Annotated in this window: 99 protein-coding genes (1 of these 99 only partly in view); 46 read left to right on the top strand and 53 right to left on the bottom strand. The window is 66.2% G+C overall.

The genetic code is table 11. The features are described from left to right. The 5 genes from DJ029_RS09565 to DJ029_RS09545 form a co-directional block, all read left to right on the top strand. Positions 1-397, top strand: the 3' end of a protein-coding gene (locus DJ029_RS09565; protein WP_112322208.1) for an ABC transporter permease. The gene continues 1,439 nt to the left of window position 1, outside the view; 397 of the gene's 1,836 nt are visible here — the last part of the coding sequence; its start codon lies beyond the left edge, outside the window; its stop codon occupies positions 395-397. Between the two features lies 1 nt (position 398). Then, complete coding sequence (locus DJ029_RS09560) at positions 399-1,535, top strand: ABC transporter ATP-binding protein (protein WP_112322207.1); 1,137 nt, start codon at positions 399-401, stop codon at positions 1,533-1,535. Positions 1,536-1,573: 38 nt separating this feature from the next. Further along, positions 1,574-2,710 carry an ABC transporter substrate-binding protein gene (locus tag DJ029_RS09555; RefSeq protein WP_112322206.1) on the top strand — a complete coding sequence of 379 codons (1,137 nt, stop codon included), beginning with the start codon at positions 1,574-1,576 and terminating at the stop codon, positions 2,708-2,710. A gap of 61 nt (positions 2,711-2,771) precedes the next feature. Next, entirely contained in the window at positions 2,772-3,638 is an 867-nt protein-coding gene (locus tag DJ029_RS09550; RefSeq protein ID WP_112322205.1) for an inositol monophosphatase family protein, read from the top strand. Further along, a complete protein-coding gene (locus tag DJ029_RS09545) occupies positions 3,635-4,441 on the top strand; it encodes an inositol monophosphatase family protein (protein ID WP_112322204.1) in 807 nt (268 codons plus the stop codon). Before DJ029_RS09550 ends, DJ029_RS09545 begins: the two co-directional genes overlap by 4 nt. Before the next feature lie 31 nt (positions 4,442-4,472). Here the strand turns inward: DJ029_RS09545 and DJ029_RS09540 are convergent, their stop codons facing one another. Further along, positions 4,473-5,483: a LacI family DNA-binding transcriptional regulator gene (locus tag DJ029_RS09540; RefSeq protein WP_232823031.1), complete on the bottom strand. Its 1,011-nt coding sequence runs from the start codon at positions 5,481-5,483 to the stop codon at positions 4,473-4,475. 299 nt (positions 5,484-5,782) lie between these two features. Between DJ029_RS09540 and DJ029_RS09535 the strand changes: the two genes are divergently transcribed. Then, the gene (locus DJ029_RS09535; RefSeq protein ID WP_112322203.1) at positions 5,783-6,385 is read left to right on the top strand and encodes a protein-tyrosine phosphatase family protein; all 603 of its coding nucleotides are present in this window, start codon (positions 5,783-5,785) and stop codon (positions 6,383-6,385) included. A 73-nt stretch (positions 6,386-6,458) separates the two neighbouring features. On the opposite strand, the gene DJ029_RS09530 is transcribed toward DJ029_RS09535, so the two are convergent. The 20 genes from DJ029_RS09530 to DJ029_RS09435 all read right to left on the bottom strand — a co-directional run bounded on the left by DJ029_RS09530 (position 6,459) and on the right by DJ029_RS09435 (position 29,314). After that, a complete protein-coding gene (locus DJ029_RS09530; RefSeq protein WP_112322202.1) occupies positions 6,459-7,382 on the bottom strand; it encodes a choline kinase family protein in 924 nt (307 codons plus the stop codon). Positions 7,383-7,391: 9 nt separating this feature from the next. Then, positions 7,392-8,342: a phosphotransferase gene (locus tag DJ029_RS09525; RefSeq protein ID WP_112322201.1), complete on the bottom strand. Its 951-nt coding sequence runs from the start codon at positions 8,340-8,342 to the stop codon at positions 7,392-7,394. Between the two features lie 20 nt (positions 8,343-8,362). After that, positions 8,363-9,754 carry an amidase family protein gene (locus DJ029_RS09520; protein ID WP_198671111.1) on the bottom strand — a complete coding sequence of 464 codons (1,392 nt, stop codon included), beginning with the start codon at positions 9,752-9,754 and terminating at the stop codon, positions 8,363-8,365. 69 nt (positions 9,755-9,823) lie between these two features. Beyond that, positions 9,824-10,969, bottom strand: a complete 1,146-nt coding sequence (locus DJ029_RS09515; protein WP_112322199.1) for an iron-containing alcohol dehydrogenase — start codon at positions 10,967-10,969, stop codon at positions 9,824-9,826. Position 10,970: 1 nt separating this feature from the next. Further along, complete coding sequence (locus DJ029_RS09510) at positions 10,971-12,350, bottom strand: aldehyde dehydrogenase family protein (protein ID WP_112322198.1); 1,380 nt, start codon at positions 12,348-12,350, stop codon at positions 10,971-10,973. 11 nt (positions 12,351-12,361) lie between these two features. Further along, the gene (locus DJ029_RS09505) at positions 12,362-13,726 is read right to left on the bottom strand and encodes a glutamine synthetase family protein (RefSeq protein WP_112322197.1); all 1,365 of its coding nucleotides are present in this window, start codon (positions 13,724-13,726) and stop codon (positions 12,362-12,364) included. Then, entirely contained in the window at positions 13,723-14,550 is an 828-nt protein-coding gene (locus DJ029_RS09500; RefSeq protein ID WP_112322196.1) for an N-formylglutamate amidohydrolase, read from the bottom strand. Before DJ029_RS09500 ends, DJ029_RS09505 begins: the two co-directional genes overlap by 4 nt. Next, positions 14,547-15,347 carry an inositol monophosphatase family protein gene (locus DJ029_RS09495; protein ID WP_112322195.1) on the bottom strand — a complete coding sequence of 267 codons (801 nt, stop codon included), beginning with the start codon at positions 15,345-15,347 and terminating at the stop codon, positions 14,547-14,549. Before DJ029_RS09495 ends, DJ029_RS09500 begins: the two co-directional genes overlap by 4 nt. 3 nt (positions 15,348-15,350) lie before the next feature. After that, positions 15,351-16,649: a Zn-dependent hydrolase gene (locus DJ029_RS09490; protein WP_112322194.1), complete on the bottom strand. Its 1,299-nt coding sequence runs from the start codon at positions 16,647-16,649 to the stop codon at positions 15,351-15,353. Continuing rightward, positions 16,642-17,400, bottom strand: coding sequence for a DeoR/GlpR family DNA-binding transcription regulator (locus tag DJ029_RS09485; protein ID WP_112322193.1), 759 nt, complete (start codon positions 17,398-17,400; stop codon positions 16,642-16,644). The genes DJ029_RS09490 and DJ029_RS09485 overlap by 8 nt, the downstream gene beginning before the upstream one ends. 15 nt (positions 17,401-17,415) lie before the next feature. Next, positions 17,416-19,248 carry a dipeptide ABC transporter ATP-binding protein gene (locus tag DJ029_RS09480; protein WP_112322192.1) on the bottom strand — a complete coding sequence of 611 codons (1,833 nt, stop codon included), beginning with the start codon at positions 19,246-19,248 and terminating at the stop codon, positions 17,416-17,418. Further along, the gene (locus DJ029_RS09475; protein WP_112322191.1) at positions 19,248-20,171 is read right to left on the bottom strand and encodes an ABC transporter permease; all 924 of its coding nucleotides are present in this window, start codon (positions 20,169-20,171) and stop codon (positions 19,248-19,250) included. Before DJ029_RS09475 ends, DJ029_RS09480 begins: the two co-directional genes overlap by 1 nt. A 1-nt stretch (position 20,172) precedes the next feature. Continuing rightward, the gene (locus DJ029_RS09470) at positions 20,173-21,153 is read right to left on the bottom strand and encodes an ABC transporter permease (RefSeq protein WP_112322190.1); all 981 of its coding nucleotides are present in this window, start codon (positions 21,151-21,153) and stop codon (positions 20,173-20,175) included. Between the two features lie 71 nt (positions 21,154-21,224). Next, positions 21,225-22,790, bottom strand: coding sequence for an ABC transporter substrate-binding protein (locus tag DJ029_RS09465; protein ID WP_112322189.1), 1,566 nt, complete (start codon positions 22,788-22,790; stop codon positions 21,225-21,227). Positions 22,791-23,391: 601 nt separating this feature from the next. After that, positions 23,392-23,793, bottom strand: a complete 402-nt coding sequence (locus DJ029_RS09460) for a RidA family protein (RefSeq protein ID WP_112322188.1) — start codon at positions 23,791-23,793, stop codon at positions 23,392-23,394. Between the two features lie 53 nt (positions 23,794-23,846). After that, positions 23,847-24,902: a D-TA family PLP-dependent enzyme gene (locus tag DJ029_RS09455; RefSeq protein ID WP_112322187.1), complete on the bottom strand. Its 1,056-nt coding sequence runs from the start codon at positions 24,900-24,902 to the stop codon at positions 23,847-23,849. Next, positions 24,899-26,365 (bottom strand): M81 family metallopeptidase, encoded by a 1,467-nt coding sequence (locus tag DJ029_RS09450; RefSeq protein WP_112322186.1) that lies wholly within the window; start codon positions 26,363-26,365, stop codon positions 24,899-24,901. Before DJ029_RS09450 ends, DJ029_RS09455 begins: the two co-directional genes overlap by 4 nt. Positions 26,366-26,449: 84 nt before the next feature. Continuing rightward, positions 26,450-27,487 (bottom strand): TRAP transporter substrate-binding protein, encoded by a 1,038-nt coding sequence (locus DJ029_RS09445; protein WP_112322185.1) that lies wholly within the window; start codon positions 27,485-27,487, stop codon positions 26,450-26,452. A gap of 25 nt (positions 27,488-27,512) precedes the next feature. Next, a complete protein-coding gene (locus DJ029_RS09440) occupies positions 27,513-28,796 on the bottom strand; it encodes a TRAP transporter large permease (protein ID WP_112322184.1) in 1,284 nt (427 codons plus the stop codon). Further along, entirely contained in the window at positions 28,793-29,314 is a 522-nt protein-coding gene (locus DJ029_RS09435) for a TRAP transporter small permease (protein ID WP_232823030.1), read from the bottom strand. The genes DJ029_RS09440 and DJ029_RS09435 overlap by 4 nt, the downstream gene beginning before the upstream one ends. A gap of 161 nt (positions 29,315-29,475) precedes the next feature. On the opposite strand from DJ029_RS09435, the gene DJ029_RS09430 reads away from it, so the two are divergent. After that, positions 29,476-30,438: a MurR/RpiR family transcriptional regulator gene (locus DJ029_RS09430; protein WP_112322183.1), complete on the top strand. Its 963-nt coding sequence runs from the start codon at positions 29,476-29,478 to the stop codon at positions 30,436-30,438. A gap of 27 nt (positions 30,439-30,465) precedes the next feature. Here DJ029_RS09430 and DJ029_RS09425 read toward each other — a convergent pair whose 3' ends face one another. Genes DJ029_RS09425 through DJ029_RS09415 form a run of 3 tightly spaced genes read right to left on the bottom strand, consistent with a single transcriptional unit; the run spans position 30,466 to position 34,581 of the window. Next, complete coding sequence (locus DJ029_RS09425; RefSeq protein ID WP_112322182.1) at positions 30,466-30,921, bottom strand: c-type cytochrome; 456 nt, start codon at positions 30,919-30,921, stop codon at positions 30,466-30,468. Then, entirely contained in the window at positions 30,918-33,368 is a 2,451-nt protein-coding gene (locus tag DJ029_RS09420; protein WP_112322181.1) for a heavy metal translocating P-type ATPase, read from the bottom strand. Before DJ029_RS09420 ends, DJ029_RS09425 begins: the two co-directional genes overlap by 4 nt. Before the next feature lies 1 nt (position 33,369). Beyond that, the gene (locus DJ029_RS09415) at positions 33,370-34,581 is read right to left on the bottom strand and encodes a permease (protein WP_112322180.1); all 1,212 of its coding nucleotides are present in this window, start codon (positions 34,579-34,581) and stop codon (positions 33,370-33,372) included. Positions 34,582-34,725: 144 nt separating this feature from the next. On the opposite strand from DJ029_RS09415, the gene DJ029_RS22110 reads away from it, so the two are divergent. The 9 genes from DJ029_RS22110 (at position 34,726) to rapZ (ending at position 43,641) form a co-directional block, all read left to right on the top strand. Beyond that, positions 34,726-35,079, top strand: a complete 354-nt coding sequence (locus DJ029_RS22110; RefSeq protein WP_232823029.1) for an SHOCT domain-containing protein — start codon at positions 34,726-34,728, stop codon at positions 35,077-35,079. Further along, the gene (gene cueR, locus DJ029_RS09405) at positions 35,076-35,477 is read left to right on the top strand and encodes a Cu(I)-responsive transcriptional regulator (RefSeq protein ID WP_112322179.1); all 402 of its coding nucleotides are present in this window, start codon (positions 35,076-35,078) and stop codon (positions 35,475-35,477) included. The genes DJ029_RS22110 and cueR overlap by 4 nt, the downstream gene beginning before the upstream one ends. Further along, on the top strand, positions 35,474-35,884 hold the full coding sequence (locus DJ029_RS09400; RefSeq protein ID WP_112322178.1) for a c-type cytochrome: 411 nt from the start codon (positions 35,474-35,476) through the stop codon (positions 35,882-35,884). The genes cueR and DJ029_RS09400 overlap by 4 nt, the downstream gene beginning before the upstream one ends. A gap of 96 nt (positions 35,885-35,980) precedes the next feature. Beyond that, positions 35,981-36,430, top strand: a complete 450-nt coding sequence (locus DJ029_RS09395) for a DUF411 domain-containing protein (protein ID WP_112322177.1) — start codon at positions 35,981-35,983, stop codon at positions 36,428-36,430. Between the two features lie 324 nt (positions 36,431-36,754). Next, positions 36,755-38,110 (top strand): NADP-specific glutamate dehydrogenase, encoded by a 1,356-nt coding sequence (gene gdhA / locus DJ029_RS09390; RefSeq protein ID WP_112322176.1) that lies wholly within the window; start codon positions 36,755-36,757, stop codon positions 38,108-38,110. A gap of 492 nt (positions 38,111-38,602) precedes the next feature. Further along, entirely contained in the window at positions 38,603-39,721 is a 1,119-nt protein-coding gene (locus tag DJ029_RS09385; RefSeq protein WP_112322175.1) for an extracellular solute-binding protein, read from the top strand. A 113-nt stretch (positions 39,722-39,834) separates the two neighbouring features. Beyond that, positions 39,835-41,631 carry an ABC transporter permease gene (locus DJ029_RS09380; RefSeq protein ID WP_112322174.1) on the top strand — a complete coding sequence of 599 codons (1,797 nt, stop codon included), beginning with the start codon at positions 39,835-39,837 and terminating at the stop codon, positions 41,629-41,631. 1 nt (position 41,632) lies between these two features. Then, complete coding sequence (locus DJ029_RS09375) at positions 41,633-42,748, top strand: ABC transporter ATP-binding protein (RefSeq protein WP_112322173.1); 1,116 nt, start codon at positions 41,633-41,635, stop codon at positions 42,746-42,748. Beyond that, the gene (rapZ, locus tag DJ029_RS09370) at positions 42,745-43,641 is read left to right on the top strand and encodes an RNase adapter RapZ (protein ID WP_112322172.1); all 897 of its coding nucleotides are present in this window, start codon (positions 42,745-42,747) and stop codon (positions 43,639-43,641) included. The genes DJ029_RS09375 and rapZ overlap by 4 nt, the downstream gene beginning before the upstream one ends. 9 nt (positions 43,642-43,650) lie before the next feature. On the opposite strand, the gene DJ029_RS09365 is transcribed toward rapZ, so the two are convergent. Next, the gene (locus DJ029_RS09365) at positions 43,651-44,790 is read right to left on the bottom strand and encodes an ROK family transcriptional regulator (RefSeq protein ID WP_112322171.1); all 1,140 of its coding nucleotides are present in this window, start codon (positions 44,788-44,790) and stop codon (positions 43,651-43,653) included. 174 nt (positions 44,791-44,964) lie between these two features. Between DJ029_RS09365 and DJ029_RS09360 the strand changes: the two genes are divergently transcribed. The 10 genes from DJ029_RS09360 to DJ029_RS09315 all read left to right on the top strand — a co-directional run bounded on the left by DJ029_RS09360 (position 44,965) and on the right by DJ029_RS09315 (position 58,371). Continuing rightward, on the top strand, positions 44,965-45,948 hold the full coding sequence (locus DJ029_RS09360) for an extracellular solute-binding protein (RefSeq protein WP_112322170.1): 984 nt from the start codon (positions 44,965-44,967) through the stop codon (positions 45,946-45,948). Between the two features lie 78 nt (positions 45,949-46,026). Continuing rightward, positions 46,027-47,106: an ABC transporter ATP-binding protein gene (locus tag DJ029_RS09355; RefSeq protein ID WP_112322169.1), complete on the top strand. Its 1,080-nt coding sequence runs from the start codon at positions 46,027-46,029 to the stop codon at positions 47,104-47,106. After that, a complete protein-coding gene (locus DJ029_RS09350) occupies positions 47,103-48,764 on the top strand; it encodes an ABC transporter permease (RefSeq protein WP_112322168.1) in 1,662 nt (553 codons plus the stop codon). The genes DJ029_RS09355 and DJ029_RS09350 overlap by 4 nt, the downstream gene beginning before the upstream one ends. 8 nt (positions 48,765-48,772) lie before the next feature. Further along, positions 48,773-49,735 carry a hypothetical protein gene (locus DJ029_RS09345; RefSeq protein ID WP_112322532.1) on the top strand — a complete coding sequence of 321 codons (963 nt, stop codon included), beginning with the start codon at positions 48,773-48,775 and terminating at the stop codon, positions 49,733-49,735. A gap of 177 nt (positions 49,736-49,912) precedes the next feature. Further along, positions 49,913-50,788: a transcriptional regulator gene (locus tag DJ029_RS09340; RefSeq protein WP_198671110.1), complete on the top strand. Its 876-nt coding sequence runs from the start codon at positions 49,913-49,915 to the stop codon at positions 50,786-50,788. Then, positions 50,785-51,870, top strand: a complete 1,086-nt coding sequence (locus DJ029_RS09335) for an SIS domain-containing protein (protein WP_112322166.1) — start codon at positions 50,785-50,787, stop codon at positions 51,868-51,870. Before DJ029_RS09340 ends, DJ029_RS09335 begins: the two co-directional genes overlap by 4 nt. Continuing rightward, positions 51,851-52,795: an ROK family protein gene (locus tag DJ029_RS09330; RefSeq protein ID WP_112322165.1), complete on the top strand. Its 945-nt coding sequence runs from the start codon at positions 51,851-51,853 to the stop codon at positions 52,793-52,795. Before DJ029_RS09335 ends, DJ029_RS09330 begins: the two co-directional genes overlap by 20 nt. Next, the gene (locus tag DJ029_RS09325) at positions 52,792-54,069 is read left to right on the top strand and encodes a class II D-tagatose-bisphosphate aldolase non-catalytic subunit (protein WP_112322164.1); all 1,278 of its coding nucleotides are present in this window, start codon (positions 52,792-52,794) and stop codon (positions 54,067-54,069) included. The genes DJ029_RS09330 and DJ029_RS09325 overlap by 4 nt, the downstream gene beginning before the upstream one ends. Continuing rightward, on the top strand, positions 54,069-55,148 hold the full coding sequence (locus tag DJ029_RS09320; protein WP_112322163.1) for an N-acetylglucosamine-6-phosphate deacetylase: 1,080 nt from the start codon (positions 54,069-54,071) through the stop codon (positions 55,146-55,148). The genes DJ029_RS09325 and DJ029_RS09320 overlap by 1 nt, the downstream gene beginning before the upstream one ends. Before the next feature lie 238 nt (positions 55,149-55,386). Then, a complete protein-coding gene (locus DJ029_RS09315) occupies positions 55,387-58,371 on the top strand; it encodes a hypothetical protein (RefSeq protein ID WP_198671109.1) in 2,985 nt (994 codons plus the stop codon). A 178-nt stretch (positions 58,372-58,549) separates the two neighbouring features. Here the strand turns inward: DJ029_RS09315 and DJ029_RS09310 are convergent, their stop codons facing one another. From DJ029_RS09310 to DJ029_RS09290, 5 genes are all read right to left on the bottom strand, one after another. Beyond that, positions 58,550-59,824, bottom strand: coding sequence for an NAD(P)/FAD-dependent oxidoreductase (locus DJ029_RS09310; protein WP_112322161.1), 1,275 nt, complete (start codon positions 59,822-59,824; stop codon positions 58,550-58,552). 26 nt (positions 59,825-59,850) lie between these two features. Further along, on the bottom strand, positions 59,851-60,555 hold the full coding sequence (locus DJ029_RS09305) for a c-type cytochrome (protein ID WP_112322160.1): 705 nt from the start codon (positions 60,553-60,555) through the stop codon (positions 59,851-59,853). Positions 60,556-60,737: 182 nt separating this feature from the next. Next, complete coding sequence (soxZ, locus tag DJ029_RS09300; RefSeq protein WP_112322159.1) at positions 60,738-61,067, bottom strand: thiosulfate oxidation carrier complex protein SoxZ; 330 nt, start codon at positions 61,065-61,067, stop codon at positions 60,738-60,740. 24 nt (positions 61,068-61,091) lie between these two features. Further along, positions 61,092-61,511, bottom strand: coding sequence for a thiosulfate oxidation carrier protein SoxY (locus tag DJ029_RS09295; RefSeq protein WP_112322158.1), 420 nt, complete (start codon positions 61,509-61,511; stop codon positions 61,092-61,094). A 198-nt stretch (positions 61,512-61,709) separates the two neighbouring features. After that, positions 61,710-62,450, bottom strand: a complete 741-nt coding sequence (locus tag DJ029_RS09290; protein WP_112322157.1) for a cytochrome c biogenesis CcdA family protein — start codon at positions 62,448-62,450, stop codon at positions 61,710-61,712. Positions 62,451-62,534: 84 nt separating this feature from the next. On the opposite strand from DJ029_RS09290, the gene DJ029_RS09285 reads away from it, so the two are divergent. Continuing rightward, complete coding sequence (locus tag DJ029_RS09285; RefSeq protein WP_112322156.1) at positions 62,535-62,891, top strand: thioredoxin domain-containing protein; 357 nt, start codon at positions 62,535-62,537, stop codon at positions 62,889-62,891. A gap of 41 nt (positions 62,892-62,932) precedes the next feature. Here DJ029_RS09285 and DJ029_RS09280 read toward each other — a convergent pair whose 3' ends face one another. The 7 genes from DJ029_RS09280 to chvE form a co-directional block, all read right to left on the bottom strand. Next, positions 62,933-64,453 (bottom strand): aldehyde dehydrogenase (NADP(+)), encoded by a 1,521-nt coding sequence (locus tag DJ029_RS09280; protein ID WP_112322155.1) that lies wholly within the window; start codon positions 64,451-64,453, stop codon positions 62,933-62,935. 9 nt (positions 64,454-64,462) lie between these two features. Beyond that, positions 64,463-65,380, bottom strand: coding sequence for a dihydrodipicolinate synthase family protein (locus DJ029_RS09275; protein WP_112322154.1), 918 nt, complete (start codon positions 65,378-65,380; stop codon positions 64,463-64,465). 58 nt (positions 65,381-65,438) lie between these two features. After that, a complete protein-coding gene (locus DJ029_RS09270; protein WP_112322153.1) occupies positions 65,439-66,362 on the bottom strand; it encodes a Gfo/Idh/MocA family protein in 924 nt (307 codons plus the stop codon). Further along, positions 66,362-68,104 (bottom strand): L-arabinonate dehydratase, encoded by a 1,743-nt coding sequence (gene araD / locus DJ029_RS09265; protein WP_112322152.1) that lies wholly within the window; start codon positions 68,102-68,104, stop codon positions 66,362-66,364. Before araD ends, DJ029_RS09270 begins: the two co-directional genes overlap by 1 nt. Before the next feature lie 4 nt (positions 68,105-68,108). After that, positions 68,109-69,338: a multiple monosaccharide ABC transporter permease gene (gene mmsB, locus DJ029_RS09260; protein ID WP_112322151.1), complete on the bottom strand. Its 1,230-nt coding sequence runs from the start codon at positions 69,336-69,338 to the stop codon at positions 68,109-68,111. A gap of 10 nt (positions 69,339-69,348) precedes the next feature. Further along, complete coding sequence (gene mmsA, locus DJ029_RS09255; RefSeq protein ID WP_308860910.1) at positions 69,349-70,896, bottom strand: multiple monosaccharide ABC transporter ATP-binding protein; 1,548 nt, start codon at positions 70,894-70,896, stop codon at positions 69,349-69,351. An 84-nt stretch (positions 70,897-70,980) separates the two neighbouring features. Further along, positions 70,981-72,036, bottom strand: a complete 1,056-nt coding sequence (gene chvE, locus DJ029_RS09250; protein ID WP_112322149.1) for a multiple monosaccharide ABC transporter substrate-binding protein — start codon at positions 72,034-72,036, stop codon at positions 70,981-70,983. Positions 72,037-72,167: 131 nt separating this feature from the next. Between chvE and DJ029_RS09245 the strand changes: the two genes are divergently transcribed. From DJ029_RS09245 to DJ029_RS09230, 4 genes are all read left to right on the top strand, one after another. Next, positions 72,168-73,082, top strand: coding sequence for a LysR family transcriptional regulator (locus DJ029_RS09245; protein ID WP_112322148.1), 915 nt, complete (start codon positions 72,168-72,170; stop codon positions 73,080-73,082). 208 nt (positions 73,083-73,290) lie between these two features. Continuing rightward, positions 73,291-74,250 carry an HlyD family secretion protein gene (locus DJ029_RS09240; RefSeq protein ID WP_112322147.1) on the top strand — a complete coding sequence of 320 codons (960 nt, stop codon included), beginning with the start codon at positions 73,291-73,293 and terminating at the stop codon, positions 74,248-74,250. After that, a complete protein-coding gene (locus tag DJ029_RS09235) occupies positions 74,247-75,173 on the top strand; it encodes an ABC transporter ATP-binding protein (protein WP_112322146.1) in 927 nt (308 codons plus the stop codon). The genes DJ029_RS09240 and DJ029_RS09235 overlap by 4 nt, the downstream gene beginning before the upstream one ends. Further along, positions 75,170-76,315 carry an ABC transporter permease gene (locus DJ029_RS09230; RefSeq protein WP_112322145.1) on the top strand — a complete coding sequence of 382 codons (1,146 nt, stop codon included), beginning with the start codon at positions 75,170-75,172 and terminating at the stop codon, positions 76,313-76,315. The genes DJ029_RS09235 and DJ029_RS09230 overlap by 4 nt, the downstream gene beginning before the upstream one ends. Positions 76,316-76,351: 36 nt before the next feature. Here DJ029_RS09230 and DJ029_RS09225 read toward each other — a convergent pair whose 3' ends face one another. The 6 genes from DJ029_RS09225 to DJ029_RS09200 are packed head-to-tail and all read right to left on the bottom strand — an operon-like array spanning position 76,352 to position 82,882. Next, a complete protein-coding gene (locus DJ029_RS09225; RefSeq protein ID WP_112322144.1) occupies positions 76,352-77,251 on the bottom strand; it encodes a carbohydrate kinase family protein in 900 nt (299 codons plus the stop codon). Next, positions 77,248-78,306 (bottom strand): ABC transporter ATP-binding protein, encoded by a 1,059-nt coding sequence (locus DJ029_RS09220; protein WP_112322143.1) that lies wholly within the window; start codon positions 78,304-78,306, stop codon positions 77,248-77,250. The genes DJ029_RS09225 and DJ029_RS09220 overlap by 4 nt, the downstream gene beginning before the upstream one ends. A 3-nt stretch (positions 78,307-78,309) precedes the next feature. Next, complete coding sequence (gene argH / locus DJ029_RS09215) at positions 78,310-79,794, bottom strand: argininosuccinate lyase (protein WP_112322142.1); 1,485 nt, start codon at positions 79,792-79,794, stop codon at positions 78,310-78,312. Further along, complete coding sequence (locus DJ029_RS09210; RefSeq protein ID WP_112322141.1) at positions 79,791-80,669, bottom strand: carbohydrate ABC transporter permease; 879 nt, start codon at positions 80,667-80,669, stop codon at positions 79,791-79,793. Before DJ029_RS09210 ends, argH begins: the two co-directional genes overlap by 4 nt. Further along, positions 80,669-81,562, bottom strand: a complete 894-nt coding sequence (locus tag DJ029_RS09205) for a carbohydrate ABC transporter permease (RefSeq protein ID WP_112322140.1) — start codon at positions 81,560-81,562, stop codon at positions 80,669-80,671. The genes DJ029_RS09210 and DJ029_RS09205 overlap by 1 nt, the downstream gene beginning before the upstream one ends. 60 nt (positions 81,563-81,622) lie before the next feature. Next, positions 81,623-82,882, bottom strand: a complete 1,260-nt coding sequence (locus DJ029_RS09200) for an extracellular solute-binding protein (RefSeq protein WP_232823028.1) — start codon at positions 82,880-82,882, stop codon at positions 81,623-81,625. A gap of 120 nt (positions 82,883-83,002) precedes the next feature. On the opposite strand from DJ029_RS09200, the gene DJ029_RS09195 reads away from it, so the two are divergent. The 3 genes from DJ029_RS09195 to DJ029_RS09185 are packed head-to-tail and all read left to right on the top strand — an operon-like array spanning position 83,003 to position 87,419. Next, positions 83,003-84,178, top strand: coding sequence for an ROK family transcriptional regulator (locus tag DJ029_RS09195; RefSeq protein ID WP_112322138.1), 1,176 nt, complete (start codon positions 83,003-83,005; stop codon positions 84,176-84,178). Between the two features lie 8 nt (positions 84,179-84,186). Continuing rightward, complete coding sequence (locus tag DJ029_RS09190; RefSeq protein ID WP_112322137.1) at positions 84,187-86,547, top strand: PIG-L family deacetylase; 2,361 nt, start codon at positions 84,187-84,189, stop codon at positions 86,545-86,547. Beyond that, positions 86,544-87,419: a DMT family transporter gene (locus tag DJ029_RS09185; protein WP_112322136.1), complete on the top strand. Its 876-nt coding sequence runs from the start codon at positions 86,544-86,546 to the stop codon at positions 87,417-87,419. Before DJ029_RS09190 ends, DJ029_RS09185 begins: the two co-directional genes overlap by 4 nt. Before the next feature lie 63 nt (positions 87,420-87,482). On the opposite strand, the gene DJ029_RS09180 is transcribed toward DJ029_RS09185, so the two are convergent. Then, complete coding sequence (locus DJ029_RS09180; RefSeq protein WP_157966330.1) at positions 87,483-90,533, bottom strand: Ig-like domain-containing protein; 3,051 nt, start codon at positions 90,531-90,533, stop codon at positions 87,483-87,485. A 75-nt stretch (positions 90,534-90,608) separates the two neighbouring features. Here DJ029_RS09180 and DJ029_RS21730 point away from each other — a divergent pair, with 75 nt between their 5' ends. Then, positions 90,609-90,866, top strand: a complete 258-nt coding sequence (locus tag DJ029_RS21730; RefSeq protein ID WP_157966329.1) for a hypothetical protein — start codon at positions 90,609-90,611, stop codon at positions 90,864-90,866. Between the two features lie 443 nt (positions 90,867-91,309). On the opposite strand, the gene DJ029_RS09175 is transcribed toward DJ029_RS21730, so the two are convergent. Next, positions 91,310-92,050 (bottom strand): SDR family NAD(P)-dependent oxidoreductase, encoded by a 741-nt coding sequence (locus tag DJ029_RS09175; RefSeq protein ID WP_112322134.1) that lies wholly within the window; start codon positions 92,048-92,050, stop codon positions 91,310-91,312. A 348-nt stretch (positions 92,051-92,398) separates the two neighbouring features. Between DJ029_RS09175 and DJ029_RS09170 the strand changes: the two genes are divergently transcribed. Beyond that, positions 92,399-93,235, top strand: a complete 837-nt coding sequence (locus DJ029_RS09170; RefSeq protein ID WP_112322133.1) for a fumarylacetoacetate hydrolase family protein — start codon at positions 92,399-92,401, stop codon at positions 93,233-93,235. 76 nt (positions 93,236-93,311) lie between these two features. Here the strand turns inward: DJ029_RS09170 and DJ029_RS09165 are convergent, their stop codons facing one another. The 4 genes from DJ029_RS09165 to DJ029_RS09150 all read right to left on the bottom strand — a co-directional run bounded on the left by DJ029_RS09165 (position 93,312) and on the right by DJ029_RS09150 (position 98,879). Beyond that, the gene (locus DJ029_RS09165; RefSeq protein ID WP_112322132.1) at positions 93,312-94,277 is read right to left on the bottom strand and encodes a DUF808 domain-containing protein; all 966 of its coding nucleotides are present in this window, start codon (positions 94,275-94,277) and stop codon (positions 93,312-93,314) included. A gap of 64 nt (positions 94,278-94,341) precedes the next feature. Continuing rightward, positions 94,342-95,556: an MFS transporter gene (locus DJ029_RS09160; protein WP_112322131.1), complete on the bottom strand. Its 1,215-nt coding sequence runs from the start codon at positions 95,554-95,556 to the stop codon at positions 94,342-94,344. 33 nt (positions 95,557-95,589) lie between these two features. After that, positions 95,590-96,411, bottom strand: coding sequence for a sulfite exporter TauE/SafE family protein (locus DJ029_RS09155; RefSeq protein WP_112322130.1), 822 nt, complete (start codon positions 96,409-96,411; stop codon positions 95,590-95,592). A gap of 233 nt (positions 96,412-96,644) precedes the next feature. Next, entirely contained in the window at positions 96,645-98,879 is a 2,235-nt protein-coding gene (locus DJ029_RS09150) for a transglutaminase domain-containing protein (protein WP_112322129.1), read from the bottom strand. 201 nt (positions 98,880-99,080) lie between these two features. Between DJ029_RS09150 and DJ029_RS09145 the strand changes: the two genes are divergently transcribed. After that, a complete protein-coding gene (locus DJ029_RS09145) occupies positions 99,081-100,346 on the top strand; it encodes an aminotransferase class V-fold PLP-dependent enzyme (RefSeq protein WP_112322128.1) in 1,266 nt (421 codons plus the stop codon). Here DJ029_RS09145 and otnK read toward each other — a convergent pair. The 3 genes from otnK to DJ029_RS09130 all read right to left on the bottom strand — a co-directional run bounded on the left by otnK (position 100,343) and on the right by DJ029_RS09130 (position 103,605). Next, entirely contained in the window at positions 100,343-101,590 is a 1,248-nt protein-coding gene (otnK, locus tag DJ029_RS09140) for a 3-oxo-tetronate kinase (RefSeq protein WP_112322127.1), read from the bottom strand. The two genes, DJ029_RS09145 and otnK, sit on opposite strands and share 4 nt — an antisense overlap. A gap of 23 nt (positions 101,591-101,613) precedes the next feature. Beyond that, positions 101,614-102,591 (bottom strand): D-erythronate dehydrogenase, encoded by a 978-nt coding sequence (denD, locus tag DJ029_RS09135; RefSeq protein WP_112322126.1) that lies wholly within the window; start codon positions 102,589-102,591, stop codon positions 101,614-101,616. A 108-nt stretch (positions 102,592-102,699) separates the two neighbouring features. Next, positions 102,700-103,605, bottom strand: a complete 906-nt coding sequence (locus DJ029_RS09130) for a UTP--glucose-1-phosphate uridylyltransferase (protein WP_112322125.1) — start codon at positions 103,603-103,605, stop codon at positions 102,700-102,702. 492 nt (positions 103,606-104,097) lie between these two features. Between DJ029_RS09130 and DJ029_RS09125 the strand changes: the two genes are divergently transcribed. From DJ029_RS09125 to DJ029_RS09090, 8 genes are all read left to right on the top strand, one after another. After that, on the top strand, positions 104,098-105,231 hold the full coding sequence (locus DJ029_RS09125; protein ID WP_308860937.1) for an NAD(P)H-dependent glycerol-3-phosphate dehydrogenase: 1,134 nt from the start codon (positions 104,098-104,100) through the stop codon (positions 105,229-105,231). After that, positions 105,228-105,998, top strand: a complete 771-nt coding sequence (locus tag DJ029_RS09120; RefSeq protein ID WP_112322123.1) for an HAD-IIB family hydrolase — start codon at positions 105,228-105,230, stop codon at positions 105,996-105,998. Before DJ029_RS09125 ends, DJ029_RS09120 begins: the two co-directional genes overlap by 4 nt. Before the next feature lie 4 nt (positions 105,999-106,002). Continuing rightward, on the top strand, positions 106,003-107,514 hold the full coding sequence (ggpS, locus tag DJ029_RS09115) for a glucosylglycerol-phosphate synthase (protein WP_112322122.1): 1,512 nt from the start codon (positions 106,003-106,005) through the stop codon (positions 107,512-107,514). 117 nt (positions 107,515-107,631) lie between these two features. After that, positions 107,632-108,387 (top strand): HpcH/HpaI aldolase family protein, encoded by a 756-nt coding sequence (locus DJ029_RS09110; protein ID WP_112322121.1) that lies wholly within the window; start codon positions 107,632-107,634, stop codon positions 108,385-108,387. 97 nt (positions 108,388-108,484) lie between these two features. Further along, complete coding sequence (locus tag DJ029_RS09105; protein ID WP_112322120.1) at positions 108,485-109,153, top strand: cupin domain-containing protein; 669 nt, start codon at positions 108,485-108,487, stop codon at positions 109,151-109,153. A 115-nt stretch (positions 109,154-109,268) separates the two neighbouring features. Next, the gene (locus tag DJ029_RS09100) at positions 109,269-110,432 is read left to right on the top strand and encodes an alpha/beta hydrolase-fold protein (RefSeq protein WP_112322119.1); all 1,164 of its coding nucleotides are present in this window, start codon (positions 109,269-109,271) and stop codon (positions 110,430-110,432) included. A gap of 10 nt (positions 110,433-110,442) precedes the next feature. After that, positions 110,443-111,702 (top strand): ATP-grasp domain-containing protein, encoded by a 1,260-nt coding sequence (locus DJ029_RS09095; protein ID WP_198671108.1) that lies wholly within the window; start codon positions 110,443-110,445, stop codon positions 111,700-111,702. Then, complete coding sequence (locus DJ029_RS09090) at positions 111,683-112,417, top strand: esterase family protein (RefSeq protein WP_198671107.1); 735 nt, start codon at positions 111,683-111,685, stop codon at positions 112,415-112,417. The genes DJ029_RS09095 and DJ029_RS09090 overlap by 20 nt, the downstream gene beginning before the upstream one ends. Before the next feature lie 4 nt (positions 112,418-112,421). Here the strand turns inward: DJ029_RS09090 and maiA are convergent, their stop codons facing one another. Further along, positions 112,422-113,087: a maleylacetoacetate isomerase gene (maiA, locus tag DJ029_RS09085; protein WP_112322531.1), complete on the bottom strand. Its 666-nt coding sequence runs from the start codon at positions 113,085-113,087 to the stop codon at positions 112,422-112,424. A 221-nt stretch (positions 113,088-113,308) separates the two neighbouring features. On the opposite strand from maiA, the gene DJ029_RS09080 reads away from it, so the two are divergent. Then, entirely contained in the window at positions 113,309-115,339 is a 2,031-nt protein-coding gene (locus DJ029_RS09080) for a molybdopterin-containing oxidoreductase family protein (protein WP_112322116.1), read from the top strand. The last annotated feature ends 4 nt before the right edge of the window (positions 115,340-115,343 follow it).

Here is a 115,343-nt window from a genome sequence, read left to right as displayed (position 1 = left end):
GATCCTGGCGCTGATGGCGGACCAGATGCCCTATGCCTCGCGCGCCGGGATCTCGGCCATGATGCAGCTTGGCAAGGACCCCGAGGAAGCGGCGCAGGTCGCCGGGGCGGGCTGGTTCCGACGCATGATCAGCATCGTGATCCCGATCCAGAAAGGCGCGCTTGTCGCCGGGATCCTGCTGCCCTTCATCTCGGGCATCCGGGGGCTCAGCCTGTTCGTGATCCTGGCGGTGCCGGGCACCGACGTACTGACGACATTCTCGCTCAGACTGCTCGACTACAACTACACGCAGGCGGCCAACTCGGTTGTCCTGATCATTTCGGCGATCGCCTATTTCGGGACGCTTGCCGTTCAGAAGATGACGAAAACAAACCTAGCTGACGGACTGGAGGGCTGAAATGCCGACAATTGCGCTGAAAGCCATCAGCAAAAGCTACAGCAAGGATGGCGCCAAGGCTGTCTCGGACCTGGACCTGGAGGTCGTGGACGGCGACTTCATGTGCCTGCTGGGCCCCTCGGGCTGCGGCAAGACAACGACCCTGCGCATGATCGCGGGGCTCGAAAACCTGACCGAGGGGGAAATCACCGTCGGGGACCGGGTTGTCGACGCGGCCCACAAGGGCGTGTTCGTCCCCCCCGAGAAGCGGGAAATGGGGCTGGTCTTTCAAAGCTACGCCCTGTGGCCCCACCTGACGATCGAGGGCAACACCGACTTCGGCCTGCGCCTGCGCAAGGTTCCCAAGGCGGAGCGCGAAGAGCGGGTCACACGCGTCATGAAGACGCTCGGGATCGAGCAGTATCGCGACCGGTATCCCTCGCAACTGTCCGGCGGGCAGCAGCAGCGCGTGGCCCTGGCGCGCATGCTGGCCGTCAACCCCGAGGTGCTGCTGCTCGACGAGCCGCTGTCCAACCTCGACGCGCGCCTGCGCCTTGAAATGCGGACCGAGCTGAAGCGGATCCACAGTGAGTTCGGGACAACCATCGTCTTCGTGACCCACGATCAATGGGAGGCGATGACCCTGGCTACCCGGATCGCGGTGATGAACAACGGGAACCTGCAACAGGTCGGTACCCCCGAGGACATCTATGACCGCCCGGCAAACCGCTTCGTTGCCGAGTTCGTCGGCAGTCCGCCCATCAATATCGTCGAACTCGGGGGCGGCGCCGGTGGCGCGCTGGCCGAGGCGGCGAACGCGTTCCTGGATCAGCAGGGAACCCCGCGCGAAACGGTTGGCTCGGTCGGCTTGCGCCCCGAGTCGATCCGCCTGGCGCGCGACAAGGCCGACCTGCCCGCCGACGCCCTTTCCGGATCGGTCAGACTGACCGCCATCCTGCCCACCGGCGGGAACTGGATCCTGGAACTGGGCATCGACGGGCAGAAGCTGCATGCCTCAACACACGTCGCTCCGCATTGGCATGCAGAGGAGGAGTTGTTCTTCCACGTGGCATCCGACGCCGTGCACAGGTTCGATCCGAACGGGCATCGGCTGCCTCAGAGCGACGCTTCGACGACAAAAGTTCGAAAGGCCGGATGAGCTGTCCGGCCCAAAACAAATAGCAAGGAGGAAAGACAATGACATTGTTACCGGAACACAAGACAGGCCGCTTCCGCATGGGCGTGGCCGCGACGATGTTCGCGCTTGCCGGGCTCGGCGCGCCGGCCCTGGCCGAGGAGTTCGACCTCGACGCGCTGATCGCGGCGGCCCAGGCCGAGGACGGCATCACGATCTATTCCAGCACCAGCAAGATCAAGGAGGCTGCCGCCGAATTCACCAAGCTCTACGGGATCGAGGCCGTGGGCACCAAGGTGAAGGGCGCCGCCCAGATCGACCTGGTGGTGCGTGAGCACCAGGCCGGCAACGTGGTCGGCGATGTCATCATCTCCAGCGATGCGGCCGCCGCGCTGGCGCAACTTCTGCCCGAAGGCATGGTCACCAGCTGGACGCCGCCGGACATGGCGGACACGATCGATGAACTTTCCAAGGACCCGCTGGTCGTCTGGCGCGATCCCTCGCTGTGGACCTACAACAACGAAGACGGCGGCGAGTGCCCGGTCAGCAACATCTGGGAAGTCACCGAAGAAGCGTGGAACCGTCGCATCACGATGGAAGATCCGCTGAACAAGCCGTCCTTCGTCGACTGGTTCAACCAGATGCAAACCCATTTCGACGATGAAATCGCGGCCGCGTTCGAGGACCGCTACGGCGAGAAGCTGGACACCAGCGCACAAAGCGCCACGGCAACCTGGGTGGAGCGTCTTGCCGCCAACGCACCACTTCTGACGGACTCCTCCTCCGGGGCGGCTGAAGCCATCGGCACGCGTGGGCAGGAAAAGCCCTTCTTCGGCCTCGTCGCCAGCGCGAAATTCCGCGATGTCAGCGACGAAGGGCTGGCGATGGCGATCTGCAAGGACCTGAACCCCTACATGGGCTTCGCAAAGCCCGGCTTCGGCCTGATCGCGGCCGGCACCGACAGCCCCAACGCCGCGAAGCTGTTCCTGCACTTCATGATGACCGACGCAGGCGTGCTGCCGATGACCATCGACGGCAAGATGTCCGGCAACTCCGCCGTGCCGCCGCACCCGGAGGAGATCTCCGGCGTGGTCCAGATGGCGGACCGCCTGACGCCGCATGTCGCGGCAACCGGCGCGGATGATTTCGACCGGCGCCAGGACTGGCAGGACTTCTGGCGTATCCACTACTCCCGGTAAGAACCGGGCTTGCGGGGCCGGGTGATCTGCCCGGCCCCCCTCACTTTCCGAAAGGCCTCCCTTGACCCATTCCCCCACAATCGACGTCGCCCGTTCAACCGAGCTGAGGCATGCCGCCATCGCCGCGGCCCGATCCGTCGAGGCCCCCCTCGTCGAGGCTTTCCGCTCGGCGATGAGCATCGAGTTCAAGAGGGATCAGCGCGACATCGTCACGGCCCACGACAAGGCCGCCGAGGTCACCATCTGCGCGCACCTGAAAGCCGCTGTGCCCGATTCCGCCTTCATCGGCGAGGAAGGCGGCGTGCAGGGGAACGGCAGCGTCCAGTGGTACATCGATCCGATCGACGGCACAGCCAATTTCGCCCGCGGGATGCCGAGCTGGTGCATCTCCATCGGGGCGGTGTGCAACGGGCAGATCGTCGCCGGGGCGATCGTCGATCCGATGGGCGGCAACGTCTTCAGCGCGGACCTGGCCGGCGCCTATCATGGCGACAAGCCGCTCAGGTCCAAGGCGACCCCGGACGAAGGGCTTGCAACGCTGCTGTGCAGCTACCCCTCGGCGCGGGACCTGAAGATCGACGGGCGCGATATCGCGCTGGACCGCTTTGGCGTGCTTGTCGAAACCTATTCCGCCGTGCGCCGCATCGGCAGCGCCGCGCTTGGCCTCGCGCATGTCGCGGCCGGTTGGGCCGATGCCTCCGCGAATTTTTCCATCAACGCCTGGGACGTCACCGCCGGGATCCTGATCCTTCGGCAGGCCGGCGGCCATTACCAGCCCATCAACATGGGCACGCTGCGCGACGGCACGGCCGATTACATGTATCCCGCCTACATCGCCCTCGGGGCGGGAACCCAGTGCTCGACGCTGGTCGGGATCGCGCAGGACATCGCCTCGAACCGCAGCGAAACCGTGCAGGACAAGCCATGAACATTCCCCACCAAAGACGAGCCAGCGATATCGCCTTGCGCGAAGCGGTCTGCATTGACGTGATCCAGGCCGCCGGAGAAGAGGCCCGGCGCGGCTTCTCGGCGCAGACCGGCCAGGGACTGACGCTGAAAGGCCCGCAGGACTTCCTGACGGAAACCGACCTTGCGGTGGAAAAGCTGATCAAGTCGCGGATTTCCGAAAGCTTCCCCGGCGACGGCTTCCTCGGCGAGGAAACCGGCGGCGACGTCTCGGGGAACTACTGGGTCGTGGACCCGATCGACGGCACCGCCAATTTCGCGCGGGGCATTCCCCACTACGCCGTGGTCATGGCCTATGTCCATGAGGGCGAGGTCGCGCTCGGAGCGATCTTCAACCCGGAAACCGATGAGCTTTACGTCGCGACACGGGGCAAGGGCGCGACGCGCAACGGCCACGCGCTGCATACCGCCCCCACCCGCGACATGGAAAGCGCCAGCGTCGAGCTGGGCTGGTCCAACCGCCTGCCGAACCAGCGCTACATCGACATGGTCTCTGCCACGCTGGATGTCGGGGCGAACGCCCGCCGGGCGTCCTCCGGGGCGCTGGGGCTGGCCTTTGTCGCGGACGGGCGCTCGGACGGCTATGCCGAGTTGCACATGAACGCCTGGGATTGCCTTGCCGGACTGCTGCTCGTGCAGGAAGCGGGCGGCATCGTCGGCGGAACCGCCTGGCAGCCGAACCTGCAGGACGGCGGCTCCGTTCTGGCCGCGACACCCGCGATCGCCGCGAAACTCAGCGCGGCGTCCTCCATCGCGCTTGCCTGATCGCCGGCGCGGGGGCGCGCCCAGGCCAGGACTATTTCGGGCGGACAGACTTGCGCCAGACAGGCTCGGTCAGGAACCGTTTCGGCTGCTCACCGACATCCCCGGTATCGCCATCGACAAGGGACACCATGTAGGCGGCGATATCCTCGATCGGCTGGCGAAACGTCGTCAGGTCATAGGCGGCCCAGCCCGACTGCATGATGTTGTCGAAGCCCACGACGCAAAGCTCCTGCGGGATCGAGATGTCGAACTCCTCCCGCGCGACGTCCATGAAACCGCAGGCCAGCAGGTCGGTGACGCAGAACGCGCCATCGGGCCGGGATGTCCTGCAGAACAACTGCCGCGCTGCCGCCGCGCCGGATTCGTAGGATGTCGAGCCGATACGCACCACCGGCACGTCGAGCCCGGCGCGCTGCGCCTCCTCCACGAAGGCCCGCTCGCGCGCCAGCAGACTGGGCGTCCCGACGGTGGAGGTGACGACGGCGAGATTCGTGCAGCCCACGCGATGCAGCATGTGAAACGCCTCCCGCGCGGAGGCCCGGTTCGACACGTTGATGTTCTTCGTCCCCGCGACGGTTTCATCGCGGTTCACCACGATGACGCTCTGGCCATTGCTGATGCAGTTCTCGATGATCTGCCGGTCCGGCTGCCCCGACAGAACGATGGACGCATCGGCGCGGTATTGCAGCGTCAGGCGCATCGCGCTTTCGATCCCCGACCCGCCCGAGGCGTTGACGATCATCGCGACCTTGCCCACCGCCTGAAGCTGGCGGGTCAGCGCCTCGATGAATTGCCCGTGGTAGGGGGCGTCGATATCCGCCGTGACAATACAGACGATGTTGCTGCGGTCGTTCATCAACCCGCGCGCCAGGTGGTTCACATGGTAGCCGAGCTTTTCGGCCGCCTGCAGGACCCGCTTGCGCGTCGCGTCCGAGACAGACGCGCCCTCGGTAAAGGTGCGCGACACCGCCGAGCGGGACACGCCGGCCAGGTCCGCGACCTGCTGCGCGCTGATGAACGATCTTTCCGGTCTTTGCTTCACGATGGGAACCCGTGCTCCTGCGTGGGTTTTGCACACACGTGCACACTACAAGACAAACGCAACGGGAAAAATTCAAAACATCGCCGCACCGGCGAATTTTTTCGCATGGCCAGATCAAGAACGACAGAATCCGCGCGGGCCCTGCCGGTATGCGGGCGTTCGTCCGATGGGGTCACAGCGCTGGAATTCCCCCCTGCGGCCAGTATAATGCACAGGAGTGCAATCTGCATCTCCTCAATCGTCCGGCCATTGGGGCCATCACCGACCAGGCGTCACGACCGCCGCAACTTGGAGCAGACATGAACAGACAGGCGCCCGTCATCGACCGCCCGGCCATCAGCTTTATCGACAACAATCTCGGCCCGGACAAGGTCTCGATGTATATCAGCGGGACCGAAGGCGCCCGCGATGTCGCGAAACTGAAGGAGTTGGGCATCACCACGGTCGTGAACTGCGCCCTGAACCTGGACATCAACTACGCCGACACCATCACCCACGCGGCTGAGCAGGGCAAGGTTGCCGCGGGAAGCGGGCCGGTCAAGACCTACAAGGTGGGGCTGATCGACGGGCCGGGGAACCCGACGGACATGCTGCTCGGGGCGTATTTCATCCTGGAAAGCGCGCTGGACCAGACCCTGCCCGAGCGGGCCTCCTACCCCAATCGCGACCGCGGCAACATTCTGGTGCATTGCCGGGGCGGGCGCAGCCGCTCCGTCGCGCTGGTGGCGCTGTTCCTTCACCTGCAAAAGCCGGAGCAGTACCCCACCCTGGCGGACGCGATCGCACATGTGCGCGAGACGCGCGAGCTTCACCCCGACGAGTGGTTCGAGACGCCGAAGCAGCCGCTGATCGACGCGGCCGAACACGCGGTGCGCGCCCTGCGGGTCCTGCGCCAGGCATAGCGTCGAAGCGCCTGGTTCCCGGCAGTCCCGCCAATTGGGCAGGACTGCCGGGGACCAGGTCGGCGCGCAGGTCTCAGATCGTGCGCAGCCAATCGTCCCACCTGGGATCGTCGAACATCATCCGCGCCCGGCCGTATTTCCAGATGCCGTACTTCTGGTAATCGAAGTCCCAGTCGGAAAGCTGGCGCTGCTGAACCGCCCAGGAGCCCCACTTCATGTCCGCGATCGCGCGCGAGACGGTCACCCGCGCGACGATTTCGGGGCGGACCTCGCCGTAGTAACGCTCGATCATCGCGAGCAGGGTCTTCTCGTCCGCGAAAACCTCCGTCAGGAAGACGCCGAGCTCGTAGGCGCGCTCGTTGTTCGAGGCATACTCGTAATCGATGAGCTTCATGTCCTCGATCCGGTCATCGCGCATCTTCACCATGAAGTTCCCCGGCATCGGGTCATTGTGGCAGGGCACAAGGTCCATTCCCGAGGCGACGAAAGCCTGCCGCGCCTTGTTGTACTGCTTCGCAAGCCAGGGAAAATCGGCGGGGAACAGCGCGCCCAGCCCCCTTGCCTGCTCGATATGTTCGTCCGTCATGGCGAACATGTCCTTGGTTTCCGCAAGCGGCGCGCCGGCGTGGAACGCGGCGTAGAGGTCCATGACATTGCCCAGGAAATCGCGGCGCGCGAAATCGGCGTTGGTCGAGGCCTGGTAGCCGGTCAGGAATTCGACAACCTCGGTCCCGTTCGCGGGATCGTAGTGCAGCACATCGGGGCCAATCCCCATCGCATGCGCCTGGCGCGCGGCGTCGATGGAGATGGAGCGGTTGATGAAACTGTCCGTCCCCGCGCCGTAAAGCTTCAGAACATGCTGCGTGCCCGCATGTGTCACCAGCCAGTTGGAATTGGTGACGCCGCCATCCAGCGACTCGACCGTGACCGTATCGAAGGACCAGCCGGGCACCGCATTGATTGCCGTTTCAAGTTGCTTTCGGAGTTCGTCGTTCATCAGCCTCTCCTACTTTGCGGCGCGCAGCCGGTTGTTGGCGTCGGACGACTTGGCCTTGGCTTCCAGCCGCAGGAAACGCCAGGCCGCGTACTTGGAGAACTCCAGCGCGGATCGGGGGGAGGATGCGCCCATGATGGAGCCGATCAGCCCCCAGCGCATGTCGTCGGCCATGCCGTAGATCATGGCGCGCTGGAACAGCCCCTCGTCGAAGCGGCCGTACCATTCCTCGAAACCGCCGCGGGCGTCGGTGTCGGACTCGTAGACCTCGACCAGGTGGCAGCCGATATCCTCGAACGGGTCGCAATTCGCGGCGAGGTCGAAGTCCAGCAGCTTCACCGCGTTGTCCGGCCCGATCATCAGGTTCGCGGCGTTGCCGTCCCTGTGACAGGGCACGCTGTCCATGCCCTCGGCCTGAAGCTTTTGCCGCGCCTCGTCGAAGAAATCGGCGAAAACCGCGATGTCGCGGTGGGTCGCGCAGCCCTGCTGGCGCGCGTCGCGCAGCAGCGCGTCGATTTCTGCGAAGATGCTGGTGGTCCGGGATAGCGCCGCGCCGCCCTGGTAGGACTTTCTCAGGACGATCACCTTGTTGCGGATCACGGGATCGGCCATGTCGTGCAGCCCCCCTGCCCGCCAAGGGCTGCCGAGATCTTCCATCGCCAGCATCTGCTCAGACGGGGATTGATCCAGGATTTCCGGCCCGGCCCCCAGCTTGCCGGCCTGCGCGGCCCCTTCGAACGCCGCGGCGGTGTCCACGTAGAACCGCGTATCCGGGTGATAGTGCTTCAGGATGATCGAGCGCCCGTTCGCGGATGCCCGCCAGACGTCCCCCTCGATCCCGCGCCAGGCGGGTGACGCCAGCACGGTGAGGGGGTTCTGAAACGTCTCCGGCTCCGCGCCCAGGACCTGCGCGGCCCTGAGGCGGGCGCTGCGCTCTCGACTTTCCGCCTGTGGTTGCGGCATTTATTCCTCCCCGTTTTTATTCATGCAATCGGTACTGTCGGCCACCGCTGCTTACCGGCACCGAATATATCCAGTGCGGCTTCCAGCCGCGTCGCCAGGTCGAGAAGCCGGTAATCGTCGAAACGCCGTCCCACCAGTTGCATGCCGATCGGCAGGCCCCTGTCGTCGAACCCGCCGCAGATCGTGACCGCGGGATTGCCCGACTGGTTGAACAGCGAGGTGAACGTCGTGTGGCGCAACGGCATCTTGGGGTCGGGGCCCCGGTCCTCTGCCGGGAAGTTCACCACGGGCATGACCGGGGTCAGCAGGATGTCCACCTCCGCCAGCAGCGCGACTGTAAAGGCGACGCCCCGCTCGATCCCCTGGTTGATTTCCGCGATCTTGTTGGGCGTCCAGTCCTGCACCTCGCGGAACCACGCGAGCAGCGGTTCGGGCGTGCGGTCCCGCAAGTCCGGGTCGGCGGATTGGTATTCGAGCCAGCCCTTCAGCTTCAGCGAGTCGTCGATCGGAAGGTAGGCATCGAAATCCGCCTTTGTAGTGACATCCTCCACCGTGCCGCAGATCTGGCCGAGCACCCTGCGGACCCTGTCGAAACAGGTAAGCACCGCCGGTTCGACCATGGGGCCGAAGCCGAAGTCGGCGCTCGCCCCGATGCGTGGCGCGTCGCCGCCGACGACGTCGGTGAGCGGGACGGAGTATCGGTCCGCCGTGTCGATGCCACCCAGAAGCGCGGTCCAGGCCCGCAGGTCGGCGGCCCGGCGGGTGATTGGCCCTGCCGAGCGCACCGTCGAGGCGGGCGCATGGGGGATCGCGCCCTGCGTGGGTTTCAGCGCGGCGAGGCCGCAGTGCGCGGCGGGCAGGCGGACCGACCCGGCGATATCCGAGCCGACGGACATCATGCCGATCCCCGACGCAAGCGACGCGCCCGCCCCCGCACTGGAGCCGCCGGTGTTCCAGGACAGCCCCCAGGGGTTGCGCACGATCCCGTGCGAGCCGCTGACGCCGGACCCGCTCAGCCCGAAATCCGGCATCGCGCCCTTGCCGATGATGATCGCGCCCGAGCGTTTCAACCGGGCCGCGGGCGGGGAATCCGTGCTGGCGACAATGCCCTCCCGGTGGATGGCGGTGCCATGGTGCCAGCGCATGCCGACCGCGTTGACGCTGTCCTTGATGCTGACGGGGATCCCGTCAAACGCGCTCAGCGGCGCGCCGGAGGCATAGCGCCGCTCGGCGGCCTCGGCCTCGGCGAAGGCGGCCTGCTTGCGCAGGTCGTAAAGCGCGTTGATGCTGCCGTTGACCTTCTCGATCTGCTCGAACGTCGTCTTCAGCACCTCGACCGGGCTCAGCTGCTTCATTGCCAGGGCCGATTGAAGCCCAGACAGCGACAATTGCGAAAGCTCATCAATATTCATTCTGTACTTCTCTTTCGCCCACGGCATAGCGCGCGCTGTGGGATCAGTTGGCGGGGCCAGGTCCTTTGTTCAAAGGCAGGCCGTTATCAGCCCCCGCGTGTTCTCGGGGGTCATCTCGATCGGGTTGCCGCCGGTGCTGGGATCGGCAAGGGCGTCGCGCACCAGCCGGTCGATATCCGGGTCTTTCACGCCCAGTTCCGTCAGGGTGCGCGGGATGCCAAGCGCGGCGTTCAGCTCATCCACGAAGACGCAGAACCCGTCGAACCCGCCCTTGATGCCAAGGTAGGCGGCGGCATCGTCGAACCGGTCCGAGATCGCGGCGCGGTTGAATTGCAGGACGGCAGGCATGCACACCGCGTTGGTCGTGCCGTGATGGGTGTGGTGGATCGCGCCCACGGGATGCGAGATCGCGTGGATCGCCCCGAGCCCCTTCTGGAACGCGGTGGAGCCCATGGCCGCCGCGATCATCACATGCGAACGCGCCTCAAGGTCGGTGCCGTCCTTGTAGGCGCGCGGCAGGTAGTCCTTGATCAGGCGCATGCCCTCAAGGGCGATCCCCTGGCTCATGGGGTGGAAATGGGGCGAGGAATACGCCTCCACGCAGTGGGCGAAAGCGTCCAGCCCGGTGCCCGCCGTGATGAACGGCGGCATGCCGAGGGTGAGTTCGGGATCGCAGATGACCTGCACGGGAAGCATCTTTGGGTGGAAGATGATCTTCTTCTCGCCCTTCGCGGAATTCGAGATGACGCTGGCCCGCCCCACTTCCGAGCCGGTCCCGGCGGTGGTGGGCACGGCCACGATGGGATCGATCCCGGCGGGGTCCGCGCGGGTCCACCAATCGCCGATATCCTCGAAGTCCCACAGCGCGCGCGATTGCCCGGCCATGAACGCCAGCACCTTGGCAAGATCCAGCGCCGAGCCGCCGCCGAAGGCGATCACACCGTCATAGCCCCCGTCGCGATAGACCTTCAGCCCCGCCTCGACGTTCTTGTCCGACGGGTTCGGGTCCACGTCCGAGAACATGTCATCGCCCTTGCCCGCGTTCGTAAGGACGGCACGCGCGCGGGTCGTGATCTCCATTCCCGCAAGGCCCTTGTCCGTGACGAACAGGGGTTTCGTGATGCCCGCGGCGTCGCAGGCGTCGGCAAGCTCGCCAATGCGCCCCGCGCCAAACCGGATGGAGGTCGGATAACTCCAGTTTCCCAAAAGCTTCATGTCAGTCGGCCTTCTTCAGATGGTAGGATTTCGGCCGGGTCAGGTTGTGGTACCCGATGACGGACAGCCCGCCGCCCTTGCCGGTGTTCTTGCAGCCCGTCCAGCACAGGGCCGGGTCTAGGTAGTCGGCCCGGTTCATGAAGACGGTGCCGGTTTCGATCTGGTCGCCGATGCGGATCGCCCGCGCGACGTCCTTCGTCCAGAGACTTGCGGTCAAGCCGAATTCGCTGTCGTTCATCAGGGCGATGGCCTCGGCGTCGTCGCGGACCTTCATGATGCCGACCACCGGGCCGAAGCTTTCCTCGCGCATGACGCGCATGTCGTGGGTAACGTTGGTCAGGATCTGCGGCGTCAGGTAGGCGCCGCCGTCATCCTCGGCGAAGGTTTCGATATGGGCGACGGCGCCCATGTCCAGCGCTTCGGCGATCTGGGCGCGCACGTCCTGCGCGAAGCGCACATGCGCCATCGGGCCGAGCGTCGTTTCCGGGTCCAGCGGATTGCCCAGCTTGTAGCCACGCACGATGGCCACCGCCTTTTCGACGAAGGCGTCGAACAGGCTTTCGTGGACGTAGATCCGCTCGATCCCGCAGCAGCACTGGCCGGAGTTGAACATCGCCCCGCCGATCAGCGTTTCCACGGCGGCGTCGAGGTCCGCATCCTCCATCACGTAGCCGGGGTCCTTGCCGCCAAGCTCGGTCCCGACGCCGGTAAAGGTGCCCGCGGCGGCGCGTTCCATCGCCTGGCCGCCCCCGACGGAGCCGGTGAAGTTGATGAAATCAAAGGCGTTGTCCGCGATCAGCGCGCCGGTGGTGTCGTGGTCGAGAAACAGGTTCTGGAACACGTCCTGCGGCACGCCGGCGGCGTTAAAGGCGCGCGCCATACGCTCACCCACCAGCAAGGTCTGGGTGGCGTGCTTCAGGACCACGGCGTTGCCCGCGATCAGGGCCGGGGCGACGGTGTTGATCGCCGTCATGTAGGGATAGTTCCAGGGCGCGACGACCAGGACCACACCATGGGGCACCCGCTTGATATAGCGCGTGAAGGCCGCGTCATCGCTGATCGCGATGTCCTGCAACGCGTCTTCGGCGATTGCCGCCATATGGGCCGCGCGTTCGTTGAATCCGCCGAATTCGCCGCCGTAGCGGATCGGGCGGCCCATCATATGCGCGAGTTCTGGCACGATCTCGTCGTTCATCGCGCCCACGGCGGCGACTCCGGCCAGCACCAGGTCGATCCGCTCCTGCAAGGGGCGGGCCGCCCATTCCCGCTGCGCCGTGCGTGCCCGCACGACCGCCGCGGCCGCCGCATCGCGCGCCAGGACCGGGCGTTCGGCGAACACCGAGCCATCGATGGGGGATATGCATTTCAGTGCTTCAGTCATGTCTTCCTCGCTCAGGCCCGCTCAAAACCGCGGGCGATCTCGTAATCGGTGACCACGCGGTTGAAGTCGTCGATTTCCCACTCGGCCGCGCGGGCGTAATGGTCGACCACCTCGTCCCCCATCGCGTCGCGCAGCATGTCCGAGGCGACAAGCGCCTCGCGCGCGTCGCGCAGGGTGCGCGGGATATGGTTGCGCGCGTCGTCGCTATAGGCGTCGCCGGAATGGGCGGCGGGCAACTCGAGCTTCTGCGCGATCCCGGCCAGGCCCGCGGCCAGCATCCCGGCCTGCGCCAGGTAGGGGTTCATGTCCGCGCCGGGGATACGGCATTCCACGCGCACGGCTTTCGTCCCCTCGCCGCACAGGCGGAAGGCGGCGGTGCGGTTGTCGACGGACCAGACCGTCTGCGTGGGGGCGAAACTGCCCTTGGCGAACCGCTTGTAGCTGTTGACGTAGGGCGCCATGAAACAGGTGTAATCCGCCGCGTAGAACAGCAGGCCGGCGATGTAGTGGTCCATCAGCTCGGACTTACCCAGCGGGCGCGCGGCGTCGAAGAAGGCGTTCTCGCCCCCCTGCCAGAGCGATTGGTGCACGTGGCTGGCGCTACCGACCCGCGCGTGGTGCCACTTGGGAAGGAAGCTTGCCGCATGGCCCGCCGCATGGGCGATTTCCTTGACCGCGTGTTTCGCGAGCGTGTGGTTGTCCGCGCAGGCCAGCGCATCGGCGTAGCGGATGTTCAACTCTTCCTGGCCCGCCTCGGCCTCGCCCTTGGAGCCCTCGATCGGGATGCCCATGGCGCGCAGGTGATTGCGGATCGGGCGCATCACGTGCTCTTCCTTGGTGGTCTGGAAGATGTGGTAATCCTCGTTGTAGGTCGAGATCGGTTCGAGCTTCCGGAACCCGCCCCTGGCGATTTCGTCATGGGTGCCGTTGAACAGGAAGAATTCCAGCTCCGTCGCCATGACGGGGTTCAGGCCCATGGCCTGCGCGCGCGCGATCTGCTTTTGCAGCATCCCCCGCGGCGCATGGGGCACGGGCTGGTGGGTGTGGTGGTCCAGCACGTCGCACAGCACCATCGCCGTCCCCTCCAGCCAGGGCACCGGGCGCAGCGTGGAAAGGTCCGGCTTCATGACGTAATCGCCATAGCCGCGTTCCCAGCTGGTCGAGGCGTAGCCGTCCGGCGTGGCCATCTCCAGGTCGGTCGCGAGCAGGTAGTTGCAGCAGTGGGTTTCCGCGAAGCCGCTTTCAACGAACGCCTCGGCGTGCAGGCGCTTGCCCAACAGCCGGCCCTGCATGTCCACCATGGTGACGAGCACGGTGTCCACCTGCCCGGCGGCGACCTGCTGCTTGAAAACCTCGATCGAGTAGTCTGCTCTCATGTCTGCGCACCCGGTGTTGCTTGTTCGTTGGCATGTTGGATCTGGGCAAGGGCCGGGCGCAGCGCGTGCAGGATTAGCACCTGCACCGCGCGCTGGCCCGCCGCGTCCGCCAGAAGGTCGTTGCGCACCTCGATCATGACGTGCGGCGCTTCCCCGCCGCCTGTGTGCAGATCGATCGTGTGCAGGACGCCGTCTTCGGGGCCGTAGGGTTCGTTCAGGCGGATATCAAAGGCGCGGCCAGTGCCCTGGCCCTGCGCCTGCATCGCCCTGGCCAGGTGGTCGTTCCGGCTGAACAGGTACCCGACCTCAACCGCGCGCCGCACGCCGTGGAAGACGGGCGTGAAGCTGTGGATCGACACCGCGACCGGGTCTTTCTTCGCGGCGACGGCCCCCGCCACGGCGGCGTGGAAAGGGGCGTAGATCTCCTCCGCGCGCGCGTCCCGCTCCCCTTCTGAAAGCGCGGCATTGCCGGGGATCGGACACACCTCGGTATCCGCGGGCATCGCGCTTTCCGCTTCCGGCGGGCGGTTGCAGTCATAGACCAGCCGCGAGAAGCGCGCGGCAACAAGCGGGGCGTCGAGCGCGGCGCTGAGGGCGCGCGCCAGGTCCAGGGCGCCAGGGTCCCAGGCGACATGACTGGACAGTTGGTCCTCGCTCAACCCCAGCGTGTTCAGCTTTGCGGGCATACGGTTGCTCGCATGTTCGCAGATCAGCACAACCGGGGACCCGCCGTCGGGGTTGGACACCTCGAAAGGCAAGCCATCCTGCGGGGTCAGAACCCCTGGCGTCCTCGGGGGGGCGGGCGGCTGGCCAGGGCGGGTCATATGGTGGCCCCATCCGCGATCAGCCCAAGCAGCGCCGCGTGCAGTTCCGGCGTCGCCGCCGAGATCACCCTCCCGTCGGACTCATAACCGAGCGGATTGCCCGACCAGTCCGAGATGACGCCGCCCGCCGCCTCGATCACCCCCGCGAGGGGCAGGTAGTCGAAGGGCTTCAGGTCGAAATCCACCACCGCATCGATATGTCCCGCGGCGAGCAGCGCATGGGGGTAGCAATCATAGCCGAAACGCCGCGTGTGACCGGCCTGAAGCAGGCGGCGCAGCACCTCCGGCTCCTCGGCCAGCAGCTTCTCGCCCTCGTTGATGGTGAGGAACGCATCCGCCAGCCGCGTCCTGCCCGAGACCTTGATCGGATCCCCGTTCAGCGTCGCGACCGCGCCCTTGCACCCGATGTAAAGCTCGTCCAGCGCAGGCATGGAGATCACGCCCGTCGTCAGCGCCCCCCGTTCCATATGCGCCAGGAGGAAACCGAACAGCGGGTGGCCGCAAATGAAAGAGCGTGTCCCGTCGATCGGATCGATGACCCAGACATGCTCGGCCCGCAGATCGCCCGCGCCATATTCCTCGCCCAGGATGGCATGGTCGGGGAAACGCTGCTGTAAAAGCGCGCGGGCCTGCTGCTCGATTTCCTTGTCGGCGCGCGTGACGGGGCTTTCATCGCCCTTGAGTTGGATGTCGAGCGCCCGCCGGAAGTGCCGCAGCGCGGTTTCGCGGGCCGCCTCTGCAAGGTCATGGGCGGTCTGGGCGATGCTGGGGATCGCCTTGGTCGTGACGTCTGGCATGGTCTATTCCGTCCTGAGGGGGGCGCTTGCCGGAGCCTGTGGCGCGGGGCTGCACATCAGGCGCGCGATGGCCAGCGTCAGTGCGTTCAGCCCGCGCGTCATCTGCGCGTCCGAGGTGAATTCGTCCGGGGAATGGCTGATGCCGCGCCGCGAGGGGACGAACAGCAGGGTGGTCGGGCAAATGCGCTGCATGCGGATCGCGTCATGCCCGGCGATGGTGGGCAGGCGCATGTGGCGCAAGCCCGCCTGGTCCAGCACCGCCTCGACACGGGTTGCGGCGGTGTCGTCGAACTCGACCACCTCGCGCCCCTCGGCAGAACTGTCGGCGATGGTGCAGCCGGACACCTGCTGGATTTCCGCGAAGGAGAGCATCAGCTCCGCTTCGACCTGCTCAAGCACCGCAGCGTCGCCGGACCTGAGCTCGACCCACATGCGGACACGCTCGGCAACCGTATTGGGTGAGTTCGGTTCGATATCCATGCGCCCGACCGAGCCGTGCACGGGGAACGGGGCCCCTGTGGCCAGGTCGTTGACGCGCACCACGATCCGGGCCGCCGCGCAAAGCGCATCGCGCCGCGCCGCCATCGGGGTCGGGCCGGTGTGATCCGGCTTGCCCGTGACCTCGACCAGCAGCTTTCGCGCGCCCCAGCACGTCGCCACGACGCCGATGTCGTTGCCCGTGGCTTCCAGCCGGGTGCCCTGCTCGACGTGGATTTCCACGTAGCGGGACGGGCGGGGCCCCTGCCCTTCGCCGAGGTAGCCGATCCGCGACAGGGCCTCGCGCAAGGACACACCGTCCTTGTCCGTGGCCGCCAGGGCCTGGGAGGCGGGAATATCGCCGGTGAACACGCCGCTTCCCAGGATGCTGGGCTGGAAGCGCGCCCCTTCCTCGCTGGTCCAGGCCACGACCACCAGTTGCCGTTCCCGGGGAATGAGCCGACCCTCGCGCACCGCGGCAAGGATCGCTACCGCGCTGATACAGGCGCAGGCGACGCCGTAGGTGCCGTCGAACCGCCCGCCGTTCGGTTGGCTGTCAAGGTGAGAGCCGCACAGGACGACCCCGTCAGGATCGCCCTGCCCGAGGTCGAAGATCCCGAAGATATTGCCAACGCTGTCGACCACCACCTCGGCCCCGTTTTGCCCCAGCCAGTCGCACAGGTGATCGCGGGCCTGGCGGTCCGCCTCGCCCGCGGCCAGGCGCGAAATGCCGCCGCCGGGCAGCTTGCCGAACGCCGCGAACTGCCCGAACAGCTGAAGCAGGGCCGCCTCGTGCCGGCTGTCGTGGATCGGGGTGTCAGCCATGGATCACGTCCAGCCCGGCCTTCTTGAAGCGCTTGCCGAAGTCCGCGGCGGGCTTGCGGTCCGTCACCACGCGATCGACCGCCTCGAACGGGGCGGTGCACATGTTCGCGGATTTCCCGAACTTCGAGGAATCCGCCATCACCACCTTGTTGCGGGCGCATTTCATCAGCGTCTGGCGGATCCGGACCTCGTCTTCCTCGAAATCCATGAACCCGCGCTCGGCGTCGACGCCGGCCACGCTCATGAAGGCGGTGTCGAAATAGTAGCCCTGCAGGTAGGAAATCGTGTCATAACCGACGAGGTCGGACTCGTCCTTGCGCAACTGCCCCGGCGCTACGAAGACCGAGACGCCGAAATGCTCCTTGGCGATCTGCGCGACATTCAGCGAATTGGTATAGACCTTAAGGTCCGAGAACCGCCCCAGCTGGCGGGCCAGCGCCTCGGTCGTGGAGCCGATGTGCAGGAAGATCGACGTCTGGTCCGAGATCAGGTCGGCAGCCAGCTTGGCAATGATGCCCTTTTCCTTCGTATGCTTGCGGACACGTTCGCTGATCGGTTCGTCACGGATGGACGACACGCCGATCGCCCCCCCATGAACGCGCCTGAGCAAGCCTTCCTGTTCAAGATCCTTGAGATCCCGGCGGACCGTCTCGTCGGACACGTTCAGCCGCGCCGCCACGTCGGCAACGGAAATGCGGTCGTGGTAGCTGAGGCGCTCAAGAATGTGTTCGCGGCGATGGCTGTTCAACATCGAATCCTCCTGTCGCTATTTCCCGGCCGCAAGGGATCGGGCCGGGGCATCCTGCCCTACAAGATGGCACATCGCGCTTCCGCCCCCAGGTAAAACCTGCGCTACGGGATCGACCCGGCCACAAATCTCCTGCGCCAGCGGGCAGCGGCTGCGGAACGAACACCCCGGCGGGATGTGAACCGGGCTGGGGGGCTCGCCCTCGAGCAGGTATTCGTCCGAGCTGAAGGGGTGATCGTCCAGCGTGGGCACCGCGCTCAGCAGGGCGCGGGAATAGGGATGCGCGGGATTGTCGAACAAGGCGTTGTTGTCCGCGAATTCCACGATCCGCCCGAGGTACATCACCGCGACCCGGTGGCAGACCTTCCGCACCAGCGCCATGTCGTGAGAGATGAAGATATAGGTGAAGCCGTGGGTCTTCTGAAGCCGGTCGAACACCTCGAACAGCTTCGATTGCTCGACCTGGTCCAGGGCGGACAGGGTTTCGTCCAGGATCATCAGCCGCGGCTCAAGCACCAGCGCGCGCGCGATGTTGATGCGCTGGCGCTGGCCCGCGCTCAGGCCGACGGTCAGCTGGTTTTCAAGCGCCGGATCAAGCCCCACCTCCCGCATCGCCGCCAGCACGCGGCCCCGGATTTCCGAGCGTTTGCACAGTCCGTGGATCAGCAACGGCTCAGCGATGATGCGCCCGATCGGCATGCGGGAGGGCAGCGAGCTGTAGGGGTCCTGAAGCAGCAACTGGAAGGACTGGCGCAGTTTCGTCAGGTCCTTCGCCCCCAGTTTCGACAGGTCCTGCCCGGCAAAGCGGATGGACCCGGCCTGCGGGGATTCCAGCCAGGCCAGAAGGCGGGTCAGGGTGGACTTGCCGCAGCCGGATTCACCGACGATGCCGATATTCTCGCCCTCGCGGATATCCAGCGTGACGCCGCGCACGGCCTGCACCGCGTTCACGCCGCGGAAACTGCCTTTCTTGCGCACGAAATAGGTGCGGTGAACATCCTCCACCGTCATCAGGGTCCTGGTGTCGGCGGCCTCCGGCCCCGAGATGCCCTCCCCCCAGATCCGCGGCAGGCGCGACAGAAGCGACTTCGTGTAATCGTGCTGCGGGTTCTGCACCAGCGCGGTCGGGGTGGCCTTTTCGACGATCCGCCCCGACTGAAGCACCATGACCTCATCCGCGACGGTTTCCGCCACCGGCAGCGAGGACGAGATGAACAGGATCGCGGTGGAGAACTGCTCGCGCAAATCACGGATCAGCCGGATGATCTGCGCTGCAACCGTCACGTCCAGCGGCTGGGTGATGTTGTCTGCGATCAGCACGGCGGGGTTCGTCACAAGTGCGTCGACGATCATCACGCGCTGCATCATGCCGCCGCTGAACTGGAAGGGGTATTCGTGGAAACGCACCTCGGGGGACGGGATGCGGACCGCGGCCAGAACCTCCAGTGCGCGCTCGGTGGCGGCCTTGCGCGACATGCCGGGGCTGACGGAAAGCAGCTTCTCGACGATCTGGTTGCCCACCGGAATCGTCGGATCGAGCGAGCCTTGCGGGTTCGCCCCGATGTAGCCGATTTCCTTGCCGCGGATCTTGGACAGCTTCCGCTCGCTCAGGCCGAGCAGGTCCGCCCCCTTGTAATGCACCGCGCCCGAGCGGGTGACCAGCGGCGCGCCAAGCCCCTTGACCAACGCGCGGGCCAACACGGTCTTGCCCGATCCCGCCTCGCCGATCAGGCCCAGGATCTCGCCCGATTTCAGGTCGAAGCTGATCCCGTCCAGGATCCTCGCGGCGGGATCATTGTCCAGGCCGACCGTCAGGTCACGCACACACAGAACCGTCTTATCCTCGGACATCACGCCGCCCCCTTCAGAACCCGGTTACGGGCGTTTTCCATTGCCGACCCCATCAGGTTCAGGCCGGTCAGCGTGATCAAAAGGAACATCCCCGGCATGGTGGCGATCCACCAGGCGTTGATCAGGTACTTGCGCCCGTCGGCGATGATATTGCCGAACGTCGGCGTCGGCGGCTGGATTCCCAGCCCGATGAAGCCGAGGATCGACTCGAAGATCATGATGCTGGCCACGTCCAGCACCGCGACGAAGGCGATCGGCGGCAGGATGGCGGGGGCCAGGAACTTCAGGATGATGCGGGTGTCCGACGCGCCGAGCACACGCTCGCCCTTGATGTACTCCTTACCCTTTTCGGCCAGCGCGGCGCTGCGCGCGACCCGCGCGTACAGCGGCCAGCCCGCAAGGCCCAGCACCAGGATGATCGCCGGTGCGGTGGGGCGCGACACGCCCAGGATGGTGATCGCAAGGATGATCATCGGGATCGACAGCTGCGCGTCGGTTATGCGCATGATGATCGTATCCGTCAGCCCGCCCTTGAAGCCGGAAAGCAGCCCCAGCCCGCAGCCCACGAAGAACATCAGCACCACTGTGGCGCAGCCGATGAACACCGAGTAGCGCAGACCGACAAGGCAGCGCAGGAACAGGTCCCGGCCAAGCTGGTCCGTTCCGAGGGGATGCGCCCATGTCCACCCCTCGCCCATGAAAAGCGGCGGGATCAGCCGGGACCTGACGTTCATCTTGGTCGGGTCGACAGAGCTGAATTCGGGATAGACCAGCGCCCCGAACAGGAGCAGCACGAAGACGATGAACCCGGCCCTGAAGGCAACGCTCGACCAGGCTTCGCGCACCATGCGCTGCGTCGGGGTCAGCTTTAGCAGGGACATGGAAGGTTGATTGGCGATCTGGGAGACTTGGACGTCTGACATATCAATACTCCAACCGGGGATCGATGAAGCTCGCGGCCAGATCGACGGCAATATTGATGAACACGAAGATGGCGCTGATGAAGATGGCCACCCCCTGGATGATCGGGAAATCCCGCTGCAGAACCGCGTTGATGGTCAGGCGGCCAAGGCCCGGGTAGTCGAAGATCAGCTCAACCACCAGGACACCGCCCAGCAAGATGCCGAGCTGGATGCCGAACAGGTTCAACAGCGGGATCGAGGCGTTGCGGATCGCGTGCGCCACGACGATCCGCGGGCGTTTCAGCCCCCTGAGCGGCGCGACCGCGATGAATTCCTCGTGCATGATCTGCGCGATGGACACCGACAGGGTGCGGATGATGAAGGGAGAGATCCCGATCGCCAGCACGAAGGCGGGCAGGATCGTGTACTCGAACCCCTTGTAGCCGATCGACGGCAGGATCCCGAGCTTGATGGAAAACAGCTGCGCCAGCACGATCCCCAGCCAGAAGTTCGGCAGCGAAACGAAGACGGAGCCGCTGAAGAACGCCAGCCTGTCCTGCCACTTGCCGGGGTTCAGGCCCGCCGCGACGCCAAGGGGGAAGGAAATGATCAGGGCAAAGACAACAGACAACCCGGCGAGTTGCAGCGTCAGCGGGATACGCTCGAGGATCAGGTCCAGCACCTCGGCCCGCTCGTTGCGCGACGGGTCGTCATAGGCGGCGGCGCCGACGGTCGCGCCGCTCTTGGGGCGGAAGAATGAGTTGCCGAGGTCGCCGCGCGCCAGGTCGCCGAGATAGCGCACGTACTGGACGACGATCGGATCGTTCAGGCCCAGTTCCTCTGCTTTCTGGACAACGACTTCATCGGGGGCCATGCCGCCGACGATCAGGCGGGCGGGATCTCCGGGGACGACGCGCAGCAGCGCGAAGATCGCGAACGAGACGATCAGCAGGACTACCAGCCCCTGCAGGACCCTGCGGATGAGGAAGTTAAGCAGATACAATTGTCTTGCCCCTTGTCTAAAAAGAAGGGCCGAGCGGAAACGATCCGCCCGGCCCAGCCAAGGCTGTCGCGCTAGGTGTTGGTGGCGTCAGAGGCGTCCATCATCCCGTTGGGATAGATGTAGATGCCCTGAAGCTCTTCCCGCATCGCGTGGATGAAGACCGAGGTGAACAGGCTCAGCGACGGCACCTTGTCCGCCAGCATCGGCATCACTTCCTCCTGGATCACGCGCTTGCGCTCTGCGGGATCCGTCTCGTTGCGCTCCTTGTCCAGAACGGCGTCCAGCTCGGGGTCTTCGATCCCGGTGATCCGCTTGGAGGAGGAGTGGAAGTGCGTGCGCAGCACCAGGTCCGGCTCAGGCGAGCCGGTGGCCCAGCCGCAATCGATCATGTGGCCGGGGCCCCCGCCGGGACGGTCATACAGACGGTCGGCCCAGGCAGCGATTTCCATCGCGCTGAACTCCACGTCGAAGCCCTGCTCCTGCAGCAGCGCGGTGATGATCTCGCCGTATTCCTTGGTCTTGGGATAGAATCCGACCGAGGTGATGTACTCGAGCTTCGGCAGCCCCTCACCGCCCGGGTACCCCGCATCGGCAAGGAACTTCTGCGCCAGCTCGGGGTCGTATTCCGGGTAGTTCGGCGTATCGACATAGCCGAATTTCACCGGCGACACCCAGGCGTTCGACGCGGTCCCCGACACGCCGAGGATTTCCAGGATCAGCTCACGGTCGATCGAATGCGCCACGGCCCGGCGCAGGCGCCAGTCGTTGAACGGGGGCTTGGAGCAGCGGAACCAGAGGTACTTGTTTTCCACGGAAACCGCTTCGTTGATGGCGAAGCCTTCCTTGGAGCGGATGGTTTCGACCTGCTCGCCCTCAAGGCGCTCGATGATGTCCGCCTCGCCCGACAGCAGCGACAGCATCCGCGTGGTCGCATCACCGACGAAGGTGAAGTTGATGCCCGGCACCTTCGGCGCACCGCCGAGGAAATCCTCGTTTGCGGCCAGCACGGTGGTGTTGCCCGCCTGCTCCACGAACTTGAACGCGCCGGTGCCGTTGGGGCGCGAGGACAGCGTCTTGGGATCGGCGACGTCCTTGGCCGACATGATCGGCAGGAAGGCGGACAGGAACCAGAACAGGCTGGCGGGATAGCCGAACTCGCTGGTGTTCACGACGGCCGTGTGATCGTCGATCACGTCGACCTTGCACTGCCCCGGGTACCACGCCGCCGGCCGGTCCGGCCCGGAGGCATACTCGAAGGTCGCCTTCACGTCGTTCGCGGTAAAGGGTTCGCCGTTGTGGAACTTGACCCCCTGGCGCAGCTTGAATTCCAGCCGGTGCTCATCGAGCAGGGTCATGCTTTCGGCCAGCTCGAACACGATTTCGTCCGGGTTGTCCGGGGTCATCGGGGCCCGCGTCAGGTAGCCGAACACGAAGCTTTCCAGGTTGATCTGGCCCAGCGTGGTATGGGACGTCGGATCCCAGTTGCCGGTCAGGTTTTCCGCCGAAAGGAAGTTGATGGGGCGGTTTTCAGCCGCGAATGCGGGGCTGCTGAAAAATCCGCGGTTGATCATGGAGCCCCCCAGCACAACGCTGGCCATGGCCGATGATCTCAGGAACTGGCGTCTGTCAAACTTCATGTTTTCCTCCCGTTAAGGTTATTCTGACAGTAACGTGACGTCTTTCCCGCCAAGATTTCCGGATTCCCACGCTCTGTTTGCAAGCTGGCGCGGCTGGTCCGACTGGCGTGAATACTACTCCTCAACATGTGGTATTTGTTGATTCTGTGGTAACTTGAGGTTGCGAGTCTGGCAAGTGGTTTTTGTTGGAGTTGTGGAATCTGGGGGCTGAGGATTGCACCTCTTTCGCCTGCGCCCGCGCGGCGAGAGGCCCGGCCCCGACAGACCGGACCCAAGACGTAATTTAAGTGTTTATATTCAGATATTTACACCGAATCTTGTGCGGCTTACACTCTCCAATTCAGCCGTTTCCGACCCAGCTTCCACCAGCCTTGCCGTCGGTCCTGGCACAGCGCTACCGACCACCGAACCGCGGAAGCCCACGAATCCACCAAATCTTAATGTTGATAATGCGGTATTTTTGGATTTTAAAACAGCACCTTCGGGACCCCGATTTCCAACACTCCGACCGCCCCGCGCCACCCCCCCAAACGGAAAAGGGCCCCGGGGTGTGCCCGGGGCCCTTGCGCACCGCCCCACCGGGGCGGAATGTCCTTGCCTGTCAGTCGCTCGACAGCGGCTTGTAGGCGATCGCGTCGATTTCGACCTTGGCATCGACCATGATCTGCGAGCGCACGGTCGAGCGGGCCGGGCCGCCCTCGGGGAAGTAGCTGGCGTAGACCTTGTTGAAGGTCCAGAAGTCGCGCGGATCGTCCAGCCAGACGCCGATCCTGGCCACGTCGGCCAGGGTGCAATCCGCCAGCGCCAGCGCCGCGATCAGGTTCTCCATCGTGCGGCGGGTCTGGCTTTCGATGCCGCCCGGCTCGATCTCGCCATCCTCGCGCATGGCCACCTGGCCGGAGATGAAGACGAAGTCGCCGGCCCGCATGGCCGGGGCGAAGGGCAGCGGCTGGCCGCCTGCGCCAGTGCGGTTATCGCCGAGGCGGATGGGTTTGTCGCTCATGGTGGGAATCCTTTCAGTCGTTTGCTGTCATTAAGGAAATCGGACGCGCCAGGTCAGGTCACCTTGCCGCGCGCCGCCACGGGCTCAGGGCCCAGGGTTTCTTCGCCGCGCACAAGCTGGACCTCGTCCACCATGTTGCTGACCACGCAGGCATGGTTGGGCACGATGCGGACCCGGTCCCCCACGCGCAGGCCGATGGTGTCGGCCAGCAGCACGCCATGCTCCTCCGACAGCCCGGCCACCTTGATATCCGGCCGCCCGAGTACATGGCCGTGGCCGTCAAGCCCCAGCAGGTCCGAGGTCAGCACCTTGGTGCCTGCATCGATCACCGCGCGATCCCCGGCGGGCACCGAAACGACGGTGGCCAGGACTGTCAGCGCACAATCGTCCCAGGTGCAGACGCCAAGCGCTTCAAGCGAGCGGTCGTTGTAGACGTAGGTGCCGATGCGATATTCCGTCGCCACCGGCACGTCCTGCGCGCGCCAGAGCCCGGGCGAGCCGCCGTTGGAGATGACCGGAACCTCAAGTCCCGCCGCCTCCACCTGCTGTTTGGCGTCGGTCAGCCAGGCCTGCACGTCCGCCTCACGGCCGACGGGGGGATAGGTCATCAATCCACCGAAGACGAGCCCCGGCTGCGCGTCGATATGGCGGGCAAGCGCGACGGCGGCTTCGCCCGTCTGCACGCCGCAGCGGTGGGCCCCGGTGTCACACTCCACCAGAACCGGCAGCGGCTTCGGCGCATCGGCAAAGGCAGCGGACAGGCCGTCGACGGTGACGGAGTTGTCGGCCACCACGCTTAGCCGGACCTTGTCGGCCAGCGCCCTGAGGTGGGCCAGCTTGCGCTCGCCGATGATGTTATAGGTGATCAGAACGTCCTCGATGCCGCCCCCGGCGATCATCGCCTCGGCCTCGCTGACCTTCTGGCAGGTGATGCCGATCGCCCCTGCCTCGATCTGCCGCCGGGCGAGCATCGGCAGCTTGTGCGTCTTGATATGCGGGCGGACGGCGAGCCCGTGGCGATCGCAATGGGCCTGGAACTTGTCGATATTCGCTTCGGCGATGTCCAGGTCCACGAGAACCGCTGGCGTGTCGATATCTGAATAGCTCATGGGGCGCTCTCCTGATGGGGGTCGGCGATTATGGGCCAGATCGGGCGCGCCAGCTGGCGATACCCGGTCCTGGTCGGGTCGTTGGGATAGGGACCCTCGACCGCAGCATAGAGTATATCGGCAGCAATGCGGGAAAACGCCCCCTGGAAGTGATTTGTGGACTTCACCACAATCACCTGCTTCGTGCCAACATCGATTCCGAGGTTGGTGAAAAGGTCCGGCGAAAACGCCTGCGCGCGGTTCGAGTTCAGGACCACGTCGATGCCGCCGATCCTTATGACGGAACAATCCCCAAGCGGCACGACGGAGGTGCCGAAGCTTTGCACCGCGTCGCGCTGGTTGCGCAGCACGGTGACACGGGCATCCACCGGGTCCCCCGCCACGGCCGAGGTCTTGCCCCCGAAGCGCAGGTCAAGTTCGGCCCCCTCGCCCGCCGCATGGCACAGGCGCACGGCCATGGGATCCCAGATCGTGCCGAAGGCGGCGGAGGGCAGGTTCTGGGCCATCGCCTCGCGCAGCATCAGGGTGGAATCGCCGGGCACGCCGCCGCCGGGATTGTCCCAGACGTCCGCCACGACCACCGGCCCGGCAGGCGCGGACTGCGCCCGGCTAAGCGCGGCAGCCGCGCTCAGGAACTCGGGGCGGGTCGCGCCGCGGAAGGAAAACAGCTCCATCCCCAGCCGCTCGGCCAGCGCATCGCCGGCGGGTTTGTCATCGTCGGTTACAACGATGATCTTCGCGCCGAGGTCCGGGGAATCCCCAGCCATGAACCCGTGAATGGTGGACACGGACAGCACCTGGCCTGAGGCCTCCAGCGCCCGCATCCTGTCCACGAACCCGCGCATCGGGTCGCGGCTGGTCGGCAGGATCTCGATCATGCGCACGTCGAAAACCGACAGGCGGGGCGCGATCTCGCCGCGCAGGGTGCGCAGGACCAGGTCGACACAGGCCTCGCCGGTTTCGACGAAATCGGTGTGGGGGAATTCCTTGAAGACGGTGATGATATCGGCGTTATCGACGCGCTTCTGGCTGAGGTGGCTGTGCGGATCGAAGGTGACGCCGATCACAGCGTCCGGCCCGGCGATCTCGCGGACTGCCTCGATCAGCGTGCCCTCGCAATCGGTGCAACCGTCGGCGATCATCGCGCCGTGCAGCCCGAGCACCACGCCATCGAGGGGCAGCGCCGCGCGGACCTGGTCCAGGATCTCATCCCGCAGCTGCGCCCAGGTGCGCGCATTCAGCAGGCCGCCCGGCTCCGCCCAGGTGGCGGTGCCCTCGATCAGGGTAAACCCCTCGGCTTTGGCGCGGGCGCGCAGGACCGGGAAGACGGCGCTGCACAGGGTCGGTGTTTCGGGGTGTTGCCCCGGCGGGGCGTAGAAGCTTTCCTCGAAGTCCGAGAAATCCGTGCGCAGGGGGGAGAACGTATTCGTCTCTGTCGCAAGGGATGCGCAGAAAATTCGCATATAACTGGTCCGGGTTCCGGGGTTGGGCCGGGCGCCCGCAGACGCCCGGCGAAGGGGCGGGCCGAACCCGGCCCGCCATGATCGTCAGTCGAGGTAGGTGGCGGCGTTAGCCTCGGACACCGCGGTGCGGAACAGATCCAGCAGTTCGCCGGCCTTCTCGTCCAGGTTCTCGGCAACATGGGCTTCGAAGGCGGGCTGGGTGGCGGCGGCCATTTCGGCGCGCTGCTCGGCGGTCAGGGCGGTGACGTTGATCGACTCCATCAGCCCGGCAAGGCCACGGTCCGACGCTTCGATGATGCGCGACAGGCCACGGCTGGCGGTGACGCAGTTCTCGGCGGCGGTGTGGACCACGGCGCGCTCCTCGTCCGTCAGGCCTTCATAGAAATCGCGGTTCATCATGAAGGTGTAGGGCGAGAACAGGTGGTTGGTCAGCGTCAGGTAGTCCTGCACTTCCGCGAAATTCGCGAACGAAATGATCGGCACCGGGTTCATCTGGCCGTCGATCACGCCGGTTTGCAGCCCGGAATAGACCTCGCCCCAGGACAGGGGATACGCCTCGGCGCCCAGCGCCTGGACGATGGTCTGATGCGACGGCAGGGTCATCGTGCGGATGCGGATGCCCTCGAAATCCTTCAGGCTGGCGATTTCCCGCTGCGAGTTGGTGACGGCGAAGAAGCCCCCGGTGTCGGGGAAGCCCAGCACGACGACATCGCCCAGCTCCGCCTCGATATCCGCGGCCAGCGCGGCGCCGAAGTCACCGTCGAACACCTCGTATGTGCCGGCGTTGCCGCTGAAGGCGAAGGGCAGGTTCAGCACGTCGATACGCGGGTAGTAGCTGGCCAGCGCCCCGGTGGAGGTCAGCGTCGCCTGCAACATCCCGTCGCGCACCTGCTGGACGTGTTCCGCTGCGGTACCAAGCTGGTTCGAGCCGAAGACCTCGACCTTGACGCTGCCGTTGGTCCCGGCGGTCACTAGGTTGGAGAAGACCGCGGTACAGGCATGGGCGGGGTTCTCGAACGGGTCGGTGATGTTGTCGTGTCCAAAGCGGATCAGGTTCTCGGCAGAGGCGGCGCCCGCCAGCATCGTGGCCGAAAGCGCAAGCGCGGTCACAGTGGTTTTCATATCAAATCTCTCCTGTTGATTGTGGTCAGTTGGCGAATCCAAGCATCCTGGGCAGCCACAGCGCGGCGTCCTCCCAGAAAGCGAAGATGAAGAGGATGCCGATCTCCGCGATCAGGAACGGCATCAGCTTGATGGCGATGCGCTCGATCTTTTCGCCTGTCACCGAGGACAGGACGAAAAGGCACGCACCCACAGGCGGCGTCATCAAAGAGATGTTGAGCGCCAGGATGAAGATGATCCCCGCGTGGATCGGCTCCAGCCCGACCTGCTCGGTCAGAGGCACCAGCACGGGGGCCAGGATGATGAGGATGGCGGTGATGTCCATCACCATGCCGATCACCAGCAGAAGGCAGATGATGATGGCGATCACCGCGTAACGATTGTCCGACAGGCCCAGCACGGTTTCCGCCAGCAACTGGGGGATCCGCTCGAAGCTCATCCACCAACCCAAGATTCCGGCGAAGGCGATAATGACGAAGATGACCCCGGTGATCCGCGCCGTGCGCACCAGCATCGCGTAGAGGCTGGCGAGCGTCAGCTTGCGATAGATCACGACACCGACGAACAGCGCATAGGCCACGGCGATGGAGGCCGCCTCGGTCGGGGTGACGATGCCGCCCAGGATGCCGCCGAGGATGATCACTGGCATCGCCAGCGCGCTGAGCGAGGAAACGAAGGTCTGCCACACCTCGCGCAGGGTCGCGCCACGGGTCGCCTTCGGCAGGTTCTGGCGGTTGCCGCCGATCACGATCACCGCCATGCAGACAAGGCAGATCACCAGCCCCGGCAGCACCCCTGCGGCGAACAGCCCGGCGATCGACACGCCCATGAGCGAGCCATAGACCACCATCAACCCCGAGGGCGGGATCGTCGGCCCGATGATCGAGCCCGCAGCCGTCACCGCGCAGGCATAATCGCGCCGGTACCCTTCCTTGACCATGGCAGGCACCAGCGTGCGCCCGAAGGCGGCGGCGTCCGCGGTGGCGGAGCCGGTCAGCCCCGCAAAGAAGACCGAGGCAAGCATGTTCGTATGCGCCAGCCCGCCCCGGAATCGGCCCACCAGCACCTGCGCCAGCTTCACCAGCCGGTTCGTGATGCCGGTTTCGTTCATGATCTCGCCCGCCAGGATGAAGAACGGCATGGCGAGGAAGGGGAAGATGTTGAGCCCGTTGAAGATCTTGCTCGGGCCGATGGCCAGGTAGCTGGTGCCGCCCATGTCAATCAGGCCGATCACCCCGGCCAGGCCGATGGCGAAGCCGATGGGCATCCCGAACAGGATGAAGACAACGAAGGAAATGGCGACGATCACGGGGCCTCCGCCTCCAGGTCTTCGGCGAAAGGCGGATTGTCGAGGTGTCCGCCCAGGTCGCGCAGCAACGCGAAGACGAGTTGAAGCGCCGAAAGCGCTGCCGCGACCGGGATCGCCGCGTAGAAGGGACCAAGGCTCATCCCGAAGATCATCGCCTGGCGGGGAAAGCCGCTTTGCGCGAAGCCGATGCCGTAGAAGGCAACATAGAGGAACAGCGCCAGCACTAGCAGGTCGATCAAGACCAGCACCATGCGGCGCAGCGCGAGGGGGAACAGCATGACGAAGGCCGTCATCCCGATATGATCGCGCCGCGCCACCCCGGAGGACACCGCCAGCATCGCGGCCCAGATCATCAGGTAGCGCGCCAGAACCTCGGGCCAGGGCAGTTGCCAGTTGAAGTAATAGCGGTCCAGGACCCCCAGCCAGACATCCAGCACCAAGGCCAGCATGAGCGCGGCGACCACGGCCTCCACGACCGTGTTAACCCGCCGACTGGCTGCTGCGGCCCACTCTCGCACGGATCACCTCCCATGAATCAGATGCGTAACTCAGTTTCAAGCTGCACAAGATTCGGGCGCCATGCAAGGATTAAATGTTATTCAGTTACGGAATGGCACCAATCTCCTGAGTTTTAGGCGAAATATGTTGCCTGCTTGGTCTCATCGTGTAACTTGGTTACATGAGCGATGCCGACAAGCCCCCCGCCGCAGACCAAGGCAAACCCGCCCCCCCGGGCCGGGGCCAACCGGTGCGCACCGCCACCCCCGGCGTGGTGGACGTGCTGTCCGCGCTGCACCGTCAGGACGGCAACCTTGCCGCGCAGGAACAGAAGGTCGCGAATTACGTCAAGGAGCACCTTGAGGCGATCAGCTCCATGACCATCGGCGACCTGGCCGCGGGATGCGGGGTCAGCAAGCCGACGGTCATCCGCTTCTGCCGCAGCCTCGGCTGCACGGGGTTTCCGGACTTCAAGCTGCGCCTGGCCCAGAACCTGGCCGTCAGCGCGCAATACCTGCATGACAGCGCCACCGGCGGCGCCGTCCCCAGCGACCGGGTGATCGACCACGTGATCGACGCATTGGTCGCGGGCGTGGACCGTTTGCGTCGCGAGGTCGACGTGGAAATGCTGGACGCCGCGCGCGACGCGATCCTGACCACCCGCCAGATCGTGTTCGCGGGCATCGGCGGCGGCTCGTCCATGGTGGCGCAGGAAGCGGCGAACCGCTTCTTCCGCCTCGATTTTCCGGCGATCAACATCTCGGACAGCTACGTGCTGCAAATGCGCGCCGCGACCCTTGGGCCGGGGGATCTGCTTGTCGCGATCTCCGCCAGCGGGGAAGCGAACGCGATCGTCGGCGCGTGCGAGATCGCGGGCGGCTACGGGGCAACCACCGCCTGCATCACCAAGCCCGACACGCGGCTGGCGGCGGCGGCGGGGATCCCGATCCTGGTGGACCTTCCCGAGGATCCGGACATCTTCAAGCCCACAGCCTCGCGCTATGCGCACATGGTCGTGGTGGATTCGCTGGCCATGGCCGTGGCGCAGGCGCAGGCGGACAAGACGCGGGAATACCTGCGCCGGATCCGCGCCTCGCTGACCGCATACCATGGGCGCACCGGGCCGCAGCCGCTGGGCGACTGACGGCGCTTTGGCGCAAAATCGGGCGGATCAGTTCGCCGCCCTGTCCTCTGCCGTCACCCGCTCCTGCATGGCGCGTTCGCGGTCGGGCCATTGCGCCTTGATCCAGGCAAGCACGTCGCGCAGCTCCGCCTCGGAATAGGTGTCGGCGAAACCGGGCATGTTGCTCTCATATCCGCCCCCGACCACCGCCGCCGTGCCGCGCATGGTGATGTCCAGAAGGATGCGGTCCGGGTGGTGCCAGGTGTGCCCGGTCGCGTCATGGGGCGGCGCGGGAAGCCGCCCGTCAGCCCCCCGCGCGCGCCAGTCGGGCTGCCCTTCGAGGTTCGCGCCATGACAGGCGGCGCAGGCCTCGGCATAGATGGCGGCCCCACGCGCAAGGTCACGATCCCCGTTCCCGGACCCGCCTGCGCCGCTGGTCCATGCCCAGGCGGCGGCAGCAGCGACAAGGACCGCCAGGATGGCAAGCGCCCAGCGCGCCCTCACAGTTTCATCCCGCGCAGGCGCAGCGAGTTCCCGATGACCGAGACGGAGGACAGGCTCATCGCCGCCGCGGCAATCATCGGGGACAGCAGCACGCCGAAGACAGGGTAGAGGATACCCGCCGCGATCGGCACGCCCGCGGCGTTGTAGACGAAGGCGAAGAACAGGTTCTCGCGGATGTTGCGCATGGTGGCCTGCGCCAGCACGCGGGCCCGCACGATGCCGCGCAGATCCCCCTTCACCAGCGTCACCCCCGCGCTTTCCACGGCCACGTCCGCGCCGGTGCCCATGGCGATGCCCACATCCGCCGCCGCCAGCGCGGGCGCGTCGTTCACCCCGTCCCCGGCCATGGCGACGGACAGGCCCTGGGCCTTCAGATCCTCGATCAGCGCCGCCTTGTCCTCGGGCGAGACACCGGCGCGGATCTCGTCGATGCCGAGCTCCCGCCCGACGGCCTCTGCCGTGCCCTGGCTGTCGCCGGTGGCCATCACGATCCTGAGCCCCGCCTCGTGCAGGCCACGGATCGCCCCCGCCGTGGTTTCCTTGATCCGGTCGGCCACCGCGACGATGCCCGAAAGCCGCCCGTCCACCGCGAGCAGCATGGCCGTCTTGCCCGCGGTCTGCAGCTCGGACACGCGCGCCTCCACCGGGGCGAGGTCGATGCCAAGGTCCGCCATCAGCCGGGCGTTGCCCAACGCGACCTCCTGCCCGCCGACACGCCCGCGCACGCCCTTGCCGGTGACGGCGTCGAAATCCGTCGCCTCCAGCCGCTCGACGCCGCGTTCCTCGGCCCCGGTCAGGATCGCTTCGGCCAATGGATGTTCCGAACCGCGTTCGAGCGCGGCCGCCAGCGCAAGGACGCGGTCGTCATCCTCTTTACCCTCGGCGATCACGTCGGTCAGACTGGGGCGGCCCTCGGTCAGGGTGCCGGTCTTGTCCAGAACCAGCACATCGACCTTTGCGAACCGCTCGAGCGCCTCGGCATCGCGGATCAGAACGCCCGCCTGCGCGCCGCGCCCGGTCGCCACCATGATGGACATCGGCGTCGCAAGACCCAACGCACAGGGGCAGGCGATGATCAGCACGCTGACCGCCGCGACCACCGCATAGCCCAGCGCCGGTGTCGGGCCGAACGCCAGCCAGACGACGAAGGCCAGGACGGCGATGGCGATCACCGCCGGTACGAAATAGCCCGCCACCTTGTCCGCCAGCGCCTGGATCGGCGCGCGCGAGCGTTGCGCCTGCGCCACCATCGCCACGATCCGGCTGAGCACGGTGTCGCTGCCCACCGCCTCGGCCCGCATCACGAAAGAGCCGGTCTTGTTCAACGTCCCGCCGGTCACGGTGTCGCCCTCGACCTTTTCCACAGGAACGGGTTCGCCGGTGATCATGCTTTCATCCACGGACGAGCGGCCATCGAGCAGCGCGCCGTCCACCGGCACCGCCTCACCCGGGCGCACACGCAGGCGGTCGCCGGTCTTCACGGCCTCAAGCGGGACATCCTCTTCGCCGCTGTCGGTCAGCCGCCGCGCCGTCTTGGGCGACAGGTCCATCAGCGCGCGGATCGCATCGCCGGTCCGGTCGCGTGCGGTCAGCTCCATCACCTGCCCGACAAGTACCAGGATCAGGATGACCGCAGCCGCCTCGAAATAGAGCGGCGGGCCATGCTCACCATGCAAGGAGGCCGGGAACAGCCCCGGCACGAAAAGAGAGACGAGGCTGAACACGTAAGCCGCCCCCGTCCCGATGGCGATCAGGGTCCACATGTTCAGGTTGCCCGTCACGATGGAGGACCAGCCCCGGATGAAGAACGAGCGCGCCACCCAGACGACGACCGGCGTCGCCAGCACGAACTGAAGCCAGCGCACCGTCGTTGCGCCGAACCACTCGGCCCAGGGCAGACCCAGCATTCCGCCCATCTCAAGCGCCAGAACCATCAGCGCCAGCGGCGCACCAATCCAGAGCCTTCGGCGGAAGTCGACCAACTCGGGGTTCGGCCCGGCGTCCGCACTGGGCATCATCGGCTCAAGCGCCATGCCGCAGATCGGGCAATCGCCGGGCCCTTCCTGCACTATCTCGGCGTGCATGGGGCAGGTATAGAGCGTGCCCGCGGGCATCGGCTCGGGCGCGGGGCGGCCCTTGCCATAGGTGTCCGGGGCTGCTTCGAACTTCTGCTGGCAGCGCTCGGAGCAGAAGTAGAACTGCTGCCCTTCATGCTTCGCGACATGACGCGCGGCGGCGCGGTTCACGGTCATGCCGCAGACCGGGTCCTCCGCCTCGATATAGGCGGCGGGGTCCTTCGCGAACCGGTCGCGGCAGCCGTTGCTGCAAAAGTGATACGTGTGACCCTCATGCTCGAGCCTAGGGGTGTCCGCCGCGGGGTCCACCTCCATGCCGCAGACCGGGTCGCGGGTGATGGCATCGGGGGACGCGTGGGTTCTGGTTGCCATGTTATTGGACTCCGATTACGGCGTGCGCGGCAAGACCGAAGCCGAGCCAGCCAAAGGACAGGATTGCAAGGGTGAATAGGATCCGCTCGCCCCATGCTGCGGGCATTGCGACGTCGATCCCGTGGCGGCGGGCCTTCCAGACCAAGAAGCCGAGCGAGAGGGCCACGAAGACAAGGTTCAGCGCCATCGTGTAGTCGACCTTGAAGAAGCTGCGCTCCGTGACGCTTCGCGCGGCGCTTGGGTCCGGCAGCAGCCCCAGCGCATCGAAGCCAAGGTGCAGCACCAGCGCCGAGGCGACAAGCACCACGAGGAATATGCCAAGGATATAGCCCGCCATGCGCCAGCCGTAATAGGTCGCCTGGATCCGCAGCACCGGGAAGACGACCAGGTCCGAGAAGATGAACGCCATGATCCCGGCGAAGCTGACGCCGTTGGAATAAAGCACCGCCGCAAGGGGGATATTGCCCATCGAGCCGATGAAGGTGAAGAACGCCGCGACCGGGCCGACAATGGCCTGCACCGCGATCTGCCAGAACGCCGGGTCGGCGGCGCCGGAGCCGACGAACAGCGCCTCGAAGAAGCTGCGCGGAACGAAGGTCGCGATGATCCCGGCCACGGTGAAACCGATGATCACATCCTTCCAGACCATTTTCCATTCCATCACGTATCGCGAGGCGACACGCGCCCAGCCCTCGGCGCTGGCGATCAGCTTGCGCCAGTCCGGGACCTGCTCCTCCTCGCCGCCTTCGGCGTCCTGTGCGCGCGCGCGGGCGCGCTCGATCAGCGCCGAGGGGCGGGTTAGCCGCACCAGCAGCCACATCATCAGGATGAGCAGGATGCCGCCGACATACTCGGCCACGACGAACTGCCACGCCAGGAAGACCGAGATCACGATCCCCAGCTCGATCACCAGGTTGGTGGAGGCCAGCAGGAACGCCAGCGACGGCACCAGCCCCGCCCCCTTCGCGAACAACGAGCGGGTGGTGGACAGGGCCGCGAAGGAACATGAGCTTGAAATGAAGCCGAAAACCGTGCCCAGCGCGACGCTTTTTGGCCCGGCATCGCCCATGCTCTGGCGCATGCGCGCACGGGTGACGAAGACCTGGATCATCGCCGAGATCAGGTAGCCGAGCCCGAACGCCCAGAATGCCGTCCAGAACAACCCGGCCGAGGTCACGGCGGCGGTGCTCCAGTTTTCGATGAATGAGGTCATGCGGATGAAACTCCTTTCCGCAACTCAACCTAATGCCTCCAGTGGATGGAAGGTCAAGGTCGCAATCACGCCTTGACCTTCCATCTGCTGGAACCCCTATATTGACGCTGTACCGATCACGGTCATGAAAAAGGAGGCTTGGATATGCCACTGCACCTGAAATCCCAGACTGTCATGGGGGCGGTCGGCCTGTTCACAGCAACGGCCGTCATGGCCCAGGCAGACCCCGGCGACGGCCCCTACTACGGCCATTACGGCATGATGAGCGGCGGCGGCTGGTTCTACGGCTCCGTCATGATGCTGCTGTTCTTCGGGCTGCTCGTCGGCGCCGTCGTGTTGATCGTCAGGCTGGTGGGCGCCCCCCCCGCTGGCCCGGGTTCCGGGCAGGTGGACAGGGATCGCGCGCTTTCGATCCTGCGCGAGCGTTTCGCCAGGGGCGAGATCGACAAGGAGACGTTCGAGGCGTCAAGGAAAGTGCTGGACGGAGATACCACTTGAATATCGGCGACGTATCCCGGGTTAGCGGCCTGCCCGCCAAGACCATTCGGTATTACGAGGACATCGACCTCGTGCAGCCCGCGCGGGGGGAGAACGGCTATCGCGACTTCTCCGAGCGTGATGCGCATATGCTCGCCTTCCTGGGTCGGGCGCGATCGCTCGGCTTCTCGATCGAAGAATGCCGCACGCTTCTGTCGCTCTACAAGGATCGCGAGCGGGCCAGCGCGGACGTGCGCCAGGTCGCCATCGAGCACCTGGACAGCATCGCGCGAAAGATCGAGGAACTCGAAGCGATGCGCGGCACGTTGCAAACGCTGGTGACCCGCTGTCACGGGGACGACCGCCCCGACTGCCCCATTCTCGACGACCTGGCAGGATCGGAAGTTCAAGGCGCATGACCCAAAGACTGGCAATTCTCGTGGCGGCGGTCGTCGTCGGCGGCATCTCGGCCATGGTGATCTCGTCTCGCGATGAGGGCGGGTCGGCCAGGGTCGATCTGGCCTATGCGACCCTGCCGCAGCCAACCGCCCAGCAACAGGCAGGCCGCACGCTGTTCGATGCTAATTGCGCCACCTGCCACGGAGAAAGCGCCGCTGGCTCGGACCGGGGGCCGCCGCTCGTGCACCGGATCTACGAACCGGGCCATCACGGCGACATGGCGTTCCTGATCGCGGCGCGGCAGGGTGTTCGCGCCCATCACTGGCGGTTCGGCAACATGCCCCCCGTGGACGGCGTGACCGAGGCGGATGTCGTAAAGATCACCGCCTATGTCCGCGCCCTGCAACGCGCCAACGGGATCAACTGAAACAAAACCCCGTCCGGGGCGCGTGCACGCTGGTACGCTTGGCCCCGAACCGACAAAACGACTACGAAAGCCGAAAAACTGGACTGGACCAAAGACATGAACCGCAGACATTTCATCCTGACCGCCCTTGGAACGGCGCTGCTCGCGCGCCCGGCCCTCGCGGCCCCGCTCCGGGTCGAGATCTACAAGTCGCCGACCTGCGGCTGCTGCACCGCCTGGGCGGACCACATGACGCAGGCCGGCTTCGCCACCGACACCCGCGACGTGGAGCAGGACATGCTGTGGGCGATCAAGGAACGCTCGGGGATCACGCCTGAGCTCGGCTCCTGCCATACCGCCTTTGTCGAGGGCTACGTGATCGAGGGGCACGTCCCCGCCGACGACATCCAGCGCTTGCTGGCCGAACGCCCCGACGCCCTTGGCCTTGCGGTGCCGGGAATGCCAATCGGCTCGCCCGGCATGGAAATGGGCGGCCAGGTCGACGCTTTCGACACGCTGCTGGTGCTGCGCGATGGCACGACAGACGTGTTCCAGCGCCACGGCTGACCCCGGCCAGGGTGCGCGGCCCTGCCGCCGCACAGCCTCGCCGACACCGCCCCCTCCCCCTTCAGCGCGCCCCATCGGGGGCGCGCTTCCGCATTTTTCCCGCCAAGCCGCGCCTTGCCGCAGGCCCTTTTCGGGCAATCCGTTTGCTTCATTGCAAGCGAATCCGCATTCCCCTGCGTCAAAGCGCCCGAAATCGTCCGGACGGGGGAAGGCTTGCGCCCCCCTCGGTAATAAAATACCCGAACGCATTACGAATAGAGGGTGCCCCGATCGGGCCCGGCATGTTCCGGCGCCGGGGGTGAACTCTCCAAAAAAAGGAACCAAATGAATAACATCGACGAAAAGTTGCAACCGATCCTGGCCGAAATCATGCGGCGCAATGCCGGCGAGCCGGAATTCCACCAAGCCGTTCACGAAGTGATGGAAAGCCTTGGCCGGGTCGTGGCCAAACATCCCGATTATCTTGAACAGTCGCTGATCGAGCGGATCTGCGAACCCGAGCGCCAGATCATCTTCCGCATTCCCTGGGTGGACGATCAGGGCAAGGTCCGGATCAACCGCGGTTTTCGCGTGCAGTTCAACTCCGCCCTCGGCCCCTACAAGGGGGGCATGCGCTTTCACCCGTCGGTCAACCTTGGGATCATCAAGTTCCTGGGCTTCGAGCAGATCTTCAAGAACGCCCTGACCGGCCAGCCCATCGGCGGCGGCAAGGGCGGCACGGATTTCGACCCCAAGGGCAAGTCCGACGGCGAGATCATGCGCTTCTGCCAGTCCCTGATGACCGAGCTGCACCGCCACCTCGGCGAGCAGACTGATGTACCGGCCGGTGATATCGGCGTCGGCGGGCGTGAGATCGGCTACCTGTTCGGTCAGTACAAACGCCTGACCAACCGCTACGAGGCCGGCGTCCTGACCGGCAAGGCGATAGCCTACGGCGGTTCGCGCGCGCGGACCGAGGCGACCGGCTTTGGCAACACCTATTTCACCAAGGCCATGCTGGAAACGCGCAACACCGACTTCGACGGAAAGCGCGTCGTGGTCTCGGGCGCGGGCAACGTGGCGATCCACACGATCGAGAAGGTCCAGTCCTTCGGCGGCCACGTCATCGCCTGCTCGGATTCCAGCGGCTACGTCATCGACGAGGCCGGCATCGACCTGGCCCTGTTGCAGGAAATCAAGACGGTCCGCCGCGAGCGTATCTCGGAATACGCCCGCCGCCGTGGCGACGGGGTGCATTTCGTGCCCGTCGGCAAGGGCTCCGTCTGGGACCTGGCCTGCGACGTCGCCATGCCCTCTGCCACCCAGAACGAGCTTTCGGGCAAGGACGCGAAGAAGCTGGTCGAAAACGGCGTTCAGGCCGTGGGCGAAGGGGCGAACATGCCCTGTACCCCGGAAGCCATCCGCATCCTGCGCGAGGCGGGCGTCCTGTTTGGCCCCGGCAAGGCGGCCAACGCGGGCGGCGTCGCCACCTCGGCGCTGGAAATGCAGCAGAACGCCAGCCGCGACCGCTGGACCTTCGAGCAGACCGAGACGCGCCTCGCGCAGATCATGCAGAGCATTCACGACCGCTGTGCGCAGACCGCCGAGGAATACGGCGCGCCGGGCGACTACGTGATGGGCGCCAACATCGCCGGTTTCGTGCGTGTCGCCGAAGCGATGCGGATGCTGGGCGTGATCTGATAGCAATCCGTCCCGCCCGGGCGTTCAGGCCCGGGCGGGACGACACCAGGCGCTGCCGGTCCCGGCCCGCCACGGAAAGGACGGGGCAGTTGGCCCTGCCCTTGCCGCCGCCCCCCCTGCACCGCGCATCGCGGCTTGTCTCCGGACACTGGCCCCTTTCGGAACAGGGCCGGGATCTTCACTCAAACCGCTCTTCTGGGAAAATCGCCCCCTTTCCGGGATGTTGGCCAAGGCCAGTCCAGCGGCGCTTCGGGCGCGTGGCTGGCGCGACTTTCCGTCCGCCGCCGTGGCAGGACTCACCGAGTCTCTGGCGCGATGATTTGCTTTCACAATGCAATCTAATATTGACAGCTGGCCGCACCGCTTCATACCGTGATGTTTCAAAGCCGTTACATTTAGTGACTTCGGCAACGGACCCCTTGCACACACCCAACTCTCGGGACGTCAGGTCGGGTGCTTGCCGGGCGTGTACCGGCATGTGGAGGAAAGCCGATGTTAAACAAGAAAATTACACGAACATGCGCCGCCGCTGTCACCGCGATGGGAATTGCCCTTGGCGCGTCCGGCGCGGCGGCCCAGGACGAGGACTGGGCCCAGATCGAGGCCGCCGCCAAGGAAGAGGGCGCGCTGCTGGTCTATTCCACGACCAGCCGCACGGCGAAGGCCGCCGAAAACTTCTCGGCCATGACCGGGATCAACGTCGAAGTGGTGCGCCTGGGCGAGCAGGACCTGATCCAGCGGACCTACCAGGAATCCGTGGCCGGCGTGCATGACGTCGACATGGTCGTCGCGGAAGACTGGGTCGCCGCGCGCGAGCTTCTGGCGAACCCCGGCTACATGATCAACTACGTGCCCCCCACCGCGCGCGAGCTCTTTGCAGAGGAAGACAAGGACCCGCTGGTGCTGGGCTATATCGGCCGGGTCTTCGGCTACAACACCGAAAAGCACCCCGACGCCGACCCGCTGAGCAGCGTGTGGGACCTGACGACCGAGGAATTCCGCGGCCGTGTCATGATCCGTGACGTGGCGATCACCGGCGAGCACCAGAACGCGCTGACCGAATGGGTCCGCCGTAGCGATGAGCTTGCCGCCGACTACGAACGCCGCTTCGGCAAACCGCTGGAGATGACCGAGGACAACGCGGGCCTGGAGTTCATCAAACGTTTCCTGGAAAACGACGCGATCATCATGACCTCAGACACCAAGATCTCCGAGGCGGTGGGCGCACCGGGGCAGGACAACCCGCCCTACGGGATGTTCTACGTCTACTCCAAGCACCGCGACGCGCCCTTGCAGGGGCTGAAGATTTCGGACAGCCGCGCGATCCAGCCGACGCTGGGCTATTACTATCCCATCGTGCTGCAACTGTCCGCGAACGCGAAGCACCCGAACGCGGCCAAAGTCTTCATGGAATACCTCAGCACCATGGAAGGCTTCGCACCTTGGGCGGATTCGCCGGGCGTCTACTCTCCGAACCCAAACCAGGTGCCCTTTGAGGGCGACATGCCGCTTTCATGGTGGAAAGAAAAGATGTGGCACTACGACCGCGACTTCGCCGCCGAGAACCGCGGCATCGTGCTCGACACATGGCTGAAGTACGCCCAGCGCTAAGCCCGCGCTGACGTAACCACCACGCATACCAGGGGAAGGGCCCGCCGCCGCGCGGGCTCTTCCTGCCCGAGCCCCCTTCAGACATGAACGCCCCGACTGCCGAGGACCCAAGAATGCGGACTGCCTACAATCGATTTCGGATGAGCCTGACGCCTCAGCGAATTCTGTCTGTCCTGTTTATCATCGGCCTCGGCTACCTGGTGATCGTGCCGCTGTTCCTGATGCTGCGCGAAACCTTCATCGTGCATCCGCTGGAGCGCTTCCAGATCCCCGGCTCGCAGGTGGGCGAATTGACTTTGGCGCACTGGAAACGCACGCTGTTCAGTGAAAACGCCTATGCCTTCTTCTATCACCCGCTGCTGAATACCCTGAAGATCGCCTTCGGCATGTCCTTCCTGGCGCTGGCGATCGGCGCGCTGCTGGCCTGGCTGGTTGTGCGCACGGACATGCCGATGAAGGGCTTCATCGCCAATGCCGCGATCATTCCCTACATCATGCCGTCCTGGACGCTGGCGCTGGCCTGGATCACCCTGTTCAAGAACGAGCGGATCGGCGGGGACCAGGGGATCTTCAGCGCCCTGACCGGGATCGAGACGCCGGACTGGTTCGCCTATGGCACCTTCCCGATCATCATCACGCTGTCGCTGCACTACTTCCCCTTCGGCTTCATGCTGATCGGCGGCGCTTTGCGCAACATCGACGCCCAGCTCGAGGAATCCGCCGAGCTTCTGGGGGCTTCCCGCCCGACGATCCTGCGCCGGATCGTGATGCCGCTGGCGTTGCCGGCGATCTTTTCGACCTTCCTGCTGACGTTCTCGCGCGGGCTGGGCACCTTCGGCACGCCCGCGTTCCTGGGCGGGCCGGTGCGGGAATTCGTGCTGTCCACCTCGCTTTACGCCAACCTGATCGGGCAGCGGCCCGGCATCGGCTATATCGCCGCCGTCGCGATGATCCTGCTGGGCGTGCTGGTGCTTTACATGGATCACAAGATCATCGGCACGCGGCGCAGCTTCGTGACGATTTCCGGCAAGGGCGCGCGCGCCGGGCTGGTGGCCCTCGGGCGCTGGCGTTGGGTTATCGCCGCGGGGGTCGTGATCTTCATCCTCGGCACCATCGTGGTGCCGATCTGCGCGCTGGCGATCGACACGGTCATGCTGCGCCCCGGCATCTATGCCTGGGAGAACTTCACCTGGCACTACTGGATCGGCGACGCGAGCCTGAACATCGGCCTCGGGACCGGGGAGCCGGGCATCCTGCGCAACTCGCAGCTGATGTCCGCACTCGGCAACACGATGAAGCTGGCCGTGGTGGTGGCGGTGGTCACCGGGATCCTCGGCATCCTGGTGGGCTATGCCATCGTGCGGATGCGCGGCAACTGGATCTCGCAGGCGTTGGACCAGATGTCCTTCCTGCCCTACCTGATGCCGTCTATCGCGCTTGGCGCCATCTTCCTGGCCATGTTCGCGGTGCCGCGCGGCCCGATCCCGTCGCTGCATGGCAGCTTCCTGCTGCTCGTCATCGTCTGTACGGTCAGCTACCTGCCCTACGCGGTGAAAGCCGGGGTCAGCGCCATGCGCCAGATCGGCCCCGAGCTGGAAGAGGCCGCGCTGATGGCGGGCGCCTCCTGGTGGACGCGGATGCGCCGGGTGATGATCCCGGTGCAGAAATCCACTTACTTTTCAGGGATGCTGCTGCCGTTCATTTCGGTCACGCGGGAGCTTTCGCTGCTTATCCTGCTGGTGACGCCGGCCACCCAACTCGCGACGACCATCACCCTGCGATACACGGATCGCGGCTGGTATCCCTATACCAACGGCATGGTCCTTCTTCTCATAATCATCGTTGTCACCAGCACCGTCATCAGCCGGCGGGTCATGGGAACCAACATAGCAAAAGGCCTGGGAGGGTAAGATGCCTGCCATCGTTCTGGATGGGGTTTCCCGTCTTTATGGAAGCAACGTGCGCGCGGTCAGCGACCTGTCGCTGGAAATCCCCGACGGGTCCTTCACGACGCTGCTGGGCCCCTCGGGCTGCGGCAAGACGACGACGCTGCGGATGATTGCCGGGCTGGATTCCCCGACCTACGGGACCATCCGCATCGGCGACAAGATCGCCTTCTCGTTGGAAGATGCGACCAGCCTGCCCCCCTCGAAACGCGGGCTGGGGCTGGTGTTCCAGAGCTACGCGCTTTGGCCACATCTGACAGTGGCCAAGAACATTTCCTTCGGGCTGGAGGTGCAGAAGGTCGGCAAGGCGGAAATCGCCCAGCGCCTGGAAAAGGTGGCCGCCGCGTTGCAGATCGACCAGCTTCTCGGGCGCTACACCAGCGAGCTTTCGGGCGGTCAGCAGCAGCGTGTCGCCATCGCCCGCGTGCTGATCATGGAACCCTCCGTCCTGCTTCTGGACGAGCCGCTGTCGAACCTGGACGCGACGCTGCGCATGGACATGCGGGCAGAGCTGAAGCGGCTGCACAACGACACCGGGGCCACGATCCTTTACGTCACTCACGACCAGCTTGAAGCGCTGACCATGTCGACCCACATCGCGCTGTTGCAAAACGGAGAGTTGCAGCAATTCGCCCCGCCGCTGGACGTGTACGCGCAACCGGCGAACGAATTCGCGGCCGATTTCCTGGGCAACCCGCGCATCAACCTGATCGAAGGGCGGATCGAGGGCGGGCGCATCCTGTGCGGCGGTCTGGACCTGCCCCTGCCCGACGGGGTGAGCAGCGGCGAGAGCGGCCCCGTGAAGCTCGGCCTGCGGGCGGAGGAATTGCGCCTGCACCGGCAGGCAGGCCCGGGCATGGTGCCGGTCCAGGTCACCTCGGTCCTGCCGACGGGATCGGACTGGTATTATCAGGTACGCCTGAACGCGCAGACGATCACCATCCGCCAGAACGACCCGCCCCACCTGAAAGAGGGCGAGGAGGTCTTCCTGGCCGCGCACCCCGATACGCTGAAGCTGTTCGCCACCTCCGGCAAGGCTCTGGTCTCCTCGGTTCCGGAGGTCGCGGGGGCAGAGGCATGACCAATTCCACGCTGATCGTCACCGGCATGTCCGGGGCGGGCAAGACCCAGGCCATGAAGGCGCTGGAGGACCTGGGCCTGTTCTGCATCGACAACCTGCCGCCGCCGCTTCTGCGCGACCTGTCGGGCCTGCCGGGTCTGACATCCGCGAAGGATCACCCTGTCGCGGTGGCGATGGACGTGCGCGGGCGGGCGATGTTCGACCATCTTCTGTCGGCGCTGGACACACTGAAGGACGACGGGAAGCCCCATCAGATCCTGTTTCTTGAATGTAACGACGACATCCTGGTGCGCCGCTATTCCGAAACCCGCCGCAAGCACCCCTTGAGCGAGGATTGCAGCCTGTTCGAGGGAATCGCCGCCGAGCGCAGGCTTCTGGCCCCGATCCGGGACCGCGCGGACATCATCCTCGACACCTCGCGCATGAAGTCTGGAGAGTTGAAGCTGCGCCTCGGGCGGATGGTGCTGGGCCATGACGTCCGGCTCGATATCGCGGTGGAGGTGACGAGCTTCGGCTTCAAGCACGGCGTGCCGCTGGATGCCGACCTGATGTTCGACGTCCGCTTCCTGACGAACCCCTACTACGACCCGGAACTGCGCGTGCTGGGCGGGCTGGACGCGCCCGTTGCCGAATTCGTGCTCGGCCTGCCGGAGGCGCAGCGCTTCATCGATGACGTCTGCCCCCTGCTGGAACACTGGGTTCCCCTGCACGCCGCCGCCGGAAAGGCGCGGCTGGTCATCGCCATCGGCTGCACCGGCGGGCAGCACCGCTCCGTCGCGATCAGCGAGCAACTGGCCACGCGGCTGGCCGAGAAGTTCCGCAACGTGGACGTGATCCACCGCGACATGCGCAAGAACATCGCCCAGATCAAAGAGCGTATGGCCAGCACCTGAGCGCGCGGCTCACCAGCCCTTGCTGGCCTGCCCCTCGAAGGTGGCGGGGTTGAAGATCTCGTGAATCGGCAGGGCCGCCGCGCCCAGTTGCGGCAGGCTGTCCTGCTCCGCCGCCAGGATGCGGGGCGGGGTGACGAAGAAATCCTCACCCAGGTTCGGGGCGTCCTGGATGTGGGATATGAAGCCCTTGATGATCTCGGGGTGCAGGGTGCCGCCGATGACGATCGCGTCGGGCGCGTAGGTCCGCGCGATCACGAGGCAAAGCCAGCGCATCTGCTCAGCCGCCTGTGCACGCCAGTCCCTCACGATGGGCATGTCCAGATGATGGGCGTCGACCTGGTTCAGCCGTTCCAGCGTGACCCCGTTGCGCGCCAGCGTATCCAGCAGATCCTGCCCCGAGGGCCGGGATTTAGACTTGGGGAAAAGCCCGCCCCATTCCGCCGCCAGCCGGTTGCGCCCGAGGTAGAGCCGCTGATCGATCACCGCCGCCCCGCCGATGCCGTATGACAGCCAGACATGGCAGAAGTTGCGCACGTTGCGGCAGGCCCCGTGGTACAGCTCAGCCAGGCTGGCGGCCTTGGCGTCGTTCATGTGCTTGACCGGCATCCCGAAGAAGGGCGTCAGGTCCTTCAGCACGTTGATCCGAGGCCAGTCGCGGAACTGCCGGATGCGATACACCTGCGTCGGATCGGTGCTATACTGGCCCGGATAGCTGACGCCGCAGCCCGCAAGGCGGCTACGCTCGATCCCACTTTTGTCGATCAGGCGCTGAACGCTGTTCCCCGCCACGGTCATCATGCCCTCGAAAGAGCGCTCGGGGACCTGGTTCTCCTCCACCGCCAGCACGTTTCCGACAAGGTCGGTGATGCAGGTCAGGATCCGGTCCGGATCGATATAGACCCCGGCCGAGAACATGCCGTCCGCCCTCAGGCTCAGAAGCCGCGCGGGGTAGCCTTTCATGCCCAGGCGTCGCGGGTCCGGCTCCTCTGACAGCAACCCGCCGTCCACCATCGGCTTGATCAGCCGGGTCACCGTGGACGGCATGATATCGAGGTGGCGTGCAAGATCGGCGCGCGACTGCGGCCCCTGTGTCCGCAACGCCGCGATGATCCGACGCGCGTTGAAGTTCAGTCTGTACTGTTCCGTCATGGGTCCCTGAAAGTCGGCACGCCGCCATCCCTTAAAGCGCCGATTGGCTTCTGGAAATAACAGAATCCATTTGACACTTATTATATTTTGGATTGCAATAAAATATGCGGCAACAATTGCCGCACCAGATTCAAGAGGGGAAAACCCCCGGTAAACTGCTTTATGGGAGGAAGCATGAAACGCATTCTTGGCACACTGACGGTGGCGTCGACCATTGCACTCGGCTCCGGCGCGGCTTTGGCGGAGGGCAGCGTCACCGTCTATACCGCCGTTCCGCAGAACTTCATCGACGCGCTCGTACCCATGTACGAGGCGCAGTCCGGCAACAGCGTCGAAATCATCAAGGCAGGCTCGGGCGAGTTGCTGAACCGCCTGACCGCCGAGTCCGGCAGCCCGCAGGCCGACGTGTTGTGGAGCGTCGACGGCACGGTGATCGACTTCAACCCCGACCTGTTCGAGGCGTATGAGGCCGCAGGCGCCGACAAGCTGGCACCTGGCATGAAGCAAAGCGATCTGTGGACCCCCTTTACCGCCGTCGTCATGGCTTTCATCGTCAACGAAGGCAAACTCGACGGCAAGCCGGTACCCGAAAGCTGGGCCGCGCTGGCCGATCCGCAGTATGACGACATGATATCGTCCGCGCGCGCCGATGCGTCGGGCTCTGCCTATATCCAGCTTGCCACCGTGCTTCAGGCCTTCGAGTCCGAGGAAGCGGGCTGGGAGGTCTACGAGGGGATGCTGGGCAACTTCGTGCTGTCCGAAAGCTCCGGCGCGGTGCCCCGTTTCGTCAACGACGGCGAACTGGCCATCGGCGTAACCCTGGAAGACGCCGCCCTGCGCTACGTCGAAGGCGGCGGCCCGGTGCAGATCGTCTACCCCTCCGAAGGCACGGCAATCGCCCCAGACGCGATGGCGCTGGTCAAGGGCGCGCCGAACGCCGATGGCGCGAAGTCCTTCATCGACTTCATGCTGTCGCCCGAAGGCCAAGCCGTGGTGGCCGAGCAGGGCCGCCGCCCGGTCCGCTCGGACGTGGACTCCACCGCCGCGCTCATTCCGCTGAGCGAGGTGAACTCCGTCGGGTATGACGCGAAATGGGCCGCGGACAACCGCGCCCGCCTTGTCGACGCCTGGAAGGACATGGTGCTCGACGTTCAGTAAGCCCGCTTCCGGTCCGGGAACGGCAGCGCCCTTCCCGGACCGGCACTACTTTTTCTCACATCGTTTCGGAGAGAGACCATGGCCTCGGTCGAAATAACCGGCCTGCGCAAGCTGTACGGAACTGTCGTCGCTCTTTCCGACATCACGCTGACTATTCCGTCAGGCTCGTTCTACACGCTTCTGGGTCCGTCGGGCTGCGGCAAGACCACGCTTCTGCGCACCATCGCCGGGTTCCACATGCAGAACTCCGGGCAGATCCGGGTAGACGGCAACCCCATCGAGGCGCTTCCCGCCTACCGGCGCAACGTCGGCATGGTTTTCCAGGATTACGCGATCTTCCCCCACCTCAGCGTGCGCGACAACGTCGCCTTCGGGCTGAAGCAGCGCAAGGTCGCGTCCGCGCAGATCACCAAGCGCGTCGCGGATGTGCTGGAGGTGGTGCAACTCGGCGCCTACGCGGACCGGATGCCGCATGAATTGTCCGGCGGCCAGCAGCAGCGCGTCGGCCTGGCCCGCGCCATCGTCATCGAACCGAAGGTCCTGTTGATGGACGAGCCGCTGTCGAACCTCGACGCCCGGCTGCGCGTCGACTTGCGCGCCGAGCTACGCCGGATCCAGAACGAGCTTGGCATCACCACCATCTACGTCACCCACGACCAGGAAGAGGCGCTGGCCATGTCCGACACGGTCTGCGTGATGTACGGCGGCGTGATCCAGCAGGCCGCCAGCCCGCTGGACATCTACCTGCGCCCCGAAAACCGATTTGTCGCGACCTTCGTCGGCGCGAACAACTTCCTTGGCGTCGCGCAGGACGGTGACCGCCTGACCTTGAAGACGGGCGCCGACCTGACCGGCGCAATCAAAGGCGAACGCCCCGCCACGATCACCTGCGCCATCCGCCCCGAGGCACTGCGCGTCGCCACCGGCCCGGTGGCAGACCACCAGATCCGCGTGCCCGCTACCTTGCGCGAGGTCAGCTTCATCGGCCGGGAGATGGAGGTCTTCGGCACCACGCAAGCCGGTGAAGACCTGAAATGCATCGCACGCCCCGACCCGGCAGTGATCGAACTGCAACCCGGAAGCCCAATCGAGTTCCTGGCGGACCGCGCCGACCTGCTCTTCTTCGAGGACAGCGTGACCGGGGCACGACTGACATGAAAGCCGCAGCCGCCCGCCTGCGCCCGGATTTCTGGACCGGCGTCACCATACTGGTCCTTGCCGTCCTGGCGCTGCTGCTGATCGTTCCGATCCTGCGGGTGCTGTCGCTGAGCTTCGTGGACGCGGATACCGGCGCCTTCACCGTTGGCAACTACGTCGAGGTGTTCACCCGGAACTACTACCTCAAGGGCCTGAAGAACACGCTGTTCGTCGGGCTGATGGGCACGCTCGGAGCCTGCCTTCTGGGGGTGCCGCTGGCCTTTTTCACCGCGCGCTTCCACATCCGGGGACGCGCGCTGATTTCCACCCTCGCGATCCTTGTCCTTGTCGCGCCGCCCTTCATCGGGGCCTATGCCTGGATCATGATGCTGGGCTCGAACGGGTTCATCACCAATTTCTTCGCCTCGCTCGGCATATCAACACCCACGATCTATGGCGCGCACGGGATCATCCTGGTCTTCACGCTGAAGTTCTTCCCCTTCGTGTTCCTGATGACCCAGACGGCGCTGAACTCGGTCAACAAGTCCTTCGAGGACGCGGCCGAGAACCTTGGCTGCACCCCGTGGCAGCGGTTTTTCAAGGTCACCATGCCGCTGGTCTTTCCGGCGATCTCCACCGGCGCGATCATCTGCTTCGTGCTGTCCATCGCGGACTTCGGAACACCGGCCATCCTGGGCCGCGGGTTCCGCACGCTGTCCACAATCGCCTATGCGTCCTACCGGTCTGAACTGGGCGGCCTGCCGACTATGGCGGTGACCGTCTCGATCATCATGATGGCGATCTCCATGATCGCGTTGGTGATTCAGCGCCGGATCCTTGCGCGCCGCCGCTATGCCTCCTCGCTGACCAACCTCCCGGTGAAGGCGAAGCTTGGCGGGGCGCGCAACCTGTTGATGCATGTCTTCTGCCATGGCGTCGTGCTGCTGGCGATGTTCCCGAACCTTGTCGTGGTCTACACCTCGTTCCTGAAGACCAAGGGGCCCGTCTTCGTCGGCGGCTACGGGCTGGAAAGCTACGGGCGCATCCTGCACGACGCGCCCGAGGCGATCCGCAACAGCTTCCTGTTCTCGCTTGCCGCGGTGGTGCTGATCTCGGCCTTCTCGGCGCTGATCAGCTACGTGATCGTGCGCCGGGAAACCGCCGCGTCGGGCGCGATCGATTTCCTGATGATGATGCCCTACCTGGTGCCGGGCGTGGTCATGGCGATCGGCTTCGTCACCACCTTCCGCAGCGGCTCTTTCGATTTGATGAGCACGGCGGCCCTGCTGATCATGATCTATTTCATCCGACGCCTGCCCTACGGGGTGCGCTCCACCACCTCGAACCTGAGGCAGGTAAAACCCTCGATGGAGGAGGCGGCGATCAATCTGGGCGCGCCGCCGCTGGTCGCTTTCCTGAAGGTGACCGTGCCGCTTATCCTGCCGGGGCTGATCGTAGGCTCGCTGATGAGCTTCATCACCGCGATCAACGAGCTTTCGTCCACGCTGATCATCTACGACTCGGGCACCATCACCATGCCGGTGAAGATCTACCTCGCGGTGCTGGACGGGGAATTCGGCCTGGCCGCCGCGCTGTCCACCGTGCTGCTGCTGTGCACGGGGATCTGCGTCTACACCGTCTTCCGCTTCGCCGAAAACCGGGACTCAGCCTTCCTGTGACCATGCCCATGAAAACCGAAGTCCTGAATGTCTCGAAGTTCCGGGATGGCCTGCGCCCCGGGGACGATGTGCCCGTCGTCGCGCCCGGGGTGCTTTATGGCGTCTTCGACGGCGCGACCGATCCGCGCGGCACCATCGTGGATGGGATCGGCGCGGGCCGGCTGGCGGCGCTGACCGTCTCACAAGCAATGCTGCGCCTGGCGCTGGAACCGGGCACCCGGCGGCTTTCGGGGGGTGAGATCATCGCCCGGCTGGCCGAAGCCCTGAAAGCACATACCGCGGAGCTGAACCTGCCGATCCCGCCCTCGACCACGCTGGCCTTCGCGCTGGACTGCGGGGAAACCTGGCGTTTCCTGGCCCTTGGCGACAGCGGCATCCGGGTAAACGGTACCGACCTGATCCACCGCGAGAAGATCATCGACTCCATCTCGACCCATGCACGGGTGGCGGTGTTCAAGCACCTCAGGGCCCGCGACGGGGACGCTGACCTGGACAGGATCGAGCGGATGACCCGGCGCGCGATCCTGCTGGGGCTGGACAATGCGGTGGCAGAGGCGACCCTGGACACGGAAACCGCCCAAACCGTGATCGATACGACCCTCTCGGCGATCTCCATCCCCGAGCTGACGCCGGAGATCACCGACTTCCTGCGCGGGGGCATCCAGGTGCAGTACCACTTCGCCAACCGGACCGACACGCCGCTCGGCTTTGACACGATGAACGGGGACCTGCCCACGCGCGGGGAACTGCTCGAGGTGACGCTGCCGAAAAGCCAGGTGCAAAGCATCGAGATATTCTCGGACGGCTACCCCGACCATCCCGAGGGCGTGTCCGTCGCTGCCTGGGAAGCCGCCTTTCACGGCGCGGAGGAAACCGATTTTCACAAGATCGGCCATTTCGCCACGGTGAAGGGCTCCACCAGTGACGAGTATTTCGACGACAGGACCGTGGTCATCGTCTCACACCAATGAGCGGCGGGGCGTTCATTGGCCGCCGCGAAACGTAGTTTTGCGAACATATCTTCAAAAAACCGCGCAAGAATGCGGCGGGCTTGGAGGGAAACCGCTCTTAAACCCCGATCCAGAAAACACCCGGCTTGCCCATTATGTAGTTTTGTGAAACTCTCTGCGCGGAAGGTGGAGGGACACGTGACCGAAGGCGGGACAATTCTTCAGCGGATCAGCGACGACCGGGAGTCCCTGTCCCGCGCGTTCCGCCTGATCGCCGACTTCGTGATGTCCACCCCCGGAGAGTTCATCAACAGCCCCATGCGAGTCCTCGCCCAGCGGATCCAGGTCAGCGAGCCGACGCTGATCCGCTTCGCGCGCCACTACGGCTACCAGGGCCTGCCAGACCTGCGGCTGGCCTTCGCCATGTCGCTTGCGGCCAGCGACGCGGCGGCTTCGGCGACCCTTGAGCCGCGCCTGCGCGACAAGCAGGCCGTCAACCGCGCCGCGAAACAGGCCATCGCCGCGCGCGCCGCCGCCCTGACCGCAGATGACAGCACGCTGCTGCTCGACTCCGGCTCGACGCTGCAGCGGCTGGCGGATTGTCTGACCTCGGCCCCCGGCAAGACGATCCTGACGACCAGCCTGAACAACGTGCTGATCCTGCGCCAGTCCGATCAGCACCGGCTGATCATGCCCGGCGGCACCCTGCGCGCCGGGGCCATGGCGCTGGGGGGCCGCATGGCCGAGGCGAACCTGGCCGAGATGAACATCGACACCGCCTATATCGGCGCCGACAGCCTGCACCCGGAACACGGCCTGTCCACCTATGGCGAGGAGGAAGCGCATCTGAACCGCGCGATGATCCGCGCCAGCCGGCGGGTGGTGGTGCTGGTCGATTCCACCAAGCTCAGAAGCCCTGCCCTGCACCACATCTGCGACCTCTCGGACGTGGATATCATCGTCACCGACTCCAACCTGTCACAGGAACAGCATGCGGCGTTCGAGGCGACCGACACCACCCTGCTGCTGGCCGACGCCACGCCCCCCGCCACCCCCCGGAAGGAAACCCCATGACCACGGACTACAGGACCGAAACCGAAATCGCCGCGCAGCCCGGCATATGGGACGCATGGTCCGCGGACCTGCCGGCCATCGCCGCGCGGATCCGCGACTGGATCGCCGCGCGCGCCCCGGACGAGATCTGGCTCTGCGGGGCCGGCACCTCGGCCTTCATCGCGGATTCCCTTGCCGTCGCCCTTGACCGACATCAGGGCATCGCGCTGCGCAACGTGGCGACGACGGACCTTGTGGCCCGGCCCGGGGACTTCTTCCGCCCCGGGTCGCGCCCGCTGGTCGTGTCCTTCGGGCGCAGCGGCAACAGCTCGGAAAGCGTCGGCACGCTGAACCTTCTGGACCGCCTGTCGCCGGATGCGGACCGGCTGAACATCACCTGCAACAAGGACAGTGTTCTGGCCCAGCGCGCGCCCGCCGCAGTGGGCGAGACGCAGGTCATCACCCTGCCGCCCGCCTGCCATGACGCGGGTTTCGCGATGACCTCCAGCTACACGACGATGCTGATCACCGCGCTCGCCTGCCTGTCGGACGCCCCGCTGGACGAACTGGCCGGGCGGATGGGCAAACTGGCTGAGAGCGCCCGCGCCCTGCTGGCGCTGGACATGGACACTGCGCTACCGGGGCGGGCCGTCTTCCTCGGCTCAGGCCCGTTCAAGGGCACGGCGCGGGAATCGGCGCTGAAGATCCTGGAATTGACGGCGGGGCGCGTGGTCACCGCCTGGGACAGCACCCTGGGCTTCCGCCATGGGCCGAAGGCCGTGATCGACGACGCAACCTCCGTCTATGTCTTCCTGTCCTCAGACGCGCTGACCCGGAAATACGACCAGGACATCGTGACAGAGATCCGCGCCCAGTTCCCCGGCATCACGGTAACCTCGATCGGCCAGCCCATGCCCGGCACCGACGCCCCCGACATCGCGATCGATACGGGGCTCGAGGATGCCTGGACCACCCCCGTTGCCGTTCTGCCCGCGCAGCGCCTGTCGGTCGCGTGGTCGAAGGCACTGGATATGAACGTTGACGACCCCTTCGCGGGGCGCAACCTGACGCGCGTGGTGTCCAATGTCCGTCTCTACACCTGAGCGGGCCGCGGCCATCGGGCTGGACGTCGGCGGCACCAAGATCGAGGCGACGCTGTTCTCAGACGCCATGACCGCCCTTGCCAGCCGCCGCCGCCCGACACCCAGCAGCAGCTACGCCGACCTTCTTGCCGCCCTGGAGGAGGAGGTTTCCTGGCTCAGGCAACAGGCGGGGCCGGTGGCGCTGCCCGTGGGCATCGGCGTGCCCGGCGTGGTGGACCCGGAGTCCGGCGTGTCGCTTTGCGCCAACCTCGTCGCGAATGGCGAGGCGCTGGCGCGCGACCTGGCCACCCGCGTCACGGGCACCGTCGTCATGGCGAACGATTGCAAGTGCTTCACCCTGTCCGAGGCCAACGGCGGCGCGGGGCGCAACCATGCGCGGGTGTTCGGACTGATCCTCGGCACCGGGATCGGTGGCGGCCTGTGCCAGGACGGCCAGCTGGTTCTGGGCCACAACGGCCTGCCCGGAGAGATCGGTCACTACGGCCTGCCCGCGCAGTTGATGATCCAGCATGACCTGCCGCTCGTGCAATGCGGCTGCGGGCGCATGGGCTGTACGGAAACGCTGATCTCCGGCACCGGCATGGCGCGCCTGTTCCAGGCGCTCACCGGCAATACGCGCAGCGCGCCTGAGATCGCCGCCACGCCAGCGGATCCCGACAACGCCCGCGTGCTGGAGGTCTGGACCGCCCTTGCCGCCGACCTGATCCACGCCATTCAGCTGCATATCGATCCCGACTGCATCGTCCTTGGCGGCGGGCTGTCGAATATCGACGGGCTTGAAATTCGCCTCGGGAAGGCTTTGGAACGCGCCGCGCTGCCCTTCGTGCGCCCGCCGGCGATCCTGAAGCCGGAATTTGGCGACAGCAGCGGCGGCCGAGGGGCTGCCCTGCTGGCGCTGCAAGCTGAAGAAAGGGTCTCTGCATGAGCCTCGTTACCGATACCGTGGCGCAGAACCGCGCCGGACGCGCCGTCGCGCTTGCCTCCGTCTGTTCGGCGCAACCGGATGTGCTGAGCGCGGCCCTGCTGCTGGCCAAAAGCCGCAACCGCCCGATCCTGGTGGAAGCGACCAGCAACCAGGTCAACCAGTTCGGCGGCTATACCGGCATGACGCCGGACGCCTTCATCGCCTATGTCCGGGACATGGCCCGTGATCTGGGCGTTGACCCCGCGCTGGTCGTCTTCGGGGGCGATCACCTCGGCCCGCAGGTCTGGCGCAGCCAGGATGCCGAAACGGCCATGACCCACGCCCGCGCCCTGATGCGCGCCTATGTCGAGGCGGGGTTCACCAAGATCCACCTCGATTGCTCGGAAGGCTGCGCTGGCGAGCCCGCCCAGGTCGGGGACGCGGTCAGCGCCGCCCGTGCGGCCGAGTTGGCCGCGGTGTGCGAAGCGCATGCGCCGGACCCCTCGCAGCTATGCTACATCGTCGGAACCGAGGTGCCCCCGCCCGGCGGTGCCAGGGTCGAGGAAGCCGGGCAGACCATCGCCCCCACCCGCCCAGAGCATGCGCGCCACACGCTTGAGCGCCACCACGTCGCCTTCCAGGCGCTGGGGCTTGAGGCGGCATGGGCCCGCGTCGTCGGGCTGGTGGTGCAGCCGGGGCTGGAGTTCGCGCCGACCCATATCGACCGTTTCGACATGGCCGCGCCCGATCACCTGTCCGCTGCGCTGGCCGATTGGCCCGGCATCGCGTTCGAGGCGCATTCCACCGATTACCAGCACGACCCGGTCTATCCCGAACTGGCGCGGCGGCATTTCGCGGTACACAAGGTCGGCCCGGCGTTGACCTTTGCCTACCGGCAGGCACTCTACGCGCTGGATGGCTTGTCCGCATGGCTCGACAGTACGCGCAGCGGGTCCGACGTCAGCGACGCGATGGAACGCCAGATGCTGGACAACCCCGTCCACTGGCAAAAGCACTATGATGGGGACGCGGAGGCGCTGCGCCTGCAACGCCACTTCGGCTATGCGGACCGGATCCGCTATTACTGGCCGGAGCCACACGCGCAGACCGCCGTCGCGGGCCTGTTCGCGGCACTGGACCGACCCGTGCCCGCCCCCCTTGTCCAGCAGTACTTCGCACATTCCGTCGCGGCCCGCGCAGAATCGCTTGAGGCGGACGCCGGCGGCTGGGCCCGCGCCCTTGTCTGGGCCCAGATCCAGGAAGCGCTCGCCCCCTACCTGTTCGAGGCCGACTGATGCGCTGGCTCCGCCCCCACGCCGTGTTCGACGGGGACAGGCTGCACGAAAACGTGGCCATCGCGGTTGAGGCGGACACGGTCGTGCAAATGCTCCCCACCGCGGACCTGCCCGAGGGCTGCACGCCGGAGCCCATGGACGGCACTCTCGCCCCCGGCCTGTTCGATGTGCAGGTCAACGGCGGCGGCGGCGTCATGCTGAACAATGACCAGACGCCAGAGGGTGTGCGCCGCATCGCAGAGGCGCATAACTCGGTCGGAACCGCCTTTCTGCTGCCCACGGTGATCACCGACCATCCCGATGTGACCGAGCGCGCGGCGGAGGCGGTTCTGGCCGAGCGTGGCCGCAATGGCGTGCTCGGCATCCATATCGAGGGGCCGCATATAAACCCGGCCCACAAGGGCACCCATGACCCGGCGCGGATCCGCCCCTTCGATCAGCGCACGCGGGGACTGCTGGAAAAGCTGCGCCGCCGCGATCTGCCGGTGCTTCTGACGGTGGCCCCCGAAACGCTGAAGCCCGGCACCATCGCCGACCTGGCGCGGATGGGCGTCACCGTCTCCGCGGGCCACAGCGCGGCCAGCGCCGAGCAGACCGACGCCGCCCTGGCCGAGGGGCTGGCAGCGTTCACGCATCTGTTCAACGGGATGCCGCAAATGACATCCCGCGCGCCGGGGATCATCGCCGCCGCGATCAACTCCACCGCCTACTGCGGGTTGATCGCGGACGGGTACCACGTGGATGGCCGCATGATCCGGCTGGCCTGGAAGGCCCGCCCCGTCGCGGGGCGCATGGTGCTGGTATCGGACGCCATGTCCACGATCGCCGGCCCGGAGTCCTTCGAGCTGTATGGAGAAACGATCCGCGTCCAGCAGGGCAAGCTGGTGAATGCCTCCGGCTCCCTCGCCGGGGCGCATATCGACCTTGCGACCTCGGTCCGCCGGCTGATCGACATTGCCGGCGTCAGCGTGGAGGAGGCCCTGGGAGCCGCCACCGTTACCCCGCGCGAGCTGATGGGCCTGCCCCGACAGGGGATTGTCGGCAGCCGGCTGGACACGCTTCATATTTTCAAGGGCTGACCCGTCTCAGCGCTGGCCACCCAGCCGCCATTTTAGTAGCCGGACTCCAAATCCACCAAAGCGATCGCGCGGCACCTCTGCAACAGGTCGCGTAAACTTCATTGATTATTAAGATGAATTCCGTCTTCTCAGGTTTATTTGATCGCCTTTTGGTGGAATGGTGCGCCATATTTTCAATTGGAGTTAGTCTATGCGTAGATTTGGATTTATTGCCCTGATAGTGAGTGTATTGCTGCCATTGGCCAGTACCGTTGCATCAGACGAGCCATCCCAATCTACCCAAACCGCACAGGACGCGGACCTGCCGCTGCCGGGCAGTCTGCCCCTTGTTGACTACGAAAAGGTGTTGTTCCCCTGGGTCGCCAATCGCGCCTATGTCGACCTTGGCTGGGCGCAGGACAAGGCCTGGCGCGACACGGGGCCCTTCGTCTTCAACATGAGCTTCGGCATCCACCCGGCCGTGCGCATGTTCTACTCCCCCGAAATCATCACCTGGCTTGAGGGCGGGCGCGAAGGCGACATTCCCGATGGCGCCATCGTCATCAAGGAAATGGCGTCCCCCCCGGCGGCGCAATACGACGAACACCGCGCGATACTGGAAGAGCAGTACAAGGACGACCCCTCCAGGGTAGCCGAGGAAATGGCCGAGTATGCCTATGAGCAGGGCGGCCTGAACTGGACCGTGATGGTCAAGGACAGCACGCTTTCCCATGGCGGCTGGTTCTTCGGCTCGGTCTATTTCGCGGACAAGGACGACATGGCCGCGCGCAAGCCCGCCATCGACACGTTCGAACCGCCCTTTAGCCCGCCGCTTGGCGCCGGGGGCGACGGGATGTGCATGCGCTGCCATGCATCCGCGGCCGAGGAGCTGATCTTCTCCGCGCTGGAAAACATCGAAGGCTATCCCGGCGATCCGCTGACCTTTCGGGTCGATGAAAGCTGGCGCGACCTGCCGAACGAGCAGAAGCCGGGCCTCGGCGCAGACCTGACCGCTATGATCGAAACCTACCTGGCTGACGCCCATGACCCGGCGTCGATACGCGCGGCGCATGTGGCGGCAGCCACCGCCTCGCCTACGGAGGTGAACGCCGCGTTCGCCGCGACCTTCCCCCCCAAGGACGGGATCGACGTGACCCGCACGAACCTTCAGGCGTTGCCCAGCGAATGGCTGGATCGCGTGCCTGCGCGGCCCGACGACACTCAGCACTTCCTGACGTCGGACAATTGCGTCGGCTGTCATGGCGGCCTTGGCGGCGCGCCCTCCGGCGTGACGATGTTCATCCAGGACGGCCCGGGATATGGCGAGGGGTTCAACATCTCGCAATACGGGGAATGGCGCTGGTCGCCGATGGGCCTGGCCGGGCGCGACCCGATCTTCTTCGCTCAGCTGGAGTCCGAGTTCGCGCTGCTGGAGCAGGCTGGTGCGGGGGAACTGTCGGACAACCTCGGCACGACGTGCCTGTCCTGCCACGGCGCGATGGGCCAACGCCAGCTTCAGATCGATGCGCATGCGTCCCCCGAGCTTGGGCTGAACGGCGATGTCTTCAAACCCGAATACACGCTGCTGCACGAACCGCTGACACAAGTGGAAAAGGACCAGCAGATCGCCGACGGCACCTATGATTACCACGAGTACGGCAACCTCGCGCGCGAGGGGATTTCCTGCGCCGTCTGCCACCACATCGCCCCGCCCGAGCAGGCCGAGGGGCAGCCGGACTACAACAAGCTGGACACCTACCTGATGAATTCCACCACGGGGGTGTTCCGCCTGAACAAGGCGAATGAACTGATGGGCCCCTATTCGGATGTGCGCCAGAAACCCATGCAGAACGCCATGGGCATCACCCCCGTGCACAACGACTACATCAAGGACAGCGAGATGTGCGGCACCTGCCACACGATCAACCTGCCCAATGTGGACGCGGCCACGGATATACCCCTGCCCGGCTTTACCGACGGGGAACAGGCGATCCTGAACCAGGCCGCGGCGAACGCGGTGAAGTTCCTGGCGGACCAGTATGGCGCCACATACCGCGAGCCCCTTGCCGGGTTCCAGCATTCGGTGGAACAGGCGACCTTCCTGGAATGGCAGAACAGCGAGTTTGCGGATGAAGCGACCGCGCAGTCCTGTCAGGACTGCCACATGAAGAGCAACTTCCAAACCCCCGACGGGGATATCAGCATCGACCAGGTGGTCACCCAGATCGCGACAATCCAGGACGCCAACTTGCCAGCGGTGCCCAATATCCTGCCGCGTGACGAAATCGACGTGCCCTTCCGCGACGACTACAAGCGCCACAACTTCGTGGGGCTGAACGCCTTCATGGTCGAAATGCTGTCCCAGTTCGACGAGGAGATGGGCCTCGGCGCCAGGGATCCGATGACCTACGCCACGACCGGCGCGCAGCTGGCGCTCGACACCATGGCAATCCAGGCGCGGGACGAAACGGCCGACGTCAAGATCGAAAGCCTGAGCGAAGCGAACGGCACGTTGGAAGCGGTTGTCAGCGTGGACAACAAGACCGGCCACCGCCTGCCCTCCGGCGTCGGGTTCCGCCGTGCGTTCCTTGAGGTGCGCGTGACCGATGCCAGCGGCGCGCAGCTCTGGTGCTCGGGCTGCACGAACGGGGCCGGGGTCATCATCGGCCCGGATGGTCAGCCGCTCCTGACAGAGTTCCTCGACGTTGTCCCGGAAGGCGCGACGGAAGCGCTTTACCAGCCCCACCACGATGTGATCGACGACCAGACCCAGGTGCAGATCTACGAAGAATTGACGCAGAACGCGAAGAAGGAGTTCACCACCAGCTTCGTGCACCGCGTCTATCACCCCAAGGACAACCGCCTGTTGCCCTGGGGGGCGGCAGAGCCGGGGACCGAGGCGTTCAGGAAGCGTTTCGGCGATTCCGAAGTCACCGCAGCCTTCATGAAGGCGACCATGCCCGAAGGCCGGGCGGAAAACGACGAGGGTCTGAAACAGGGCAAGGATGAGCTGACCTATCGGATCGCCCTGCCCGAAGGGGTGGATCCGGCGGACGTGACCGTGTCGGCCACGCTCTATTCCCAGGCGATCCCGCCCTACTACCTCAAGCAGCGCTTTGAAACGGCACCCGACGGGCCGGCAACGCAGCGCCTCTACTACCTTGCCAGCCGCCTCAAGACGGAAGGCACGCTGATCGAGAACTGGAAGATGAGGGTACAGGGCGACAGCGCGAAACTGCCCTGAGTCTAGGCCAGAACCGCCCCCCGCAGCTGTTGCGGGGGGCGGTGGCCATTCCCGGCCGCTGGATCATGTCGAAACGGAAAACGCCGCCGGGCCTTTACAGCCCGCGCGGCGTTTTTCGTTCCAGTCCCCAACCTGGGGATCCCTCCCGGCCGGGCAAGCCGGCCAGGAGGGGCCTTACTTAAACGGCGTTGCCGAACATGTCGGAGGTGATGCCGGTGTACCAGCCCTCGGACTCTTCGTAGGTCGCCTTGCGGATCTCGGCGCTTTCACCGGTGGTGGATACGAACCCGTCGACCTTGGCGATCTTCTCGTCGGTGGCTTCATAGGTCGCGCCGACCTTTACGCCGTCATCGGTGGCGATCAGCGACCAGCAGGTGTTCGCGAACTTGGCCGGGAACACGCGCGAGCCGGTCAGCGCGCCGCGCACCGCGTTCGCGCAGACCTTCGCCTGGCTGTTGGCCGAGAAGCCGGACTTCGGCATATCGCCCTGCTGCGCGGAATCGCCCAGCACGTAGACATCCGGGTCCGCCTTGGTGGACATGTCCGCCGCATTGACCGGGGCCCAGTTGCCGTCCGTCACACCGGCCAGCTCGGCGATGCGGCCCGCCTTCATCGCGGGGATGACGTTGCAGACATCGACGTTCGTGACCTCGCCATCGATGCTGAGCGTCATGGCCGCCGGATCGACGCTGACGTTCGCGCCGCCGAAATCGGGGCCGATCCGGTCGATCATCCCTGCGTAGTAGGTGTTCCAGCCTTCCTCGAACAGCCCCTGCTTGGAGAAGCTGGGCTTGGGATCCGCGATCAGGATCTTGGCGGTGGGGTTGTTGGCCTTCAGGTAGTGCGCGACCATCGACACCCGCTCATAGGGGCCCGGGGGGCAGCGGTAGGGGTTGGGCGGGGCCACCATGGCGAAGGTTCCGCCCTCGGGCATGGCCATCAGCTGGGCTTTCAGCAGTTCGGTCTGCGACCCGGCCTTGAAGGCGTGGGGCATGGCGTTCTGCGCCGAGATGTCCCAGCCCTCGACCGCGCCTTCGACGAAGTCGATGCCCGGGCTGAGGATCAGCTTGTCATAGGCAACGGTGTCGCCACCGGCCAGGGTCACCGTCTTTGTGTCGCGGTCAACGCCCACGGCCCAGTCATGGATGACGTTCACGCCAGTCGCGGCAAGCCCGCCGTAGCTGTGGCCGATATCCTCGATATCCTTGAACCCGCCGAGGTAGAGGTTGGAGAAGAAACAGGTGTAGTACGCCTTGGACGGCTCAATCAGCGTGACATCGATCGCGCCTTCGCTGTCCTTGGCGATGTAGCGCGCCGCGGTCGCACCGCCCGCACCGCCGCCGATGACCACAACGCGGGGTTTCGCGTGTCCGTCCGCCAGAACCGATGGCGCAGACAAGACAGCCGATGCGGCCGCCGTTGTGCCAAGGAACATACGTCTGTTCATCGTCATTATAGGTTTCTCCTACCTGTTGCGCCTCAATTCTCGAGGCTACCAAAATATGCCGCCAGCGCGGCAATTTCCTCATCGTTCAACCGCCTGGCAATCATCTGCATGACCGGGTGGCTGCGCTGTTCGTTCTTATAGGCTTGCAAGGCGATCTTAAAGTCCTGTTCCGGCCACAGAACGATGGATGGAATGCCGTCATCCCCCCCGTCCGCGCGGTGGCAGGTGGTGCATTCGCTGCTGAGATATTCGCCGTATTCCGCGTCCCCCTCGATCGCGAGGATCTCGGGGTCGATGTCGTGGTCCGTCGCGGTCGCGGTTGGGTCCGCCTCGGGGAAATTCGCAGGATCGGCCGAGAACCCCCGCAGGTAGGCGATCACGTCGAGCCTTTCTTCCTGATCCTTGAGCCCGCGAAAGCTCATCCGGGTGCCGGAGGCATAGCCGCGCGGATCCTCAAGGAACGCGTCGAGCGTGTCCGCGTGCCATTCCAGCCCGTTCGATCCGGCCCGCTGAAGGCTTCGGGAATAGCGGAACCCCTCAAGCCCGGCGGCGGCCCGCCCGAACAGGCCGTTCAGATGCGGCCCGATCCCGTTGCCCGCCTCTGGCCCGACCTTGTGGCACGCCTTGCAATTCGCAAAGACCACTTCCCCGGCCACGGGGTCACCGAAGGTATCGGCCGCGACTGTGGTGCACAGCACTGAGGCCGCCACCGACAGGGAAAGGCACGCCAAACGCATGATCGACTGTTCTCCAACTCTTGTGAGGCGCGCGGCAGCTGCGTCCGCGTCCTGTTCCGTATTCAGCCCCGGGGGAAGGCCAACATCTTGACCTTCATGTACTATTTCGGGGTCACTGGGAACTGTACACTTGGGAAATGCCCCCCCGGATACGGTCTTTCTTCCGGGCGGGCCGCACCGTCCTAGGTGACGGTCACGGGCCGGGCCGTTTCATGGACCGAGCCTTCGTCGTCGTACCAGGTAAACTTGAATTCGCCGGATTCAGGCACCACGGCGTCGAACTGGAAATAGGGGTTTCGGGAAACCGACGGCTCAAGGGCGACGTCGATGACGTTCTGGCCGTTGAAGTCGACCACGAGCCGGTTGATGATCGAGCGCGGGATGGTGTTGCCCTCGCTGTCCTTGCGCCGGCCGTTCTCCATCGGGTGGGTGATCATGGCCTTGATGGTGACCACCTCGCCCGCCGAGGCGCTGCTCGGGACCTTCACGCGGGTTTTCAATTCTGTCGCCATGTCGCTACTCCTCGTCCCGGCGCATCAGCCGCAGCCGCCGACGGTTACATCCACATGCGCCTTCGCCATCTGGAAGGACCCGTCCTCCATCGTCGCGAGCGCGGTGACTTCCTGTGTCTCGGCCAGCCGGATGCGCGTCGACACGCTGCGCGAGCCGCTGAGGGGGCCGAAGGTGAAGGTCACCACGCCCGGCTCTGGGTTGCGCTCGGCGAAGATCGCGATCGACACCGCGCCCGGCGCGCTGACCTCCAGCGGGACGGTGCCGCCGTCCGCCGCCATCTCGGGCAGGGTCAGGGTGACGCCGCCCTCGCCGATCTCGGCGCCGCCGGTCAGAAGGGCGATCGCCTCCTGCGCCGGATTCGCGAAGGCCGGAAGCCCGGGCAACCCGGCGAGGGCCAGGGTCCCCGAGCCGATTGCCAGAATTTTCCTCCGGGTCAGTTCCATGTCGTGCTCCAGACTGGTTGTTCGGTCGCGTTTCGGGGCCGTCGAGTGGGGCACCCTGTCCTCAACCCACCGAAAACAGATAAACCCAACCTTAGGTGGAAAATCCACCCCTTTGACGAATTCCGCGCCCTCGGGTCCGTCGTTTTCCGGGACCGGGCCCCCGCCGGAGGGCCCTTTATCGCCTATCGGCGCAAGGCCTCAGCCGATGGTCGCGAACCACGGCACATGGTCCAGCATCCACTGGGCGATCAAGTTGATCGAATTCGTGGCGATCAGGACACCGAACAGAATCAGCAGGACGCCGGTCAAGCGCTCGACCAGGGGCAGATGGCGGCGGAAACGGGCCATCCAGGCCATGAACGGCCCGATGAACAGGGCGGCCGCGATGAAGGGCAACGTCATGCCCAGCCCGTAGGCGAACAACAGGGCGGCCCCCTGCCCCGCCGTCTCCTGCGCGGCGGCGATGAACAGGATCGCGGAAAGCACCGGCCCGACGCAGGGCGTCCAGCCAAAGGCGAAGGCCAGCCCGATCCCATAGGCCCCGAGCAGCCCGGCGTTCGACGCACCGCCCCCGTCCGAGCGGAACTGGCGGTACAGGAACCCGATCCGGATCACCCCGAGGAAGTGCAGCCCCATCGCGACGATCAGCGCCGCGGCCAGCCAGCGCAGGGTGTCGAAATACGCCCCCACGAATGCGCCAAGGACCGTCGCCGTCGCGCCGAGCCCGACGAACACTGTGATCACGCCCAGCGCGAAACACCCCGCCCCAAGGACGGCCCGCACCCGGGCCCGGGCCGGTAAAGCCGCGCCGGACGCCACCTCATGCGCGCCCAATCCGGCAAGATAGCCAAGATAGAAGGGAACGATCGGCAGGATGCAGGGCGACAGGAAAGACATGAGCCCCGCAATCACAGCGCCCCCGGAAGAGACATCGAACATGCGGCAGCCGACCCTTGTCTTCGGTACTCGAACATTATCTTATGTTCGCGCTCATCCCCCCGTCAATCAGAGGTAGCCCTGTCGATGATCAAGTCCCTGGCCATGATCGTTGCGCTGCTGCTGCCCCTGAAGGCGCTGGCAGAGCCATACCTGCTGATGGCCGAGGAAGCGGGATGCGTCTGGTGCGCCCGCTGGAACGCCGAGATCGCCCCCATCTACCCCAAGACGGCTGAGGGCAAGACCGCACCGCTTCAGCGCTACGACCTGCGCCGCGACACGCCGGACGTGGACTTCGACCGCCCCGTGCGCTTCACGCCGACGTTCATCCTGGTCCGCAATGGTGAGGAACTCGGGCGCATCGAAGGCTACCCCGGCGACGATTTCTTCTGGGCCATGCTGGCCCGAATGATCGAGGACGCCGGGATTCCCCTGGAACAATAGGCCAGCCCTTAGAGGGCAGCCCCCCTTTTGCGCGGGGCGGATCAGGCGGGGCGCAGGTCCTCGGGCAGCAGGCTATCTGGCATGTCCTGGTAGCAAACCGGGCGCAGGAAGCGGCGGATCGCGAGCGTCCCGACCGAGGTTGCCCCGAAGTTGGTCGATGCCGGGTACGGCCCGCCATGCACCATCGCGTCGGCAACCTCGACCCCGGTGGGGAAGCCGTTCACAAGCACGCGGCCCGCTTTGCGTTCGAGGACCGGCACGAAGGGTTTCGCGGTTTCCGTATCTTGCTCATCCATCTGCAAGGTGGCCGTCAGCTGGCCGCGCAGGCCACGTGCAACCTGCAACATCTGCTCGGGTCCCGTGGCCGTCACGAGGATGCCGAGCGGGCCGAACACCTCCTCGGCCAGAACCTCGTTGGCGAGCCAGGCCTCCGCCGGGACGGTGTAGACTGCGGGCGCGGCGTTGCGCCGGTCGCAGGTGGCGCGCAGCAGTTCCTGCACCCCTTGCGCCCTGGCGATCCCGTCGACGCCCTTTCGGTACGCCTCGGCGATGGGCTCGGTCAGCATCACGCCTTCCCCGGTTTCGGAAAGCGCCTTGGTCGCCGCCTCGGTGAAAGCCTCCAGCGCGGGGCCTTCGGGCGCGACGACGATGCCGGGGTTGGTGCAGAACTGCCCCACGCCCATGGTCAGGGACCCGGCCCAGGCCGCGCCCAGCGCCGCGCCCCGGCTGGCCAGCGCGCCGGGCATCACGAAGACCGGGTTGACCGAGCCAAGTTCACCGAAGAAGGCGATCGGCTCCGGGCGCGCGGCACAGAGGTCGAAAAGCGCCCGCCCCGCGCCGAGCGAGCCGGTAAAGCCCGCGGCGCGGATCAGTGGATGCGTGACCAGCGCGCCGCCCAACTCATGGCTGGTTCCCTGGATGAACGAGAACGTCCCCGCGGGCATGCCTGAGCGCGCAATCGCCGCCGCAACGGCGTCGGCCACGATTTCGCCCGTTGCCGGGTGGGCCGGATGGCCCTTCACGACGACCGGGCACCCGGCGGCAAGCGCCGAGGCGGTGTCGCCCCCGGCGGTGGAGAACGCGAGCGGGAAGTTCGACGCCCCGAACACCGCGACCGGCCCGATGGGCCGCTGGACCATCTTCAGGTCCGGGCGCGGCAGCGGCGCGCGATCCGGCAAGGCCGGATCGTGCCGCCGGTCGAGGTAGTCGCCCTTGCGGATATGGGCCGCGAACATGCGAAGCTGCCCGGTTGTGCGGCCCCGCTCGCCCTGCAGGCGCGCCTCGGGAAGGCCGGTTTCCGCGCAGCCAAGGCGCGTGATGTCGTCGCCGCGCGCGTCGATTTCGTCGGCGATCGCCTCAAGGAAGGTGGCGCGGTCCTCGCGGCTGGTCCAGCCGTAGGTGGCGAAGGCCTGCTCAGCGGCCTGCACTGCGCGGTCCACCTCTGCCGCGCCGCCGGAGCAAACGCGAAAGCCCGCGCCACTGACCGGCTGCGAGGTGAAACTGTCCGAGGAGGCGACCCAGTCGCCCGCGATCAGGTGCTTGCCATGTGGTTGATAGGTCATGAGAATTCCTTACTTGCCCCAGCGCAGGGCGATCACGTCACGCTCGGCGGCCATTTGCAGCAACCGGCTGCGCGTGCGCGCCGACATCGGTTTCAGCGGATGACGCACGTGGTCCGAGCGGATCACCCCACCTTCCTTCATCACCACCTTCGCAGCGCGCAGGCCGCATTGGCGGTTTTCATGGTTGATCAGCGGCAGGCAGTCGCGCCAGTGCGCCAGCGCCGCCTCGATATTTCCGGCAAGGTACTCGGTCACGATGGGCTTGATCCGCTCGGGCTGCAAGGCCGAGGTCATCGTCCCGGTGCAGCCCGCGTCCAGGTCCGCCAGCAGCGTCACCGCCTCCTCGCCGTCGAAGGGGCCGACGATATGCTTCCCGCCCGCGTCGATCAGCGCGGCGAGCTTGTCGGCGGCGAAGGGCGTTTCCATCTTGAAATAACTGACGTTCGCGATGTCCTTCGCCATGCGCACCAGCAGCGGCACGGGCAGCGAGACGCCCGACAGCGGCGCGTCCTGCACCATGATCGGGATGGAGATCGCGTCGGACACGGCAGCGAAATGCTCGAAGATCCCCGCCTCGGCCGGAACCAGCCCGACGCCGTGATAGGGCGGCATCATCATCAGCATCGCGGCGCCCATCGCCTCCGCCTCGCGGGCGCGGTCGATGACGACCTGGGTGCTGAAATGACTGACGGTGACGATCACGGGGACGCGGCCGGCCACATGTTCGAGCGAGACGCGCGTCAGTGTCGCGCGCTCGGCGTCCGACAGCACGAACTGCTCGGAGTAGTTGGCCAGGATGCAGATCGCGTCGACGCCCTGGTCGATCATGCAATCGAGCACGCGGGTCATGCCGTCAGTGTCGATCGCGCCATCCTCGTGAAAGGGGGTGGGCGCGACGGGCAGTATTCCGGTCAGCGGTTGTTTCATGTCTTCTCCATGGCTTGCGCGGCGCGGGGCGACCACACGTCGTGTTCACGCGGCGCGGTCAGTCCTCGAAACGGTCGGTGGCGATGCGGCGGCCAAGGGCAAGCGCGTCGGTGACAAGGGTCATCGGGCGCAAATCCATGTCGATCCCGCCGCGCGAGACGAGCTGCGCCATCTGCGCGTAAAGCCGAGGGTACTCCCCGCCGAGCGGCGCGGTATCGCCGGAGCTTTCGCCGTTCACCCGCATCACCGCGCCACCGTCGGCCAGCGTCAGGGCGCCGCCGTCGGTCACCGCCTCGATTTCCCAGGTCTGATCGCCTTCCCTGCGCCAGTCGAAATCGGCGGTGACATCGGCCCCGCCGGGGTGGTGAAAGGCGATCCGCGCCGCGATCGGCGTCTGGCAATTCTCGGGGATTTCCAGGGTCGCGCCGGTGACGTGAATGTCGACGGGCAGGATCTCGGTCACGATGGACAGGGCGTTGATCCCCGGATCGAAAACGCCAAGGCCGCCCGACTCCCAGATCCAGGCCTGGCCGGGGTGCCAGCGGCGCACGTCTTCCTTCCAGGTGATCTGCAGACTTTGCAGCGCCTTGTCCGCCAGCCATTCCTTCGCGGCGGCAACCATGTCCGCCTGCCGGGAATGCCAGGTGGCATAAAGCGTCAGTCCCGCGCTGCGCGCCGCCGCCTCCAGCGCGTGGCATTCGCCGAGCGTCGCGCCCGGGGGTTTTTCCAGCATCACGTGCCGACCGGCGTTGAGCGCCTGCATCGCGTAGTCGAACCGCGGCACCGGCGGCAGGCAGAGCGATACGACCCGGATGTCGGGCCGCGCCGCAAGGCAGGCGGACAGGTCCGTGTAGGCCTCCACGCCATCGACAGCGCCATGCCGGCTGACAGTGGCGGCCAGTTCCCAGTCCGGGCTTGCGGCGATGGCGGGGACATGCTGGTCAACGGCAATCTTGCCGATGCCGACGAGGGCGACTTTCATCAGTGACTGTCCTTTCCGACCGGCGCGCCGCGGCATCCCTTGAGGAAATCGAGGTCCGCGCCGGTGTCCGCGCCTTCCACGTGGGTCTGGTGCAGCCAGGCGTACCCGCTTTCCCAGCGCTCGTATGACGGCGCCCAGGCTGCCAGCCGCGCCTGAAGCTCGGCCTCGGGGACATCGAGGTGCAGGCGGCGGTTTTCCACGTCCACCTCGATCATGTCGCCGCTGCGCACCACGGCCAGCGGCCCACCGGCGGCGGCCTCGGGCGAGGTGTGCAGGATCACCGTCCCGTAAGCGGTGCCCGACATACGCGCGTCCGAGATGCGGACCATGTCCTTGATGCCCTTCTTCAGCACCTTCGGCGGCAGGCCCATGTTGCCCACCTCGGCCATGCCGGGGTAGCCCTTCGGCCCGCAGTTCTTGAGCACCATGATGCAGCTCTCGTCGATATCCAGCGCATCGTCCGAGATCCGCGCCTTGTAGTCGTCGATATCCTCGAAGACGACCGCGCGGCCGCGATGCTGCATGAGATGCGGCGAGGCGGCAGAGGGTTTCAGGATCGCCCCCTTCGGGGCCAGGTTGCCCTTGAGCACGGCAATCCCGCCTTGCGGGGTCAGCGCGCGCTCGACGGGCAGGATCACCTCAGGGTTCCAGTTCCGGGCGTCCTTCACCTCGTCCCAGATCGTGCTGCCGGACACGGTCAGCGCGTCGCGGTGCAGCTTGCCTGCCTCGGCGAGGTGTTTCAGCACGACAGGCAGGCCGCCGGCGTAGAAGAACTCCTCCATCAGGTATTCGCCCGAGGGCTGGAGGTTCAAAATCGTCGGGATGTCGCGCCCGCAGCGGTCCCAGTCGTCCAGCGTGATATCCACGCCGACACGCCCGGCGATGGCCAGCATGTGCACCACGGTATTGGTCGAGCCGCCGACCGCGCCGTTGCAGCGGATCGCGTTCTCGAACGCCGCACGGGTCAGGATGTCCGAGGGTTTCAGGTCGTCCTTCACCATCTGCACGATGCGCCGCCCCGAAAGCTGGGCCATGACCCTGCGCCGCGCGTCGACCGCGGGGATCGCGGCATTGCCGGACAGCGCCATGCCCAGCGCCTCGGACATGCTGGCCATGGAGGACGCGGTGCCCATCGTGTTGCATGTCCCGGAGGAACGGGTCACGGCGGATTCCGCGTCAAGGAACTCTTCCTGCGTCATCTCGCCCGCCTTCACCGCCTCGGAAAAGCGCCAGAGGTGCGTACCCGCGCCGACACGTTCGCCCTGGAACCAGCCGTTCAGCATCGGCCCGCCGGTCACGACGATGGACGGCAGGTCGCAGGACGCGGCGGCCATCAGCAGGCTTGGCGTGGTCTTGTCGCAGCCCACCATCAGCACGCAACCGTCCATGGGCTGGCCCCGGATCTGTTCCTCGATCGACAACGCGGCGAGGTTGCGGAACATCATCGCCGTGGGGCGGAACGTGTTCTCGGACGCGGAGAAGACCGGGACTTCCAACGGCAGGCCGCCCGCTTCCCAGATGCCGGCCTTCACCTTTTCGGCCAGCTCGCGCAGGTGGCCGTTGCAGGGTGTCATGTCCGACCAGGTGTTCAGGATGCCGATCACCGGCCGCCCGTCGAACAGGTCGTCGGGGTAGCCCTGGTTCTTCATCCAGCCGCGGTGATAGATCACGTCGCGGGAAGTGCCCCCGTACCATTCCTGGGATCGCAATCGGCGGGGCCATGTCGCGGGTTTGAACGCCATCGGGTCAGCCCTTCTTCTTGTTGTAGACGTCGAAGATGACGGCGGCGAGCAGCACCAGCCCCTTGATCATCTGCTGGTAGTCGATGCCGATCCCCATGATCGACATGCCGTTGTTCAGCACCCCCATCAGGAACGCGCCGACCACCGCGCCGACGATCTTGCCCACGCCGCCCGACATCGACGCGCCGCCGATGAAGACCGCCGCGATCACATCAAGCTCAAGCGCGAAGCCCGCCTTCGGCGTCGCCGTGTTCAGGCGCGCGGCGAAGACCAGCCCGGCGATGGCGGCCAGGATCCCCATGTTGACGAAGGCGAGGAAGGTCAGGCGCTCGGTCTTGATGCCCGAGAGCTTCGCCGCCTTCTCGTTGCCGCCAAGCGCGTAAATACGGCGGCCGAGCACGGTGCGTTCGGTGATGAAGGCATAGACGATGGTCAGCACGCCCATGGTCAGCAGCACGTTGGGCAGGCCGCGGAAGGTGGCCAGCTTGTAAAGGATGAAGACCAGCGCGAAGGCGATGATCGCGGTGCGCGCCACGAAGAAGGCGCGCGGCTCGTCCTCGATCCCGTAGGCCTTGTTGTGCGCGCGCTGGCGCAAGCCCGACCAGACGACCCAAGAGGCCGCGACAATACCCATGGCGAAGGCCAGGACATTGAAGTTCCGGGCGTCCAGAAGGCCCTTCATCACCTCGCCCCCCGGCAGGATATCGGGCACGAAGCCCGTGGCGATCACCTGGAACTCGCGCGGGAACGGGCCGACGGACTGCCCCTCCAGCAGCCAGAGCGACAGGCCCCGGAAAACCAGCATCCCCGCCAGCGTGACGATGAAGGAGGGGATCTTCCAATAGGCGATCCAGTAGCCCTGCGCGCCACCGATCAGCGCGCCGACCACGATGCAGGTCGCCATCGTGACGCCGATGGACATGTCCCAGTTCACGATCATTACCGCCGCCAGCGCGCCGATGAACCCCATGACCGAGCCGACCGACAGGTCGATATGGCCCGCCACGATGACGATCAGCATGCCCAGCGCCATGATGACGATATAGCTGTTCTGAAGCAGCAGGTTGGTCAGGTTGATCGGCTTGAGAAGTGTGCCCCCCGTGACGATCTGGAAGAACGCCATGATCGCGATCAGCGCGAACAGCAGGCCGTATTCCCGCAGGTGCGCCGCGAGATACGCGCCGATCCTGCCGGAGCCGCCCGCGCGTTCGGATGAGTTTTCGGCCACAGACATGACTAGCCCCCTATTCGTTCACGATGAGCGACATGATGCGCTCCTGACTGGCTTCGGACGCGGGCATCTCGCCCACAAAGGCGCCTTCGTTCATCACGTAGATCCGGTCGCACATGCCCAGCAGCTCGGGCATCTCGGACGAGATCATGACCACGCCCTTCCCGGCGGCGGCCAGATCGTTGATCAGGCCGTAGATCTCGTACTTCGCGCCCACGTCGATGCCGCGCGTCGGCTCGTCCAGGATCAGAACCTCGGGCCCGGCGAACAGCCACTTGGACAGCACCACCTTCTGCTGGTTGCCCCCCGACAGGTTCACGACCTTCTGGAACACGCCCGGCGTGCGGATGCCCAGGTCCTTGCGGTACTTCTCGGCCACCTGCGTCTCGGCCCGTTCGTTGAGCACCGCGCCGCGGGCCACCGCGCCAAGGTTGGCCAGCGTGATGTTGCGCGTGACGGTGTCGTCCAGTATCAGACCCAGGCTCTTGCGGTCCTCGGTGACATAGGCGAGCCCGACATCGATGGCGCGGCTGACGGTCGAGGTGTCGACCGGCGCGCCGTGCATCTCGACCGTGCCGGTGATGTTCCGGCCCCAGCTTTGCCCGAAGATCGACATCGCCAGCTCGGTCCGCCCGGCCCCCATAAGGCCCGCGATGCCCACCACCTCACCGGCGCGCACATCGAAGCTGACGTTGCTGATGACCTGCCGGTCGGCATGCTCTGGGTGATAGACGGACCAGTCCGCCACGCGCATGATCCGCGCGCCGATCTGCGGGGTGCGGGCGGGATAGCGGTTTTCCATGGAGCGGCCCACCATGTCGCGCACGATGCGATCCTCGGTGATGCCTTCCGAGGCGTCGAAGCTGCTGACCGAATGCCCGTCGCGGATCACCGTCACGGTGTCGGCCACGCGGCGCACCTCGTTCAGCTTGTGGCTGATGATGATCTGCGTCATCCCCTGCGCCTTGAGTTCCAGCATCAGGTCCAGCAGCGCCTGGCTGTCGCTTTCCGACAACGCCGAGGTCGGCTCGTCCAGGATCAGAAGGCGCACGTCCTTGGCCAGCGCCTTGGCGATCTCGACCAGTTGCTGCTTGCCCACGCCCAGCTTTTCCACCTGTGTCGTGGGCGCGTCGCGCAGCCCCACCTTGCGCAGCAGTTTTTCCGTCCGGCGGTTGGTGTCGCGCCAGTCGATCACCCCGGCCTTCGCGTTCTCGTTGCCGAGGAACAGGTTCTCGGCGATCGACAGAAGCGGGACGAGCGCCAGTTCCTGGTGGATGATGATGATGCCCCGGGACTCGCTGTCCGCGATATCGCGAAACTCGGCCAGGGTGCCGTCGTAGTGGATCTCGCCCTCGTAGCTGCCGGCCGGGTAGACACCGGACAGCACCTTCATCAACGTTGACTTGCCGGCACCATTCTCGCCGCAGATGGCGTGGATCTCGCCAGTTCTGACCTTGAGAGAGACATTGTCGAGCGCCTTGACGCCCGGAAACGTCTTGGTGATGGAGCGCATTTCCAGCAGCGTATCCTGCATGGCAGCATCCTCACGTGTAATTCGCATGACCGCCCTTCAAGCGGTGGCGGCGGGCCGGTCCTGCGTGCAGGCCGGTCCGCCAGACCGTCGGGATTTCAGACAGGCGCGCGCCTACTTGATCTGGTCCATAGTGTAGTACCCGGTGTCGATCAGGCGCTCTTCCCAGTTGTCCGCCGTGACCTTGAGCGGCTCCAGCAGGTAGGAAGGCACGACCTTCATGCCGTTGTCATAGGTCTCGGTGTCGTTGATCTCCGGCTCTCCGCCTTCGAGAACGGCCTCGACCATGCCCACGGTCACGCGCGCGAGTTCGCGGGTGTCCTTGAAGATCGTCGAATACTGCTCCCCGGCAAGGATCGACTTGACCGAGGGCACCTCGGCGTCCTGGCCCGTGACGATCGGCATCGGTGTATCGCCCGAGCCGTAACCAACCCCCTTGAGCGAGGACAGGATGCCGATGGACAGCCCGTCATAGGGCGACAGCACGCCATGAACCTGCGCGTCGGTGTAATGGGCCGACAGAAGGTTATCCATCCGCGCCTGGGCCACCGCGCCGTCCCAGCGCAGGGTGCCCACCGTGTCCATGCCCATCTGGCCCGACACGATATTGACCTTGCCGCTGTCGATCAGCGGCTGCAGCACCGACATCGCACCGTCATAGAAGAAATACGCGTTGTTATCGTCAGGCGAGCCGCCGAACAGTTCGACGTTCCAGCTTTCGGCATCGGGGAAACGCTCTTCCAGGCCGGACACCAGCGTTTCGGCCTGCTGTACGCCGACCTTGAAGTTGTCGAAGGTCGCGTAATAGCTGACATGCTCGCTGTCGCGGATCAGGCGGTCATAGGCGATCACCTCGATCCCGGCGAAGCTCGCGTTTTCCAGCGCGTTCGACAGCGTGGTGCCGTCGATGGCCGCGATCACCAGCGCATCGACGCCATTGGTGATCATGTTCTCGATCTGGGCCAGCTGGTTGGGAATGTCATCCTCGGCGTATTGCAGGATCGTCTCGTATCCCGCGGCTTCGAACTGCTGCACCATGGACTCGCCGTCCGAGATCCAGCGCGCGGACGACTTGGTGGGCATCGCGATGCCGACAAGCCCCTCGGCATAGGCGGACGTGGCAAGGGTGGTCACCAGCGCCGTGGTGACGAGAACGGTTTTCAGGGTCATTGTTTCCTCCTCCTGCGGCGGACGCTCATGCAGGCGGCGTCGCCTTTGCGAAAACACCCGTAACCGACCCTTTCATACCAAACTAATGCAATTATTATCGATCGACATAACGTTTATGATATGCAGGACGCATGAGCCTGTCCCTGATCCAGCGGCTGAAGCCGTCGCACCTGAAACTGATCCGCGCCATCCACGACAGCGGCAAGCTGCAACTCGCCGCCGAGGCGGTCGGCATGTCCCAGCCCGCGGCGTCGCGGATGCTGTCCGAGCTCGAAACCAATGCCGGCGGCCCGCTGTTCGAACGCCTGCCCCGGGGGATGGACCCGACCCCGATGGGCATGGCCTTCGTACGTCACGCCCGCGTCATCCTGGCCGAGGTGGACGCGCTGACGAACGAGATCGCCCAGCTGCGCGGCGGCCTGGCCGGGGCGGTGCGCGTCGGCGCCGTGACCGGCCCGGCCGTCGGGGCGCTGGTGCCGGCGCTGACCGCGGTGCGCCGCAAGGCGCCCGGCATTCAACCCACTGTCGAGGTTGCGCCCTCGGTCGCGCTGATCCGCGGGCTGGAGGAAGGCCGCTTCGATTTCGTTCTGGCGCGGATCGGCTCGGAAAACGACACCCGCTCGTTCCACGCCTACCCGGGGCGCACGGAACACGTCCGCCTGCTAGCGCGGGCCTCGCATCCGCTGGCCGGGCACAAGGTCTCGCTGGCGGATACGCTGCCGTATGAATTCGTCATCCAGGAGCCCGGCTCACCCATACGGACCGCGCTGGAGCAATCGTTCCTGTCCAACCGGATGCCGACGCCGACGCGGGTGACCAACAGCTCCTCCCTGCTCGTGGCGCTGAGCTGCATCAGCCAGTCGACCGCCATCGCGCCGCAAACGCAGGAGGTGGCGCAATTGCTGACCGGCATGGATTCCGCGCTGTCGATCATCGATATCGAAGAGGATATCACCGTGTCCTCCTTCCTGGTCCTGCACAATCGCTACAACCGGCTCTCTCCGATCGCGCAGGAACTGCTGGACGAGGTGCTGCGCCGCCTCTAGCGCGCGCCTGCGCTGAAAGCCCCCTTGCGCGGATTGATCGAGATCACGGAAGGAAACCCCGGGCCCGCCTAGCCTTATTTCAGGCGCTTGCACAGGAACGAAGACGGGGACGGGGCAGTGTTTCCTTGCCAACGCGCGGCAACCGGATGCACCCTTTCCCTGAAAGAGGACTGGCCGAGGTTCTGATGACACCGATTTCCAGATCGACATGTTCGGGCTGATCAAGGCCGCGACCTTCGCGTCCGTCGCGCTTCCGATGCTGCTGCATTCCTGCAACGCGCCGGATGCCGACGTGGCGCTGGGGGTCCTCGCGCGCGAGCGTGTCTCGCTCACCGCCACGGCGAACGAGATCATCACGGCCCTGCCCGTCGCCGAGGGCGAGCGGGTCGAGGTGGGCACCATCCTCGTACAGCTCGACGACAGGCTGGCGCAGGCCAACCTGGAGGTGGCCCTCGCGAACCGCGCGCAGGCGCAGGCCGACCTCGACCGTATGCAAAGCGGCGCGCGCGAAGAAGAGATCGCCATCGCCGAGGCCCGCGTCGACGGGGCCCGCGCAATTTATGGCGAGGCGGAAACCACCGTCGAGCGCAACATCCGCCTGTTGGAGCGGGGCGCGATCACCCAAGCCAGCCTGGACCAGGATATCGCCCGCCGCAATTCCGCGCTTGCCGACCTGCGCAGCGCGGAACAGGCCCTGATCGAGATCCGCGCCGGTGCGCGCGAGGAAGACATCCGCATCACCAAGGCCCAGTTGCGCGCCGCCGACGCCAGGGTGGAGGCCGAGCGCGCCCGACTAGAGAACCTGACGATCGTCGCCTCGCGCCACGGCGTGCTCGACAACCTGCCCTGGAACCTCGGGGAGCGGGTGCCTGCGGGCAGCCCGGTCGCCATCGTGCTGACCGGGGAGCGACCCTTCGCCCGCGTCTACGTGCCCGAACCCGCGCGCGCCCGCCTGAAGGACGGCGCCACCGTGCGGATCGCGGTGGACGGCGTCGAAACGCTCTTTGACGGAACGCTGCGCTGGATCAGCGGCGAACCGGCCTTCACGCCTTATTACGCGCTGAACCAGGAACAGCGCAGCCGGCTGGTTTACCTGGCCGAGATCGACCTGCCGCCGGAGGCGGCCGACCTGCCCGTGGGCCTGCCCGTCACGGCCTACCTGCCGTGAGCGATATCGTCGCCGAAACGGTGGGCCTGACACGGACATTCGGGACCAAGACCGCGGTAGACAATGTCGACCTGAAGATCACCAAGGGTAGCGTCTACGGGCTGCTCGGTCCGAACGGGTCGGGCAAGACGACCGCCATGCGGATGCTGACCGGCCTGCTGAAGCCGTCGGGCGGACATGCGGTGGTGCTGGGCACGCGCCTGCCGGGGAACGCGGAACCGCTGAAACGCCGGATCGGCTACATGACGCAGGGCTTCACCCATTACCGCGACCTGACGGTCCTCGAAAACCTGCGCTTCGTCGCCGATATCCACGACCTCTCAGCGCAGGACAAGCACCGGCGCATCGATGAGCTGCTCGAAACCTACGATCTGCGCGAGCAGGCCCACACCCTGGCCGGAGAGATGAGCGGCGGCCAGCGGCAGCGCCTGGCCCTGGCCGCGACGATCCTGCACAGGCCCGAGCTTCTTTTCCTGGATGAGCCGACCTCGGCCGTCGATCCGGAATCGCGCCGCAGCTTCTGGGAACAGCTCTTCGACCTTGTCGAAGGGGGCACCACGATGATCGTCTCCACCCACCTGATGGACGAGGCGGAACGCTGCCACCGGATCGCGATCCTCGACCGGGGGCGCAAGCGCGCGGACGGGGTGCCGCGCGAGCTGATGGAGCGTATCGCCGGGCGCGTCATCGAGGTTTCGGGCCCCGACCTGCGCCCGGTAAGCCGCAAGCTGACCGCCGGGCCGGGCATCCTGTCGGTCGCCCAGATCGGCGCGCGGCTGCGGGTGCTGGTCTCGGACGGGACGGACGATCCGCGGGGCGCCGTCGATGCGCTTGTGCGGGGCTTTGCCGACACGACCACGCAGCCGACGCGCCCGAACCTTGAGGATGTCTTCGTCCTTGCCACGCGGGACCAGGGGGCGTGATCTCCTACCGGCATATCCTCGCCATCGTGCGCAAGGAGCTGCTCCAGCTTCGGCGCGACCGGCTGACCTTCGGGATGATCGTGATGATCCCGCTGATCCAGCTGGTCCTGTTCGGCTACGCCATCAACACAGAGGTCCGCCACATCCCCGCCGCCGTGGTCGACCAGAGCGACACCGGCCTGAGCCGCGCACTGATCCAGATGGTGGAAGCGACGCAGGTCGTGCGTTTCGAGCACCATTTCGCAACGATCGAGGAAGCCGAACGCGCCATCGTGCGCGCCGAGGTGCGCGCCGCCCTGATCATCCCGCGCGACGTCGCCCAGCGCCTGGTGCGCAACCCCGCCGTCACCGGGCGCTTCCCGCAGGGTGCGCAGGACACCACGTCGCGCCCGGTCGCCCAGTGGATCGCGGACGGGTCCGACACGCTGGTCGCCGCCGCGATACGGGCGCTGCGCCGGATGCCCCTGGGCGAGCTGTTCCGCGAGGCGACGAACACGCCCACCCCGACGTTCGAAGTCACGCTGTTCTACAACCCCGAGCAGCGCACCGTGGTCAACATCGTGCCCGGCCTCGTGGGGATCATCCTGACCATGACGATGATCATGTTCACCGCCGCCGCCATCGTGCGCGAACATGAGCGCGGCAACATCGAGATGCTGATCACCACGCCGATCCGGCCGCTGGAACTCATGATAGGCAAGATCATCCCCTTCGTGGGGATCGGCCTGATCCAGGTCGCGATCATCCTCGGGCTGGGCTGGGCGGTGTTCTCGGTCACGATCGCGGGCTCGCTCTGGACGCTGCTGGTCGTGACGCTTCTGTTCATCCTTGCCAGCCTGTCCCTCGGGCTGGTCATTTCGACCTTTGCGCGGAACCAGCTTCAGGCGATGCAGATGACCGTCTTCGTGTTGCTGCCGTCGATCCTGTTGTCAGGCTTCATGTTCCCCTACGAGGGCATGCCGGAGGGCGCGCAGATCCTCGCGAACACCCTGCCCGCCACGCATTTCATGCAGATCATCCGCGGCGTGGTGCTGCGCGATGCGGACCTTGCGGATATCGCGCCCGATGCGATCTGGCTTCTGGGGTTTTCCATCCTTGGGCTGGCCGTCGCATCGCTGCGGTTCAGAAAGAAGCTCGACTGACGACGGCAGGACCGCTCCGGTCCCGCGCGGAGGCGCCTACCGGTCCTCGCCGGCAACAGCGGGCGCAGCAGCCGCTTCAGCGGCGGCAGGCCGGAAGCCACCCCGCTGCGACACCGCAAGGTGCCCCCTGCGGTTGCCCGAGCGCAGGCAACTGCCCAGGTCCGCGCCGGAAAGCCAGCCGCTCAGGAAGCCCGCGTTGAAGGCATCGCCCGCACCGGTGGTGTCGATGGCGGCCACCGCCTCGACCCCCTCGTGGACCTGCTCGGCGCCGCGGATGGCGGATGCGCCGCGGTGCCCCTGCTTGATGACCGTCAGGGGGGCGACGCTGGCCGGGATGCCCTGCCGCTTCAGCATGTCGATCTCGGAATCATTGGGCAGGAACACGTCGACGGCGGCGATCAGTTCCGCCGCGCGCCCGAATTCCAGGCCCTCGTCCCAGCCGCAATCGAGCGACAGCGTGGCCCCCGCGCCGCGCGCGAGGTCGATCAGTTCGGGATGCTCGGCCAGCGTTGCAAGCTCTCCGATATGAAGGTGGCGCGCGCCCGCGGTGCGGATGTCCTGCACGGTGAAGGCCGGAAACGCCGGCCCGACGCGGCGGGTGACGAAGGCGCGGTCCGTCTTGCCCGCCAGCGCGACCGTGATCTGCGGCTCCGCCCCCGGCGCGCTGTCAGCGCAGAACGAGGCGTCCACCCGCGCCCCGGCGATTTCACCGATCACGACGTCGCGGAACGGCGGCGCGGGCAGCGTCGCCGACAGGGCGGCGGCATGGCCCAGCGCGGCCAGATGCGCGGCGGTGATGAAGGCCCCGCCCCCGGCATGCACGCCCAGGCCGCTGGCATAAACCTCGGTTCCCATGGTCGGCAGGCGCGGCAGGCCGGTGAAGATCAGATCGCAATAGAGCCGCCCGACGCAGAGTATGACCGGGGTTTCGGTCATGCCAGCGCCTCGCCCGTCGCGGCGTCGAAGACGTGGATGTTGTCCGGATGCGCCCCGAGGCTGACGACCTCGCCGATCTCGGGCGGGGTGCGCCCGTCGGCCTTGGCGATGACGTCGCCCTCTGACGTGCCGACATAGATCAGCGTTTCATGGCCAAGGGGTTCGCGCACGTTCACCTCGCCACGCAGCACGCCCGGGGTTTCGCCTGGAAGAAGATCCTCGGGGCGGATGCCGATGATGATGTCGCGCCCCTCGGGAAGTGCACCGCCGAGCTGCACCGTGCCCCCCGTGGCCAGCGTCACCGCGCCGCCGCCGTTCACCCTGCCGGGGATCATGTTCATCGCGGGCGCGCCGATGAAGGTCGCCACGAAGATATTCGCGGGCGCGTGATACACCTCGGCCGGGGTGCCGACCTGCTGGATATGACCGTCTTTCATGATGACGATCCGGTCGGCCATGGTCATCGCCTCCACCTGGTCGTGGGTTACGAATACGATGGTGGAACCGACGCGCTGGTGCAGCTTCTTGATCTCCAGCCGCATCTGGGTGCGCAATTGCGCGTCGAGGTTGGACAGCGGCTCGTCGAACAGGAACACCGCCGGGTCGCGCACCATCGCGCGGCCGATCGCGACGCGCTGGCGCTGACCGCCGGAAAGCTGGCTGGGCTTGCGGTCGAGCAGGTCGTTCATGCCGAGCAGCGTGGCCACCTCCTCGATCCGCTTTTCCTTTTCGGGCTTGGGCGCGTTGGAGCTGCGCAGCCCGAAGCCGATGTTCTTGCGCACGCTCATATGCGGGTAGATCGCGTAGTTCTGGAACACCATGGCGATGTCGCGATCCTTCGGTTCCAGGTTGTTGACCACCCGCCCGTCGATCTCGATCACGCCGGAGGTGATTTCCTCGAGCCCCGCGATCATCCTCAGCGTCGTCGACTTGCCGCAGCCCGATGGGCCTACGAATACGACGAATTCGCCGTCCTCGACCTCCAGGTTGATGCTGTGAAGCACTTCCGTCTTGTCGTAGGTCTTCACCAGGTCGCGAAGAATAAGGTTGGCCACGGGTCAGTGCTCCATCAAGTTGGCGAAGGCGGCGTCAAGCTCGGCTGCGGCGCGGTCGTGTCGGGCACGGCGGCTGGCCTGCGCTGACGCGAGGTTCCCCGCGTCAGCCTGCGATTGGTCCAGCGCGCGCGACAGCGCCTCGGGGGCGGGGCCGCCGGTCCGGTTTCGCTGCGCGATGAAATTCTCCATCGAGCATGCCTGCCGGAACGTCTGGTCGGTCAAGGTCGTCGCGCGCCCCGTCTCGGCCTTGAAGGCCGCGGCGAAGGCGTCGAAACCGTCGCCGAGGGCGTGATTGTCGGCGATCACCGCGCGCGCCGTTTTGGAGGCGATCTCATGCGCCTGGCGAAAGGTCAGCCCCTCGCCGCGCACCAGCGTGTCGGCCAGTTCGGTGATCGTGATGCAGGCCGCATCGGCGTTGCGCCGGACATTGCCGGCGTTGATCGTGCAGGCCGGAAGGAAGGCCTTCAGCAGCAAAAGCACCCGCGCGCCGCTGTCGAAGGCGGCGTAGCCGGCTTGCTGGACCTCGCCCTCGCTGTCGTTCATGTCGGTGAAGGGCGTGTTGTGCATGGTGTTCACCACCATGTCGCAGCGCCCCGCGGTTACGGACGCCAGGTGGCGCATGTGCTCGATGGGCACCGGGTTGCGCTTTTGCGGCATGATCGAGCTGATCTGCACCAGCGCGTTCGGCACGTAGAGCTGGCCGACCTCGAAGCTGGACCAGAAGGCCATGTCCTGAACGACCCGGCCGAGATGCAGGAACACCAGTTTCACCGCGCTATAGAGGCCGGTCACGTAGTCGACCGAGGCGATGCAGCCGTAGGAATTCACCAGCGGCCCCGCGAACCCCAGAAGGGCGGCGACACGCTCCCGGTCGATGGGAAAGCCTGAGGTGGTGATCGCCGCCGCGCCCATCGGGCAATGCTCAAGCGCGTCGGCCGCCGCGTCGAGGCGTTGCGCGTCCCGCAAAAGCACCTCGATCACCGCGGCGAGGTAATGGCCGAAGGTGGTCGGCTGCGCTGGCTGGCCGTGGGTGTAGGCGACGATCGGCGTCGCCGCCTCGGCGCGGGCCTTGGCGATCAGCGCGTCGGCAAGGTCGAGCACCTGGGACAGCATGACGTCGCAGCGCTGCCTGAGGGCCAGCTTGAACAGCGTGTGGTCCATGTCGTTGCGCGAGCGCGCCGTGTGCAGCGCGCCGCCCAGATCGCCGAGCCGCGCGCGCAGCTCCGCCTCGACCACGAAGAAGTAGTCCTCGTACTCGCCGGTATAGGTAAGTGCTGCGACATCGGTCTCTGCCTCGATGGCGGCAAGGGCCTGTGCGATCTTCGCAGTGTCTTCACCGCCGAGGATGCCCGTTTCGGACAGCATCACCAGATGCGCGCGGTTGATCGCCGCCATATGCGCGGCGTAATGCGCCTTCACCCCGTCAAACAGGGGCGCGAGCACCGTGTCGCGGTAGACCGGATCGGGGAAAGTCGAAGTATCCGTCATCCCTTGAGCCCCGCCATAACCACGCCGCGGATGATGAACCGCTGGAAGATCAGGAAGACGATCAGCGTCGGGATGGTGGAAATCGCGGCCCCGGTCATGATCAGCTCCCAAGCGACGTCCGCCTCGTCCCCGAAGGAGGACAGGCCGACCGGCAGCGTGTACATCTCGACCGAGTTCGTCACGATCAGCGGCCAGATGAAGGCCGTCCAGTTGCCGAGGAACACGAAGATCGCCAGCGCCGCGAGCGCGGGTTTCACCAGCGGCATGGCGACGATCCACCAGATCTGCAACTCGTTCAGCCCGTCGATCCGCGCCGCCTCGATGAAGTCGTCGGGCACGGTTTCAAAGAACTGCTTCATCAGGAAGGTGCCGAAGGCCGTCATCAGGCCGGGGAACATGATGCCCCAGTAGGTGTCGAGCCAGCCGAACTGCTGGCTCATCAGGTACCAGGGGATCACCAGCATCTCAGTCGGGATCATCAGTGTGGACAGGATCGCGATGAAGATGATGTAGCGCCCCGGAAAGCGGAACTTGCACAGCGTGTAGCCGACAAGACTGTCGAAGATCACGTTGCAGACCGTCGTGATCAGCGCGATCACCAGCGAGTTCACGAACCACCAGTAGAAACGTCCATCCTCAAGGACATAGGTGTAGTTCTCGATCGTCGGCTCATCGGGGATGAGCTTGAGGTTGTAGACCTCATGCGGCCACTTCAGCGAGGTCGAGAGCATGTAGACGATCGGCATCACCATCGCGATCCCGCCGATAAACAGCAGCAGCCAGCGCAGGAACTGGCCAAGGTTTCGCGGGCGTTTCGGCGCCTCGGTCTTCAGCAGGGCGTCCGTTGTGGGACGGATCTGTTCGGCGACGGCCATCAGTTATCCCTCAGAATGCGCAGTTGCAGCAGGCTGACCGCCAGCAGAACGACGAACAGCACCACGGTCTGCGCCGCCGCGTAGCCCATGTCGAAGCTGGAAAACGCGCTCTCGTAGATCATGAGGACCAGCGGCTTGGTCGAGTTCAGCGGCCCGCCGGGGTTGTTCGTCGTCATGTTGAAGACGTGGTCGAAAATCCGCAGGAAGCCGATGGAGGAAAACACCACGATGAAGACGATGGTGGGCTTCAGCAGCGGGATGGTGATTTCCCACAGCACCGTCCACCAGCCCACGCCGTCGATCTTCGCCGCCTCGTAGTAGCTTTTCGGAATCGCGCGCAGCCCGGCCATGAAGATGATGATCTGAAAGCCGAGGCCAGCCCAGACCGCCGGCGCAAGGACCGACGGCAGCGCATTGGTCGTCGAGTTCAGGAAGTTGATCTGCGGAATGCCGAAACTGGCGAGGAAATTGTTGAACAGCCCGATCGGCACCGGCTGATAGAACCACCGCCAGACCCAGGCCATCGCCACCGCGCTGGTCATGAACGGCAGGAAATAGAGCATCCGCAGGAAGCCGTGCATGAAGCGCAGCTTGTCGAGGTGGTAGGCAATCACGAAGGACAGCACCAGGCTGATCGGCGTGCCCAGAAGCAGGTAGACGAAGGTGTTGCGGAAGACGTGCCAGAACTCCGGGTCGTTGAAAAGCTTGACGTAATTGTCGAGCCCGGCCCATTCGCGGGACCCGAGCAGGTTCCAGTCCTGGAAACTGATCAGGATCGCGTTGCCCGTGGGATAGAACCGGATCACCGCGTAGAACAGGACCGGGACGGCCAGGAACGCCCAGGCCCAGGCAATGTGTTTTTGGCGGATCGTAAGATCGCTCCAACGGAACATGTTGTCCTCGCGCAGGCAGGGGGAAGGCTCCGGCCCCCAAGGGAACCGGAGCAGGGGGGATTACTTGGCGTAGTACTCGTCGAGCAGCTTCTGCTCGGCTTCCGCCGCAACCGCGAGGCTTTCGGCAGGCGCCATCCCCTGGAGTTGGATCCGCTCGATCATTTCCACCATCAGCTGACGCTGCCCGGACTCGTCGGCGAACTTGGTGGTGTGGGCGTATTCCAGGCCACGGATGAACGGCCCGAAGACGTCGTCGTTCGCGTTCTCATCGGTCATGCCGACAGAGGGTTTGGCCGGCAGCTCGCCAACCACGTCCAGCCAGATCTGCATCGCCTCGTCTGAGGTGACGTATTCCATGAACTTGACCGCGGCGTCGTACTTCTCGCCCTCGGCCTTGGTGGTGATCGCGTTCACCCAGTAGGACGAGTAGTTCGACCGGACGCCATCCGCCGTTGCCGGCAGCTCGGTCACGCCCCATTTGAGGCCCCGGATATCGGCGAGCGAGCCGATGCGGAACGAGCCGTCGATATGCATCGCCGCGCGCCCCGCCTTGAACGCCGCCTGCGGCTCATCCATGAAGCCGATCGCGGTGACAGGATTTTCGCCCATGAACATGTTGGTGTAGAATTCCAGCGCCTTCAGACCGGCGTCGGAGTTGTAGTTCACCGTCTTGTAGTCATTCAGGTAGGGCTCTCCGCCCATCTGGCGGACCAGGCCTTCGCGCCACCAGTGGTGATCCTGTGCGGTCATGCCCGCGGTCATGCCCACCTGGGTCAGGTTGCCCGCACCGTCCACCTTGGTGGTGGCGGCGGCGACCTGCATCATCTCGTCAAGCGTGGTCGGGGGCTCGACGCCCGCTTCCTCCAACAGCCGCTCGTTGTAGAACAGCGCCAGCGAGCGCACTGCCGTCGGCAGCGCCCAGTAGGCATCGCCTTCCTTCATGGCCTGCACCATCGGGAAGAATTCCGCGTCGATCTTCGATGCGGGGAAACTGTCCGCCGGAAGCGGCTGGATCAGCTCTGCCTCGACGTAGTCGTTGAGCCAGCCGTAGAACAGCTGCACCACGTCGGGCCCCTCGCCCGCGGGAATCGCCGCGGCGACCTTGGTGCGGTAGTCGGCATAGGGGAAGTGGGTCATCTTGACTGTGATATCGGGGTTCGCCGCCTCGAAATTCTCGATCAGCTGCTCCATCGCCGTCACCCGGGCGTCGAAGAAATACTGCCAGTACTCGATTTCCACCGCCTGCGCGGATGTCGCGCCAAGCGCCGCGAGGCTCGTCGCCGTTGCAAAGGCCAATGATCTGAATTTCTCGAAAGCCACCGTCATTCTCCCTGTTTTGCTTGCCGGCATGCGCCGGACATTGCCGCGGTTTGCCCGCTTCAGGGACCACGATTAACTCAACTGTATTGAGCATTCAAGTTTCTTGAGGTAAGCGAAAGCATGATCACGACTTCCGACATCGTTCTCGGCGCCAACGCGGAACGCTCACGCAGCCACAACCGGGGGATGGTCCTCGGCCAGATCCGGCTTGCCGGGCGGATCGGCAGGGCGGACATCGCCCGCGCCTCGGGCTTGTCGATCCAGGCGGTGTCGAACATCACCTCGGACCTGCTGGAAGACGGGCTGATCGTGGATCGCGGGCGCGGCACCGCCGGGCGGGGGCATCCGCCCGTGCTGTACGCGCTCAACCCGGACGGCGGCTATGCCATCGGCGTAGAGATCCGCCCGGACGCGATCTTCGCCGGTATCCTCAACCTCTGCGGAGAGACCATCGCCTCGGAGCGCTGGTCGCTGGAATCGACCGATCGCGACACGATCACCCAAACGCTTCTCAGGCTGCGCGACCATATCGTCACGAAGGCTGGAATATCCGAGCGCAAGCTGCTCGGCGCGGGGGTGGTGATGCCGGGCCCCTTCGGCGCCACTGGGCTGAGCGACAGCGAATCCGACCTGCCGGGCTGGGAAGACGTCGCGCCCGGACGGTGGTTCGCCGAACACCTCGGCATGCCCGTGCTGGTCGAGAACGACGCCAACGCCGCCGCCATGGCTGAGCGGATCAGCGGCATCGCGCAATCGCTGGACACTTTCGCGTTCCTCTATTTCGGCCGGGGCCTCGGGCTTGGCGTCATCGCGAACGGCCGGCTGATGGCCGGTGCGTTCGGCAACGCCGGCGAGATCGGGCACATCCCGGTGCCCTGCGCGGGGCGCACCGTACCGCTGGAAAGCGTCGTCAGCCGCCTGTCGGTCCAGCGCGCCTTGCAGCAACAGGGGATCGACGCGCCGAGCACCGCCGACCTGGACCGGCTTTTCGCCGCGGGCGACCCTGTGCTGATGACTTGGCTCGACACCGCGGCAGAGCCGCTTTCGGCGGCCATCACGATCCTCGAAAACCTTTTCGACCCCGAGACCGTGATCCTCGGCGGCGCGCTGCCCCAGTCCATCCTCGAACACCTGGTCGGAAGGATCCGCCTTTCCGGGCGGTCGGTTTCCGAGCGCGCCGACCGGCTTCACCCGCGCCTGATGACGGGCGCGTCGGGGCGGCTGACGGCAACGCTGGGCGCGGCGGCGCTGGTGATCAACCAGGCTTTCGTCCCGAAAATCGCAGACCTTCCCTAGGAGCCGCCATGCCCACGCCCAACCAGTCCCGTATCGTCGAAGATCGCGCCCGGCCCCGAATGGTGGAGCTTTGGTGGGCGCTTCGTCCGCTCGCGTCGGTCGTGCGGTTCATGCAATCGGGCGCACACCCCGACGACGAGCATTCCGGCATGCTGGCCGCGCTGGCCTTTCGCGACGGCATCAACCTGTCCTACGCCTGCTCGACCCGGGGCGAAGGCGGGCAGAACGACATCGGCACCGAAGCTGGATCGGATCTCGGCGCGCTACGCACCCGCGAGATGGAGCGCGCCTGCGATATCCTCGGCATGCGGATGTACTGGCACTCGGAATCGCCCGACGATCCAATCACCGATTTCGGCTTTTCCAAGAGCGGCGTCGAAACGCTTGGGAAATGGGGCCACCAGCGCACCCTCGCCCGCTTTGTCGAGATCGTGCGCAGCGAACGCCCCGATATCCTTTGCCCGACGTTCCTGGATGTGCCGGGCCAGCATGGCCACCACCGGGCGATGACGCAGGCCGCGCACGAGGTGATGGCCGCCGCCGCCGATCCGCGCCTTCCTTCAAACCTGCCGCCCTGGCAGATCTCGAAGCTCTACCTTCCGGCGACCTCCGGCGCGGGCCAGGCCTATGATGACGACGAGCCGCCACCCCCCGCCACGCTGACCATCGACGCGTCGGGCGCCGATCCGGTCACCGGCTGGGGCTGGAACCGCATCGGCCAGCAATCCCGCGCTTTCCACAGAACCCAGGGCATGGGCCGCTGGGTTGCCCCGGGCCAGGCGAGCGACTGGAAACTGCACCTCGCCCAATCCCATGTGCCGGGGCCGGACACGGGTCTGACCTCCGGGCTGGCCGCCACGCTGGCCGACCTTGCCGGTGTCGCGGGCGCGGCCCCGATCGCGCAGCACCTGACCGACGCGCAGGGCGCCATCGACAGCGCGATTCAGGCGTTTCCGGACTACGCCAAGGTGGCCGAGGCGGCGGGCCTTGCCCTCGACGCCGTGCGCGCCGCGGCGGCGGCCTGCCCGGCGGAGGCGCGCGACCAGGTGGCGCACCGCCTCGACGCCAAGGAATGGCAGCTGTCCAACGTGCTTCGCATCGCCCTCGGGATCGAGGTGCATGCCCGCAGCGCCGACGCCTTCCTGCACCCCGGCGCAACCTCGGCTCTGACGGTCGAGCTGGATCCGGGCCGCGCTGAGGTTTCGCTCTCGCTCGACCTGCCCGATGGCATGAGCGAGGCGGACGGCCATCTGCTCGTGGACCCGGACGCAGGAACCAGCGATCCCTATCCCGCCTTCTACGACCCTGCCGCGCCGGGCGCACCCGCCGTACGTGTCGAGATCCGCAAGGAAGGCGGCAACGTCGTGACCCGCGTGCCGTTCGAACGCGCGCCCGCCGTCCTGCCATCCCATTCCGTCGCCCTTTCCCCCGGAAAGGCGCTGGTCAACCTGGCCCGGCCGGGGCGCGTGGCCGAGCTGACGATCCGCGACATCCGCCCCGACGGCGCGGCCACCACGATCACAGTGCCCGAGGGCTGGCAAGCCACCACGAAGGGGGAGGTCCATCGGATCACCCCGCCCGAAGACCTTACCGCCGGGCTCTACCGTTTGCCGGTGCGCGTCGGTGGGCAAGACGCCAGCATCCTTCGCCGGATCGAACACGACCACGTCCACCCCACCGCCACCCATCGCCCGGCCGAGGTCAGCCTGCGCGCGCTGCACGCCGAGGTGCCGGAGGCCCGTGTGGGCTATATCGGCGCGGGGAACGACCGGGTCGATCACTGGCTCCGCGCGCTCGGCGCGGATGTGCAAAGCCTTTCCGATGACGCCCTGTCCAGCGATGCCGCGCTGGCGCGCTTCGACACGATCATCATCGGCATTTTCGCCATGCGATTCCGCCCGGGACTTGTCGGCGCGATGCCCCGACTCAAGCGATGGACCGAGGCGGGCGGCACCCTGCTGACGCTGTATCACCGCCCCTGGGACAAGTGGGACCCGGACAGCGTGCCGCCCCGGCGGCTTGAAATCGGCCAGCCTTCCTTGCGCTGGCGGGTGACCGACGAAAACGCCGCCGTCCGCCAGCTGGCGGAGCATGACATCCTGTCCACGCCGAACCGCATCGGCCCCGCGGACTGGCAGGGTTGGGTCAAGGAACGCGGCCTCTACTTCGCGAAATCCTGGGACGACGCCTATGTCCCGCTGCTGGAAATGTCGGACCCGGACGAGGCCCCGCATCGCGGGTCGCTTCTGGTCGCGGATATCGGCGCGGGGCGGCATATCCACACCTCGCTGATCCTGCACCACCAGATGGAAAACCTCGTACCCGGGGCGTTTCGCCTGATGGCGAACCTGATCGCACCGCGCCGATGACCGACGACGCTCCGCGCGACAACCTGCGCGGCGGGGGCTGGCTGTTGGCGGACATGTCGCTCAACATCTGGGCGCTGTCGATCGTGAAATGGCTCGGCGCGGATTATACCGCGTCGCAGATCGTCTTCTTGCGCGCCCTGACGGGGCTGGTGCTGATCGCGCCGCTCATCCTGCGAAATCGCGGCGCGTTCCGGAACCTCGGCGACCTGCATTTGCATTTCTGGCGGGTGCTCATGGCGGTCATCACCCTTACGGCCAGCTTCTTCGCGATATCGCGCATCCCTTTCGCCACGGTCACCGCGCTGGGGTTCACCCGGCCGCTGGTCACCATGGTGCTGGCGGGCATCCTGCTGCGCGAAACCGTGACCCGGCGGCAGTGGGGCGCCGCCGCCATCGCGCTTTGCGGGGTTCTGATCGCCGTGCAGCCCGGCGCGGTGCCCTGGAACATCGGGCTTGCCGCCATGGGCGTTGTGGTGCTGGCGGGCTCGGGCACGGTGATCGCCACGCGACGGCTGCGCGCGGCCCCGGTCATCGTGATGATGGCGTTCTACACCGCGGGCCTGACCGTGTTCTCGGCCCCCCTCGCCCTGGCCAACTGGACGCCGATCCAAGGCGGGCACCTGCTGCCGCTGCTGCTGGTGGGGGTCTTCGCGCAGACCGCGCAGGTCTGCTACCTGCGCGCGCAATACCACGGGACCGCCGGGTTCCTGTCGGTGCTGAGCTATCTCAGCCTGGTCTTTTCCGTCTCTGTCGGGTTCTTCGCTTTTGGCGAGCGCCCCACGATCGCCTTCACGGCGGGCGCGGCGCTGGTCATCCTGGCCGCGATCTGGGTGACGACCGACCAGCGCCGGCCCCGCCTTGCCAGCAGGTAGGCCACCGGCCGACGGAAAGGGTCGCTGAGGGCGGCACCGCCCTCAGCCCGGCGCAGAACGCCCCTAGAACGCCACCTCGAACCCGACGGAACCGCCCAGCGTCCGCTGCGATCCGCTGCTGCCGAGCCCGTCAACATAGCCCTTCACGAAGGTGCTGAAGCGCGAGCCGTCGTTGTAGCGAAGCCCCCCGTCGACCCGGCCGCGTCCACCGCTGGTATTGGCGGCATAGGCCGAGGCAGCCCCGCTGCCCGAGACGTCCGAGTGGATGTAGGACATGCCCCAGTCGAACCACATCTCACCCGTCTTGATGGGGATCGGCACTTCGAAATCGGCGTCGAGCGACACCTCGCTCAGCCCGATGGTCTGCTCGGGGATCTCGTTGCTCAGGCTGTCGACATAGGCGTCCTGCGTTTCGGAGACATGGCTGTAGGACAGTTTCGGGGCAACGAACGTCCCGCCCGGCAGTTCGTGCCGCCCCTCCAGGTTCAGGGTCGCCAGCAGACGGTCCCCCTCGAAACTGTCGGTGTAGGTCCCGAAGGGCGAGATCTCGTTGGTCGTGGTGCCGTAGAGCACCCGGCCCGACAGGTACACCGGCTGCGCGCCGAGCTGCGTGGCGAAATACGGGCCGACCAGCGGGCCATGCCCCCGGACCACCGCGCCGTTGTCCGCGGTCTGCTCGGACACATCGTATTGCAGCATGGCCCCCAGGATTGCGCCGTTGGCGAACGTCAGGTGCGTCCCCGCGACGGCCAGCCCGTAGGTCATCTCCTCGGTGTCCGAGGTGGTCTTCGAGCCGACGACCGAGAACCAGATCGCGCTGTCCGCCCGGGAATGCAGCACGAAATCCCCCGTTCCCCGCGACAGGGAGGCCGAGAACTGCCCCTGCCGCTTGCTGGTCACGAAATCCATCACGCTCGGCTGGTTCTGCACAAGGCTGCGCGCCCGGGTTTCCATGAAGCTGGAGATCATCTTGCTGGTCTGGCCCGCCGAGTCGATCCGCGACTTCGCCGTGGCCCCGGTGGTGGGCGTGCCCGTCACATCGCGCGCCGCGCCGTCCGCCACCGCCACGGTGACATGCCGATCCCCGTCAGGGGTGATCGTCGCGGTATAGAGCACCGGCCCACCGGACAACCCGCTGGCCGTGCCCCCGGAAACCGAGATGTCAGGCAGATCGAACCCGCTGACCGCTTCGCTGAAGGTGAAGCTGGCCTGCAAGGTGTCGCCAGGCTGGAACGTCTCCGGCAGGCCGGAAATGACCAGCGCGGCGGCGGTTCCATCCTCGGCCACGCGGAAGCGGTTCGAGGCGGTGTTGCCGTTGCCGGTGGCGTCCTGCACCCTGTTGGCGGGCAACAGGACGGAATGGGTGAAGTCGCTGGAGGTGACCTGCACCGTGTAGGCGGCGCCCGACCCGGCCAGCCCCGACAGGGTGGCGTTGTTCAGCGTGAAGTCGCCCGGTTCAAGCCCGGTTACCGCCTCGGAAAAGGTGATCGTCAGCGTGTAGGGGGTCCCGGGGAAGTCCGGCATCCCCGTCAGCGTCACGCTCGGGGCCCCGAAGTCGGCGACCCCGCTCAGGGTCACCGACGGCAGGCTCAGGTTTCCGGAGGCATCCTCTGCCGCGCCCTCCGCCACGGAGACTGAGAACGTCCCGCTGCTCGTCGGGGTGATCGTCGCCGAATAGCTCGCGGCGCTCGTCGCGAGGAAGTCCGACGCGCTGGCGTTCACGGTGGTGATGTCGTCGATAGTGAAGCCCGTCACATCCTCCGAAAAGCTGAAGGTCTGCGTGTAAGGCGCGCTGGTCATCGCCGGTGGCGCGCCCAGAACGACCGTCGGCCCGGTCAGGTCGATGGTGCCGCCCACCGGTGTGACGGCGGTGTTGAGGTTGCCTGCCAGATCCTCGGCCACGCCTGCGGCGACGGAAACGGAGAACGCCCCGTCGCTGGTCGGCGTGATCGTTGCCGTGTAGGTCGACGGACTCGTCGCGGTGAAATCCGACGCGCTGGCATTCACGGTGGTGATGTCGCCGATGCTGAAACCCGTCACATCCTCGGAGAAGGTGAAAGTCTGCGCATAGGGCGCGTTGGTTGTCGTCGGCGGCGTGCTCAGCGTCAGCGTCGGCGCGGTCAGGTCGGCGATCGTGCTGGCCTGGTTGGGGGCGGTGTTCTGAAGCCCGCCCGTGTCCGAGAACTGGCCCGCCACCACATCCACAAGGACCGCACCGTCCGCCAAAGGGGTGATCGTAACGTCATACTGCGTCGGACTGTTTTGCGTCAGGGCGCTGACGCTTCCGTTGACAACTCCGATCGCCCCGAGGCCGAAGCCGGTGACCGGCTCCGAGAAGGTAATCGTCAGCGGGAACGGCCCGTTCGCCTGTGGCGGGTTTCCGGACAGAACGACGCCCGGCGGTATCGAGTCCACGAAGGTGGGGAGGAGGCCGACCCCGTAGGTGAAGTTCCCGGCCGCGTCAGTGGTGGTGCCCTCGGGCAGGGAGACGGCGACATTGCCTTCAACAGTCGGGACGATCAACAGGTCGTAGGTCGTCGCACCCGTTGAAGTCAGAGCGCTCGCCCCACCGCCAGTGACCAAGAAATCCGTCACCTCCAGGCCGATGACCGGTTCCCCGAACCTGACGACAACAGTGTAGGGGCCAGTCGCCTTGCCAGGTGCAGTCAGGCTCACGCCCGGCCGGGTCCAGTCAGTGGTGATATCGAATGTTTCCGATGCGGTATTGCCATTTCCGGCAGCGTCCTCGGCACCGCCCGAGGTCACGCCAATCCGCGACAGGCCTTCGCCAGAGGGGGTAAAATTCGCGGTGTAGGTCGTGCCGGAACCCGACAGCGCCGAGAACGATCCGCCACCCGACACGAGGAAAATATCTTCCAGGCCAAAATCGTTCACGGACTCGGAGAAGGTGAACGTCAGGGGAATCGATGTGGCGTTGGTTGGAAAACTCTCGGAAGAACTGATCGTGACCGTGGGGGGCACCGCGTCGTAGATGTAGCCTTCGTTCACACCGACAACATCGGTGTTCACCAGGGCATTCCCGCTGGTGTCCGAGATGTCGGCGTCCGACCTGAGAATAAGCAGCAGCGAGCCATACGTGTCGGCGAAGTTCACATCGATGACTATGCGATAAACACCGGGATTTATTTGTGTCGAAGAGCCATCAATCGAACTTACCAGACCAGCCGAATGCCCGAGCACGAAATCACCGCTCAGATTGAAATCAGTCACTTCTTCGCTGAACGTCGCTATCCAGACAAACGTGGTCGCAGCCGTCACCTCGGTCTCCGGATTGTCCCGGGTGATCGAAAGCAGGCGCGGCGGCGTTGTGTCCTGCGCGATAGCGGCTTCGGGGGTGGCGACAAGCTGCGCGAACGCGGCAAACAAAGTGACGATCGCAATCGCGACCGCCCGCAGAATGAAATGATACAATTTTCGCCTTTATAATAAATCAATTCGAATCAATGAAACGAATGCCTGTTCACCCAAGGGCTCGTAGAAACATGTCGAGCACCCAAACTTTTTACGTGCCGCCCAGTCGGGGCAGGCCGGGCGGCCCCGCTCAGGCGCCGAAATACCGGCGGGCCAAAATCGCCGCCAATGTTCAAACCCCGGCGACTATAAATCTATTTGCAATTGCAGCAAGGTATTTCGAACCGTTAACCATTGAAATCGTTTCGCATTATTAACCACAACACGTTCAAGGCAGGGTTTTGTAAAACGGAACTTCCGCCCGCGGCCCACGCAAGACGTTGCGAGCCTCCTTCGGACCAGCGTGTCCGCCGCGCTCGGCCTTCGCTCCCTTCGCCGACCATATCGGCCTTGTCGACGGAGGAGGTCTTGCAAGCCCGGCGGCCCCGCTTGGTGGCGCGGCCGCCGGGCAGGAAAACTCAGTATGTCGCCCGGCCGCCGGACAGATCGAAGATCGCGCCGGTGGTGAAGCTGTTTTCCTTGCCCACCAGCCAGCAGATCATCGCCGCCGCCTCATCCAATTCCAGGAAGCGCCCGCGCGGGATCTTGGAGAGCATGAAGTCGATATGCTCCTGCTTCATCTGCTCGAAGATGCGTGTGCGCGCGGCGGCGGGGGTCACGCAGTTCACCGCGATATCCTGCGCGGCAAGCTCCTTGCCGAGAGACTTGGTCAGGCCGATCACCCCGGCCTTCGAGGCGGAGTAGGCGCTGGCGTTGGGATTGCCCTCCTTGCCCGCGACGGAGGCGATGTTGACGATGCGGCCGTAGTTCCGCTCCACCATGGCGGGCACGACGGCGCGGTTGACGTGGAAGGTGCCGAGCAGGTTGATCTCGGTCACGCGGCAGAACTCCTCCACAGGGTATTCGGCCAGCGGCGCGTTCATCCCGGCGATCCCGGCGGAGTTCACGCAGATATCCACACGCCCCGCGCGTTCCAGCGTCAGGGCCATGGCCGCGGACACGCTGTCCCAGTCCGCCACGTCCACCGCACAGGCAAAAGCGCCTCCGCCGATCTGCTCCGCGGCCTGCGCGGCGAGCTCCGCGTCCCGGTCCCAGATGGCCAGGCGCGCGCCGCCGTCCGCCAGCCGGTCCGCGACAGCGCGTCCGATCCCCTGCGCCCCGCCGGTGACGATGGCGACCTGGTCCTTGAAATCTGTCATGTGATGTCTGCCTTCTTGTGTGTGCGCTCTTCCAAATCCCCGCGCCGGTCAGCCCCGACATCGGGGCGCTTCCGTCCCTGTCCCGGTTTTATAGGTCCAGCCGCGCCCCGCCTGCAACTGGCAGAAGTGCCGGGGCGGCCAGCGGGAGCCCTGCTCAGCCCGGGCGGGTGGCGGAGATTTCCCGCTGGCCCTTGTCCTTGCCTGCGCTGGGGGCCATTCTGCGGCCCGGGAAGGGACGCGCCGATGCGCGTCCGCCCCCGGTATCTGCGCCGGACTCCACGGCCCGGGGGCAAAGAGCCCCGGTTGCCGGGGCGTCCGGTCGAACAATAAGAAAGGAATGAAACCGCGATGAAACTGCTTCGATTTGGAGCCGCAGGCGAGGAACGCCCCGGAATTCTGCACGCGGACGGGTCGATCCGCGACCTGTCGGCGCATGTCGACGATATAGCAGGCGACACGCTTCTGCCCGAGCAGCTCGACGCCCTGCGCAAACTGGATATCGACGCCCTGCCGACGGTGCCAGAGGGGACGCGCATCGGCCCCTGTGTCGGGCAGGTCGGCAAGTTCATCTGCATCGGCCTGAACTACGCCGATCACGCCGCGGAAAGCGGCATGGAGGTGCCCGCCGAGCCGATCATGTTCATGAAGGCCAACTCGGCGATCGTCGGCCCCAATGACGACGTGGAAATCCCCCGCGGCTCGGAAAAGACCGACTGGGAGGTGGAGCTGGGCGTCGTCATCGGCAAGACGGCGAAGTACGTCAGCAAGGAAGAGGCGATGGATCATGTCGCCGGGTATTGCGTGATCAACGACATCTCCGAGCGTGCGTTCCAGCTTGAGCGGGGCGGCCAGTGGGTCAAGGGCAAGTCCGCCGACACCTTCGGCCCCATCGGCCCCTGGCTCGTCACCGCAGACGAGGTAAAGGACCCCCAGGACCTGCCCATGTGGCTTGAGGTGAACGGACAGCGCGTGCAGGACGGATCGACCCGCACCATGGTGTTCGGGGTCGCGCATCTCGTGTCCTACCTGTCGGAATTCATGAGCCTGCAGCCCGGCGACATCATCAGCACCGGCACCCCGCCGGGCGTCGGCATGGGCCAGAAGCCGCCGCGCTACCTGAAAAGCGGCGACGTGATGACCCTCGGCGTCGAAGGGCTGGGAACGCAGACGCAGAACGTCCGCTGAAGAGCTACACGACAGGTCGGTTCGGGACAGACCAGCGTCTGCCCGGGCCGGCCGCGCACCTATGGGGCGCGGCGCTTCAGGCGGCGCTTTGCCCTTTCAGCCGCTTGACCAGCGGCAGGATCACGGCCTGCACCACGGGGATCGAGGTCAGGCCGATCGCCAGCCCCACCAGCCCGTCGAGCAGCGCGGTGACGAACCAGGCCGCGAAGCCCTGCATCCGCGGCCCGACCAGGTTAGCCGCCATTTCCGCAAGATCGTGAATCACCGCGTAGGGCTGCTGCCAGCCGAAGCTGACCAGCCCGTGTATCAGGATGGAGCCGCCGACCCAGAGCATCGCCGCCGTCCCAATGGTGGAGACCAGCGTCAGGAACCCCGGCATCCCCTTCACGATGGCGCGGCCCGCCGCGCGGGTCGCGCTGAGCCGGCCGCGCAAGCTCATCCTGAGGCCCACGTCGTCCGCCTTCACCAGCACCGCGACGGAGCCGTAGACGACCAGCGTGATCGCCACCGCGACGATGGCCAGGATCACCCCTTCGATCCACAGGCTGTCCGCCTCGATCGCGGCGAGGGTGATGGTCATGATCTCGGCCGAGAGGATGAAATCGGTCTTGATCGCGCCCGCGACCCGCTCCTTCTCCAGGTGGGCGGGGTCCTGGGGGACGTTCTCGGGCTCGTGGGTGTCTCCGTGGCCGACCAGGACGTGGTGGATCTTCTCGGCACCCTCGAAGCTCAGGTACAACCCGCCAAGCATCAGAAGCGGCGTCAGCATCCAGGGCGCGAAGGCGTTCAGCAGCATCGCCACGGGCAGCAGTATCACCAGCTTGTTGAAGATCGAGCCGCGCGCGATCTTGTAGACGATGGGAAGTTCGCGCGCCGCCGGCAGGCCGTGAACGTATTTCGGCGTCACCGCGGCGTCGTCGATCACCACCCCGGCCGCCTTCGAGCCGACCTTGACCGCCTGCGCGGCCACGTCGTCCACCTGCGTCGCGGCCAGTTTTGCAAGGGCCGCCACATCGTCCAGCAGGGCGAGCAAACCACTCATATCGGATCTCCCTCATCTCTCGGGTGGGTAGGTGGCGCGGATGCGGCTCGGGCCAAGGGCGCGCTCATGCCGGGACCGGCGTCCTGGTCCGCGTGCGGCTCAGAAGCCAGAGCATGATCGCGATGTTCAGCCCGTTCCAGGCGATCCCGTTCAGGAACGCCATCCGGTAGGACCCGGTGATATCGAAGATCCACCCCGACAGCCAGCCACCAAGCGCCATGCCGAGGATCGTCATCATCAGAACGAAGCCGACCCGCGCCCCTGCCTCGCGCGCGGGCATGTACTCGCGCACGATCAGGGCATAGCTCGGCACGATGCCGCCCTGGGCAAGGCCGAAGATGGTGCTGACCACGTAAAGCGACATCATGCCATCGAACGGCAGATAGAAGAACAGCGCAAGCCCCTGCAACGCCGAGCCGATCAGCAGCGTGCGCACGCCCCCCAGCCGGTCCGCCACCAAGCCGGAGACGATCCGGCTGGCCACCCCGCCCAGCAGCATCAGCGACAGCATCTGCGCACCCACCGCCGGGCCATAGCCGAGCCCCACGCAATAGGCGACTATATGGACCTGGGGCATCGACATCGCCACGCAGCAAGCGACTCCCGCCGCGCCCAGCAGCCACGTCAGCGCCCGCGGGCTAAGCCCGGTGGCATGGGCCCGCGCGGCGGCGCTCGCCTGGGCCATCTCATGCGCCGCCTCCGGCACCCGCGCGCGCAGCAGCAGGGCCAGCGGCAGCACCAGCACCAGCGTGCTGATCGCCAGCAGCGTATAGACCGCCCGCCAGCCGCTGTCGGCCAGCACATCCGCCAGCAACGCCGGCCAGAGCGCCCCGGACAGGTAATTGCCGCTGGCCACGATCGCCACCGCGATGCCGCGCCGCCTGTCGAACCAGTGCGAGATATCGGCGATCAGCGGCCCGAAGCCCGCCGCCGTCCCGAGCCCCAGCACCAGGTGCGCGACCGACATCATCAGGACCGAGCCGGCGGCCATCGACCAGACATAGGCCAGCGTCGCCATGACCGCCGCCCCGATCAGGGCCAGCGTGATGCCGAACCGGTCCACCACGCGCCCCATCAGCAGGTTGCCGACCCCGAAGCCGATCATCACCGCCGTATAGGGCAGCGCGGCCCCGGCCCGCGTCGCGCCGAACTCCGCCTCGATCGCGGGCATCACGACGACGATCGCCCAGATGCCGACGTTGAGCACCGTCGCAATGGCCAGCGACACGCAAAGCCGCAGCCAGGCGTAGCGGCTGTCGTGGGGCGCCACGCCGCTCATGCGGGCCCGTCGCCGGGCGCGGGGTGGGCGCGCTCAGACAAGGCTTGCGAACATCCTTATCGCCGTGAACCCGAGGAAGACGGCAAAGGCGCGGCGCAAGGCGGTCTTGCTCAGCACATGGGCCAGCTTCACGCCGTAGGGCGTGGCAAGAACCGTCGCCGGAACGATCAGGACGAAGGCCAGCAGGCTGACGTAGCCCACCGCCAGCAACCCTTCCGGGCGCGACGGGTCGCCAAGGCCCGCCAGCACGAAGCCGATCGCGCCGGGAACCGAGATGATCAGCCCGAAGCCCGCCGCCGTGCCCACCGCCTTGTGGATGGGGTAGGAAAACAGCGTCAGGATCGGCACGCCCAGCGTCCCGCCCCCGATGCCCATCATCGCGGAAAACGCGCCGATCCCGCCCGCGACGGCACCGCCCGCCGGGCCACTCGGCAACTCGTCCGCCAGGGTGCGTTCCACCTTACCCAGCGCCATGTGGAGCGACACGATCAGCGCGATCGTGGCGAAAACCAGGGTCAGGGCCGCGGAACTGACGACACTGGCGAACGCCGTGCCAAGCAGGACCCCGACCAGCATCGGCAGCGCCCACTTGCGCAACAGCGCCGGATCGACCGAGCCTTTCTTGTGGTGCGACATCACCGAGCGGATAGAGGTCGGAATGATCGTCGCCAGAGAGGTGCCGACGGCAAGGTGCATGATGACCCCGGGATCGACCTGCATCGCAGTGAAAATATAGAAAAGCACCGGAACGATCACGATGCCGCCCCCGACGCCCAGCAACCCGGCGAGGACACCGGCGACCAACCCGGTCGCGGCCAGTGCTGCGACGAGCAGCAACGAAAATTCAGCAGGCATTTCGTAGAGATCCTTTTTCGGGGTCGCCGTTACATGCGGCGGCGGGCAGACCCGGCTATGTTCTTGATTGTACCGCCATGGCTGTTTGGTTCGCGTCTCGCGGGGCTATTGGGGAACCCGGCCCGCATCGCGCGGAATTGCGTTGGATGGTTCCAACCGCCCGGGCCCGGCGCCCGGGCCTGCCGGGCCGCTGCGCCTCTGGCGGGGGCGGCGCCGGGGCACGCTGCGCCCAGTCACGGCTTTTCGCCCGTCAGGGCATAGAAATACGCCCCCACGACCGCCACGCCGACGCCGGTGCCCACGGTGATCGCCAGCGGGACGGAGATATTCTCGAGGACGACCAGGTACTCGTTCCCGCCTCCGCCCCTGCCGGTGCGCTTGTCCCAGTATTTCCGCAGCTTGCGCTCACGCGCGACGGCCTTGCGCCTTTTCAGGTCGGCCAGGATCTTTTCCAGCTTCTTGCGCATCGGCCCCTTGTTGACCTCCCGCCAGGACTTTCCGCCGAGGTTGGGGTTCTGGCCCTTGTTGTTGGGAATGAACTTGCCGGTCTTCGCATCCCAGGCGCCGTTGGTGGTGTGGCCGACCTGGCTGAGCCCGGTCTTCCATTTCCAGCGCGAGACGTTGCCCTGCGGCGCCATGCGCGCATCCGTCGCGCCGCTGGCGGGATCGACCCGCCACCAGACGGCGGTGGCCCCCTCGGGTTGCGGCCCGGACACCAGCAGCCAGCCGGCGTCCGCATCCGCCCTGGCGATCCAGCCGCCGCCCTTGGGCGGCTCCTCGACCAGGCCGAGCGGACCGTTCAGCAGGGTGCTGGTGGAACCCACTGCGCCGCCGAAGATGCGCAGCATCGATTCCGCCAACGCGGTTTCATATGCGCTCTGGACGACACCATGCCAGACGCGGATCTCCGCCGCCGCGCCCGGGTCCGGCGCGCCGACCGCCTTCACGCCGTCGATCGCCCAGTCCACCGACATCAGGTCGTCCGGCCCGGTCCCGCCGGAGGTGAACAGGTACACGCGCGGCGCGGTCACCATCGCGCAGCCCATCGGACCGGAGTTCTGTTTCACCAGCGCTTCCGCACTGACCGATTTCGCGTAGGCGTCGGCCCAGATCTGCCAGAGCATCTGGGTTTGGTCCGTCGTCCCCGCTTCGGTGCCCGCCTCGACCTCGGGCAGGTCGAGCACCATGAGCGCCCGCATCGCCGCTGCGCTGAACGGGTCGAGCCCGCCGTGCGAGACGATGATCGTGTGCAGCGCCTCCAGCCCGACCGGCAGCTTTTCACCCTCGTCCGGGGCCATGATCGCGTCGGGCGTCACCTTCCCCGAGACGCGGAGCTCGGGCGGCAGCAGGTCGACCAGCGTGCGCCGCGCGGTGGTCTTCGCGCCGTCGGGCCGGGTCGTCGTCAGCTCCAGCCAGATCGCGGTGACGGGATCGGCACTGGCGCTGCCAAGCCCCGCACCCTTGGCGGGCGGGGCGGGGGTGTCGAAGGTGTCGCCCTGGATCGTCTCATCGTCGATCAGCAGCAGCGGGCGGATCCGCGGCGCCTGGTCCAGCGCCTTGGCGAAGGCCCCGGCAATGCCGCCGCCCGTCCCCGAAAGCTCGGAGGTGAAGCCGAGTTGCACCTTGGCTTCCGCCAGTTCGGAGGCAGGCAGCGAAACCGACAGCACGGGCGCAAGCCCCAGCGCGCCACCGCTCAGGGTTTCCGCCTGGACGGTGAGGGCGACCATATGCGCCGCCGGCGCGGGCGCGGGCGTGCCCCGAGCCAGGCTGGCGCCGACTTCCGCATCGATCAGCATCGGGTCAAGGTCGATCCAGTTCCCGTCGCGGCGCGCCTGCACCCAGGTATGCGGCGCGCCCGCATCGGGCATGGTCGCAACAGCGTCGATCGGCGGCAGGGCCGCCGCCAGCAGCCCGTAGTCGCGCACCGCGCGCGCGTGCATCCGCGCCTTCGCCGGCCCGTCGATCTGGCCCAGCACCAGCGGGTCATCCCCGGAAGGGGCGACGCAGCCGGGAAGTTGCAGCGCTGTCGGGGTTTCGATCCTGGCGGAGACCTTCCGCGCCTCGACCCCAATCTCGAGCAGCATTTCGACCAGCAGTTCCGCCTGGTCCTCGTCGTTGCCGGCGCGGGCGGCGAAGGTCGCCTCCGGCCCCCGCAGGTCGCCCTCGTAGGGGGCCGGGCGCACCTCGTCGCGCACGAAGGCGAAGACCGCCTCGAGCGTTTCCAGGGTCTGGGCCCGCGTCGCAAGGTCGTGATCCACCGGCGCGAAACGCTCCAGCGTCGCGATCGCGCCTTCCAGCCCGGCGCCGTAGTCGAGGTCGCCGGAAATCGGGCTGAGAGCCGGAATCTCGCCGGTTTCGACAGCGCCGGGCGGTGCCCAGGACAGCCCCTGCGCAAGGGCTGGTGCAAGAGGCGGAAGCGCAAGAATGCCGGCAACGCACACAATCTTGTACCAGAGTGAATCGCCCATCGGATGGCCTTTCGCTTCGCCGCTTTACGTCGCGCCAGAGCCTAGCGGCAGTTTGCTTCGGCAATCAACGTGTTTGAGCACAGTTTTTCCGAGCTTCGGCGATTTTCCCGTCTCACTCAGCGCCTTGCACAAACACCCGCTTGGCTTTCCGCGTGCGAGACTGCAATGTCCGGGCGACCCAAGCCTGAAAGCAACCTGCCCATGACCGCCTTCTCTGCCGATCTTCTTGACAGTATCCGTGCCCGTTTCGCGCATGTGGAAAGCTGCCCGTTCCAAGGCCCGCGCGTGTTCTTCGAAAACGCCGGGGGCGCGTTGACGCTGCGCTCGGTCGTGGAAACATCGACCACCTACGCGGCGATCCCCGACAACCAGGGGCGGGACAATCCCGCCTCGCACGCGCTGGTGAAGGTGATCGACACGGCGAAGGCGGATGCGCGCCAGTTCTTCAATGCGCCTGATGGGGCCATCTTCGTCGGCGAAAGCGGGACGGAGCTGACCTTCCGCCTGATCAGCGCCGCGATCCTTGGAGCCGCGGAGGGCGGCGTCGTGCTCGGCAGCACGCTGGAGCACCCCGCCTCGCGCAGCGCCTGCGCGCGCTGGGCCGGGATCGCGGGCAAGCCGCATGTGCTGGTGCCCCACGACAACGCCACCGGCACCGTCACGGCGGCGGATTACCGCAAGCACCTGACGCCGGACGTGCGCGTGGCGACGATCATCCACACCTCGCCCGTGACGGGCATGGGGGTGGACGTTGCCGCCATCGCCGCCGAGATCCGCGCCGTCGCGCCAGAGGCGTTCATCATCGTGGACGGGATCCAGCACGCCAGCCACGGCGGCATCGACATCGCGCACTACGGCGTCGATGGCTACGTGATTTCGCCCTACAAGGTGTTCTCGCGCCACGGATACGGGCTGGCCTGGGCGTCGGAGCGGCTGGCCGCCCTGCCCCATGACAGCCTGGTCGGCGGGCCTGCCGGGAACTGGGAACTCGGCACCCGCGACACCGGATCCTATGCCACGTTTTCCGACGTGGTGGAGTATTTCCGCTGGCTAGGAGGACAGGTCAGCGACGCCACCGATCCCCGCGCATTGATCGAAGCGGCGGGCGCGGCGATCCATGACCATGAGCAGGCGCTGACAGACGCGATGCTGCACGGCACCGGTAACCTGAAAGGGCTCGCGGAACTGCCCGGCGTGACCGTGATCGGCGGTATCGACAATCTCGCGCGCGAAGGGCTGGTTTCCCTGATCGTGGAGGGGATGCCGTCGGTCGATGTGGTGGCGGCGCTGAACGCGCAAGGCATCCGGGTGCACGTGCGCAAGGCGGATCACTATTCGGGCAACATCCTTGACCCGCTAGGCCGGGATTCCTGCGTGCGGGTGTCGCTGTGCCACTACAACTCGCCCGCCGAAGTGTCGCAATTCCTGAGCGCCATGGCGGGGATCACCGCCGACGCGGCGGATTAACCGCCGAGCAGCGCCACCGCGTCGGCAAAGAAGTCGGGGCCGCCGAAATTGCCCGATTTCAGCGCCAGTGTCAGGGCGTCGCCAGCCCTGACCGCCGGCACGCCTGGTGCGATTTCAGGTCCGATGGCCAGCGAGGTCAGGTCCAACCCCTCGACCACCGCGCCGGAGGTTTCGCCCCCCGCCGTGACCAGCCGCGTGACCCCCGCCGCGACGAGGGCGCGCGCGACCTCTGCCATCAGCGCCTCAAGCCGGTGGGACACCTCGGCCCGCCCGAACCGGGTCTGCATGGAGCGCACCGCCTCCGGATCGGCAGAGGAATAGATCAGCGGCACCCCGTCCTGCGCCATGGCCCAGGCGACCAGGGTCTCGGCGCTTTCGCTACTCTCCATCACCGCGGGTACGTCGATTTCGCGGGCAGGCGACCCGCTGTCGCGGTGGCGGGCGACCTGTTCCCGGGTCGCGACCGAGCAGGACCCGGACAGGATCGCCGCGGGCCCCGGTTGCGGCCGCCAGTCGCCCCCTTCCCCGGAGATCAGGCCTTCAGCCCGGAAGTTGTCCGGCAGGCCCAGCGCGATGCCCGACCCGCCCCCGATCAAGGGTCGGTCGGCGGCGGCGCGGCCCAGAAGCACCAGATCCTCGTCCCGGATCGCATCGGCGATCACCATACGATGCCCGGCCGCCTGCTCGCGCGCCAGTGCCGCGCGGATGGCCCCGACACCGCCCCGTATATCGGAGAAACTGATATGCCCGACGCTGCCCTTGCTTTGCGCGGCCAGCACCCGGCGCAGGTCGGGGTCCGTCATCGGCGTCAGGGGGTGGTTCTGCATCCCCGATTCCGACAGCAGCGCATCCCCGACGAACAGATGACCCTGGTAGACCGAGCGCCCGGTGGCCGGAAACGCCGGGCACATTATAATGCGATCCGCGCCAAGGCGGTCTGCCAGCGCCTCGGCCACGGGGCCGATGTTGCCCTCGGGCGTGCTGTCGAAGGTCGAGCAGTACTTGAACAGGTATTGCCGGCAGCCCTGCGCGGCCAGCCATTCCAGCGCCTCCAGCGAAAGGCGGATCGCCTGCTCTGCCGGGATCGAGCGGGACTTCAGCGCGACGATCCCCGCCTCAACCTCCGCTTGGGCGGGGACCGTGGGCGTGCCGACATACTGAGTGACGCGCATCCCCGCGCGGGTCAGCGTGTTGCCAAGGTCGCTCGACCCGGTGAAATCATCGCCAATACAGCCGAGAAGCATGGTCCTGTCCTTTCCCTGCCGGATCAGGCGATCCGGCCGCCAAGCTCATCCTCGATATGCACGCGGATGATCTGCTCGAACGAGGTTTCGGCCTCGAACCCCAAGGTACGGGCGCGGGCCGGGTCGAAGTCCTGCGGCCAGCCCTCGACGATCTTCGTGATCGCCGCGTCGGGCCGGGGCTTGATCAGCGCGACCGCCTTGTCGCCCGCGATGGCGCGCAACGCCTCGATCTGCTCGGCGACGGTGGCGGACAGGCCCGGCATGTTCAGCGCGCGGCGCTGGCCGATGGGGGCCGTGTCCATCGTGGCGGCCTTTTCAAGAAAGCCCACGGCGGCGCGCGGGCTGGCGTGCCAGTGGCGCACGCTGTCGGGCACCGGCAGGATCGCCTCTTGCCCCGCAAGGGGTTCGCGCAGGATGCCCGAAAAGAAGCCCGAGGCCGCGAGGTTCGGCGTGCCTGGCCGGATGCAGATGGTGGGCAGGCGCAGGGCGATCCCGTCGAAAATGCCGCGACGGGTGTAATCCTGCAACAGCAGCTCCCCCATCGCCTTCTGGGTGCCGTAGCTGGTCAGCGGCGCGGTAAGGAAGGTGTCGTCGATCCGCTCCGGGAAGGGGGCGCCGAACACCGCGATGGAGGAGGTGAAGACGACGCGGGGGCAATAGTCCTTCTGCGCGCGGATCGCGTCGAACAGCCAGCGCGTTCCGTCCAGGTTGATGCGATAGCCCTTGTCGAAATCCTGCTCCGCCTCGCCCGAGACGATGGCGGCGAGGTGAATGATCACGTCCGGTTTCGCCGCGACAAGGCGCGGGGCGGTGGCGGGATCGGACAGGTCCACCGCCTCAAGCGTTACGGTGCCTGCGAAGCCCTCGGGCGGGCTGGGCGCCACGACGTCGGCCAGGGTCAGGGCGGTGACCGGCTGCCCGGACAGGCCACCCGTGTCCGCGATCCGCTGGGTCAGCTTGCGGCCGATCATGCCCGCCGCGCCGATGATTGTGACGTGCATCCCTGTTCCCCCGCAACATCCCATCAGGCAGCCAAGGGGGCCGCCCTGTCAGGGTCTTACGCGGAAACAGGGCTTCTGCCAACTCGCCAAGCACTCATGGGTCGGGTGTCAGGCCGCCGTCACCACCGTGGGTGGAACCGTGCTTTCGATCAGATCGCCGATCACCTCGTTGAACGCCGGGTCGTCCTTCGCCATATGCAATTGCGCTGCGAGCATGCCCGTTTTCGAGCCGCAGTCGAAGCGGATGCCCGAAAAGGCGAAGCCCGCCAGCCCCCGCGCGCCCATGTCGGCGACGATGGCGTCGGTCAGCTGCAATTCACCGCCCGCGCCCGGCTCGATCCGTTCCAGCGCCTCGAAGATATGTGCGTCCAGCACGTAGCGCCCGACAACCGCATGGTTCGAGGGGGCCACGTCCGGGGCTGGCTTTTCGACCATGCCGCGGGCCCTGACGAAGGGCCCCTTGCGCGACACCGCGTCGAGGATGCCGTAGCTGCCGACATCTTCCCAGGGCACGTCCATCGTGGCGACCAGATGCCCCGCGCCGCCGCTGGCGTAGCCTTCGATCATCTCGCTCAGGCAGCCCTTGGGGCACAGGATCAGGTCATCGGGCAGGATCACCGCGACGGGGCCGGGCAACACGTGGTCCTTCGCGCAAAGCACCGCGTGGCCAAGGCCCAGCGGTTCCTCCTGCATGACGAAGACGACCTCGTGGTTGTCCTCGTCGATGGCGTGTTCGTACAATTCATCCGCCAGCCCGGCCTTGCCGCGGGCGCGCAGCGTCCGGCGCAAGTCCGCATCGTCGAGCACATACCGGTCGATCGCCGACTTCGAGGGGTGGCTGACGAAGATCATCCGCTCGACCCCGGCGTTGCGCGCCTCGTCGATGGCGAACTGGATCAGCGGCGTGTCGATGACCGGAAGCAGCTCTTTCGGGGTGGACTTGGTGGCAGGCAGGAAACGTGTGCCGAGACCGGCGACAGGGAAAACGGCTGTTCTTACCTTCGGTGCGCTCATCTGGTTCGTACCTCCTTTTGCTGCCGGAACCGCCGGCGGGGTGTCCAAAAGGATTAGGGGGATCGCGCCACATGTCAAAAAGCGACACTTCTCAATGTGTTCATTAAATAGGCAACATTGTGCCCTTCGCGGCCCATGAAACCCGGGGATCGCGCGCCGTCGCCGACCTGAACAATCTCTCATGACATTGTTATTGCGTTATATACCGGGACACAAACCCGCCCATTCGCTAAAATGCCCTTGAGAAAGCCACCGCCTGCGGCAGTTTGACCCGAAAGCGAATCTGTACATATTTCAGGCAGAATGACCGATTTTTCAACTTTTCGAAGACGCCCATCGCGACATGATGTCGTTTTTCGACATCGCTCGGTTGATCGAGTGACGGCAACCTTTATCTTTCTCGTCAACACCCGACAGACCGCTGCGCCCGGCTGAACGCTCCCGTTCGCACGGGCCATTTCGTTGAAACCGCCAGCAGGTGAGCACATGAACATGACTTCCCCAGTCCCCCTGCCCCGCGAGACCGCGGCGCCTTACGAGCGGATCGCCGTGATCGGCGCCGGCGCCTGGGGAACCGCGCTGGCGGCGGTGGCCGCGACGGCCGGCCGCCGGGTCGTGCTGCATGCCCGCAACGCAGAGGTCGCCGAGGCGATCAACACGCACCATCGCAACCCTCGCTACCTGTCCGACGTTCCCCTGCCCGCGGATCTGCGCGCGACCACGGACATGGCCGCCGCCCTTGCCGGGGCCGAGGCGGTCATCATGGTCGTGCCATCGGGCGCTGTGCGCAGCGTATCGGCCGAGGTGGCCCGCCACATGCCCCGCAACGCGCCGGTCGCCGTCTGCACCAAGGGGATCGAGGCGGGCACCGGGCTTCTGATGACCCAGGTCGCGGAGGAAGAGCTGGGCCACACGACGCTCGGCACGATCTCAGGGCCGACCTTCGCGCGGGAAACCGCGCTCGGCCATCCCACCGCGGCGACGGTCGCGTTTCCGTTTGGATACGCGGACCGGCTGAACCCGATGCAAAGCCCCGCGGCGCGGTTCGCAAGCTCGATGAGCACGGCGTCGTTCCGCGCCTATATCTCGGACGACTTGGTGGGCGTCGAAATCGGCGGCGCGGTCAAGAACGTGATCGCCATCGCCTGCGGCATGATGACGGGCGCGGGCTTTGCCGAAAACACCCGCGCGGCGCTGATCACGCGGGGCATGGACGAAATGAAGATGCTGGCCGAGGCGCTCGGCGGGCGGCGCGAGACCGTCACCGGCCTGTCCGGCGCGGGGGACCTGACGCTGACCTGCTCAAGCACCACGTCGCGCAACATGTCCCTCGGGGTCCAGCTGGGCCGGGGCGTAGCGCGCGCCGCCTGTTTCGACGGCAAGCCCGTCGTGGTCGAGGGCGAGGCGAACGCCGCCTCCGTCGTGACGTTGGCGCGGAAGGTGGGCGTGTCGATGCCGATCTGCGAAACCGTGAACGCGGTGCTCGACGGGCGGGCCGACTTGCGAGCGGCGTTCCACGCGCTCTGGACCCAGCCGATCGAGTCCGAGCCGCGCGCGATGGACCTGTCGCTGGCCAACCCGGTCGGCGCGCCCCTCGGCGTCCTGCCGGTGGAGGCCGCGCAATGACCCTGTCGCGTGACATGTCCCAGGCCCGCTTCGTCCTGGCCACGGACCTGGACGGCACCTTCCTCGGCGGCACCAAGGACGACCGCCGCCGCCTGTACGACTGGATCGAGGCGAACCGCGAGACTGTCGGCCTCGTCTTCGTCAGCGGGCGCGACCCGGCGTTCATCCATGAACTCTGCGGCTCGGGCGAGGCGCCCTGGCCGGAATACGTCATCGGGGACGTGGGCACCACCATCGCCCGCGTCCTACCCGAACGCCTGATCGAGCCGATCCCCGCGCTGGAGGACGCCATCGCCACGACCTGGGACGACCGCGGCGACAAGGTGCGCGCAGCACTGGACGGGCACCCCGGGCTGACCTTGCAGGACACGCCGTTCCGTTACCGCGTTAGCTACCACATGAATCCCGAGACCTTCGATCCCAGCGCGACGGACAAGGTCAATGCCCTGGGCGCGGATACCCTGATCTCGGACAACCGGTATTTCGACGTTCTGCCCAAGGGGGTCAGCAAAGGTCCGTCCCTGATGCGCCTGATCGAGCATCTTGAAGTGCCTGCGGGGCGGGTCCTGGCGGCGGGCGATACGCTGAACGACCTGTCGATGCTGGTCGCGGACACGCCCGCCGTGGCCGTCGGCGGCTCGGAAGAACCGTTGCTGAGGGAACTAAACGGCCACCCGGGCGTTTACCACGCGTCCGCCATTGGCGCCGCGGGAATCCTTGAAGCTATTGCCGCGCTCGATCTTCACCCAGTTCATCGGAAGGAATAACGCCATGCCGTCAGATTTCGTCATCGTCTACCATCGTCAGCCCTATGAAGAGGTGGAGGAGAACGGCAAGACGGTATTTCGCGAAAACTCCAGCCCCAACGGCATCGTGCCGACCCTGAAAAGCTTCTTCGGTAAGGCCGATAGCGGCGCGTGGGTCGCCTGGAAGCTGGCCGAGGACACCAGCAACCCTGATTTCGAGCGGGTGGTGGAAATCAACGACGCCTACGGCACCTACACCGTGTCGCGCCTGCCGCTGACCGAAGAGCAGGTGAAAAGCTTCTATCACATCTCTTCGAAAGAGGCGTTCTGGCCGATCCTTCACAGCTTCAAGGAAAAGTACAATTACGACCCCGTCGACTGGCCCACTTTTCGCGAGGTGAACTGGGCCTTCGCCGAGGCCGCCGCCAACGAGGCAAGCCCCGGCGCGCGGGTCTGGGTGCACGACTACAACCTGTGGCTGGTCCCCGGCTACCTTCGCCAGATGCGCCCGGACGTGACGATCTCGTTCTTTCACCACACGCCCTTCCCGGCGGCGGACATGTTCAACGTGCTGCCCTGGCGCAAGGAAATCGTGGAAAGCCTGCTGAGCTGCGATGTCGTCGGCTTCCACATCCCGCGTTACGCGGCGAACTTCCTGTCCGTGGCGCGCAGCCTGTTCGACGTGTCTGTACTGGAGCGCGAGGCTGTGGACGAGGACCTGATCTCGGAAGGCACGGCACTGAGCGAGCGCAGCGCGCCGACGCTGATTTCCTACAAGGACCGCGCGGTTGCGATCAGTTCCTCCGCCGTCGGCGTGGCGGTGGATTTCATCGAAAGCCGCGCGACCGATCCGAAGGTGCGCACCAAGGCCGACAAGATCCGCGAGGACATGGGCGACTCCAAGCTGATCCTGTCCATCGGGCGGACCGACTACACCAAGGGCGGGATCGAGCAGCTCGAAAGCTTCGAACGGGTGCTGGAGGCAAACCCCGATCTGCGCGGCAAGGTGCGCCTGATGCATGTCTCGGTCAGCGCGAACCGGAACATGACCGCCTATGAGGACACCCAGTCCGGGATCGAGGAAACCGCCGGGCGCATCAACGGGCAGTTCGGTACGCTGGAATGGCAGCCGGTGGCTCTGATCTCGCGCGCGATCCCCTTCGACGACCTTATCAAGTACTACCTGGCCGCAGACGTGGCCTGGATCACGCCGCTGGCCGACGGGATGAACCTTGTCTGCAAGGAATTCGTGTCCGCCCGAACAGATGAGGACGGCGTGCTGGTCCTGTCCGAATTCGCCGGCGCGGCGGTGGAGCTGAGTTCGGCCGTGATCACCAACCCCTTCTCCTACCGCTCGATGGACTCGGCGATCCTTCAGGCGCTGAACATGGGCCCCGAGGAACGGCGCGAACGGATGACCGCCCTGCGGCGCGTGGTCAAACGCTTCTCGGTCGAGGCATGGGGCGCGAGCCAGGACGCCGCCTTCGACGCAGCGGCCAAGCGGCGCGCCGAGATCGCGAAATCCAGCGCCGCCTGAGGGCACGACTGGGGGCGCAGGTCCGGGCAGAAACGTCTTGCCCCGGGCCACGCAATTGGCGAACCCTTGCACGACCCCGCCAAGCAGACCCGGGGACAGGCGAGGAAAGGACATACCATGCCCAGCACCTTCAAGCAGCGCATGCTCTCGGGCGAGCTGCTGATCGGCACGTTCGTCAAGACACCCGCACATGAAATCATCGAGGTCCTGGCGATGTCCGACCTAGATTTCCTGTGCCTCGATGCAGAGCATTCGCCCTTCGATCGCGGCCGCATGGACGCCTGCCTCGCCATCGCCCGCGCGCTGGAGAAGCCGACGCTGGTGCGCGTGCCATCGGCCGCGCCGGCGGCCATCTTGCAGGCGCTCGACAGTGGCGCGCTCGGGGTCGTGGTGCCGCATGTGAACAGCGTGGCAAAGGCCGAAGGCGTGGCGCGCGCCGCACGCTTCGGCCATGGCGGGCGGGGCTACGCGGGCTCTACCCGCTGGGCGGGCTACGCCACCCGCCCCATGAGCGATGTCCTGCGCCAGAGCGACGAGGAAACCACCGTCATCGCCCAGATCGAAGAGCCCGAGGGCGTCGAAGCAGCGGCTCAGATCGCCGCCATCGACGGGATCGACGGGCTTTTCGTCGGGCCCGCCGACCTGGCCGTGTGCTACGGGGAAAGCGATATCGCCGCGCCGGTCGTGCGCGACGCGATCCGCGACACGGGACAGGCGGCGCAGGGCGCGGGCAAGGCGATGATGACCTTCGCAGGCTCCGCCGCCGCCGGGCCGGAGCTGCGCGCGCTCGGCGTCAGCATGTTCTTCATCGCCTCGGAACATGCGTTCATGCTGCGCGGCGCCAATGCCGAGGCGGCGGCGCTGAAATCCTAGCGCCGCACGGGCGGGACGGGCGTTTTACCCCGGCGCGAAACGCCCTATCTGGGGCGCAAGCCCCCCACCCAGCTACGAACCGGAAGGAAAGCCGCCGATGACCCTGAATGCCGACTTCACCAAACGCGTGCTGGTCCATGGCGCGGACGCGCCCTGGGTCGCCTCGCCCATGTCGGGGGTGGATCGGCGGATGCTCGACCGGATCGGCGACGAGGTGGCGCGCGCCACCTCCATCGTGCGCTATGCGCCGGGCAGCCACTTCTCGGCCCATACCCATACCGGGGGCGAGGAATTCCTGGTGCTGGAGGGCGTGTTCCAGGACGAGCACGGCGACTTTCCCGCCGGGACCTATGTGCGCAACCCGCCCACCACCAGCCACACCCCGGGGTCCGAGCAGGGCTGCGTGATCTTCGTGAAGCTCTGGCAGTTCGACATGGACGACCGGGACCAGAAGCGGCTGGACACCTCGGCAGGGCTTGCGCCGACAGGGCCGGGCACCCGCGCGGCAACGCTGCACGAAGACGCGCGCGAGACCGTCACGATACAAGCCTGGGATGCGGGGGCCGAGGCCTCCTTCCCCCTGCCCGGCGGCGGCGAGATCCTGGTGCTGGAGGGCACGCTTACGGAGTCCGGGGAAACCCTGAACCCCTGGTCCTGGCTGCGCCTGCCCGCGGGCGCGACCCTGTCCGCCACCGCCGGACCGAACGGCGCGCGCTTCTGGATGAAAACCGGCCACCTGCCGTTCGCCCGCGCCCCGCAGGTGTGACGCGCGGCGGGCGGCGCTCAGGCCCGGTCCTCACCGTAACGTCAGCCCGATGCGGCTTGCACTCGGCGCGGGACAGGCTTAGCCCGGGGGCAGTGTTCCCAAGGACAATTCCCACGTGCTGCCCGCATCCGACGCCCCCGACATTGCCCGTCATCACCCCGCCCTTGCGGAGTTGCTGGCCGGCGGGCCGCCGCCGGAGGACAAGATCGCGGCCTTCCTCGAAGACGAGGACATTCCGCTGATCGAGCCGGGCGCGGCCACCTTCCTGTGGTACGGCAAGGCCGAGAAGGTGGCGCTTCTGCGCTGGATCGCGACAGAGGATCGCGACGCCTTCACGCCGATCCCCGGCACCGACCTGTGGTCATTGCGTATCCCGGTCAGCGACGAGGGGCGCTTCGAGTACAAGATCGCCGTGACGCGCAACGGCGGCGAGGAATGGATGCTCGATCCGCTGAACCCGGCGCGGGCGGGCGACCCGTTCGGCGAAAACTCCGTCTGCCGCACCTATGGCTACGCGCGCCCCGCCTGGAGCAAGCCGCAGGGCGCGCCCCGGGGCCATATCGAGGACCTGCCCGTGGACAGCGCCGTCTTCGCCGAGGTCCGCCGCGAAAAGGTCTACCTGCCCGCCGGCCATGACCCCGCCGTCCCGCTGCCGCTGCCGCTGCTGATCATCCACGACGGCGAGGATTACGCCAGCTATGCGGACCTGACCGTCTCGCTCGACAACCTGATCGCGGATGGCGACATCCCGCCCATCTGCGCGGTGCTGATCCAGGCCGGGGACCGGATGGACGAATACCCCCATGGCCGCCGGCACGCGCGCTACATCGTGGGCGAACTGCTGCCCGCGCTCGACGCCCGCTACTGCTTGAGCGCGGCGGCGAAGGACCGGGTGCTGATGGGCGCAAGCCTCGGGGCGGTCGCCTCGCTCGCCACGGCGTTCCGCTATCCCGGCCTGTTCGGCGGGCTGGTGCTGAAGTCCGGCTCCTTCATCCTGGCCCCCGAGGCGCTGGCGCAGCGCGACAGCCCGGTCTTCGACCGTGTCGCGCGGCTGGTGCAGGTCATCCAGCGCGCGCCGGAGCTGCCCCCGACCCGGGCTTTCGTCTCCACCGGAGAGCTGGAAGGACTGGCGGACGAGAACCGCGCCCTCGCAAGCTTCTTGCGTGAACGGGGCGTGGATGTTCTGTTCCAAAGCACGTGGGACGGCCATCACTGGCACAACTGGCGCGACCAGCTACGTGATGGCCTGATGTGGGTGCTCGACCCGCCAACAGGCTGAAGGGATGGACATGGGAAATCGCAACGTCAACATCGGACTGTCGCTGGGGGCGGATATCTGCTGGCCCATCGCCTATGAAACCCTGTTCGAGGGGCTGAAGCTGGACGGGATGAAACTGGGCGGCGACACGCTGGCCTTCAACCTGGAGCGGGTGACGATCGAGCCGTTCAGCCTGCACCAGCCGGTCCGCTACGACGTGGTGATCGACCGGCTGACGCATTGGTATTCGACCAGCCGGGAATGGATCAAGAAGGCGATCCTGGTCGACGACCTCTACGTCTACAACAACCCCTGGTCGTTGCAGTCGAACGAGAAGCACACCTCCTACGCGGCAATGACGCGGCTCGGCCTGCCAGTGCCTGAAACCTGGATGCTGCCGCCGAAGGAATACGACGCCTCGGACGACCTGGAAGAGACGCTGAAGAAATACGCCCGGATGTTCAGCCTGGACGAGATCGGAGAGAAGATCGGCTACCCGTTCTTCATGAAGCCCTATCACGGCGGCGGCTGGAAGGGCGTCAGCAGGATCGACAACGCCGCCGACCTGCACCGCGCCTACGACGAAAGCGGGACCGAGGTGATGAACCTGCAAAAGGCGGTGCTGCCCCACGACTGGTTCGTGCGCTGCGTCGGCCTGGGCCCGCAGCTGCGCAAGGTGAACTACGATCCCGGCGCGCCGCTGCATGACCGCTACCGCATGGACATCGACTTCCTCGACGCCGAGGACCAGTCCGTGCTGGAGGACATGACCCTGACGATCAACGCCTTCTTCGGCTGGGACTTCAATTCCTGCGAGTCCCTGCGCGCCAACGGCGTCTGGCACCCGATCGATTTCGCCAACGCCTGCCCCGACAGCCAGGTGACGTCGCTGCACTACCACTTCCCCTGGCTGATCAAGGCCAACCTGCGCTGGTCGCTGTTCTGCGCCGCGACCGACAGGCCGATGCGCAAGAACATGGACTGGGCCCCCTTCTACGAGATCGCCGACAAGGACATATCCCCCCGCGAGAAGCTGCGCGCCTATGCCGCCATCGCCCATGAGCGCTTCGAGACGGAGAAGTTCCGCGAGTTCTGCCAGAACAAACTGGGGCATCTGGATGAGCTGGCCCATGACTTCTTTGGCTCGGAAACGATGCGCGACGCGATCCGCCAGAAGGTGACGGCGCTGTTCCCCGCCCATGAGCACGACGAATTCACCGAGCTGTTCTGGAACCGTATCCAGACCTGGCGCGAGCAGGAGGGGCAGCAGGGTGACAAAGACGGTTTCTAGGTGGTTTTCACCCCGGCTGCAGCGCGACATCTCTCTGGCGCGCTGGGGGCATTACGGTCAGCCGGTGCTGCTGTTCCCCACCGCCGGCGGTGACGCGGAGGAAGCCGAGCGGATGCTGATGATCGACGCCCTCGCCCCGATGCTGGAGGCGGGGCGGATCAAGGTCTATTCCATGGACAGCCTGGCAGGGCGCGCGCTGTCGGACAGGGAAGGCTCCGTCGAGCATCGCTGCTGGCTGATGAACCAGTTCCACGCCTATGTCGCGCATGAGGCGGTTCCTGCCATCCGCGCGGATTGCGCCAACCCGGGGATCGAGATCGTCTCGGCCGGGGCCTCGATCGGGGCGTTCAACGCGGTGGCGGTGGCCTGCCGCTATCCCCAGGTCTTCCGCGCGGCGATCGGGATGAGCGGCACCTACGATATCGAGGGGCTGATGGGCTTCAAGGGCAATGACGACTACTACCACGCCGCGCCGCTCAGCTTCCTGCCGAATGTCGAGGATTGCCCCTACCTGTCCCAGTTGCGGCGGCGCTTCATCCTGATGGCCTACGGCCAGGGTCGCTGGGAAAACCCGGACGAGGCCTGGCGCATGGCGCATGTGCTCGGGGCGCAGGGCATCCCGAACCGGGTGGATGCCTGGGGGCCGGAATACGACCACGACTGGCCGACCTGGCGCCAGATGTTGCCTTCCTACCTTGACGAGCTGGTGGCCTGAACGCTCATGCGCGGCCCCCTTCCGGGCGCACCGCGTCCGGGTGGGCGGCGGCGAAGGCGGGAAGCGCGGCAGCCAGCGCGCCGATCCGCGCAAGATTGGTCAGGTGGTCGTAGGGAATGTCCCAGCGCGCGGCATTGTACAACTGCGGCACGAGGCAGATGTCGGCCATCGTCGGCGACTCCCCGTGGCAGAAGGGGGATTCCGGGGCGTCCTCCAGCAATCGCTCCAGCGCGGCCAGCCCCTTTGGGATGTAGCGGCGCATCCAGGCGCGCGTCTCCACCTCGCCCCGGCCCGTCAGGGCGCCGACATGGGTCGCGATCGACAGGTTGCAGACCGGGTGGATCTCCATCGCGATGACATGGGAAAGTTGGCGTACCCGGTATTGCCCCATCGGATCGGCGGGCAGCAACCCCGCGCGCGGAACACGGGCGTTGAGGTATTCGATGATCGCCAGCGACTGGGTCATCACCTGCCCGTCGAGCACGAGCGTCGGCAGCAGGCCCTGCGGGTTCAGCTTCAGGAACGCGGCGCTACGGTTGTCGCCCTTCGGGGTCACCACCTGTTCCGAGCGATAGGGCAAGCCAAGCAGGTTCAGCGTGATGCGCACCCGGTAGGCAGCTGACGAACGCCAGTAGTCATGGAGGATGATCCCCGCCGTCTCTGTCCGCACCCCCAAGGCCCCCGCGTGCTGCACGCTTCACCCTTGCGCCATGGGCACAGCCCGTCAAGCCGCTCGGTGGCGAACGCCTTGGAAGGGCGCGCGCCGCCACCCGGCGACCGGCCGAAAACATTCGCCCCGCGCAGAGTGTGAGAAACCCCGCCGACACCGCGGTTCTGCACGGGTAGCGTCGCGCGCAAGACACTGCCTCTCCAGAAGGAATTCCCCCGTAAATGGGCAAGACACCCCCCCTCAAGACCATGTGCCCGATGAACTGCCACCCGACGCTGTGCGGCATGACTGTGACGGTCCGCGAGGATCGCGGCGTGAGCATAAAGGGCGACCCCGACAACCCCGACAGCCGGGGCTTCCTGTGCATGCGCGGCCATGCGGCGGCGGACATCGTGGACAACCCCCGCCGCCTGCTGGACCCGTTGCGCCGGGACGGGACCGGCGGCGAGCTGCTCCCCACGACCTGGGACGCGGCCCTTGACGAGATCGCGGCCGTGATGCGCCGCGTGGGGCGTCACGCGGTCGGCTTCTGGCAGGGGCACGGCAACTGGGCGAACGACTACGCTTTCGGGCTGAAGCGGATGCAGATGGATCGCTTCGCCAACCTCTACGGGTGCCAGTACTGGAACCCGGCGATGGTCTGCTGGGGCCTTGGCGGCTTCGGCGCGGGGATCACCGGCGCGCTCGAAACCTCGACCAAGGAAGACCTGGGCGCGCATTCCGAGTTGGTGATCCTGTGGGGCGCGAACACCGTCAGCCAGGCCAACACCTTCCCCCACGTGGAGGCCGCGAAGCGGCGCGGCGCGCGGATCGTCGTCATCGACGTGCGCCGGACCGAGGCCGGGGCCCTGGCGGACGAGGTGCTCTTGCTGCGCCCCGGCAGCGACGCGGCGCTGGCGCTGGGGATGATGCATGTGATCATCGCCGAAGGGCTGCACGACGCCGATTTCGTGGCCGCCCATACCGTCGGCTTCGAGGAACTGGCCGAAAGCCTGCGCGACAAGACCCCGGACTGGACGGCTGAGCAGACCGGCTTGCCGGGGGCGAGGATCTTGGCGCTCGCGCGCGGCTATGCCACCACGGGCCCCGCGATGATCGTGATGGGCGGATCTTCCATGCACAAGGGCGATGCGGCCTGGGCGGCGGCGCGGGCCATCACCTGCCTGCCGGGGTTGACCGGCAATTTCGGCAAGCCCGGCGCCGGGATCGGCCCCCGCCACGGCGCGCGCAGTCACGGCGTGGCGTTCAACGACCTGACCGCCGCCGACCGCCGCCCCCCGGGCGCGCGGATCCCCAACCAGATGGAGGCGATCGTCGAGGCGATGGAAAGCGGCGCGCTGAAGGTGCTGTTCTCGCTCGGGTCGAACTTCCTGTCCTCCTTCCCGGACACCAACCGAGTGAAGGCGGCGCTGCAAAAGCTGGACCTGCTGGTGATGCACGACATCTTCCCGAACCAGACGACGCGGGAGGCGGCGGACTTCGTCCTGCCCGGCACCATCTGGCTGGAGGAGATCGGCGCGAAGTCCACCAACACGCATCTTTACCTGGCCGACCGCATCCTTCCCCCCGCGGGACAGGCGCGCCCGGTCCACCGGCTCTACCAGGACCTGGCCGCGCGGCTGGGGGTTGCGGACGTCTTTCCCTGGGCCGACCAGGAAGCAGCGATGAATGCCGCGCTGGATCATCCCGTCACCGGGCATGCCACGGTGGAAAGCCTGCGCGCGAACGGGGGGCGTGTGGCGCTGGATATCTCGCACCTGGCCTACCCGACGCTGGAATTCAGCACCCCGTCAGGCAAGATCGAGTTCTTTTCCGGGCGCGCGGCGGACATGGGGCTGCCCCCGTTGCCGCAAGCCCCGGCGCGGAGCCAGTGCGGGCCGCTGACGCTGACCAACGGGCGCACCTATGCGCATTTCCATGCCTTCTACGATCATGGCCGCGCCTTGCCGACCCTTGCCGCGCGCGAGGCGGAGCCGCAACTCTGGATCGCGCCGCACGACGCCGAGGCGCGGGGCATCGCGCAAGGCGACGCGATCGAGATCAGCAACCGGCGCGGAAGCTTCGCCGCGCGCGCGCTGGTCACCGGGCGGATGCCAGCCGGGGTCGTATGGATGCGCGATGGCTGGCCGGGGATGAACGTGCTGACCGATGGCGGCGCCGTCCTGCCGGAAACGGCGCTCGACACTTTCCCCTTCTCGGTCGGGCAGGCGAATTACGGCGCCGAGGTAGAGGTCAGGCGGCGCAGCGGGTGACCAG

The sequence above is a fragment of the Oceanibium sediminis genome (assembly GCF_003265325.1).
Lineage (GTDB): Bacteria > Pseudomonadota > Alphaproteobacteria > Rhodobacterales > Rhodobacteraceae > Halovulum > Halovulum sediminis.
The sequence above is the reverse complement of the archived record's forward strand: the minus strand, read 5'-3'. Positions and strand labels throughout refer to the sequence as shown.

What these genes read in the sequence shown, in the direction of transcription:
- DJ029_RS09365 (WP_112322171.1), bottom strand. Translation starts at nt 44,790, where the DNA reads ATGACGGAACAGTACAGACTGAACTTCAACGCGCGTCGGATCATCGCG.
- DJ029_RS09165 (WP_112322132.1), bottom strand. Translation starts at nt 94,277, where the DNA reads ATGAGTGGTTTGCTCGCCCTGCTGGACGATGTGGCGGCCCTTGCAAAA.
- DJ029_RS09105 (WP_112322120.1), top strand. Translation starts at nt 108,485, where the DNA reads ATGACCCTGAATGCCGACTTCACCAAACGCGTGCTGGTCCATGGCGCG.
- araD (WP_112322152.1), bottom strand. Translation starts at nt 68,104, where the DNA reads ATGGCGTTCAAACCCGCGACATGGCCCCGCCGATTGCGATCCCAGGAA.
- DJ029_RS09345 (WP_112322532.1), top strand. Translation starts at nt 48,773, where the DNA reads ATGAAAACCGAAGTCCTGAATGTCTCGAAGTTCCGGGATGGCCTGCGC.
- DJ029_RS09210 (WP_112322141.1), bottom strand. Translation starts at nt 80,669, where the DNA reads ATGGCCGTCGCCGAACAGATCCGTCCCACAACGGACGCCCTGCTGAAG.
- DJ029_RS09495 (WP_112322195.1), bottom strand. Translation starts at nt 15,347, where the DNA reads ATGCCAGACGTCACGACCAAGGCGATCCCCAGCATCGCCCAGACCGCC.
- DJ029_RS09350 (WP_112322168.1), top strand. Translation starts at nt 47,103, where the DNA reads ATGAAAGCCGCAGCCGCCCGCCTGCGCCCGGATTTCTGGACCGGCGTC.
- DJ029_RS09305 (WP_112322160.1), bottom strand. Translation starts at nt 60,555, where the DNA reads ATGCGTTTGGCGTGCCTTTCCCTGTCGGTGGCGGCCTCAGTGCTGTGC.
- mmsB (WP_112322151.1), bottom strand. Translation starts at nt 69,338, where the DNA reads ATGTCTGTGGCCGAAAACTCATCCGAACGCGCGGGCGGCTCCGGCAGG.
- DJ029_RS09310 (WP_112322161.1), bottom strand. Translation starts at nt 59,824, where the DNA reads ATGACGATGAACAGACGTATGTTCCTTGGCACAACGGCGGCCGCATCG.
- chvE (WP_112322149.1), bottom strand. Translation starts at nt 72,036, where the DNA reads ATGACCCTGAAAACCGTTCTCGTCACCACGGCGCTGGTGACCACCCTT.
- DJ029_RS09530 (WP_112322202.1), bottom strand. Translation starts at nt 7,382, where the DNA reads ATGAACGACGAACTCCGAAAGCAACTTGAAACGGCAATCAATGCGGTG.
- DJ029_RS09280 (WP_112322155.1), bottom strand. Translation starts at nt 64,453, where the DNA reads ATGACCTATCAACCACATGGCAAGCACCTGATCGCGGGCGACTGGGTC.
- DJ029_RS09330 (WP_112322165.1), top strand. Translation starts at nt 51,851, where the DNA reads ATGTCCGTCTCTACACCTGAGCGGGCCGCGGCCATCGGGCTGGACGTC.
- DJ029_RS09535 (WP_112322203.1), top strand. Translation starts at nt 5,783, where the DNA reads ATGAACAGACAGGCGCCCGTCATCGACCGCCCGGCCATCAGCTTTATC.
- DJ029_RS09555 (WP_112322206.1), top strand. Translation starts at nt 1,574, where the DNA reads ATGACATTGTTACCGGAACACAAGACAGGCCGCTTCCGCATGGGCGTG.
- DJ029_RS09285 (WP_112322156.1), top strand. Translation starts at nt 62,535, where the DNA reads ATGATCAAGTCCCTGGCCATGATCGTTGCGCTGCTGCTGCCCCTGAAG.
- DJ029_RS09480 (WP_112322192.1), bottom strand. Translation starts at nt 19,248, where the DNA reads ATGTCCGAGGATAAGACGGTTCTGTGTGTGCGTGACCTGACGGTCGGC.
- DJ029_RS09295 (WP_112322158.1), bottom strand. Translation starts at nt 61,511, where the DNA reads ATGGAACTGACCCGGAGGAAAATTCTGGCAATCGGCTCGGGGACCCTG.
- DJ029_RS09485 (WP_112322193.1), bottom strand. Translation starts at nt 17,400, where the DNA reads ATGTTGAACAGCCATCGCCGCGAACACATTCTTGAGCGCCTCAGCTAC.
- argH (WP_112322142.1), bottom strand. Translation starts at nt 79,794, where the DNA reads ATGACGGATACTTCGACTTTCCCCGATCCGGTCTACCGCGACACGGTG.
- otnK (WP_112322127.1), bottom strand. Translation starts at nt 101,590, where the DNA reads ATGCTTCTCGGCTGTATTGGCGATGATTTCACCGGGTCGAGCGACCTT.
- DJ029_RS09475 (WP_112322191.1), bottom strand. Translation starts at nt 20,171, where the DNA reads ATGTCAGACGTCCAAGTCTCCCAGATCGCCAATCAACCTTCCATGTCC.
- DJ029_RS09460 (WP_112322188.1), bottom strand. Translation starts at nt 23,793, where the DNA reads ATGAGCGACAAACCCATCCGCCTCGGCGATAACCGCACTGGCGCAGGC.
- DJ029_RS09150 (WP_112322129.1), bottom strand. Translation starts at nt 98,879, where the DNA reads ATGGGCGATTCACTCTGGTACAAGATTGTGTGCGTTGCCGGCATTCTT.
- DJ029_RS09400 (WP_112322178.1), top strand. Translation starts at nt 35,474, where the DNA reads ATGACCCAAAGACTGGCAATTCTCGTGGCGGCGGTCGTCGTCGGCGGC.
- DJ029_RS09160 (WP_112322131.1), bottom strand. Translation starts at nt 95,556, where the DNA reads ATGAGCGGCGTGGCGCCCCACGACAGCCGCTACGCCTGGCTGCGGCTT.
- DJ029_RS09145 (WP_112322128.1), top strand. Translation starts at nt 99,081, where the DNA reads ATGACCGCCTTCTCTGCCGATCTTCTTGACAGTATCCGTGCCCGTTTC.
- DJ029_RS09505 (WP_112322197.1), bottom strand. Translation starts at nt 13,726, where the DNA reads ATGAGAGCAGACTACTCGATCGAGGTTTTCAAGCAGCAGGTCGCCGCC.
- DJ029_RS09375 (WP_112322173.1), top strand. Translation starts at nt 41,633, where the DNA reads ATGCCTGCCATCGTTCTGGATGGGGTTTCCCGTCTTTATGGAAGCAAC.
- DJ029_RS09120 (WP_112322123.1), top strand. Translation starts at nt 105,228, where the DNA reads ATGACCCTGTCGCGTGACATGTCCCAGGCCCGCTTCGTCCTGGCCACG.
- DJ029_RS09420 (WP_112322181.1), bottom strand. Translation starts at nt 33,368, where the DNA reads ATGGCAACCAGAACCCACGCGTCCCCCGATGCCATCACCCGCGACCCG.
- DJ029_RS09130 (WP_112322125.1), bottom strand. Translation starts at nt 103,605, where the DNA reads ATGAGCGCACCGAAGGTAAGAACAGCCGTTTTCCCTGTCGCCGGTCTC.
- DJ029_RS09415 (WP_112322180.1), bottom strand. Translation starts at nt 34,581, where the DNA reads ATGACCTCATTCATCGAAAACTGGAGCACCGCCGCCGTGACCTCGGCC.
- ggpS (WP_112322122.1), top strand. Translation starts at nt 106,003, where the DNA reads ATGCCGTCAGATTTCGTCATCGTCTACCATCGTCAGCCCTATGAAGAG.
- DJ029_RS09225 (WP_112322144.1), bottom strand. Translation starts at nt 77,251, where the DNA reads ATGACCGAAACCCCGGTCATACTCTGCGTCGGGCGGCTCTATTGCGAT.
- DJ029_RS09320 (WP_112322163.1), top strand. Translation starts at nt 54,069, where the DNA reads ATGCGCTGGCTCCGCCCCCACGCCGTGTTCGACGGGGACAGGCTGCAC.
- DJ029_RS09290 (WP_112322157.1), bottom strand. Translation starts at nt 62,450, where the DNA reads ATGTTCGATGTCTCTTCCGGGGGCGCTGTGATTGCGGGGCTCATGTCT.
- DJ029_RS22110 (WP_232823029.1), top strand. Translation starts at nt 34,726, where the DNA reads ATGCCACTGCACCTGAAATCCCAGACTGTCATGGGGGCGGTCGGCCTG.
- DJ029_RS09450 (WP_112322186.1), bottom strand. Translation starts at nt 26,365, where the DNA reads ATGCGAATTTTCTGCGCATCCCTTGCGACAGAGACGAATACGTTCTCC.
- DJ029_RS09185 (WP_112322136.1), top strand. Translation starts at nt 86,544, where the DNA reads ATGACCGACGACGCTCCGCGCGACAACCTGCGCGGCGGGGGCTGGCTG.
- DJ029_RS09080 (WP_112322116.1), top strand. Translation starts at nt 113,309, where the DNA reads ATGGGCAAGACACCCCCCCTCAAGACCATGTGCCCGATGAACTGCCAC.
- DJ029_RS09270 (WP_112322153.1), bottom strand. Translation starts at nt 66,362, where the DNA reads ATGAAAGTCGCCCTCGTCGGCATCGGCAAGATTGCCGTTGACCAGCAT.
- DJ029_RS09515 (WP_112322199.1), bottom strand. Translation starts at nt 10,969, where the DNA reads ATGAAGCTTTTGGGAAACTGGAGTTATCCGACCTCCATCCGGTTTGGC.
- DJ029_RS09245 (WP_112322148.1), top strand. Translation starts at nt 72,168, where the DNA reads ATGAGCCTGTCCCTGATCCAGCGGCTGAAGCCGTCGCACCTGAAACTG.
- DJ029_RS09195 (WP_112322138.1), top strand. Translation starts at nt 83,003, where the DNA reads ATGATCACGACTTCCGACATCGTTCTCGGCGCCAACGCGGAACGCTCA.
- DJ029_RS09110 (WP_112322121.1), top strand. Translation starts at nt 107,632, where the DNA reads ATGCCCAGCACCTTCAAGCAGCGCATGCTCTCGGGCGAGCTGCTGATC.
- DJ029_RS21730 (WP_157966329.1), top strand. Translation starts at nt 90,609, where the DNA reads ATGCCCGAGCACGAAATCACCGCTCAGATTGAAATCAGTCACTTCTTC.
- DJ029_RS09355 (WP_112322169.1), top strand. Translation starts at nt 46,027, where the DNA reads ATGGCCTCGGTCGAAATAACCGGCCTGCGCAAGCTGTACGGAACTGTC.
- DJ029_RS09155 (WP_112322130.1), bottom strand. Translation starts at nt 96,411, where the DNA reads ATGCCTGCTGAATTTTCGTTGCTGCTCGTCGCAGCACTGGCCGCGACC.
- gdhA (WP_112322176.1), top strand. Translation starts at nt 36,755, where the DNA reads ATGAATAACATCGACGAAAAGTTGCAACCGATCCTGGCCGAAATCATG.
- DJ029_RS09175 (WP_112322134.1), bottom strand. Translation starts at nt 92,050, where the DNA reads ATGACAGATTTCAAGGACCAGGTCGCCATCGTCACCGGCGGGGCGCAG.
- DJ029_RS09205 (WP_112322140.1), bottom strand. Translation starts at nt 81,562, where the DNA reads ATGTTCCGTTGGAGCGATCTTACGATCCGCCAAAAACACATTGCCTGG.
- DJ029_RS09335 (WP_112322166.1), top strand. Translation starts at nt 50,785, where the DNA reads ATGACCACGGACTACAGGACCGAAACCGAAATCGCCGCGCAGCCCGGC.
- DJ029_RS09465 (WP_112322189.1), bottom strand. Translation starts at nt 22,790, where the DNA reads ATGAAGTTTGACAGACGCCAGTTCCTGAGATCATCGGCCATGGCCAGC.
- DJ029_RS09395 (WP_112322177.1), top strand. Translation starts at nt 35,981, where the DNA reads ATGAACCGCAGACATTTCATCCTGACCGCCCTTGGAACGGCGCTGCTC.
- DJ029_RS09525 (WP_112322201.1), bottom strand. Translation starts at nt 8,342, where the DNA reads ATGCCGCAACCACAGGCGGAAAGTCGAGAGCGCAGCGCCCGCCTCAGG.
- DJ029_RS09095 (WP_198671108.1), top strand. Translation starts at nt 110,443, where the DNA reads ATGGGAAATCGCAACGTCAACATCGGACTGTCGCTGGGGGCGGATATC.
- mmsA (WP_308860910.1), bottom strand. Translation starts at nt 70,896, where the DNA reads ATGCGAATTACACGTGAGGATGCTGCCATGCAGGATACGCTGCTGGAA.
- DJ029_RS09560 (WP_112322207.1), top strand. Translation starts at nt 399, where the DNA reads ATGCCGACAATTGCGCTGAAAGCCATCAGCAAAAGCTACAGCAAGGAT.
- rapZ (WP_112322172.1), top strand. Translation starts at nt 42,745, where the DNA reads ATGACCAATTCCACGCTGATCGTCACCGGCATGTCCGGGGCGGGCAAG.
- DJ029_RS09190 (WP_112322137.1), top strand. Translation starts at nt 84,187, where the DNA reads ATGCCCACGCCCAACCAGTCCCGTATCGTCGAAGATCGCGCCCGGCCC.
- DJ029_RS09490 (WP_112322194.1), bottom strand. Translation starts at nt 16,649, where the DNA reads ATGGCTGACACCCCGATCCACGACAGCCGGCACGAGGCGGCCCTGCTT.
- DJ029_RS09455 (WP_112322187.1), bottom strand. Translation starts at nt 24,902, where the DNA reads ATGAGCTATTCAGATATCGACACGCCAGCGGTTCTCGTGGACCTGGAC.
- DJ029_RS09380 (WP_112322174.1), top strand. Translation starts at nt 39,835, where the DNA reads ATGCGGACTGCCTACAATCGATTTCGGATGAGCCTGACGCCTCAGCGA.
- DJ029_RS09360 (WP_112322170.1), top strand. Translation starts at nt 44,965, where the DNA reads ATGAAACGCATTCTTGGCACACTGACGGTGGCGTCGACCATTGCACTC.
- soxZ (WP_112322159.1), bottom strand. Translation starts at nt 61,067, where the DNA reads ATGGCGACAGAATTGAAAACCCGCGTGAAGGTCCCGAGCAGCGCCTCG.
- DJ029_RS09500 (WP_112322196.1), bottom strand. Translation starts at nt 14,550, where the DNA reads ATGACCCGCCCTGGCCAGCCGCCCGCCCCCCCGAGGACGCCAGGGGTT.
- DJ029_RS09545 (WP_112322204.1), top strand. Translation starts at nt 3,635, where the DNA reads ATGAACATTCCCCACCAAAGACGAGCCAGCGATATCGCCTTGCGCGAA.
- DJ029_RS09445 (WP_112322185.1), bottom strand. Translation starts at nt 27,487, where the DNA reads ATGAAAACCACTGTGACCGCGCTTGCGCTTTCGGCCACGATGCTGGCG.
- denD (WP_112322126.1), bottom strand. Translation starts at nt 102,591, where the DNA reads ATGCACGTCACAATCATCGGCGCGGCGGGCATGATCGGCCGCAAGCTG.
- DJ029_RS09170 (WP_112322133.1), top strand. Translation starts at nt 92,399, where the DNA reads ATGAAACTGCTTCGATTTGGAGCCGCAGGCGAGGAACGCCCCGGAATT.
- DJ029_RS09520 (WP_198671111.1), bottom strand. Translation starts at nt 9,754, where the DNA reads ATGAATATTGATGAGCTTTCGCAATTGTCGCTGTCTGGGCTTCAATCG.
- DJ029_RS09385 (WP_112322175.1), top strand. Translation starts at nt 38,603, where the DNA reads ATGTTAAACAAGAAAATTACACGAACATGCGCCGCCGCTGTCACCGCG.
- DJ029_RS09240 (WP_112322147.1), top strand. Translation starts at nt 73,291, where the DNA reads ATGTTCGGGCTGATCAAGGCCGCGACCTTCGCGTCCGTCGCGCTTCCG.
- DJ029_RS09510 (WP_112322198.1), bottom strand. Translation starts at nt 12,350, where the DNA reads ATGACTGAAGCACTGAAATGCATATCCCCCATCGATGGCTCGGTGTTC.
- DJ029_RS09325 (WP_112322164.1), top strand. Translation starts at nt 52,792, where the DNA reads ATGAGCCTCGTTACCGATACCGTGGCGCAGAACCGCGCCGGACGCGCC.
- DJ029_RS09125 (WP_308860937.1), top strand. Translation starts at nt 104,098, where the DNA reads ATGACTTCCCCAGTCCCCCTGCCCCGCGAGACCGCGGCGCCTTACGAG.
- DJ029_RS09430 (WP_112322183.1), top strand. Translation starts at nt 29,476, where the DNA reads ATGAGCGATGCCGACAAGCCCCCCGCCGCAGACCAAGGCAAACCCGCC.
- DJ029_RS09275 (WP_112322154.1), bottom strand. Translation starts at nt 65,380, where the DNA reads ATGAAACAACCGCTGACCGGAATACTGCCCGTCGCGCCCACCCCCTTT.